This window comes from Martinezella multihospitum, from assembly GCF_900094585.1.
Taxonomy (GTDB): domain Bacteria; phylum Pseudomonadota; class Alphaproteobacteria; order Rhizobiales; family Rhizobiaceae; genus Rhizobium; species Rhizobium multihospitium.
In genome coordinates this window covers 56991-172333 of sequence record NZ_FMAG01000010.1, presented here as the reverse complement: position 1 = coordinate 172333, position 115343 = coordinate 56991, and the positions used below count along the sequence as shown (strand labels likewise).

Here is a 115343-nt window from a genome sequence, read left to right as displayed (position 1 = left end):
GAGCTTCGTGCCTTCGAACGCCGCGAGGCCCTGGCGTAGCGCGAAGCGGACGATGGTGCTCGTGCTGTCGAGAGACATGTACCGCCAGCCTTTGCCCGCGGCCTTGTCGGCAAGATACTTGCAGTTGATGTCGTTCTGGCTGGCAAGGACCGTTTGCGCCGGCACCGGCAATCCTACCTGCTGGAAGGCCTTGATGCCCGCCAATGAGATGACGCCATAGTCCGACATGACGACGTCAATCTGCGGATATTTGGCGATCAGTCCCGCCACGACCTTCTGCGCATCGGCCGGGTTCCAGTTGGTGACGACATAATTCTCGTCGAGCAGCTTGAGATCGGGGTAATCCTTGATGCCATCGCGAATGCCTTCCATGATGGCCTGCGAGGTTGCAGCGCCCGGAAAGCCGCCAAGGAAGACGACATTGCCTTTCTTGACGTTCGTTCCGGCCCAACGGGCCATCTCCTTGCCGACCTCGGTCATCTCCTGATGTGGATTGGCAGTATAATCCACACCCGGCGTACCGGTGAGCTTCGCGTTGTAGGGCACGACGACCGCGCCGGCCTGCATCGCAGCGCGATAGGCTGGGAGCGCTGCGTCGCCGAAATCGGCAAAGGTCATGATAATATCATAGCCCTGCGCGACGAAGCTGTTGATGTCGCTATTGTATTTCTGCGCATCGCCACCGGCGTCGGAATAGACGGTCCGCTTAATGTTCGGGCACTTGCTCGCCTCGTCCTTCATCTCGGCAAAGGCAATCTTTCGCCAGGTGTTGCCGCCATAGCCGTCGATCATGGCAACGCTCGCGGGCTTTTCGCCGCAGATCGTCGAGATGTCGGCGCCCTTGCCTAGCTTGGCGAAATCCGCGGAAAACGCCGATGTCGAGATCGCCGCTACCGCAGCACCGGCAAGCAGGGCAGGTTTCAGAAACTTTTGTCGTGACATGATTTACTCCTCCCATGCGACGTCGGGTTCAACGCATCGGCCGTCGCGTCCGATGCCATATTCGTCGGCTGGCATCCTCCCGATGCCAGCCTGAAGCGGAAGCGGCGCCGCCGGCGCGCCGGGCAGCTGTCCTAGCGGATCGCGAGAACGTTGCCCGGAGAACCGACACCGCCAAGCTTGTTCAGCGGTGCCGCGGTAATCATGAATTCGTAGCGCCGGTCCTGGGCACAGGCCTTGGCCAGCCCGTCGACGGCCCACATCTCGCCGAGCGCAAAGCCAAGCAGCGGGATCAATCGGAAATGCAGATATTTGTCGACCTCGAATTCGTGCGGCCAAGCCTCGACAGCTGGGCAGTCGGAGGTGACAGCGGAAAAATGGCTGTTCCACAGATACTCCGCCATGTCCTCGCCACCGGCGAGGCCCGGCGTCTTCGGAGTACCCTCGGCCATCGCCACACGCGTTGCCCCATCAGCCTGTTCGTACCAGCCGATCCAGCCGGTGCGTACGATCAAGATATCGCCGACCTCGTAGCGGATGCCCGCCCATTCGCGGGTGGCTTCGAGCTCGGCCACCGTGAAATCCTGGCGCTTGCTACAATCGACGGGACGCCCCTGTTCGGCAAGATAGGCCGCGACATCGAGAAGAACGCCTCGGCCGACAATGCCCTTACGGGCATAGTGATGGATTCCGTTGTGGGCTCCGCCCTCGACCGACAGCTGCTCGCGTGTGCGGCCATTGTAGGAACCGTATTTCGGATGCTCGATATGGGAAAGCGCGTCCCATTGCGTCGATGCCTGTGTCGAGAAGTTGTCGTAGCAATCATCGAAGCCAACGCCCTCGATCGGGAACGGATGATGCTCCAGTGCGTGCCGCCCGAAGAGCGGCGGGTCTGGCTTCTCGAGATGCCAATTGAGCGAGAAGGTCTCGCAGCTCTTGATCGAATCCCTGGCGCGGCGAACCTGCTCTTCGCCGAGCAGGTTCAGCGAGCCGAGTTCATCGTCATCGCCCCAGACACCCCACGCAGAGCGTGGGGGCTTGGAGGGATCGACCGGCAATTCGTGATATTTCGGTAGGGTCATTTCAAAGCCTGTCTTGCGTTGTTCGGTCCGGAAACGACTTCCGCTTGATCAATGTTTGAAGAGTTCAATCAGCTTCTCACGCGGCAGCGAGGAACCGAGGTCGGCATCCGGCGGAGCGTTCTTGTCGCACAGAGGATCAAGCCCGGCTTCCGTGTCGGAGAAGGTGTAGGCGACCGCAGCGCGGGGTTCGTTGTTCTCCGTGCCCTGGAACTTGGCGAGTGCTGCTCTCAATGCGAAACGGATATCTGCCGTGTTGCCGCTGACGGCAAACTGCTTCCATGCCTTGCCGGCGGCCTTCTGGTCGATGAACTTGCAACTATATTCGTTATTGGTGCCCGGATAGGCCATGGCAGGGACGGCAAGGCCGGCCTGCTCGAAAGCCTTGACCGCCGCCAGGCTGCTCTGTCCGTAATCGGCACCGATGGCGTCGATCTTGGGGTAGCGCGCGATCAATCCTGTTACGGCGCGCTGAGCGTCTGCCGGGTTCCAGTTCGTGACGATGAAATTCTCGTCCAGCAGCTTGATGTTCGGATAGGCCTTTAGCCCCTCCTTGTAACCCTCGAAATAGGCGGTCGAAGAAGCTGCGCCGGGGATGCCGCCGAGGAAGACTGTGTTGCCTTTCTTAACCGTCTTGCCGACCCAGTCACCGAACATCTTTCCCTCGGTGAAGGCGTCCTCATAGGTATTGACGGAATAATCAACGCCGATTTCGCCGCCCAGATTGTTGAAATAGGGCGCCATGATCACGCCGGCCTTGGTTGCTTCCCGATAGGCGGGGATGGCCGCATCGCCGAAATCCGTGAACGCGATGATGATATCAAAGCCCTGAGCCGTGTAAGCGTTGATTGCCGAATTGTAAGCCTGTGCGTCGCCGCCAGCATCCGTGTATTGGACCTCGGTGATGTTCTTACACTTGGAGGCTTCGTCGCGAAGTTCGGCAAGCGAGGTCTTGCGCCAGGTGTCGCCGCCTTGGCCGTCGATCATCGCGACGCGGGTCGGCTTGGTGCCGCACATCTTGGTAATGTCTGCATGCTTGTTCGTGTAGACGAAGTCGGCAGCGTGGGCCGTCGCCGCCAAAGTGCAGATCGCAGTGGCGGATGCCAGCAAGCGACATAGAAGTTTCATGGCCATGTAGTCCTCCCTCATATTCGGCAAGCATCCGTATTGTTCTGGATATTGCCGGCTCCTCTGAACTGATCGCGCAGACGTTCGCGGGCGGCGGGCAAACCATCGCTGGCCCGGAAACACCCGACAAAGCGCCGGCCGTGGAATGGATGCAGTCGATTCGTCGCCCGGCTCTTTGACGTTCGGGCGTTACGTCATTTCAGGCGCAACAATCCCGGGACATGCCGAATGGTCACGGCCAGGATGATAGCAAGTGCCTGAACCAGAAGCTGGACGGCCGTGCCCGCGCCGAGCGCTAGGACCATCTGGCCCAGTTGCACCATGAACAGTGCCGCCACGCCGCTCGCAACGACGCTTCCGCGGCCACCGGTGAACGGCGTCCCTCCGACGACGACCGCGGCGATCGCCGGCAGGAGGTAGTCGTTGCCTGCTGTCTGGGATGCCGAACCGATGAAGCCGGTGAACAACATGCCGGCCACGGAGAAGCAGACCGCCGCGATGCCATAGGTCGCGACCTGATATCGCAGAATTGGGATACCTGCCGCTGCCGCCGCGGCAGGATTGGCACCTACCGCCACAAAGCGGCGACCGAATGCGGTTCGTTTGGTTGCAAAGCTGATGAAAGCGATGAACAGCAGGGCCAGGATCAAGGTCATCGGCATGCCGAACACGGTCTGGTGGGAGAAGGTCGCCAGTGCCGCAGGAGCAGCCATCGGGCTGCCCCCAGACAATGTCCGTACCGCGCCGAGCAGGATGGCATTCGTCGCCAGGGTAACCACGATGGGCGTGATATTAACCTTCGACACCAACAATCCGTTCAGAACGCCGAACAGATAGGCCAGTACAAGGGTAATCGGCGCGGCAAGCAACAGGGATCCCGTCATGAAGCCCAGCTTGGCGAGCAGGAGGCCCGAAATCGTCATCATGCCCGCGAGCGACATATCAAGGCCACGCTGCTGGATGACGATCGTCTGTCCCGCAGCGACGATTGCGAGAATACCCGCGAAGGGCAGCATCGAGTAGATCGAGGCTGCGCGCACCGTTCCCGGAGCAAGAATGGCGCTAGCCGCGAAGATCGCTACCGTGCCGACCCAAATCCATACGAATTCATGGCTGGTGAGCTCGCGAACTTTCGTGCCGATGCGCTCCGCAGAGGTCATTGTTGCTTTTTCCATATATGTGCTGCTCATGCCGCAATCACCTTCTGCCTGCTCTTCGAGAAAAGTGCTACTGCTGCAAGAATGAGGCCTCCGAGGAGGTAGGACTGCCACGCTTGGTCAAGGCTGAGGAACGAGGTCACCGCGTTGATCTGCGTAATGAAGATCGCGCCGAGCAATGCGCCGATGAACGAACCGCGTCCTCCGAACAGGCTCGCCCCGCCGATCACCACCGCGGCAATAGAAGACAGCGTGTAGCCGAGGCCGGAGCGAGGATCGCCGATACCGACCTGCTGCATCATCGTGATGGCGGCGATACCGGCAAGCACGGAGCATCCGACATAGGCAAGGAACCGCATCTTCTGCGGGCTCACGCCGGCGACACGCGCTGCCTCCGGCCGCGACCCGAGACCGCGAATGGAAACGCCGACGGCAAACCTGTAGAGGCAGAACTCCAGGAGCAGGGCGAGTGCCACCGCCGCCAGGAAGGTAATCGGAACGAAGCCAAGCCGGGTGGAAAGCGTCGATAGAATGGCACCGTCGATCATGCCGCCGGGAACGGGGCGCAACAGAAGCGCGACCGCCTGGACGGCCATGAAGGTGGACAGCGTAGCGATCATCGGATGAAGCTTCAGAGGCTCGACGAGCACCCAGTTGATGACACCTACCAAGGCGGCCACCGCGATAACCAGCACCCAGCCGGCAAGCTGCATTTCGATCGGCATTCCCTTGATCAGGAAAAACGAGGCCACGACCTGAGACAGCCCCATCAGCGGTCCGACCGAAAGATCAATCCCTCCGACCAGCATCAGCAGTTGCTGGCCATAGGCAACGAGGGCAAGCGTGGCCACCAGCGTCATCATCCCCGACAAACTTCGCGGGGAAATATAGAAGGGGTTCCAGAATGCCGCGGCCGTGCCGAGAATAAGGATCGCGGCTGCGACCATCACAAGCGGCGCCGCATCGCCTGCGGCCCATTTCCAGAATGCGTTCGCCTGGCGATGCACCTTGTCACGCTGGGTGGTCGACTTGAGGACGGCAGACGTGATGTTGTCTTCGCTGACGTTGTCGCCCGTCAATGTCTTGACGATCTGGCCGCGCGAAAAGATCGCCACGCGATCGCTCAGCCCGGCAACTTCCTGTGCGTCGGAAGAGACCACGATTATCGCAACGCCCTTGGCAGCCGTATCGCGTAGGATCTTGTAGATCTCGGCGCGCGCGCCGACATCGACGCCCTGTGTCGGCTCGTCGACCAGAAGCACAGACGGGTTGGAGGCAAGAACGCTGGCCAGCACCACCTTTTGCTGATTGCCGCCCGAGAGCGAGCGGATCGGCGTCTCGATGCTGGGCGTCTTTACCGCAAAGCGATGGACCGCCTGCCGGGCGCGGCTTTCTTCCGAGCCGAGATTAACGACGCCACCGATGATATCGGCGGCAGGGCTGCGCGCGGAGAAGTTTTCCCGAACGCTCAATTCCGCGAAAATGCCTTCGCGGTGGCGATCTCCGGGCAGGTAGGAAACGCCAGCGTTCATCGCATCCTTGGATGTTGCGATCGAAACTTCCTTGCCCGAGAGGGAGACATCGCCGTGGCCCTTGGTCAATCCGGCAAGCGCGCGCATGAATTCCCGCTGTCCGTTCGCGTCGATCCCGGCAAGACCGAGGATTTCGCCGCGCCGAACATTAAGCGTCACATGCGAAAAGCCGGGACCGGAGAAATTCTGGATGTCGAGAATAACCTCGCCGACGCCGCTACCGGCCTTTTCAGGAAAAGTCCGGTCGAGAGACGTGCCGACGATCAGCGAAACGATCTTGTCTTCGGAGAGCGTCGCCGCATTATAGGTCCCCTGACCTTCGCCGTCGCGCAGTACGGTCAGGCGGTCTGCTATGGCTTGCACCTCGCGAATGCGGTGAGAGATATAGATGACGGAAGCGCCGCGCGTCGTCACTTCCCGGATTCTGGCGAAGAGGCGGCTGACATCTTCGGCCGCGAGATGCTCGGTCGGCTCGTCGAGGACCAGCACCTTGGGTTCGCAAGCCAGCGCCTTGACGATCTCGACGATAAACCGGTGTTCCGGATTGAGTGTGGCAACATGATCGCGAACATCGATCGTGACGTCGCTGCTCCAGCGGCTCAAAAGCTGTCTTGCCCAGCGCACCAGCGAGGACAAAGGCGGCCGCTTCGATTCGGGCAGGCCGAGATAGAGATTTTCCGCGACTGTCAGATCCGGCATCAACGACGGCTCCTGCCGCACGATGGCCAGGCCGAGGTCGCGGGCAAGCTGCGGATTGCCGCGGACTTCCTCGCCGGCGATCTTGACGACACCGGCCTCCGCAGACAGCGCGCCAGACGCCACGCTCATCAACGTCGACTTGCCAGCTCCATTCTCGCCGACAAGGCCGTGGACTTCTCCCGCCTGGACATCGAAGGTAATCTCATGAAGAGCCCGGACGCCGGGGAAGACCTTGCAGACACCCGACATTTCAAGAAGGAGGCTGTTATGTTTCGACATGATAGCCATCCTCCGGCACAACCATGACGAAAACGAACTCCTCGAATTTCAGGCAAAGCTGTGCAAACGCACGAATAGGCGCAATCGTGGACACGCTGTCTCCTCCAAACTTTTACGGCGACAATAGCCGCCGTCCTCCTAACAGCAGCGTACTCCCGATACGCTTGACCTCACGGCAAAAAAAGGTCCTTGGCTGTCGCGACATATTCTTTGATAACGAAGAGATTTGTCAATATAATATTTTATCTCGAACTCGCATACCGCCAAACAGCGGAAAAACTTGCCACGACAGTGGCAAGTCGAGAAAAATTTAACACAACCAGAAGGCGTTTAAGGAAAGAGGAGAAGCTCAAAATTCCTAGACGGAAAAAACGCAAAATCAATTGGATAGAAAGAGCTGTGTTTCCTTAGTAGACGCGCTGAGCGTCCTTGGGTGCCTTTATTGATCGCCCGTCGCGCGCATTTCCTATCCCCCGGTATATCGGGAAGAGCTCAAAGCTAAAACGATTAGAAGAAAGGAGTTACATCATTCACGTCGGTGCAGGTTCTTGCAGCTACTTGTCTATTGGCCCGAAAATGCGGTAGAAAAATTTTGCCATAACCGAATTCATTCGTTAGAAGGCAACGCTGCCAGCAAATTGAAACTGGTATTGATTGACATACGGGGAGGAGAAACTCGTGTTATTAGAGAATCGCATTGCATTCATCACGGGCGCAGGCCAGGGCAACGGCGCCGCCATCGCCCTTGGGCTGGCGGCTGAAGGCGCTCGCGTTATTGCGACAGACATCAATGGCGATGCCGCGTCTGCGACGGCGGCACAGATCAAGGAACGTGGCGGCGAGGCTTGGTCCTTCGCGCTCGATGTTACCGATGCGGCCGGATGCATGGAATTGGCCCGTGAAATATCCGCTTCCATCGGAGACGTTTCCGTCTTGGTGAATAATGCTGGCATCTGCCCACGCAACACGATCGACAGCCCTGATCTTCGGGCCTCCTGGGATGCCGCGATGAAAGTGAATCTGGAAGGCACGCTCAATGTGTCTCTGGCTTTTGTTGGAGCGCTACGTGCCACCAAAGGGTCGATCATCAACATGGCTTCTATTGCCTCGTTCGTTTCGACCGCGACCTCGGTCAGCTATTCGACCTCCAAGGCTGCCGTGCGCATGTTCACCCAGAACCTCGCCCAAGAGCTTGCCAAAGATGGAGTCCGTGTAAACGCGATCGCGCCGGGAACCTTTGCTACACCAATGACGGCGGCAACCCGCAACAATCCCGAGCGCTCCGCAAAGTTTCTGGCACGCATTCCTATGGGGCGATACGGCGAGCCGGAAGAACTGGTCGGTCCTACCCTCTTTCTGGCATCGAGCATGTCCAGCTACATGACTGGTGCAACGATCGTCGTGGACGGCGGCTATTTGGCCGTTTGAGCCGGGTTGCAGCTCAGGGTCAATGGTTGCGGGACCGCACCCACCGACCGTTCCCAGGAATGCATCGCGTAAGGGAGGTTTGCCGTGCTGAAGCGAATGACATTGTTGGCGAAGAGGGAAGATCTGAGCATCGAGGCCTTTCGGACCCATTGGGCTGGAAACCACGCGCAGCTCGCCCTTTCGCTACCGGGCGTATGCAAATACAGCCAGAACCGGATCGATGAAGAACTGCTGACGATACCGCAGGGTGGCGCATTCAATGCGCAAGGTATCGTCGAACTTTATTTCACTGATGCAGAAACGATGAAGACTGCCCAAGCGTCCGACACGGGCAATGTCATGATACCCGACGATGAGCTGCTGTTCCTGAAAGGTTGGTCGTTGAATATCGTGGAGGTGGACGGGCCGAACGACGGTGTCGGAGCGAAGGTGATGATCCCTCTCGCGGCCCGTGAGACATTGACCACAGAACAGGTTGTGGATGCCCTCACCGATGCAGCCCGAGCCGCAGGCGCTACCGCCATCTCGCTCAACCATGTCACGACGAGCCATGCGCGCCCGCGTCTGTGGTCGGAGCCGGTGGCACCAACCATGATTTTCGTCGCTTGGTTCGAAAGCTCGAACCATGCGCGCGGCGCCTTCAATCCTGGTTCTTCCCTTCATGATGCGGTGAGGGGCGTCTCCAGACTTGCGTCGGTCTACCTTTGTGATCCGCTGACAATTCTCTAGTCGGAAGACCAAATCCAGCAAAGCCGGGCTGCGCCGCGACGGTCGTCGCGACGCAGAGGCAGAAGGCAGAAGGCAGAAGCTGGAGCTCAAGCCTTCCGCTTGGCAAGACTGGAAGAGGGCGGCAGGATCGATCGCAGCAGTGCCAAGCATCCTGACAGGGCACAAAGCGCGCAGATGCCGGTCCAGCCGAATAGGTTCCAGGCAAAACCGCCCACTGTGGCGCCGACGGACATGCCGATCATCGCGGCACTCATGAGGAGGCCGTTTAGGCGGCTGCGCGCTGCAGGATCAATTGAGGTGACGATCGACTGGTGCGAGACCAATCCTGCCATGACACCGAGATCGAAAAGAACGGTAGAGACAATTAGAACCGGCAAAGACTGCGGGAACACCAGCAGAAGTAGAAAGGCGACGATAACAAGCGTAGCACCTATCCGTATCGCTGCGCTCGGTCCTCTGCTATCGGCGAGCCGGCCGAAAAGCGGCGCGCCCAGAGCTCCCGCAGCTCCGGCAAGTCCGAACTCACCCGCGGCCGCAGGCCCGAGGTGAAATGGAGCGCCCGCAAGCATCAGAGCGAGCACGGACCAGAATGCGCCAAGCGGGGCAGCCAGAAACGCTTGTGTGAGAAGCGATTTTCTTAAGACCGCGTGCTTGCGGAACAGAACGACAAGACTCTTGAGCAGGCTTGCATAGGATCCACTCACTGTGGCCGGCTGATACGGCAACCATCGCCAAACAGCCAGCGCGACCAAGGCGACTGCGACCGCTGCGATCTCATAGATGGCGCGCCATCCAAAAGCCGATCCGATCACGCCGCTAACGGTCCGCGACAAAAGAATTCCGCAGAGCAATCCCGTGGTAACGACGCCGATCGTGTGGCCGCGCCGCTCTTCCGTCGCAAGATGGGCCGCCATCGGCACAAAGTCCTGCCCCAGGCTGCCAAGTATTCCGAGTGCGAGGCTTGCTATCAGCAGGACGGAGAGGGCAGGGGAGACTGCGGCAATCGTCAATGTGATGACAAGCAAGGTCGACTTCACAAGTACTAGGCGCTTTCGTTCGACAAAGTCGCCAAGGGGAGCCAGCAAGAGCATGCCTACGGCATAGCCTGCCTGCGCGACGGCCGGAACCCAGATCATCTGCTCTGATGTTGCACCAAGCGACTGACGAATGAGCGGCAATATCGGCTGGCTGTAATAGACGCTTGCAACGCCGACACCGGCGCCAGCTGCGAGAAGCATGATGACAGCTCGGCCTGCCGGCTGCGCCTCATCGATTGTCTCAAGTTCGGATTGGCGCGACAGCGCTTGTACTTGTGCCGACATGGATTTCCCCTTTTTCGGTCGAAACCCTCCCTGGTGCCGTTTTATTGTCGATCAAGATCGTGATAAAGTCCTTCAACTTCGCAACTAAGACGACCTGGAGTCGTCAATTTGGAACCATATGATCACTGAAGACCACCTGAAAGGTATCTCCATTTTCGTACAGTCTGCCGATGCGGGCGGCTTTACACAGGCGGCGTTGCGGCTCGGACTTTCGAAATCGGGGGTAGCGAAGACCGTCATGCGGCTTGAGGAGCGCCTTGGCGTGCGTCTCTTCAACCGAACGACACGGCGGTTCGCTTTGACCGCCGACGGGCAGGCATTTTACGAGACGTGCTCGCGAATTCTCGGTGAATTGGAAGGTGCCCAGGATGCCCTGTCGTCCCATCACCTCAGTCCGAGGGGCCTGCTGAGGATCGATCTACCCGTCGTCTTCGGTCGACGCTGGCTCTTGCCCGTCATTCTGGAGATTGCCGCGCGCCATCACGACCTATCGCTTGAAATCAAGTTTACAGACCGTCGCATCGATCCCGTTGATGACGCCGTCGATCTTGTGGTTCGGATTGGAGATCTCGAGGACAGTTCAACGTTGATTGCCAGGCAGCTGGGTATCCAGCAGTCGATCCTCTGTGCCTCACCGGACTATATCCGTCGATATGGATCGCCACAATCGATCGATGACCTCTCTCGTCACGACTGCATCGTCTTTGCCAGTGGGCGGCAGCCGCTGCCATGGTGGTTCGCCGACCCAAACGGAGGCATGATTGCCCTGCCGGTTTCCGGGCGAATAACCACCAACGATTCCGACGCCATCTGTGAGGCAGCAATCGCAGGGCAGGGAATAGTTCAACTCGCGACATGGTTGATTGCCGACCATGTGAGGGAAGGCCGGCTATGTCAGGTTCTTCCCCAGATCCAGACCCGGGGCTTCCCGATCCACGCGATCTGGCCGAGATCACGTCTGACAGCTCCGAAAGTCCGGGTCGTCATCGACGAGCTCGTGTCGAGGTTCCTGCCCGAACCGCCCTGGAATAAGAACTAAGGGGCAGCAATCTCGCGCTCGGATCGGATCAGCCAGCCCCTTTCGGCACTATCGGCGATACACGGGCACCAGCCCTCCGCAGTGTCATCATCCGGCTCGATGCTTCGCTGCTTGGGCGGGTTTGGGCCGCGATATGGCGAGAGAGGTAACGTTCAAGAATAACACATGCCCTTCGGATGGTCTCAACCATGACGAAGTAAACGACAGCTGCCCACAGATATACCTGGAATTCGAACGACCGTGAGAACACAAGCTTGGTTACCTGCATGAAATCTGGAACCGTCACGACGCTGGCAAGCGCTGAAGCCTTGAGAGAGAAGATCAGCTCATTGCTCAAGGGCCGGACCGCCATAATCGCCGCTTGCGGGAAGATTACCTTCACGAAGGTCACGATCGGTCCAAGGCCAAGTGATTTTGCGGCCTCCTTCTGCCCCCTCGGGACCGAAGTAATCGCGCCCCGGACGATTTCAGCCTGGTAAGCGGTGGTGTTCAAAGTGAAGACGAGCACGGCGCAGTTATAGCCATCGCGAAAGAACCACCACAGACCAAGAGCCGACAGTTCGTCGCGGATTTGGCTGGCGCCATAGTAGACGAGAAAGAGCTGACCGAGCAGAGGCGTCCCCCGAAACAGCACAATGTACAGCTTCACCAGCCACCGGGTGATTGTTAAACGGCTGTCGCGCGCCAAAGCCAGCGGCACGCTGAGCATAAAGCCGATGATTGCCGAGGTGAAGACAAGTTGCAAGGTGACGAACAGGCCACCAAGGAGGCGAGGTGCATAGGTGCCGAAGAGCTCGAAGTTCATGTTCGGCCTCCAACGTAACCGCGGTTCGCCCTGGCTTCCATCCGGGAGATCGCGCCAGATGAGAGGAGTGAGACGGCCAGGTAGATCAGGCAGGTGATTGCAAAGAAGAACAGTGGTTCCTTGGTGCTAGCGACCGCCAACTGAGTTTGGCGCATCAGGTCGTTGAGCGAGATGACCGAGACGAGGGCCGTATCCTTCAAAAGGACGAACCATAGATTGCCAAGGCCCGGGAGAACCAGACGCCACAGCTGGGGGAGGATCACGCTCAGAAAGGTGCGCCCGCGCGATAGGCCAAGCGCTGCAGCAGCCTCACGCTGGCCACGTGGAATGGCGCGGAGACCAGCGACGAAGATTTCCGAGGAGAAAGACGCGAACACGATCCCGAGCGCAATGATGCCGGCGAGAAACCCACTGATTTCACCGATTTCATGCCCGGTGACGAGGCGAGACAGGTACTGAAGAGCCTGCTGGCCACCGAAATAGATAATGAACAGTGTCAGCAGTTCAGGCAGAGAGCGAAACACTGTAGTGAAGAGGACCGCGATCTTGGCTAGCCAGACATTGCCGCCGTTGATCAGCAAGGCAAGGAGGAGGCCGGATGCCAGCCCGATCGGAAGGGTTGTCAGGGCAAGCCTGATCGTCAGCCACAAGCCCTTCAGCAATTGCCAGCCCCAGCCGTCAGGGGAAAGTAGATCGCTCAATTTCGCAACACCGTCTTAGCAGATTGGACTGCGAACCCCGGATTTCCGGGGCCCGATTTCTTGGCCTATGACGTGCTCAGTAGATCGAGAACGGGAAATATTTCGCGTTGATCTTCTGATAGGTGCCGTCCGCGAGGATCGCTTTCAGTGCGACATTGAACTTGTCCTTCAGCGCCTCGTCCTCCTTGCGGAAGGCGACGCCCTTGCCAGCGCCAAGGATCGGATCACGGATTTCCTTGCCGACAAACTCGCAGCATTCCGCGGCTTCCTTAGACTGTTCGAGCCACTGGTTGATCTGTATCTTGTCGGAAATCATCAGATCAATCCGCCCCGCGGCCAGGTCGTTCAGAGCATCGTCGATCGTGCTATAGGTCTTGAAGTCGAGGCCCTTGTACTTCTCTTCCATGTAGTTCTGCGCCGTCGTCGAGCCCTGGACGCCGACTATCTTGCCGCTGAGGCCCTTCGGTGACGTGTCGGTGATCTTGGCCGATTTGGCTGCAACGAACATCGTCGGCGTGTCGTAATACTTGTCCCCGAACAGGACCTTTTTCTTGCGCTCTTCGGTGATGTTCATCGAGGAGACGATGGCGTCATATTTCTTTGCCAGCAGGCCAGGAATGATTCCGTCCCATTCCTGTGCAATGAATTCGCAACTCAGCTTGGCTTTTTCACAAAGCGCCTTGCCGATATCGACGTCAAAACCCTTCAGTGTTCCGCCTTCAACGAAGCTGAAGGGAGGGTAGACGCCTTCGACCGCCACTTTGATTTTGTCGCCGTCGGCGGCATTGGCGGAAGCGGTTATCAAAAAGCCGAAGGCAGCGGTTAGCAGTGCTAGTTTCATATTTGATCCCCTTTTCTGGTTCTTCTAAACTACGCGACCAGTGCAATCATGCCGTCTTGGCTTCTTTTCGGGGCGCCTTGCTCCGATCGGACCGTTGTTTCAGCACTTCTGCTCAATGATCAGACGATAGTGCGCTTCATCGATGTGAACTATCCACTTCGCGAATTTATTCGTGATATGCGAACTCGTTCGATTTCGTCGATCGAGTGCTTTTGCTCCCGCAGGCGTCGCCCAGACGGTCTCGATCAAAGCGTTTGCTCGGAATAGACTTGATCGAGAGTGGCTCTGAGCCGGTCAAGCATGGCGTGAATCTCATCTGCTGAAATGATCAGGGGCGGCGACAGCACGACCGCATCGCCGGCTTCACGCAAGGCGAGGCCATGGGCGAGCGCGGACTTCCTCACGACCGGGCCGATCGCAGTTTTCGGCAAGAACCCTGCTTTCGACGCCTTGTCGGACACCAATTGCAAGGCCCCCATCAGGCCAATCGCGCGTACTTCGCCGACGAGCGGGTGACTAGCGAACGCCTCCAGCCCCTGCTTGAAAATCGGCGCCATTGCACGAACATGGCCGATCGTGTCTTCTTCCTCGTAGATGCTGATAGTCTCGCGGGCGACGGCCGCGCATACCGGATGCCCGGCGTGGGTGACGCCGTGCCAGAAGGCGCCGATTTCCGCAGACTGCCGTGAAACCGTGTCAAAGATTTCTTCCGTCATCAGGGTGGCGGATATTGGCTGAACTCCTGCAGCCAATTGCTTGCCGCATGTCAGGATGTCGGGATTTATTCCGAAGACGTCACACCCCCACCATTCGCCGGTGCGGCCAAAACCGCAGATGATTTCGTCGGCGATAAACAGGATGTCGTGTCGTTTCAGGATCGGAAGGATGAGGTCGAAATAGCCCTTGGGCGGAATGATGACACCACCGGAGCCGATGATCGGCTCGGCAATGAACGCTGCGATGGTATGAGCACCTTCACGTAGGATTCGCGCTTCGAGATCCTCGGCCAGACGCTGCGCATAGGCCTCTTCGCTCTCGCCTGGGAGACCATACTTCCAGTAATGCGGGCAATCGACGTGCTCGACGAAAGAAAGCGGAAGGTCGTATCCGCGATGCATTGTCGGTATGCCCGAAAGACTGGCGGTTGCGATCGTGGTTCCGTGATAGCCGCCCATCCGACCAATGATCTTTTTCTTTTCAGGAAGACCGCGAGCGTTCTGGTAATACCAGACAAGCTTAATCGCGGCGTCGTTGGCCTCAGATCCAGAGTTGGAAAACAGGACTTTCTTGAGATTGCCCGGCGCCAGTTCTACCAGCTTCTCGGCGAGTTGAATTGCCTGGTCGTGGGAGCGGGAGAAAAACAAATGGGAATAGGCGAGCGTGTCGATCTGTCGGGCGGCAGCATCGCGCAGTCGCGGCACGTTGAAGCCCAGGGACGCACACCACAGGCCGCTCATCGCCTCTATATAACGGTTCCCGGCTTCGTCGAAGATATGGACGCCCTCGCCCCTTGCAATGACAAATGGTCCATCCTGCTGGTGGGCGGCCAGGTTTGTGCCCAGATGAATGAGGTGTCCGATATCGCGGTCACGCAGGGAATTGGAAAGCGGGTTAGTGCCGGATAGATGATCCATGTCCATTCTCTTCAATTTGTTCGACAGAGCAGATCGCAGGCCATACAACCAGACCTGCAGCCCATCCCTGTCGCCAAGGGCTGCATCTGCCGGACATCATATGCCCGTACGCGGGATGCAATATCCATTTGACGAACGATGACGCTGACCAGCGTACGCTAGGCTCTCTTTGGCGCCTGAATTATAGGCGACCTTTCGCAATGTTTAAAAAATAAGCGCTCGATCATGTTGACTTAGATGGCTCACCACTTTTAGTCTCGACTAAAACAAGCGTTCGCCTGGAGATTAGATTGCTGAGGCATTCCGTCGCCGCCGATGTCATGGAGCAGGCCGGACTATTGAGCGCCTGGGAGCAGACCTATACCCAGATGTCGCCAGGTCGATTTGAGGGAACGATTGTCGAAGTCGACGTCGGCGGCATGAAGCTCGCGCGCGAGCGGATGAATGTCAGTGTCCATCACGTGGCAACACCGATGGATGGTTGGGTCGGTTTCACCTTTCCTGTCGACCGTGACAAACTACGCTACCTCGACTGGCGTCATCGCATGCCGTCGAAAAGCGTGGTGATGACTCATGACAAGATCTATCACGGCCTGACCACGCAGGATTCGGACGTTGTCATCTACAGCGTACCGATCGAATTATTGCGATCGCATCTACATGATCTCAAGGTCGACGCAGGTCCGCTTTTGCAGCACCAGATCGTCCTTTCGTCGGATTTCATCGAGTACGGCCTCTGGGTTATCGACACCGCTAAAGATGGTTTAGACACGCAATCGGCGGCCGCGGCGCAGTCAACAATTCTCGATTATTTCGCGACAGCAGTGTGCAACGCAGATGCCTTGCTTGCAGGAGCAAGTTCTTGGCGGGCTGACCGACAGACCGCAGTGACGAAGGCTTGCGCCAGCGCATACGCTTCAGGCCTGGGAGATGCATCGCTGAGCACCATGTGCGAGGCATCGGGTGTCAGTCTTCGGGTCCTGCAGCAAGCCTTTAAGGAGGTTATGGGGATGCCGCCAATCAAATGGCTGCGCATGGCACGCCTCAACGCCGTACGGCAGGCGCTGAGGGACCGAACTTGCTCCAGCGTGACTCAGGTTGCGATGGACTATTCATTTTACCACCTGGGTCGGTTTTCGGCCGAATATAAGAAGCTGTTTCACGAAGCCCCGAATTGGACGATGGCGAGGCGCGCGATCACAGGCTGAACAATTGGCACATTCCTCATTATCTAGAAGGCGGGGGGCCCTGTCGCAAATTTTCTTGGTTAACCGCGTGTTGACGATTACCGGAGAAATTTCCGCCGCTTTGGGGTCATGCGGACATCACTGAAAGTTTGCAACAGGCCCGGCCGGAGGCAGGGGGCCCGATTTACACGTCTGCTACCTTACTCTCGATTTACGATCGGGAAGGCGGGGGCGCTCGCTGCCTCCCGATCGGCGCAGGGGATCACTTTGGGGCAGTGACTTCACGATTGCGGGCAACAATCTGCCCGTGACTGAGCGGCGACGTCTCTTCCATAAAGCTCTTGATGAGCACATCGCGGTTCTTCGGCGCGCTCGCCTGGTTGGCTTTGGACAGCGCGTCCCTGAGTTCGGGCAGCGCTAGTTCCGTGCAATAGGCGGGCGTGCCTGGCTGCTGGCGCCAGGAATTTGCGAGATCTCCGGCATCCAGCGCATCGAAGCCGGTTTCGTTCACCAGTTTACTTGCAATCGCTTTTCCACGTGCGTCATCGCCCGCAACCGGTATCGCGATGCGGTTGACTGTGCCCTCTGGGGTGCCTCCATTGGTAAGCGTTTCAGCGAGAAGCGCGTTAAACGCCTTGATCACCGGCCGACCAAGCTGTTCGCTCGACCAGACGCTTTCCGGCTTGCCCTCATCGATCACCGCAATGTTGCCATCGCGGAAGGGATAGTAGTTACCGGTGTCGATCACGACGACATCCGCCGGTAGATGTGCAAACAGGCCAGCGATATTAGGGATCTGCGCGAACGGGATCGAGAGGATAATTGCCTCAACGTCCTTGACCGCATCCTCAGCGGCGACCGGAATAGTGCCGATCTCCTCAGCTTTCTCGCGGATGTCCTCGGGCCCCTTCGAGCCCGCCAGCTTGACCGTGTGCCCGGCTCCTGCCAGTTTTTTCGCTATTGTAGCACCGATGTTTCCAGCGCCGATAATGCCGATTTTCATGTCCATATCCTTTCGATGAATGTGTGCCTGTCGATAGTTATTGACGTCACTGCGTAACGCGCGGGTCGGTTCCGTATTGTGCCGGAGCGCCCAGATGTTCGCGCAAGGTGACGCCGTTATAATCCCGGTGGAACAGCCCGCGATCCTGCAGGATCGGCACCACACCGTCGACGAAGGCGTTTATCCCGTCGTCATAGATGTCCGGTGAAACCCAGAAGCCATCGACGGCGTCTGCTTCGAACCACTCCTGCATGTGGTCAGCGGCCTCGATGGCGGGTCCAACAATGACCGGATGGTAGTCGATAACGCCGTGTGCAAGAACGTCGCGTATAGTCCAACCTTCGCGTACAACCTTCAGCGCATGGGCCGAGCGTGGATCGCCAGGCGATGGACGCGCCTTGGCCAACTGGTCGGGCGATAATGGCTCGTCGAGCCGAGCAGGATTAAGGCGCACGCCGAGCATATGACCGAGATACGCCGCCCGTTGAGGGAAGGTGCGTTCACTCAATGCAATTCGGCGATCGAGACCTTCCCGTCGATCGTAGGCGATCGTCGTCATGAGCCCGGCGAAGAACTTGAGCTCGTCCGGATCCCGCCCCGCGCGTTCGGCCGCAGTACGGAAAGCAGCGCGCTGTGCGTGCGCGTCATCGATCGTGAACGCAGCGCCGATGACGCCACTGGCATAACGGCCGGCTAACTCAATAGCGTTCGGACTGCCGCCGGCGTGGAAAATGACGGGTTGCCCCTGCTCGGAAGGCGGAATGTGCAAGGGCCCACGCGCGGCGACGAACTCGCCCCCCATGTTGATTGGAACCACCTGTTCGGCATTCGCGAACCGGCCCGTTGCCTTGTCGTGCACCCAGGCATCCTTGCCCCAGCTGCCCCAAAGCGCTTGTACCAGCTGGACAGTCTCATGTGCCCGTCCATAGCGATCCGAGCTGGACGGCAGGCGTCTTCCGTAATTTGCAGCAACGTCTTCGCCGCTCGAAGTGACAGCATTCCAACCTGTCCGTCCGTGGCTCATAATGTCCAGCGCTTTAAACTGGCGCGCCAGGTTGAACGGTTCGTTGAACGTCGTCGAGCCGGTGGCGATGAGACCAATCCGACTGGTTTCGCGCGCGACGGCCGCCAAGGTCAGCATCACATCGAGGTTGAAGTTCGGCGGCTCATTGGCGATATCCGCGACATGGGTGGGGCCGTCTGGAAGGAACAGGAACTGGAGCTTGCCCCGCTCAGCAGCCTGAGCGTGCCTTACCTTAGCATCGAAACTTGTATAACTCGTGGGATCCACTGAGGATGCGCGCCAGGCGCCAGGGAGGTTCCCGTAACCGTTGCCCAGATGCATCCCAATTATCATCTGTCTCGTCATTCTATCCTCGTTCCCGCCGAACAACCTGTTAAATAGGTCTGTGGTACGCTATATGGAGAGTATCTCCGCTTCCGTTGTCATATACGGAGAGTGTCTCCGATAATCAAGTGTTATAGGTTAAATATGGAAATGTTGCCGAAATCGTCTGCGCCTCGCAGAGACGCCCGACACAACCGGGCTCACATACTCGACGTGGCCAGGCAGGCGTTTCGAACAAACGGTGTTGACGTGTCGATGGATGCTGTCGCAAAGCTGGCCGAGGTGGGGCCGGGCACGCTCTACCGCCATTTTCCGAACAAGGACGCTCTACTCGCCGCGCTCCTGGTTGATCATTATGAAGCATTGGACCGTCGTCGCGTCGAGATAGAAGCGCAGGATTCGGATCCAGCTCGTGTGCTCGAGCGCTGGATTGACGCTTTGGGAGACTGGATGGTGGCTTATGAGGGATTGCCTGAGCCGTTACGCGCGGCGTGCCGTCAAGAGTCTCCGCTCACCCCTACCTGCCATGCCGTCACCGCCACGACCGAGCGCATCCTGAATGCTGCACAGCAAAGCGGGGTCGCACGTCGAACGGTGACCGGCCGGGATATTTTTTTGGGGGCACTGGCGATTGCGTGGGCAAGCGGAGCCTCGCTCGCAGAGGAAGATACGCGGGACGTGCTTAGCGACGTTCTGCGAAACGGCTGGCTGGAGCGAAAATAACAATCGGTCGTCCGCTAATCAATTTCCATCGAGAGGTGCTTCATGACGGATACCATGTGGACGGTCGATCGTATCCCGCGCGGCATGACGTGCGGCAATGGCGATCAGACTAGGTTGCTGGCACGTTAGCGTCCCATGCTGACCTCTGTGATATTCGTGTTTTAGGAGAGATCTGTCGACTTCCTTTGCTGGAGGTAGATACGCGAATCTCGTCTACTGTTGCACACAACGGCCCCTTCGGGTCGTCATATTTGATCAAGGGCCGACCGGTTCGGCTCCTTGATCGAGGGTTTCATAGGCCGAGTAGAGAGTCGGCGTTTCCGTGGGCGATTCGTGCTCTGTCGGCCTTGGAGACAGGTAGGTTGTTCAGAAACGCCACGCCAGCGCCGTTCGTGGCGTAGGGATAATCGATTGAAAACAGGATGCGATCCGTGCCGAATGCGGTCAGCGCGGCAAGAAAAGCAGACGTGTCGAAGAAGCCACTGGTCGTAATCCACACCTGATCCAGAATAGTCTCAGATACGGTACGCTGCCGTCCTGTTTCCGCTACCGTTCCGAAAGTCTCGTCAACGCGTTTGAGCAGCATCGGCAGCAACTCGCCCATGTGACCAATGATCAGCTTCAGTCCTGGATTCCGGTCGAGTGCGCCGGACAGCACCAGGCGAAGAATTTGAATCGCTACTTCTGAATGCCAGCCAAAGCCGGCGTTCGACAGCAGATATGATGAGATTTCGCTTGGCAATCCACCATAATAAACGTCCCGCACTGCACGTGGAGGGGGGCCGGGATGAATATATAGCGGACAGGCGAGCGCCTCGGCCTGTGACAGGATCGGCGCGAACCGCGGGTCGTCCAGGAACAGACCATCCGTGGTCCCATTGATAGAGGCACCACGAAAACCGAGCTTTTCCACGCACCGCTCCAGTTCGTCCGCGGCAGCGGCTGGTTCTTTCATAGGCAAGTGAGCGAATGCCGCAAAATGATCTGGATGCCTTTCAACCGCCGCGGCAAGTCGATCGTTGTAATCACGCGCGAAGCTTATGCCTTCTTCTCCGGCAAGCAATTCGGCACCCGGACCTATGACAGACAGCACTTGCAGGGTTACCCCTGCCTGATTCATGGCATCGATGCGCCCATCCTGTATATCGCCCAGTGCCTCGTTGAGAGGTCCAGGCCCCCAATGCCCACCCGATGGCACCCAGCCAGCGTCTACGGCAATCGAAGCTGGAATCCGTTGGGTCATTTCGGGGAGCATTACATGCTCCTCTAAAGCAACAATACGCATGATGTCATTCTCTCCATTCGACGGCGCTAAGGTTGAAGATACCCGCAGACGTCGTTAGTACTGCTTCCATCGTTGGCGTGATACGCTCCAGAATGACTACTGATATCGAAAATATGCCAATAATACCTCTTCGGGCGCCGTCGGCAGCCGCATGGGATGTCGAGTTCGCAACACCCGCGATGGCGTTGCTTGTCGGGTACGATCAGCACTGGGCTGAGCTGCCGCTGCACGAGCACGCGAGTGGGCAACTCATTATAGCCCTGAGCGGTGCAGTCATGTGCCACGTTCCCGGCTCGATATGGATCGTCCCCTCCGGATGCGCCGTATGGGTTCCGGCCGGCCTTCGACATCGCAGCCCCGCATCTCCGCACTCGCGCTTATGCATCCTGTTTGTCAAGCAGGATGCCGCCTGCCTGCCGGAGCACTGTTGCACCCTCGAGATCACCCCACTGGTGAGGGAGATAGTCCTGCGCCTTGCTGGCACGACCGTAGGAAACGACACCGGCGAGCACGTACTTCTTCTGATGAAGGTACTGTTGAGAGAGCTGGAGGGGATGCCGACGGGCGGACTGAGACTCCCTGTTTCATCCCATCCCAAGATGGTGGCTATCCAGGAGGCGTTGATGGCGCATCCGGCCGACCGAACGACGCTGGCCGAATGGTCCGGACGGACTGCGACCAGTGAGCGAACGCTAGCCCGTTTGGTCGTCCGGGAAACGGGGATGTCGTTCGGGCGATGGCGGCAGCAGCTCCATCTGCTTGTTGCGCTCTCTAAGCTGTCCGACGGAGTGCCCGTACAGCAAGTCTCCGACGCCCTTGGCTACGAGTCAGCGACTTCCTTTATAACAATGTTTCGTAAGGCCTTGGGAACAACACCGTCACGCTACTTCGACCGCACAGTTGCCGATCCGCGGAAGCTCAGGAGTAACGCCAGCAAACCAGAATACTAGGATCCCGCCAGAGACGGTCACACGCAGAGACCATTTGCAAGGTCCTTCCGACAACGATCGCCATCTCGTCACGGATGACAGCAGGGGCGGGAATCCTGGCAAGCTGGTCTGATTGGGCAAACTACGCGTTCGGGGAGCAGATCGATGCGCAGTCGTACCCATAGCAACTACTGAATGGATGCTGTCACCACCACCTTTGAAGGAGAGGGTGTTCGCCTCGGCTGGGAGGCGATAATCGAGAAGCATTTGCAAAAAGGTGCGCTGGTACCCCGTCGATTGAGGAAATGCCGAGTAGCGGCGCGCATTATGCTCTCATCCGAAAAGGTCGACCGGAAGCGTCTCATGTCACGCGCTCCAAGCGATGGGTTGTCGCTGCCTGCGAGAGATCTCGTGGCGACGGACTGTAGGTCATTCCGATTGGGAATAAGTTTGTTCGAAATCATTATTTTCTGCCGCAGAGCGTATGAGGTGGGCTCCTTGGCTAGGACCTTCCTGTGCTCAAGGGATTGTGACAACGCTTAATGACCCGCGATCCACGGACTATGGGAAAAAACTACGCCGCCGCCGCCGCCGCCAACTGCCGAACTTACCGATGCGATTGCCGCGGACGTGGTGATCGTTGGCGCAGGATCGGCGATCCGTTTTTACACCGACCCAGCTCGGGTTCATCGATCGTCACGAGCGGTTCATTTCCTCGGCCTACCGGGAACGTTAAAGCGCTATCTCGCCACGGCGCTCGGCCGTCGAGGCCCCAAAAGCCAGAGTGTGTACTTTTACACGCTAGCCGAACTGACCGGTTCGCTTGCCCTGGTCAGGAAGGGAGGCAGCCTGCAAGAACGCATTCGCTTCTTCTGCAGACCGAGACTGCTCATTGTCAATGAGATTGGCTAAAGTCGCCAAAGCATTCTCCGGTAGGGCAATACGCTTGAGATGATCGGCTTCCGCCTGTACCGGCCCCATCTGCGATCGCGACGCGCGTACTTCGGATCGATGTGAACGTTGCACAAGGTCACCGCATCGAACGCGGCACCTTCCGCTGATCAGCCGTCGACGGCCGGCCGGGGCGCGCCACTGTGTGTTCCTCAAGCGCACCCTGTTCCATGCGCCAATCCCGGAACAACTCTGTCTCATGCTAACCCGGCAGCCGATCCGATCCACGCGATCACGCCTAACACCAATCTTCGCATCTCCGGGGGGTTAGGCATCTACCGACGCTATCAGATCGCTTAGATTGTTATCTTTAGCGGGCCGTAAGTTAAATGACGCCTTTGCTAAAAATGAAGCACCCATACGGCCCCATATCGGACGTTCTTACAATCGCGAACGATTCTTTTGCAGCTTCATAAAATGCAAAGCGTTCCAAGGCTTCCATGGGCACAGGCCTACCTTCGGCCTCATCGACGACTGACTGAATAGTCTCGAAAATTGGCATATGACCAGCTGGGTCATCGACAACCTGCATGCGCTTGACCGGTGAGGTGATGAACGTGTCGAGAGGAAACAGTTTCAAAACAGCTTTCGCAGTACGTTCGAGACCACATCCGGAAACGTCGATAAGGCGGCCGTAGGTTGTATGCCGAGCAATAGTTTGGGCCGGGTGATTGACATCGCACAGCACCAATTGATCGCCATGTCCCATAAGCATCAAGGCGTACAACAGTTCGGCGTTTAAAACCGGATCAATTCCCTTCAGCACTCAATTCTCCTCCCGAGCGACAACACTCTATTCTTTACGAATTATTGCATTTCTGTAATGTTGGCAATCACACGCCACGCGAGACTCGGGTTTCTCACCCGGTTTGGGGATGAGTGCGGCGGTATGCCCCCCGGCCTGCCTTTGTCATTAGCGACTGATTACCGCTCACAAAAAATACGCAACTTATCAGCCGAAACACTTTACAACATCACAATATTATGTGAAGTTTCATGTACGGCGGTATCCTCCCAGGATCTTCGGAACGGCGGTGGTGAAGCGTATGCTTCCCACCGCCGTCGTTGAGGGGATTTTGGAAGGGGAAGTAGCGAGGAGAGCGCGACGCCGTTTGAGGAGAATAATTTGGCATCAATGAATATCGACAATGTCGGCAAAGCCTATGGCAGCCTGACGGTGATTCATGGGGTATCCGTCGAAATCCCTGACGGCGAGTTTGTCGTTCTTGTTGGACCATCCGGTTGCGGGAAGTCGACGCTGCTTCGCATGGTTGCCGGCCTTGAGCAGATCAGCACTGGCGACATCAAGATCGACGGCAGAGTGGTTAACGATCTGCCGCCGAAGGATCGCGACATCGCTATGGTCTTTCAGAGCTATGCCCTCTATCCGCACAAGACGGTGGCCGAGAACATGGGCTTCGCACTGAAAATGCGAGGTGAAGCGAAGGCTTATATTGACGAACACGTGCGCAAGGCTGCCGAGATCCTCGATCTGGCACCTTACCTCGCCAGATATCCCCGGCAGCTTTCCGGCGGCCAGCGTCAGCGGGTAGCGATGGGCAGGGCGATTGTTCGTGATCCCAAAGTGTTCCTGTTTGATGAGCCGCTGTCCAATCTGGACGCCAAGCTTCGCGTGCAGATGCGCGCTGAGATCAAGGAGTTGCAGCGTCGGCTAGCAACAACCATGATTTACGTGACGCATGACCAGGTGGAGGCCATGACCATGGCCGACCGGATTGTGGTTCTCAGAGATGGCCACGTGGAGCAGATCGGCGCACCGATGACGCTTTACGACAATCCCGCCAACACCTTTGTCGCCGGCTTCATCGGCTCGCCATCGATGAATCTGATCAAGGGCCACATCCGCGCTGCAGCGCAGCCATTTTTCGAGACCGACGACGGGATTCGATTGCCGCTGGCCCGCGTGCCGGCAGGGTCAGATGGGCGGCCCGCCTGGTATGGCATACGACCAGAGCATTTCACGCTTGGCGGTGATGTCAAAGCTCAAGTGTCGGTGGTGGAATCCACCGGGTCTGAAACTCAGGTTTTTGCCAGGCTCGGACAGCAGAAGGTCATCGGCGTATTTCGCGACCGGGTCAAAGAGCCCTCAGACCACCTGATCGCGATGACGCCCAACGCCGATCGCGTACATCTATTCGATGCACAGAGCGGAACGCGGCTCGGGTAAATTTTGCAGACGCTTTGGAGAAAGCGGCTTAGCCACACCGTGGCATTTGTTCAACAACGGGAGGAGAACCACGTGAAAGTCAGTGATTTCGAGAAAATGATGGCAATCGGCCTGAGCAGGCGCGCTATCTTAAAGACCAGTGCCAGTATTGGTGCCGTTGCCGCCATGGGTGGTGTCATCAGCCCGTTCGGCACAGCCTTCGCACAGGACACCTCGTTGCGGGGTCAAATTCTGCAGGTTCCAGGCGTGGGCAAAGGATCGCCAACGGACGCCGACTGGCAGAAAGTTGGTGAGATGTGCCTGGAGGCCACCAAGAAGAACGTCAAGCAGGGCGAGTTCTCGGGCGTCGAACTTTCCTTCATGGGCTTGAATAACCAGAATCTCCACAACGTCCTTTTCCGCGGTTTCTTGAAGCCGTGGGAGGCCTATACCGGTGCCAAGATCACATGGATCGATCTGGCCCAGGCCGACTACAATCCGCGCCTGCAGCAGGCAATTGCCACGGGTACCGTCGATTTTGACATCCTGGAAATGGGCGCTCCGTTTGAGGGCGATGTTTGTGGCAAGGGACTGGCGTCGGAAATGCCCGATTGGGTCAAGGCGCAGATCGACATGGATGACTATGTCGATTACCTGAAAGCGCCCGTCGGCACCTGGGACGGTAAGACCTACCGCATCTCGGTCGATGGCGATTGTCACAACTTCAATTATCGCACTGACTATTTTACCGACGAGACACTCGCTAAGGCCTGGAAAGACGAAGGCCACGAGGGCGAATGGGGGGTGCCAAAGACTTGGCAGAAGGTCCAGGAGGCCACCAAGTTTCTCAAAGGCAAGAAGATCGGCGGCGCGGATGCCATCGGTTATCTCGATGCACCAAAGGCGTGGGGCGGATTTGGCTTCTACTTCCTGGGCTCAAGGGCCACGGCCTACGCTAAACACCCAGACGACAAAGCTTGGCTCTTCGACGTGGATACTATGAAGCCGCGCATCAACAATCCGGCATGGGTTCGCGCAATTCAGGACGTCATCGACGCCCTGCCGTCGGAAGCCGGCGACCAGCTTAATGCCGATCCGGGCACGACCGCCTTCCAGCAGTTTCTGGCCGGCACGGGCTCCATGGTCTCCTGGTGGGGCGATGTAGGCTCCAGCGCCCGCACCAGCGACAGCTCGGTTGTTGGCGATACAATCGGATTCGATATCCTGCCGGGTTCAGACGACGTCTACAACGCCAAGACCGGCCAGTGGGACAAGCTCGCAAGCGGTCCGAACCACGCGCCGAACATGGCCTATCTCGGCTGGGGCGTTTACGTAATGGCGCGCGTTGACAGCGACGAGAAGAAGAAGAAGGCGGCCTGGAGTGCGGCAGCCCATCTCGGTGGAAAGGATCTTGCTCTTTGGACTGCGGCGTATCCATCCGGCTTCCAATGCTACCGCAAGAGTCAGTTCGATATCAAGGAATGGGTGGCAGCCGGTTACGACGAAGCATTCATCTCGAGCTATCTTGCTTCCCAGTCGAATTCTTACAACCATCCGAATGCGGCCATCGAACCGCGCATACCGGGCATCTTCCAGTATTACAGCGTGGCCGAAGACGAACTGGCGAAGGTTTTTGCCGGTCAGGCGAGCGCACAAGCCGGAGCCGATGCAATCGCTGCCGCTTGGGAAAAGATCACCGAGCAGCTCGGCCGCGACAAGCAGATCGCGCTCTACAAGGCCTCGCTCGGGGCCTAAGCTGAACAGCCAAGCGTCGCCCGCGACGCCTGGCTCTCATCCATGCCTGAAGAGCATGCGTCGAAGGTTTGTCAATGTCCCATACCATAATGCCAGCAGGCATCCCACCCGCTGCAACGCGTTCCGAGCAAACGGCGGTTCAGATCAGCGGCGCGCGGCGCGGCCGCATACTACTGTGGGCCGCGACCACGTTGCTGTTTGCGACGCTCGTCCTGCAGGTTCTCGAAGCCACCGGTGCAACATCAATTGGCCTTGTCAACTGGCGTCCGCTGCTCTTCGCTTATATTATATGGGCGAGTGCGCTATGTGCCGCGCAGGTCATGATCCGTGGTGAAGACGGGCAGCGCGCTGTCTTCGTGCTGCCAGCGGTCCTCTTCACAGTGGCAATGGTCGTGTTTCCTACCGTCTTCGGCGCTTATATCGCCTTCACGGACTGGAACTTGAGTGCTGTCGCCGGCCGTCGTTTCAACGGGCTCGACAATCTTCGCGCACTATTTTCGGACACCTATTTCTGGAACGCGCTGCTCAACATGGTCTATTATGTCCTGTCGGTGCTGGTGCAATATGCCATCGCCTTCGGGCTTGCTCTATTGCTGAATGCGGAGATCCGTGCGCGCAAGTTCTTCCGCGTGGCCTTCCTGCTACCGCTGATGCTGAGCCCGGTGGCCGTTAGCTGGATGATCGGCAAATCGCTGATGGAATACCGCTTTGGTCCGGCGGCCACGCTCGCCCGCCACCTCGGCTGGGACAATCCTGCTTTCTTTGCAACACCCTGGCTGGCGCGGACCTCCATCATGGCGATGGATGCCTGGGTATCGATCCCCTTCATGATGATCCTGCTCCTGGCTGGCCTGCAGGCGCTGCCGGCGGAGGTGAAGGAAGCGGCGAAGGTGGACGGCGCCTCCGGTTGGCAGAGTTTCAAGGAGATCACCTTTCCCCTAATGCTGCCGGTCAGCTTGACCGTCGTCATCTTGCGCATCATTTTCCAGCTCAAGCTCGCCGACATCGTCATCAACGTGACGGCAGGGGGGCCGGGTGGCGCGACCGACACCGTGTCGAGCTTCATCTTCCGCGAATATCGCGACCGCTCGAACGTGGGCTACGGCACCATGCTCGCTGAATTTTACCTCGTTGTCATCATCATCGTCGTCGCGCTCATCCTCAAAGGTGCCAGCCGATGGATGCAGCGATCCAACTGAGGCACCTGCTATGGTCAACGCCACCGACACATCCTCAGCCAGCCCTTCCGTGAGGCGCCCTTTGTCGCGGTACGGAAGCCTTTGGCCCGGCCGACCACGATTCCTGACGCCCAGCCTGCTGATCTACGCTGCGCTGATCTTTTGGGCCTTCATTTCCTTGTTTCCGATCTACTGGACGATCACGACCTCGTTCAAGACGGCGGTCAACGTCACGCAGGGGCACCTCATCCCCTTTATCGATTTTACGCCCGACTGGAAGGGCTGGCGCTCGCTCGGCCTCTCGCCCGATACTCTGCTTTCCCCATCCACCGTGCGCGACGAGTTCCTACGCCGGTTTCTCAACAGCATCGTCGCCTCTGCCGGCGCCTCGTTCCTGGCGGTCGTCATTGGCTCGCTTGCGGCCTACGGGCTCAGCCGGTTTTCATACAAGTTTCTTTGGATGACGAACAAGGACATCTCGTTCTTCTTCCTGTCGCAGTTGATCCTGCCACCCGTTGTCCTCGCCATGCCGTTTCTTGTTCTCTACAAGAACCTCATGCTGCTCGACACGCTGATCGGCCTCGTGCTCGTCTATACGCTGATGGTGCTGCCGATCGTCATCTGGGTCATGCGCGACCAGTTTGACACGATTCCGGTTGAGCTTGAGCAGGCGGCTTTGGTCGATGGATGCTCGATCTGGGGCGCGTTTGTGCGCATTGTCCTACCGATTGCACTGCCGGGCATGGTGGCGGCTTTCATCCTATCGGTGATCCTCTGCTGGAATGAATATTTCTTCGCAGCCTTGCTGACGAGCTCCAATGCAAAGACTCTGCCGGTAATGGTGGCGAGCCAGACCGGGTCGCAGGGGATCAACTGGTGGTCGATGGCAGCGATCGCGACCGCCGCGATCATGCCCCTTGTGCTCGTCGGAATCTTCCTGGAGCGCTTCATTGTCAAAGGCCTGACTGCGGGCGCAGTCAAATAGAAGCCTGGAGGAGCCGCCATACCAAGACCTTCCATAGGACGAAAAATATCGACATGCCGCATGCCTGCAGAGGGCGCTGCGCTAGTCGTGGTGTCGACCGTTCCCGACGACCGGTCATCGACACGACGGGTGCCGGCGATACCCTGTCGGCAACTTTTTGTGCGCTCGATTGAGCTGACCATTCTTTGGCGTCGGCCGCTTAGGCCGCAATTACTTCGGCATGGTCGTCAAACTTAGCGGTTAGCAGCCTGAATGCCGCTCGAGCCTAGGTCAAAGCGGTCATGTCCAACGACCTCTTCGGTTGTCGCAGGTCGATCAAACAACCACGGACTTTTCAAGATTCCGGGGCCTGCTTTGACGAGTTCTACAGCACCGAGCAGCAAGTCGAAAATTCATGCACCGGGCATCTTGTCCTCACGAATTGGTGCACCGCACAACATTTATAACTTTACAAACATGGATTAATTTGTGAAGTAATAACCCATCGACCAAATGAGCTGAAAATCGTGACCAATTTGAAATTCGCTACCCGCCTGAACTCTTTTGCTTCCAAGCCACAGGCCGAGTGGCCGAACCTGTCCGGCAAACCGACCATGTTGCAAATGGCGGCGCGTGCTGCAAAGGTCGACGGCCTGACCGACCTTGATCTCAATTATCCAGACCACGTTACGGCGGATCCAGCGCTCCTGGCGCGCCAGATTGGCGACCTAGGACTGGCGATCAATGGTTTCGCCATGCGCTATTATACTAACCCGGCCTTCAAGATCGGTGCCTTCACCAATCCTGACCCAATCGTTCGTCGCGAAGCAATTGACCTGACAAAAAAAGGCATTGATGCAGCCCGCGCCGCCGGCAGCAACTTGATGACCCTTTGGCTTGGTCAGGACGGTTTCGATTATGCTTTCCAGGCGGACTACCATTTGTTGTGGGAACACGAAGTTGAAGGAATTCGTGAAGTTTGCGCCCATGATACGGATTGCCTCATTAGTATCGAATACAAGCCCAATGAGCCACGCTCCTTTAGCCTTATGCCGGATGCGGCCACAACGCTTCTGGCGATCAAGGACGTGGACATGCCCAATCTTGGCGTTACCCTCGACTTCGCGCATGTGCTCTATGCCGATGAACAGCCTGCCTTTGCCGCGGCACTGATCGCCCGCCACAGCCGTGTCCTCGGCGTTCATCTGAACGATGGCTACGCCAAGCGCGATGACGGCCTTATGGTCGGTGCTGTGCATACTCAGCAAACGATCGAGCTTCTCCGCCAGATCCGCAAGGATGGTTATGACGGCGCGATCTATTTCGACACATTCCCTGACATGACCGGTCTCGATCCGGTGCACGAATGCGAGGTGAATATCCAGACCGTCAAGCGGATGCTTGCTGTCGTGGAGCGCCTCGAGCAGGACAATCGGCTTTCCGGCGCGGTTGCCCGACAGGACGCAGTGTCCGCTCAGGCCGTCATCCAAGAGTTGATGCTCGGCTGAGCTGCCCAAACGCCTGATTTTGTTGGAGCCCAAGACCCTTTGTAACCTAAGGCACGCCGGAGGCGTGTTTGTTGAACACCCGGGAGGAACCGATGAAGAACTTTTTGAAGACGACCCTCGCTGCCAGCATCGCGGCAAGCTTTCTGGTCAGTGCTGCCTTGGCACAGGACCTCGCCCCGTTGAATTCCGACACTGAAAAGGACAGGATGGATTGGTCACAGCTTGAAGCCAAGCTGGGCGCTTTCCCCAAGCTTCCCGAAGGCACCAAGGCGGGCGCGGTTTCCAAGACCTTGACAAACGAATACTGGCGTTCGCTCGGTGAAGGCTACGAAGCGTTCGGCAAAAAGGTCGGCGTGCCTGTCGTCTATCAAGCAGCACAAAGTGAAGGCGACCAGCTCGGCCAGCTTACGATCGCTGAAGGCCTGATCACTCAGGGCTACAATGTCCTCTTGGTCTCACCGCAGACGGACGCCAATCTGCAGCCGGTAATCGAGCAGGCCAAAGCCGCCAATGTGCCGGTCGTGAACGTCAACGACGCCGTAATTCCTCAGGCGGAACATTACGTCGGCAACGTCCAGCGCGACAACGGCGTGCGCGTCGCCAAGTGGTTCATCGAAAATCGTCCGGAGGGCGGCAAGGTGGCGATCGTCGAAGGCCAGGCTGGCGTCTACGCTGCCGTGCAGCGCACCGACGGCTTCAAGTCAACGATCACGCAGAACGGCAAGTTCCAAGTCGTGGCCAGCGTTCCCGGAAACTGGGATCGCCAGACCTCCTATGATGCAGCGACCAACATCCTAAACCAGCATCCCGATTTGATCGGCTTCTATGCTAATAATGACGGCATGGCGCTGGGCATCGTCGAGGCGGTCAAGGCCGCCGGTCTTGCAGGCAAGGTCGCGGTGTTCGGCACGGATGGCATTTCGGATGCCTATGCGTCGATCAAGGCCGGCGATCTGACCGGCACGGTCGACAGCTTCCCGGTGCTGACGGGCGAAGTTGCGCTCGAGACAGCACTCCGCCTTGTCGCCGGCCAGAAGTTGCCCCGCGTCGTTGCAACCCCTCAGGCGCTCATCACCAAGGACAATCTCGACCGCTACAAGGGCGAGGGTGTGGACGTCCGCGCCGTTCTTATGGAAGACGCCAAAGCCGCCAAGTAATAGAGGTTGCAGATGCCGGCCGCGACCGGTCGGCATCTCTCTCCCCCAGGAGGTGAAAAAATGGTGCCGAGACTGAGATTCGAAGCGATTTCGAAGAGCTTTCCGGGGGTGAATGCCCTGACAGATGTTTCCTTCAACATTGCTTCCGGCGAGATTCACGGGCTGCTTGGCGAAAACGGCGCCGGAAAATCAACGTTGCTGCGGATCCTCTCCGGCGTTTTTCGCCCTACGTCCGGCACGTTTTTCGTTGATGGTGAGGCTGCGGCCTTCAAGAAGCCTATGGATGCCCGCCAAGCTGGCATCGCGATGATCCATCAGGAATTGCAGCAGGTGCCGCATCTAAGCGTTGCACAAAACATGTTCCTCGGACAATCGCTGACCCGCATGGGCGGCCTGTTCGTCTCGCGCCGTGAGCAGGAAATGCGCGCGGCCGAAGCTTTGTCAATGCTCGACAAGAGCATTGATCCAGCCGCGCCGATCTCCTCTTTGAAGGTGGCACAGCGCCAGATTGTCGAAATCGGCCGCGCCTTGCTCGACAAGGCGAAGGTTATCGCGATGGACGAACCAACCTCGAGCCTGACGCCGAGCGAATTCGACCGTTTGGCGCAGGTCATCGCAAGCCTTTCCGCCAGCGGCGTCTCGATCATTTACGTCTCACATAAGATGGACGAAGTTTTCCACATCTGCCAGCGAGCCAGCGTCATGCGTGACGGCAAGCTTGTCGGGATGGTCGATCTCAAAGCGGCCTCCGAAAAGGACGTTATCGCCATGATGGTCGGACGCGAGCTGATGCAGGAGGAGCATCATTCGTTCGCCACGAAGACGATCAAGCTGGAAGCAAGGAACCTTTCCTCGTCGGCAAAGATTCGCGACGTCTCGTTTTCTCTTCACAAAGGTGAGGTGCTCGGGATTGCTGGCCTTGTCGGCTCGGGCCGAACTGAATTGTTGCGATTGATCGCCGGTGCCGATCGCCTGAGCGCGGGCTCCCTTGCGATTGACGGCAAGCATGTCAGTCTTTCCAGTCCGAGGGAGGCGATTGCCGCCGGCATTGGTCTGGTGCCCGAAGAGCGCAAGCGGGAAGGCATAATTCCTCTGCGTTCCGTCACCCATAATATGGCTCTCGCCTCGCTGCCGAGTTTCTCGTCCGGCGGCATGATAGGCACTGAAAAACTTCGCACAGCAGCGAAAACCTTGTTGAAGCGCGTCAATCTGCGGCCATTCCAATTGGATCGCCCGATCCGTCTTTTCAGCGGCGGCAACCAGCAGAAGGCGATTATCGCTCGCTGGCTGGCTGCGAGATCGCAGATCCTTCTCTTCGACGAGCCAACCCGTGGCATCGACGTCGGCGCCAAGTCCGAGATCTACCGCCTGATTGAGGATCTCGCCAGCGAAGGTCACGCGATCATCGTCGTTTCTTCAGAACTTCCAGAAGTGATCCGGCTCTCCGACCGCGTACTTGTGATGCGGGAGGGGCGGATTGCTGCCGATATTCCTCGCGATCGACTGTCTGAAGCCGAGATAGTTGCACATGCCATACCGGGTGCTAGCTCGGCTGCGGCCGATAGCCAAACAGCGCAGCCTGCGTGAATTTGTTAGGACATTCCATGACCACTTCGCCTTCCGAAATCACCTCCGCGACGGTCTTCCACCGCTTCTCATTTTCGCTGCGCGATGCGGGAACATTAATCGGCCTTGTCGTCATTATGGCGGTATTCGCCACACTAGTTCCAGGCTTTTTGTCAGAGCGCAATCTCGTCAACATCCTGCAACAGTCGAGCATCAACGCGTGCCTGGCGCTTGGCATGACGCTTGTTATCATTTCCGGCGGCATCGACCTGTCGGTTGGCCCGACCGCAGCCATCTCCGCCGTCATCACCGCGACCCTTCTGCTTGCCGGCACCCCTGTCCCGCTAGCCATCCTTGCAGGATTGGGCATCGGGGTCGTCTGCGGCTTCATCAATGGCGTGCTTGTGGCCTATGTTGGCCTGCAGCCCTTCATCGTGACGCTTGGGACCCTGAGCACCTATCGCGCCATCGCGCTCATTTACACGGGCGGCAATCCGGTTCTCGGCATTCCGGCAGATTTCCGGTCTCTGTTCAATAGCAGCATTGTGGGTATTCCAGCGCCCGTCGCCATCGTGGCCGTTGTTGCCCTCACTGCCTGGATCCTGCTCAAGAAGACGCCCATTGGCGAATATTTGATGGCTGTTGGCGGCAACGAGGAGGCCGCATATGTGGCAGGCGTTCCAATCGCCCGTACAAAAATCACCGCCTATGTCATCTCCGGTGGTCTGGCAGCTCTTGCATCATTGATTCTGATCGGTCGTCTGGGTGCCGCAGAGCCAATCCTCGGCAATCTTTGGGAGCTTGATGCGATTGCAGCTGCAGCGATCGGTGGAGCATCTCTGATGGGCGGCAAGGGTAGCATTTTCGGGACCATCCTTGGTGCAATTATCCTCGGCGCGATGCGTAATGGTTTGACTCTGATGAACGTGCAAGCCTTCTATCAACTGCTCGCAACCGGCCTTATAATCCTCGTCGCGATGATGATCGATCGCGCCACACGCGGACGGGAATAAGGGGACGAGAATGAACACTGAAAGCTTCGACATGAAAGCAGTGGGCCCACGCATCCGGATGATGATGCCGCTGCTCACGCCGCTCGAAGCAAAAGTGGTCGATACCGTCTTCGCCATGCGCGACTTCAGCGACGAAACCTCGCTTAAGCAGATCGCTGAAGATGCCGGAGTGTCGGAGGCCATGGTGGTGAAGATCACCAAGAAGCTCGGCTTTTCCGGCTTCCGGGACTTTCGCTTCGCGGTGAGCCAGTACAACCAGCAACCGACGGCCGAAATGCATCAGGAGCTGTCAGTAGACGATACATCGCTGGAAATCGTGCAGAAGGTTTTTCGAACCTCGATCCACGCGCTCGAGGAAACTCTTGCCATTCTCGACATGGCAGCATTCGACCGTGCTGCCGATCTCATCCGTAAAGCGGTGACCCGCGATTTTTACGGGGTGGGCGGCTCGGCCCAGATCGCGCGCGACGTGGCGCATAAATTCTTGCGAATCGGTGTTCGCGCCAACGTGTTCGACGATTCGCATCTTATGTTGATGTCGGCGTCGCTGCTGGGCGAGGGTGATATCGCTGTCGGCTTCTCCCATTCCGGCAATACGACCGCGGTGATCGAAGCGCTCCAACTTGCCCGCCGGAATGGTGCGAGGACCATCGCCGTCACCAATTACGATTCCTCGGCGCTCGCCCAGTCCGCCGACGTGGTTCTGTGTTCTACGGCGCAAGGGTCGCCGCTGATGGGGGAAAATGCGGCGGCACGTATTGCCCAGCTCAACATTCTTGATGCGGTCTTCGTAGCCGTTGCCCAGCGCGACTACCAAGCTGCCGAACGCAACCTCGAACGCACAATGTCAGCCGTCAAATCCAAACGAAAAGATCGCCTTCCATGACATCTTCGCCCCTCGTCACCGTTTTCGGCAGCCTTCACTATGATATAGCCGTCTTTGGGCCGGCTCGCCCTCGTAAGGGCGAAACCGTCGCCGGGACGTCCTGGCACCCAAAATTCGGCGGGAAGGGAGGCAATCAAGCCGTTTCGGCTGCTCGGAGAGGGGTTCCCACCTCGATGATCGGAGCGGTCGCCGACGACGATTTTGGACGCTTCCTGATTTCCAACCTTCATCGAAGACATGTCGATCACACGTTCGTCCGGCGTGACGCATCACAGTCGACGGGCATGAGCGTCGCAATTTTCGACGCCGAGGGGGACTATGGCGCCGTTATCGTGTCGGGGAGCAACCTGACGCTCGGCCATCAAGATGTCGAGGCAGCGGGCGAACTGCTTGGTAGGACAACAATTCTGGTTTTGCAAAACGAGATTCCGGATGCGGCCAATATCGCGGCAGCAAAAGCTATAAAACTTGCTGGCGGTCGTGTGTTGATTAATGCCGCACCCGCGCGCGCCCTGTCGAACGAGCTACAACCACTTATCGATATCATCGTCGTGAATGCCATCGAGGCCGAAACGCTGGCAGGAGTCCCCGTGGTCGAGACACTCGGTGGCGCGCTTGAGGCTGCGCGCGCACTTGTGCGGATCTTCCCCGAGGTCGTGGTCACCGCCGGCGGCGCGGGTGTGGCCTATGCCAACAGTGAGGGAAGCGAGATTGTGATCGAGGGTTTGAAGATCAAGGTAGAAAGCACACACGGAGCAGGTGACGAATTTATCGGCGTTCTTGCAGCCGAACTGGCCGTGGGAACAGCAATGAAGAACGCCTTGGCCAGAGCGAATGAGGCCGCGGCGAAACTGGTTGCAACAAAGGAAACTGATCGCGACTGACCATGTAGAGTCAGACATCTTCCTGCGGGAAAAGATGGCGTGATGACGGCTTATGCTGCAGTTCTGAAGAAGGGTGGCTTGAGACCTCGATATCGCCACAGACTGTAAGCCAGAAAATCTCTTGCGCGCTTACAAGGCAGCGAGCGAAAGCTCGGCGGCTTGAGGGTACATTTGTCCAAAATCAGGGGGGCCGACGGTGAACTCGAGAAAACCCGAATCTGCCCCGAATTTGTTCGCGTTTTCAAGTTCCGATCCCGGATTCTCGAGTGAGGCTATTTCAGACGTACTGATGCCGGTGCGATACTCCTTCCTAGACGGTGTCACGCGGTTTGAACATTCGGTCGAGATTGTGCGAGTGGGAGAACTCCACTTTTGGAACGAATGGTCTTCATCTGGATTTGCGTTCCGTGCCGAGCAAACTCCAGACAAGCGCTTTGAGCTGCACTTTATCGATGCGGGCCAATGTACGTCCACGACGAACTGTGAAACGGTAGCGGCAAGTGCCGGCCAAGCTTATCTTTTGCGGAATTATAAGGCCCACCACACCGTTTGGAGCCCACAGTCCAAACAGGTGGTTGTTTCGATTCAGGAAGCACGCCTTTCTAGACTTATTGCCGACGAATTTTCCATACTGTCTGCCGACCTAACCGCGTTACGATCCGTGGTTGATTGCAATGAGATCAAGATTCAGCGTCTGAGGCAGTTGGCAACACTTTTGGTAACGTCCGGAAGCGAGGAGCGGCAGGGGGAGGTGTCAATTGGCACGCATTTGCTCATTGAAGCATTCCTCGCACTGTTCATAGAATGCTGGCCAACGGATAATGCCCGCTCACATCAACATGTCGCAAGACCTTACTACATCAAGCGGGCCATCGCATGGATGAATGCCCGAGCTCTACAGAGGATCACTCTGGAGGACCTTTCGTCGGCTGCGGGAGCGAGCGTTCGTACGTTGCAGCTTGGGTTTCGGAAATATCTTGGTGTCAGCCCGATGGCTTATCTTTTTGCAATCCGCCTTGAGCGCGCGCATAAGGATCTCCTGACGGAAGCACCCTCAGTTACCGTGGATGAGATCGCAAGACGGTGGGGATTTTCAAATCCGGGCAAGTTTGCCGCGCATATACGCCTTCGCTACGGCCAAAATCCGCTAGCTATACGTAAGGCGGCTTTGCCGCGAAAGTAAGATCGGCCTCTCCCAGTTAATCGCTGCGCGTGGGAAGTAGATCGGCTGCCATTTATTCAAATTGCGCAAGTTCGTCCTATCTGCGCAATGCAGTTTAACGGCTTTGGTAGACGGTATAATTCTGTCAACCAATTGGGGCCTCTATTGTGTCTCGCAGGACAGCGAAGGGATGCTTTCCCAGCCTCGTTTCGAGATGCAGCCGGTTTGGATCTTTCGTCGTTCTCCTAAGCCATCTGACGGCATGAGGCCGTGTTCGTTTGCCGTCGGCGGAACAAACTTGTTCCAGCCACACCTTGATCAAGCAGTTTTGTCGCCTGGGAGCCATTTATGAAACGTCCAACCATCAAAGCCGCGCTCACATGTGCGCTAACGCTTATTGCGACAACAGTGATTGCATTTTCGATCGTCTCGGTGTCGAGCATGGGCGCTTTGGATAAACGTACCCAGGATATTACCTCTAGGTGGCTTCCAAAGGTCGCGCTGTCGAAGGACATGAATATTGAACTTTCCAACGCGAGCCTTGGATATCACAATTATATTATGGCTTTGACCTTGGACTCGCTGAAATCCTCGGAGCAAAGCATTTCGGCGGCAAATTCGGCGTTCCTTGGAGCTGTGGCTCAATATGAAGTTCTCATCAGCGACGACTATGGCCGAGATCGGATCTCGAAGGTCAAGGCGCTGTTTGCCGACTTGAACAAACTCGGCGACATGGCAATTTCCCTCGCCCGGGCCAGAAAACTCCCTCAAGCGACCGAGTTGCAGCAAACGCGGATGCAGCCTCTAGAGAACGAGATCCGAAAATTACTTGGCGAGATCGTCGTCGTGGATACCGACGGCGCGGCAGCTTCTCAAAGAGCCAGTGCGGAAACCTATCGATCGACCCTGGCTATCACTTATTTGATAATTTCGCTCTGCCTTGCGGTCATCGTTGCGGCGATATACTTCGCAATCGTTGGCGTAGCAAAGCCAATCCAAACTATCACTGTATCCATGAAAAGGCTCGCGGAGGGTAATACAGATTCCCCGGTTCCCTATGCCGGTCGATCGGATGAACTGGGTGAGATGGCCGCAGCAGTCGAAATTTTCCGCGCGAATGCCGTCGAAAATTTGAGGCTTCAACAGGAGGCGGATACGAACCGAAACCAGTCTGAACTGGAGCGTCATCGGAACGCAGAAGCCGAACGGATAAGGGGCGAGGCCATGGCCCAGGCGACGAGGGCGCTGGAAGAAGGCTTAAAGCATCTGGCCAGTGGCGATCTGACATTCCAGTTGGAAAACCCGTTTGCGATCGAATTCGAGACACTTCGGGCCGACTTCAACGGCGCTGTCGCTCAACTGGCTGAGACACTGCGCGCTGTCACTGAAGCAGCTGACGCAATCGACACTGGGAGCCGGGAAATCAGTGCCAGCTCCGACGATCTCTCCAAGCGGACGGAACAGCAGGCAGCGTCTCTTGAAGAGACTGCCTCTGCCCTCGACGAGATCACAGTGAATGTGGCGAATTCTTCCAAACGCGCCGAGGAAGCGCGCCAGGTGGCTATGGAGGCAACCGAAAGCGCCAGTCAATCCGGAAGGGTTGTCGCCGATGCGGTAGATGCGATGCAAAAAATCGAACAATCATCGGACCAGATCTCCAATATCATTGGGGTCATCGATGAGATTGCGTTTCAGACGAACCTGCTCGCACTGAACGCCGGCGTTGAAGCCGCGCGCGCTGGGGATTCAGGAAAGGGCTTCGCTGTGGTTGCTCAGGAAGTGCGCGAATTGGCACAGCGCTCGGCTCAGGCCGCGAAAGAAATCAAAGAGCTGATTCGCAACGCTTCGAGGGAAGTTCAAAACGGCGTCCAATTGGTGCGCGAGACGGGCGATGCATTGAGGACAATTGAGGACCACATCGTAGCGATGAACCAGCATATGGCTTCGATTGCCACATCATCGAAAGGACAATCCGTGGGTCTTGATGAGGTCAATACGGCGGTCAACCAGATGGATTACGTCACTCAGCAAAACGCAGCCATGGTCGAGGAGACGAGCGCAGCAGGCGCACGGCTTGCAAGTGAAAGTGGGCGTCTTCGGGAACTTATCTCAAAGTTCAAGCTTGACTTAGATCTTCGTGTGACCGGGTCCGTAATGCCAACCATGGTTCACGGGTGGTCATACCATTGAGCGGCGGCCGGCAAATTGCCTAAATTGCGCATCGTTCTGAAGAACCCGGCCTTGGGGCATTTGGCTAGGGTGCTCGTAAAGGAATTCTCCGCCAGGCATTTCGCCCACTTATTGCAGCTTGCCTTCCGGCCGGCCGGCTTCACGAAAATAACTCTGTCGAACTTTTTGCGATCCATGTTTACCGTTGCACATGGTAGTGACCTAGCGATCGGGCCAGCATGAAGTGGCAGCGCTATCAACTCCATTTCGCACGAGCGCACTCAGCCAAGAACGTAGCTCGTACGATGTGATCGCCATCAGTGTAGAAGCACCTAGGTCGGTTAAATTGGGAATGCTTGATCGGCTTGGCAGCACCGGCACGACATTTCATGCTGATGACCTCGGCACAAGCCGCCCCGGCATGACAACCATTTCGGCATCGCGCTTTCCGGCGATCATTGCGACAACGGCGTCCACCATCTCGACGGCCGGCTGCTCGTAGCTCGTCAATCCATAAGCAGGGGCGCCTCCGAGCTCGATATTGTCAAAGCCGACGACTGCCAGGTCTTTCGGGATTGCGAGCCCGAATTCGCTCCGGGCGACATCCATCGCTCCCATTGCCAATATGTCATTTTCACACATCAATACGTCGATGCGCGATGCGGGCGAAGTAGCGCTCAAATAGGTACGCGCCGCCTCGGCGCCGGCCTGCGCGCTATATCTCTCCGCAGCCAATTCTGTCACGCCTTCGATACCTTTCGCCCACCAGAAATTTGTATAATGATGGCGCCTGCCGAGCGCCGTCGACAGGGTTCTCGCCCCCGTCATAAAGCCGGGACGGCGATAGCCCTTGTCGAACAGATAGTCGACGATTTCGCTGAGAGCGAGTTCGGCATCGCAGGCAATGGCGGGGACGCCGGGGATTTGGCTGTCCCTCGCAAGTACGAACATCGGCGGGAAACCTGGGCCAAGACGTCGATCACCCAGCGTTTCCTCGCGAAAGGCCGTGCCGAAGAGGATCACCGCATCGAACTGCCGCTGGTCTGCGTTGATCAACGCGTGAACGTGATCGAAATGGCGGTTGATGTTGATTAATACGGTCAGCAGACCCTCCGCCTGCAGGCGCTCGGTCAACATCTCCAGAACCGGAAGCTTGTGCGGATTGGCGAAGTCGTCGACGAAGACGGCGACCTGATGGGTGGTGTTGGTCGCAAGGCTGCGGGCGAGAAGGTTGGGCGAATAATTCAGGGCCTCGGCAGCCTGAAGCACCTTTTGTCGGCTGGCATCCGTAATGGAGGCACCGGGTGTGAATGCACGGATAACAGTCCACTTCGATACGCCGGCAGCCTCCGCCACCTCTTTCGCTGTCGCCCGTTTGCGCATGACCGTCTCCTCCTGAGTGGAATGAATATTCCACAAAAGAATAAAAATGGAATGGATGCTTGATTTTTGTCGACAATAAAGTAGTTTTATCGAGCTTGCTACCGGGTGCAAAATGGAGTTGCAACCGGTAGCACTGGGAGGTTCGCGTAGAGCGGACTGTTTTTTGGGAGGGTAAAATGAAATTTGGTTTGAAATCGCTTCTCACGAGCGCAGCCATCGCTGCCGCGCTCATGTGCTCTTCGGCAATCGCCAATGCCGCGGACGTTCACATCGTTGCCGTCACCCACGGCCAGGCCAATGATCCTTTCTGGTCCGTCGTCAAGAATGGCGTCAATTCAGCGGCGAAGGACATGGGCGTCAGCGTCGATTACCGCGCTCCGGAAACCTTCGACATGGTGTCGATGGGGCAGCTCATCGATGCGGCCGTCAATCAGAAGCCCGACGGGCTCATCGTCTCCATTCCCGATGCCTCCGCGCTCGGACCGTCGATCAGGAAGGCTGTCGCCGCCGGCATTCCGGTTATTTCCATCAATTCCGGTTCCGACGTTTCCAAGGAACTGGGAGCGCTTCTTCATGTCGGCCAGGACGAATATACCGCCGGCAAGGCAGCCGGCGCGAAGCTGCATGAGATGGGCGGCAAGGAAGGCCTATGTGTGAACCAGGAGGTCGGCAACGTTTCGCTCGACCTGCGCTGCAAAGGCTTTGCCGATGGTTTCGGCGGCAAGGTTACGGTTCTTCCGGTCAGCAACGATCCGGCTGATGTCCGCGCGAAGGTCAAGGCGGCGCTGAGTTCCAATACGGCTGTCGACACTGTCATGGCGCTTGGTTCCGGTACCGCCGGCGAGCCCTCTCTGGCGGCGGTCGAGGATGTCGGAATGACCGGCAAGATCAAGGTGGCGACATTCGACCTTTCAGCTGATTTCCTGAAGGCCGTGGCCGATGGTAAGGCTGCCTTCGCGATCGATCAGCAGCAGTTCCTGCAGGGCTATCTGCCGGTCGTATTCTTGGCCAACTATGCCAAATACGGGCTTATTCCCGGGGGTAATGTTCCATCCGGCCCGAACCTTATCACCAAGGAAAAGGCCGCCCAAGTCGTGGATCTTTCCGCCAAGGGCATTCGCTAACCGGAATTGCCGAAAGGCATTCTCCCAGAATCTCCTCCCCCTTGATGGGGAGGGGGTTTGGCTGTCTGACCGCGCTGCCGAGCAGCGCCAACGCTACCCTAAATTATGATCCGTGGGAGGAGTTATGGCTTCGCTTGAGCAGAGAACGGCGGCTGCGCCGAAGGCCGATGAGCGCGTCAAACAAGTAAGTTTTCTGACACATATGATGCGGCGGCCTGAGCTTGGTGCCGTGGCTGGCCTTGTTCTCGTCATCGTCTTTTTCTTTCTCACCGCCGACCGTACCATGTTCTCGCTTTCCGGCCTGATGACCATCATGGCGCCAGCATCGCAATTGGGGATTTTGGCCATTGCGGCGGCCCTTCTGATGATCGGCGGCGAGTTTGATCTTTCGATCGGCTCGATGGTGGCCTTTGCGGGACTGATTTTCGGCGTCATCCTCACGAATTTCGGCCAGCCGCTTTCGGTTGCCATCGTCATGACGATGCTTTTTGCCGCGTTCATGGGGGCGATCAATGGGCAGATCGTCATTCACACGCGCCTTCCGTCCTTCATCGTGACCTTGGCATTCCTCTTCATTCTCCGTGGCTTGACGCTCGTCGGCCTGAAATGGGCGACCGGTGGCTCGACACAGCTTCGCGGCATCGGCGACCGGGTCAGCGACAGTCCGCTGCTTGGCTTCTTTTCCGGCGATGCGCTGAAGGGCGCTTTTGTCTGGCTTGCCGATCATGATCTTATCGACAAATTCCCTAACGGCATGCCGAAGGTCACGGGTATTCCGGTATCGGTATTATGGTTCGTAGCGCTTGCGCTGGCTGCAACCTGGGTCCTGCTGCGTACCCGCATGGGCAACTGGATCTTTGCCGCCGGTGGTGATCCCAACGCTGCAAGAAATTCTGGTGTCCCGGTCCACAGGGTCAAGACCGGCCTGTTTGCGCTGACGGCATGCGCGGCGGCGCTGGTCGCCATCATCACTGTGCTCGATGCCGGCTCGACTGACGCCAGACGCGGCTTTCAGAAAGAGTTCGAGGCGATCATCGCCGCCGTCATCGGCGGGTGCTTGCTGACCGGCGGCTATGGTTCGGCGATCGGCGCCTTCTTCGGCGCGATCATCTTCGGTTCGGTCTCGATTGGCCTGACCTATACCAAGTTCGACTCCGACTGGTTTCAGGTCTTCCTGGGCTCGATGCTGCTGCTGGCCGTTCTCTTCAACAATTTCATTCGCCGCAAGGTTACCGGGGAGCGCTGATCATGTCTGATGTCCACAAGCAAACGCCGATCATCGAAGTGACCGACATCATCAAACACTACGGCTCCGTGATTGCGCTCAACGGCGTATCGATGCAAGTGTCGGCCGGAGAGGTACTTTGTCTCCTCGGAGACAATGGCGCGGGTAAATCCACTTTGATCAAGACGCTCTCCGGCGTTGTCCGCCCAAGCGGAGGCGAGTTCCTCGTCGATGGCAAGCCGGTCAATTTTCGCAGTCCGCGCGATGCGCTCGATGCGGGGATCGCGACCGTCTATCAGGATCTTGCCATGATCCCGCTGATGTCGATTACTCGCAATTTCTTCATGGGGCGGGAGCCTCGCAGAGGCTTCTTCCCCTTCCGCCACCTCGACCTCACGCATTGCAACAATGTCACCCGTGAAGAGATGCGCAAAATCGGCATCGATATCCGTGACCCTAATCAGGCAGTAGGTACTCTGTCCGGAGGCGAGCGCCAATGCGTTGCCATTGCACGTGCAGTCTACTTCGGCGCCAAGATCCTCATCCTCGATGAGCCGACTTCGGCGCTCGGTGTAGCGCAAACCTCGATGGTGCTGAAATACATCCACCAGGTTCGACAGAATGGATTGGGCGTCATTTTCATCACCCACAACGTCCGACATGCCTATGCGGTGGCGGACCGCTTCACCATCCTCAATCGCGGCCAGACGCTTGGCACCTTTGCCAAGGCTGATATCGCGATGGATGAGCTGCAAAACCTCATGGCCGGCGGCAAGGAACTGCAGCAACTTTCCGAAGAGCTCGGCGGCACGATCTAATCCGCACGCTTCCAAGGCGGCGACCGGCCGGCTCTCAAAGACCGCCGCCTTTCACTCAATCATCAACATGGAATACGGTCATGAACGACGGCTCGTCGAATGCCTCATCCCCCTTCACGCTCGCGGTCTGCGCCGAGATGGTCTTCAAGTCGCTTCCTGTCGTCGACAGGCTCAAGCGCATCACCGAACTCGGCTTTCACGCCGAGATCTGGGACTGGACGAAACATGACATCGCCGCACTTGCAAGATCAGGAGCGACCTTCTCGTCGATGACGGGCTATGTGACCGGCACGCTCGCCGATGACGAGGGCGCCGACGACTTGCTGCGAACCGCGAAGCGATCGATCCCGATCGCCAGGGAAATCAACTGCCCACGCCTCAACCTGCATGGGACCGGTCTCGACGGTCAGGGCCTGCCCCTGGTCAAGGCCGACAAGGTGACGGGCGCCATGTGGCTCAAGGCGCGCGATACGCTCAACCGCATCGCCGACCTCGGTGAAAAAGAGGGTGTCACCTTCGTGCTCGAAAACCTCAATGAAGCCGTCGATTACCCTAAGACACCTTTTGCCAAGGCGGAAGACACGCTTGCTCTCGTTTCGTCGGTGAACCGACCGGCGTTGAAGCTCAATCTCGACCTCTATCACGCCCAGATCGGTGAAGGAAATCTGATCGAATTATGCCGGCGCGCTCTGCCCTATATCGGTGAAATCCAGGTGGCGGATGTTCCCGGCCGTATGGAACCGGGCACCGGAGAGATCAACTACAAGGCAATCGCCCGCGCGCTCAAGGACATGGGCTATCGCGGCACGATCGGCATGGAGGCCTGGGCCTCCGGCGATGACGAGACGGCGCTTGCCCGTTTCCGCGACGCCTTCACGGTTTGAAGATTTCGATAGTCAACACTTACATATCATGGAGAGATAACAATGATCAAATTTGGAGTGATCGGCGCCGGCCGGATAGGCAAGGTGCATGCCGCGACCATCGCGGCGAACCCGAAGGCGAACCTCGCTTACGTGGCCGACGCTTTCAAAGCATCGGCAGAGGCGCTTGCGGCACAGACGGGTGCCGAAGTTGCCGACGCGGAGGATGTCATCAAATCCTCAAGCGTCGATGCGATCCTCATTGCGACGCCGACGCCCAGCCATGCCGATCTGATCGAGGCGGCCGCGAGGGCCGGCAAGGCAATCCTCTGCGAGAAGCCGGTGTCCCTGTCGGTCGAGCGCATCAATGCCTGCCTCGATGTCGTCGAGAAGAACAAGTCGACCTTGATGATCGGCTTCAATCGCCGCTTTGACCCAAACTTCGCCAGCGTCGAGACGCGCCTGCGCCGCGGCGATATAGGCGACATCGAGATCGTGACGATCACCAGCCGAGATCCCACGCCGCCGCCGGCCGATTACGTCAAATCCTCCGGTGGTCTGTTCCGCGACATGATGATCCATGACTTCGACATGGCCCGTTTCCTCATAGGGGAAGAGTTCGTCGTCGTGAATGCGCTCGGATCGTCGCTCGTTGACAAGTCGATCGGGGCCGAGGGCGATGTGGATACCGCGGCCGTACAGATGCAGACGGCTTCCGGACGCATTGCCGTCATCACCAATTCGCGCCGGGCGACCTACGGCTACGACCAGCGCATCGAAGTCCATGGAGCTGCCGGCATGCTTGCGGCGAAGAATATCCATGCAACCAGCGTCGAGCTTTCCAATGCGAGCGGTGTCAGCGGCGATCCCGTCCAATATTTCTTCCTGGAACGCTACGCCCAGGCTTACGCCTACGAGATCAATGCCTTCATCGATGCGATCGACAGCGGCGACCGCTCGCCGAAGCCCGGCGGACTTGACGGGCTTCAGGCTCAGAAACTGGCGGAGGCCGCCACCGTGAGCTGGCAGACGGGCAGACCGGTGCAGGTCGATTAACAAGCTTCGATGCGATGCGGCCATGTTCTCACATCGCCGCATCGCCACCGGTGATGACGTGCTGCCCCGAGACATGCGTCTGGATCGCACCGGGATTACTGAAGACGGTTCTTTGGAAGGTGAAGCGCAATGCTGCAGGATAGAAATCGCCGTCCTCCCGCGACACTGCAGGAATTGAAGTACCTGATCGCCAAACGGCAGATCGTCTTTCCCAGCAGTCTCGAGCAGGTCGCGAGGCAGATCATAGAACGGCCGGAAATGATTGCATTCGAAAGTGCCGCTGCGATTGCGCGCAATTGCAGGGTTTCTCAAACGACGGTTCACCGACTTGCACAGCACATTGGGTTTCAAACATTTGGAGAGTTTCGCGCGATTATAAGAGATCATCTTCGCAAGATTTCCGAAAATCATCGCTAGGGGCTAGAACGACGGATACAGAAGGTTGCGATCTACATGAACAAGGCCCTGTTCAAACGCACGAGATATTCCGCAATGCGATTGCTCTTCGTATCGCCAGGCTTCTTTTGAACCGCAGCGGCGGAAAGGTCTCGCCGCTTTGGCAATTTTGATCTTTCCCCGGAGGCGAGTGCATCGGGCATGCCAATTCTAGTGAAGTCCGTAGAGTATACGGGCGAGCCCGATTGTTGGCACCACGATTCCGAAATTGCTCCATCATCGACGGCGTCGAACCCCCTATCGCCAACAAGCGCCATGGCGACATGTCGATCACGTTCATTTCCGTTGCAACCGGACCCGGGTGGCCGGCAGGTTTCCCAATCGGGCGAGAGTATCCGAGCCGATAGCGCACCAAGCCTTTGCAACAGGTCGGCCGAGTTGTCTGAAATACTCAGACACTCTCGACCTCGCCTGCTTCTATATCGGCAATCTCGGTGTCACGCATGGGTAGTGGTTAAACGTATCGATCACCACCATGTCTTCCGGAAGTCCAGCTAATCGAAATGCAATGAAGCCTGCCCGCCTCAGGCAACCACCTCCGGATGATCGATTGTGTCAGGCCCGCGAGTTTGCCACTCTATCCCCAGGTTCCGCCAAGGGTCGAATATGCACTCAGTGAGATAGGGGTCGCCTTAGGTCCATCAATGGCGGAACTCATCGATTGGGTTTTCAGGCGGCGTGACATGCGTCGTTCGTCGCCTGGGCCGAACGTAGATATAGCCCGGAGCTGACAGGCGCCTCCGTTGGATGCGTCTAGGGATTGCGGCTTCTTGGCAGGCACCCATGAAGCGTGAGCTGGAGGGGGCGAAAGTTTTCACCCACTCCGTTGATCTTACTCAGCGAGTTCGCGCATGACCTTGATGAGGTCGGACTTGCCCTCGAAGCCGATGCCCGGCAGTTCCGGCATGGTGATGTGTCCGTCGATGACTTTCACGCCATCCGGGAAGCCGCCATAGGGCTGGAACAGGTCCGGGTAACTTTCATTGCCGCCGAGACCAAGCCCTGCCGCAATGTTGAGGGACATCTGGTGGCCGCCATGTGGTATGCAGCGAGAAGGCGACCAGCCGAATTGGCGCAGGACATCAAGGGTCCGAAGGTATTCCACGAGGCCGTAGGACAAGGCGCAATCGAATTGCAAGAAGTCGCGGTCGGCACGCATGCCGCCATAACGCAGCAGGTTGCGGGCATCCTGGTGGGAGAACAGGTTCTCGCCGGTTGCCATCGGGGCGTCGTAAAACTCGGAAATTGCCGCCTGCAGGGCGTAGTCGAGCGGATCGCCGATTTCCTCGTACCAGAAGAGCGGGTAGTCGCGCAGCATCTTGGCATAAGCGATGCCGGTCTCAAGATCGAAGCGACCGTTGGCATCCACCGCTAGCCGGGCCTGGGAGCTGATCTCTTCGAGGACAGATTCGATACGACCGCGATCCTCATCGATTGATGCCCCGCCGATCTTCATCTTCACGACGTTATAGCCACGGTCGAGATAGCTGCGCATCTCCTTGCGAAGCGCGCTGTTGTCCTTACCCGGATAGTAGTAACCGCCAGCCGCATAGACGAAAACCTTCGGATTGGCTTCCCGGCCCTTCAGTTCTGCAAGGTGGCGGAAGAGCGGCTTGCCCTCGATCTTTGCAACCGCATCCCATATCGCCATGTCGAGGGTACCGACGGCGACAGACCGCTCGCCATGCCCCCCGGGCTTCTCGTTCATCATCATCGTCGCCCAGATTTTGTGCGGATCGAGATTGGTGCCCGCGTCATTCATCAGGCTTTCCGGGGAGGCTTCGAGGATACGGTCCTTGAAGCGCTCACGGATCAGGCCGCCCTGGCCATAACGACCGTTCGAGTTGAAGCCGTAGCCGACAACACGGCGACCGTCACGGACGACGTCGGTGACGATGGCAACCAGGCTAGCCGTCATTTTGCTGAAGTCGATATAGGCATTACGGATTGGCGAAGCGATTGGCTTCGTAACTTCGCAAACATCAAGGATACGCATAGCATTCTCCGTTCGGTACTTGTTCGATGTGTTTGTTATCGGGACGCCAGTTCGGCGGGTGATGCGGTGATGTTTCGGGGACGTTCGCCGCGCTGCTCGGAGATGACAGCGGCGACCGTCTCCTGGTCGAGAGCGCCTTCCCATTTTGCGATCGCGATGGTGGCGATGCCGTTGCCGATCAGGTTTACGACGGCGCGGGCCTCGTTCATAAAGCGATCGACGCCAAGCAGAAGGACAAGACCGGCGACCGGAATGGCATGGAAGCTAGAGAGAGTTGCCGCGAGGGTGACGAAACCCGCTCCCGCGACGCCTGCCGACCCCTTCGAGGTGAGCAGCAGAACGCCCAGGATGACAAGCTGGCCTTCGATCCCGAGCGGCGTGTTGGTCGCCTGGGCGACGAAGACGGCGGCCATCGTCAGGTAGATGCAGGTGCCGTCGGCGTTGAATGTGTATCCGGTCGGCAGCACCAGTCCGACCACGGATTTCTTGCAGCCGAGCTTCTCCAGCTTCGCCATCATCCGCGGCAGTACGGCTTCCGACGAGCAGGTCGCAAGCACGATCAGGATTTCGTCCTTGAAGTACCGGAAGAAATGCAGCAACGGGAACCCCGACCAACGGGCGATCGATCCGAGGACAACGATCACGAACAGGGCCGACGTCAGGTAGACGCCCAGCATCAACTGCCCGAGAGCCCAGAGCGAGCCGACGCCGTATTTTCCGATCGTATAGGCGACCCCGGCGCCGGCGCCGATCGGCGCCAGGCGCATGATCATGCCGACGATCCGGAACAGAGCCTGGAGCAGGGAATCGAAGAGATCGACGACGGGCCTGGCTTTCTCGCCGAGCTGGACAAGTGCGCAGCCCATCAGCACGGCGATCAGGATGACCTGAAGCATTGCGCCCTTTGCAAATGCATCGACCATCGTTGTTGGGATCACGTTCATGAAGAACTCGATGACGCCGCCCTGTTGCTGGGCAGTCTGCTGGTAGATTGAGATCGTGCTGGCGTCGATCTTGCTTGCGTCGATGTTCATGCCGACGCCGGGCTGCATGATGTTGACGACGATCAGCCCGATAACGAGCGCGATCGTCGAAACGACCTCGAAGTAAATCAGAGACCGTGCGCCGATCTTTCCGACCTCCTTGATGTCGCCCATCTTGGCGATGCCGAGGACGACAGTGCCGAAGATGACCGGCGCAAGCAGCATCTTGATCAGTTTGATGAAGCCATCGGCCAAAGGCTGCAATTTCGTGGCGATATCGGGAGTAAAAAGCCCGAGGATGATACCGACCCCGATGCCGATCAACACCTGTATGTAAAGCTGACTCAACAGACGTTTAGCCATTGGTCTCTCCTCCCTGTTTAGATGCGTTCCTCCGCACAGGGGCATGTCATAAGGACAAGGGAGGCACCTCGTCCAATGCCGATACGGGCTCTATTGGTGCCGTTTTGGCATAGCGAAAACTGAACATTGCTCTCGGGCGCCAGCATTCATCTTGATTTCGTGGGGGAACTGGATGTATCTCGGTGCGGTGGCGGCATGGCTCACTGAGGTATGACAGGATGGAGACTGTTTGGCTGGCCGACCTTCAGGCTCTGGCAGAAACACTGAATTTTTCCCGTGCGGCCGAAAATCGCAACGTCACGCAGCCAGCGTTTGGCCGTCGTATTCGAGCCCTGGAAGAATGGTGTGGGTTGGAATTGGTAGATCGATCCACGCACCGCCTGAAGCTGACGGCAGCGGGAGAAATAGTGCTGGATGCGGCCAACGATGTTGCCAACCGACTGGAACGGGTGAGGCAAGACCTGGATCGTACACGGGTAGATTCTTCGACAGTGACCTTCGCCGCGACCCACGCGCTGTCATTCGTGTTCTTCCCAGGCTGGATACAAGGCCTCGGGCATGTCACCTCGACCATGCCTATTCGACTGTTGTCCGATAACATGAACGAATGCGAGAAGATCATGTTGGAGGGGCGAGCCCAGTTTCTCCTGTGCCATTACCACGAGAACAGCAAAATTCGCCTGGACGCGGCGGACTTCAAACATGTCGAGCTGTCGACAGATCGGCTAATTCCCGTCTGTGGCAAGGATGGGAAAGGTGGTGCGCTTCATCATCTGCCCGGTACGCAGGAGGCTCCGGTTGCCGAGATTGCATTCGAAGAGAAGTCCGGCATGGGGCGCATCCTTGCCTCGAACCTGTCGTCCAGACTCGGCGAGCTTCATCTCAAAACAGTCTTTACGTCCCATCTTGCGATGGTGCTAAAAGCGTTGGCAGTCGATGGGAAGGGTGTGGCCTGGATACCCGAAAGCCTTGCTGCGGACGAACTGGGGCCAAAAGGCCGGCTGACGAAGGCTGCGTCGGATGAATGGGCCGTTAGCGTGAAGATCGTTCTTATCCGCCCTCGAAAGCGGATGACCGCTATTGCGGAGGCGTTTTGGGAGCTGATCTAGAAATTGGCTGATCGTGATGCTGGTCACGAGCACGACTGTCATCGGCCTATGAAAATCAACGATGGGTGCGAACGCGTCAGCCTCGAAGTCCAATTCCGTTATTCTTGATCCTCACCTAGGCGCTCGCGTCGAGCGCCCCGGTTGGAATCAATGCCAGGAGATGAAATAGCTCGGAGCTATGCTCACGGCGGGGCCGTTTACTCATAACCTCACGAACTTCAGGTTTCAGACGACGCGGTCAACGCATTCTCGAGCAACACTCTGGCTGCATCGCGGATTATCTTGACAAGTCCAGGATCGGGCGTCGATTGCGCCATCACAATCGAGCCCTGGATGAGCGACAAGATCTGGATCACGGCTTTTTCGGGGTCGCTCAATGCCAGGGGCTCGATGAGTGAGGCAACGAATTCATGCAAGGCCTTAAAATAGAAGGCGATGGTCGTCTGTACGTCAGGGGAGTTAGCCTCCGGTCCAAATTCGGCCAGCCCCTTCACGAACGGACAACCACGGAAAGAGGGCGAACGGAATGGTTCGTCTAGCTACTTCCGCCTGCAGCATCGTGTTGACGTTACGCAAACTGTGGCAACCCGTCGTGTATCTCGTACCACTCAGCCTTCGAGGCGACGAAATAATGTGCGGCCGGCGGCGCCGGCAGCGGCGTATCGAGCGTCCCCAACCGCAAACGCACCACCTCCGGCATCGTATCGCGGCGACTTATGATCGGTGAACCGCAATTGGAACAAAAGAAGCGTTGGACACCTGGCAAAGAATCGAAGGCCTTCAACGACGACTCGCCCTCGATGATCACAAAGTCGCTGGCCGCAACGGCTGCATTGGTCGCAAACGCGGTTGCAGTCGCTTTGCGACATCGTGAACAGTGGCAATAGATTGCTGGACCAAGATCTCCGCGAACTTCGTATTTCACCGTGCTGCAGAGGCAACTGCCTTTATACATAGTAGCTCCTGTGACTGAAGGCCTGCACTGGATCAGCTTCCGCCCGAGCTGTCGCGATCAATCCGTTGAGGATCTGCCTGTTACGACCGACGGTGTCGCGCATAGCCGCCACGACATTTTATCCCAGCCGGGCCAGATACAGCACCGAGCGCTTCGGGAAGCTGCTCCTTGCGCCGGTCACGGCCACTCCCTTATTGCGCATCACAGATCCCTTGATCGTCGGATAATGGCAAAACTTTATACCGTTCTGTCTGCCTAGGCAACTAAGTATACAGGCCTGTCTGTCCGCACTCATGCCCAGCGTTCAACCAGCATTGGTACCAACAATGCGATCCGAGATCGCCCAATCCGGCGGCTTACTCCAGACCGCTATCGCCATTGAGCCGAAGGCGGAGACAATCCTCCCAGACGATCTAATCCCGCAGGCGAACTTGTGCTGTCGATCGATCCTTCGTGCAGGTACGAGGTCAGCAATGCCGTCATGCCGGCGATCGCGGAACCGTGGTCAAATGGTCAGTTCGAGGAACAGGTCAACACGCTCAAAATGGTCGAAAGGCATGTACGGCAGAGCCGAGATCTAGCGGCTCAAAGTTCGCCTAATCGGCGCGGCGTGACGGTATGTTCCATTACCAAGACTGCGTCAAATCCATACTCCACACGAACACAGGTTCGGACGATCCATTGAAACCGCCTGAGGCAACGATCGCTTTCGGCGAGTGGACGCTGGCAAGATCCCAGTCTAGCTGCGAATATTTGTGTCTCCATCGCTTAGATGCGGCAACCGTTCGTGAACGGTTTCGATAGGCCAGCTCTTCAGAAGAGAATAACACAGCTTCTCGACGTTCCTCGGTTTATGGCGGGCACACCAGCTAACGGCAAAACTGAACTGACGAAGCTGGATCCTAGTTATTTCCTCTATTCACCCCAATCGCCCGAGGCCACAAAAAACGAGACATGCGTTGGTCGAATTGCTTCGATGGAGATCAAGTCGGGTATGGTATTCACGTAATTACGCCGCGTGCCGGCCACGGCACACCCATCGGCGAAGATTTCGATGATGCCTCGATCATGGATGATCCGCAGGTCCGTTAGAATCGGTGTCGCAACCCCGTATTGGATGGACCCATCATCTTGTGGTAGTCTTACCGACAACTTTTGTTCCCTGACTGAAACAACAAACGACAGGTCGCCCGATTGCGTCGCGACAATCTCGATATCGCTTAGATCGCCTTGTAGCCTTATGTCGACAGGTTGTGCTGGCAGATTATAGACGGCCGACTGAAGAGATTCGGTTAGGAAAAGCGTGAACGCAGATTCGGACTCCTTTGCCGGCTTCATGCAAATCCTGTCGTGGTCATCCAGGAATAGCTCTCTTGGCAGGGACAGTTCCCCTGAGTACGGCGAGCCAACAGGCTTTCGGAATTCCCAGTTGAAGAGCCATGCGAAGGCAATCTGCCTCCCGGCCGCCGAGAAGCTTTGCATGGCATAGAAGTCAGTCCCAAAATCAAGGAGTTGCAACGTACCAGAGCCAGGAATGAAACGATCGTCTTCAAAGTCGCCAACCAGGCCGTAAAGAAGATTATGTCGTCCGCTTTCGGGTTCGAGATGGCCGACGAAACCCATGATCAGTACCCATTTGCCGTCGATCGGAAAGAAGTCCGGGCACTCAACCGCCCTGGCACCTTGAGCACGAAAATGCGAGGGTGCCCGATAGAGCGGGCCCAAATAGCTCCATTCCAACAGATCGCCGGAACCGTAAAGCAAGACGGCCGGGTCGCCGTGCAGGGAAGCGCCGAGCACCATACGGTAGGCCCCGGCGGTGTCATCCCACCAAACCTTCGGATCGCGAAAGTCGTGCTCGACTCCCTCAGGCCGATCTTCCAATACGGTCACGATGCCTTCCGCCTTGATCATCCACCGATCTGGGCGGGCGATTTTCTGAATTTCCCGATAACCCTTGAAAAGGTCGTAGGCTGGCAGGCGTTCGGTGTAGAAAAACATCAAGCGTCCATCTCGATCCCGAAAGGCGTTGCCGGAGAACGCGCCGCCTGTTGCGCCGAGACGCCACAGGTTCTGTTCTGGATGCAGAAATACCGGCATGTGAAGCCACTTGATCAGATCGCTGCTGGTCGCATGTCCCCAGTGCATTGGCCCCCAATCACTGCCGCAGGGATGGAATTGATAAAAAAGGTGCCATAGCTCGCCGATCTTGCAGAGACCTACGGGGTCGTTCATCCAATGCCGGATTGGCGAAAAATGAAGCGCGGGCCGATCCGTATCTGACCGAAGCCATTCTTCAATTTCCGCACCGGTGCGTTGAAGTATTTCTTTTTCGGAAAATTCAAGAACTGTTATACCAGTCTCGTTCACGATGTGAGGCTGATAGGCATAGGCCCAAAGAATAGCGTCCGGCGAATTGGTGACAATAGTGACCTCGCAGGCTTCCCTGTGATGATACGTGAAAAACTCCGGATGGGACGCAAATGACATGGCCTGCCAAACTGCTTTCCCATCAATGTCGATACGAAAAAAGCCGTCGCCGGCGGCCCAAAATTCCAGGCGGCACCCTGAAGGCAGGAACAGGCTTTGCTTCATCAATGGGCCATCTTCCCGTTTTCCATTTGGTTCGTCATGAACAGAACTCCGAATAGTCGTTGAATTCTCAGACTGTATTGCGAAGGTCGATCTAAATTGAAACTTTGCCGACTATTGCGTGGGGAACTGGAGTGCCCCGGAATGCATTCATCGTTGTGTCAATTTCAACCTGTTCGTCATTGCCCGAATCCAGGATCGTGTTCCGTACCGACCCCTTTTGGACCAGCACTGCCGTTACTTCGAGCGTCTCCAAATTGTTTGTTGAAAGCAACGCTCCCACCTGCGTGGAAAAACAGGCGCTGTTCGGTGCATCACTGATTTGCGAGATTTCGGTTGTGGCCACAATGTGATTATTGGCTATGTAGTTGCCACTCCCGGAAACCACATTAATGATCACCGGCTTTACTCCGAGAGGCTTGAGATATTGAGTGTCGATCGTTTCTGAAATGTGATTGGCGATGACCGAATTGTTGCTGCCAGCGATGTGCAAAAGTCCGAACAGGTCATCGAGGCCGTTATCGTACTTCTGCATGGGCGCCCACGGCTCGCGATCTCGCAAGAAGTGATTTGAGGACACAAGATTCTCGCAGCAGTTATCAGTAAAGACCAGCATCCCTGGGTAAAAGGAATGGAATCTGTTGCCCGTAATCGAGGAACGCACTACGCCAGAAAAATGGACGCTACTGGATCCTCGTGGGAATACGTTGTTTGAGGCCACCAGAATGCCCCCATAATTTTCTGCGTAAACAGAATATCCCTGATATCCGGCTCCGACAAAGTTATTGGCTATTCTAGAGGCCTGGCCCATGCCCTTCAATTCGATACAGTTGCCGCACTCTGCAATAAAATTGTTATCTATTGCCAGCGCATCTGCATCATGAACAGTAACGCCATGCTCCAGATAGATAAGACCCATCCCCGTTATTCGGAATGAGTCATTGGCGCTACCTACATAGATCCCAGTCTTGCCATTCCTGTATGTATTTTCCGCATCATTTTGCCCCGAACCATCGTCAATGAAGTGTAGGCCGTCGATGCAAAAATCGGCGAACTCCACGGAGCTTATGCGAGGATTTCCGGGGCGCTTGACATAGAACGCAGCTCCAGCGGCCTCACCGCCAGCGGTCTCAGGAGAAATGTCCACAAGAATGCGGCTACCGCCGGGCCATACTTCGCGCCAGTGTGCCAGCTCGTTTTTGGGGGTGTTGAACCGGATGCTCGAGGACGTAAATCCGTGGCCAGAACCCACAATTTTCAGATAGCTGACGTCGATAACAACCTGAGTGACCAGCCGATAATCGCCTGGAGGTATATAGATAACTGCGCCGGGCTTTCCGCCATCATTCAGATCGCTAACCTGCTGTCTGCTTTTGATATCGGCAATGATGCTGTTGATGACCGCGCCGATATCCTCATGAGGGTTCCCTGCGGGATATGTTGTTACATCGTACCGGTTTTCGCTAACCATTGTTAATGTCTCCTTGGACATTGCTTACTCCGCAGCGAGAGTAGACTGATGTTCTCGATTGGCCTGTTCTCGCAAACCGCGTGGAAAATGCGTTTAACCGGCTCTCCCGTTGAGTCTGCTCGTGGCCGAACCATCACCAGATGCTGGTGCGGGTTGCCGGTTCAAAGAAGTGAAGTTCTTCGGCATCGACAGCGATGCGCGCCATATCACCTGAGCGCACCGTGCTCTTCGGCGAAAAACGGGCCACAGCAGCTCTTTCGACTCCGATATCGGCGCTGGCGTCAGGGTCGCCGGCATCCACCCAGGGCGCGTCGATATTCAGATGCACCATGGATTCGGAACCGAGCGCCTCGACAAGGGCGACCGGGGCCGAGATCTCGGCCGAAGAGGGCCGGGTTGCGGCATCGTTCATATGCTCCGGCCGGATACCGACAATGACCTGACGGTTGGACGCGCCGTGGAGCGAGGGGCGGTCTTCGAAAACCCGATCAGGGATTTTGAAACTGCTGCTACCCAGTGTCAGCGTCCTCCCATTCAGAACGGCCTCATACAAGTTCATTGAGGGCGATCCGATAAAGGCGGCGACAAAAATATTGTCAGGACGATTGTACAGGTTCTGTGGTGTATCGACCTGCTGCAAGACGCCGCCTTTCATGACAGCGACGCGGTCGCCCATTGTCATCGCCTCGACCTGGTCGTGGGTCACGTAGATCGTCGTGACATTCAGTTTTCTTTGGAGACTGGCGATCTCGGCGCGCATCTGCACGCGCAGCTTGGCATCGAGGTTCGACAGCGGTTCATCCATCAAGAAAGCCGCCGGTTTGCGAACGATCGCTCGCCCCATTGCGACACGCTGACGCTGACCCCCGGAAAGAAGTGCGGGCTTGCGGTCAAGCAGACTTGTTAGTTCAAGGATGCCTGCCGCTTCTTCCACGCGACTGGCAATCTCGGTCTTCGGCAGACCCGCCATCAGCAAGGGAAAAGCAATGTTCTCCCGCACAGTCTTGTGCGGGTAGAGTGCATAGGACTGGAAGACCATGGCGATGTCGCGGTCCTTGGGGTCCACATCGTTGACTAACCTGTCACCGATCCTGAGTTCACCGCTCGTAATGCTCTCCAGGCCGGCGATCGTCCTCAGCGCCGTCGACTTTCCACATCCCGACGGACCCACGAAAACCATGAATTCGCCATCCCTGATATCGAAGCTCAGATCATGCAAGGCATGAAAGCTGTTTCCATAAACCTTGTTGATATTGCGCAGCTCTATACCGGCCATGCCTTTGCCTCCCTCATCCTTTTACAGCGCCGAAAGTCAGGCCGCCGACGATCTGTTTTTGTAGTGCGAGTGTTACGATGATGACGGGCAGCGAGTAGAGGACGGCTGCAGCTGTCATCGCCCCCCAGGCAAGCCCATAGACCGAATTGTATTCGGCGATGACGATCGGAGCTGTCTTGGTGGCCTCCGACGTCAACAGCAGTGCGTAGAGGAACTCGTTCCAGCTTGTGATAAAGGTAAAGAGCGCGGTGACCGCTATCCCCCCTGTCATCACCGGCAGGATAATCTTTCGAAACGCCTGGAAGCGTGTGCAGCCGTCCATGCGCGCCGCCTCTTCGAGCTCCTTCGGCACACCCTCGAAGAAGGCCGACATGAGGAGGAGTGCCAGCGGTACGGCGGCCGACGTGTGAGCGAGAACCAAGCCAGGAATCGTGTCGAGCAGACCCAGCGACTTCAAAAGCTGGAACAGCGGCACACCGAGCGACACCGACGGCACCATGCGGGTGACCAGGGCAAAGAGCAGGAAAAGCGTCGTGATCCGGCGCCGGTACTGGGTCGCGACATATGCGGCAGGCACCGCCACCAATAGCGATAGAGCAGTCGTCAGCACCGCTACGGTGAGGGAATTGACGAAGGCTTTCGGTAATGTGGAGGATTGCAGGACCTCCCGAAAATTCTCGAACGATACAACCGCTGGAAAGAAGCTTGGCGGGATCTGCTGGACATCGGCCGCTGGCTTGATAGAAGTCATGAGCAAATAAATGTAGGGTATCGCGTAGGAGAGAACGAGCACGAGGGCAGCTGCGTTGATCACGACGCCGCTCATATTCAGGCGGTGACTTCTAAGCATGGACGGGTCTCCAGATCTTCCAATAGGCGACCGCCGCCAGAAGCATCATGACGATGAGAAACAACGTTCCAGATGCTGAAGCCTCGCCGAGATCGCCGAAACGTACCATGCGCTGGTAGATGTTCATGGAGAACACTTCCGAAGCGTGGCGGGGCCCACCCTGCGTTTGTATCCAGATCAGGTCGAACGTCTTGGCTGCATCAACGCCACGAACGATCACGACGACAGCGATCACCGGACGCATCAGCGGCACGGTGACGTGCCAGAACCGCTTGAGTGCGTTCGCCCCGTCGATGCGAGCCGCTTCCAGCAGGTCTTTCGGGATATTCGTCAGGCCCGCATAAGAGACAAGCGCGACGAAGGACGTCGTCAGCCAGATGTCGGCGAACGAGACCGCGTATATGACGATGTCCTCGTTCGACAGCCAGGCGATCTGACCGGGATCATCGATCAACCCCAGGCTAGTCAGCCCGTAGTTCAAAATGCCGATATTGCCGACCAGAAGAAACCGCCACAGCAGGCCCGCGACAATGGGCGGGACCATCAACGGTAGAGCGAAGATCGTACGGTGCCACCGCGACTCCCCCGTCATGCCTGAAAACAGCAGCGCGGCACCAAAACCGAAGGTGAACTCGAAGAACAGGGCGAAGACCGAATACTGAAGTGTCCGCAGAGCGCTCTCCGCGACCCGTTTCGACGTCAACGCGTCGACATAGTTCTTAAGTCCAACCCATTCGCGTATATGAGGCGTGATTGTATCGACCTTGAAAAAGGAGTCGAATACCAGGAGCCCGACCGGGTAAGCGACCAGCACGCCGAGGATGGCGAGTGCAGGCGCGAGCATGTAGAGTACAAATCGGTCTTCACCCGACATCTCCGTCTCCGAAAGCTAAGGGGGTGAAATTCACCCCCGAAATGTTGAGGAATGGACGAGGCTAGTTGAGAATGTCCTCGATCGTTTCCTTGGCTTCGGTCAGCACTTGCCCGATATCGGCCTTGCAAGTGAGCGCCTGCTGGAGCGCCGGCAGCACAGCTTCATCCACGATTTCCTGATATTTTTCGTTTAGCGGCCGACCTTGGGTCGCAGGAGCACTCAGCGTCTCAAGAAGCGGGGGGAAGTGCTCGTAACCCTGTTTGCCGGCATAGCTGCGATAGGCTGAATTCGTCGCGGCGAGGCCGAGCGGGGCCTCGATGCCCAAGGCGTTGTTTGCGATCGCGTAAGCGATGAACTTTTTCGCGGCGTCCTTGTGTTGGGACGCCGAGGGGACGACGTTGTACCAAGGCCCGGGAACAGCGGCGATCCCGGCGTCACCGGCCAGCATCGGCACTACGCCGACCTTGCCGCTGACCTTTGAATCCGGAGGCGTCATCTTGTAGGCATGCGCCCAGAACTTCATCATCGCCGTTTTGCCTTGGTAGAACAGGTTCTGGGCCTCGCCCCAGCCGATCTCATTGACGTTTTCCGGGACGGAATGGTCGGTACAGTGCGGCGCAATATAGAACTCGAGCGCTTTCTTGTGCGCATCGTTGTCAATGATAACCTGCCCATCCTTGTCGAGGATTACGCCTGGGGAACCCGCCTGCAGCACATGCGCCATCCATTCCTCTGAGAAGGTGCCGATGGTGTCAGTCCCCCAGAAGTCGATCTTGCCGTCACCGTCGGTATCGCGGGTGAAGAATTTTGCGATATCGCGCCATTGCTGCCAGGTCTTGGGGGGCGCGAGGGGATAGCCATACTTTGCCTGGAAAGCTTCCTTTTCCTCCACCTTGTCAAACAGGTCCTTGCGATAGAACACGATCTCGGCATTGGCCCAGGCAGGCATGCCAATCAATTTGTCGCCGACCTTTGCGTCCGCAAGCAAGGCAGGTGCTAAATCCGCGCGAACGGCATCGGTGAAAAGTGCCGAGAGGTCCTCGACATGGCCCGCGAACTTCGCATTCCATACGACGTCGATCGTCACGACGTCGAACGCGGAAGAGCCTGAGGCGATTTCGGCAGAAAATTTATCGAAGACACCCTGGTAGGGAACGACGGTGAATTTCACCTTGATGCCGGTCTCAGCGGTAAACTTTTCGGCGACGCTCTTCTGCAGCATCTCGCCGCCGCCCTCCACCAGGATGTTGATGGTTTCGGCATTGGCAGTCGCGACCATGAAAACCAGCGAAAGTGCGCTGGCGCAGAGCAATTTTTTCATCGATTCCTCCCTTCGGCTCGCCGCACTGGCATTGAGCCCTCCTTCTTGCGGTGAACATAATCCCCGTATGACGACGTTGTCAACGTCCAATGTCGACGTTGTCATAAAAACATGTCGACGTTGTCATGCGTCTGGTTTACAACAAATATCATAAGGAGATTGGTGGGCATGGTCAGTATAGTCAGTGTCGCGAAAGTGGCTGGGGTTTCGAACAAAACTGTTTCTCGCGTCATTAATGGCGAACCGTATGTGACGGAGGAAACCAGGGAGAGGGTGGAAAAGGCCATTCGAGACCTCGGATACGTGCCAAATATGGCGGCGCGCCAGATCCGTTCGAGCCGGTCCAACACATTTGGCATCATCACCGACTATGTGTCGACGACGCCTTACTCGGTGGATATCGTTCGCGGCATCCAGGATTGGGCAAATGCCAACGGGAAAACCATCCTGATGGCAAACACCGGCGGCGTTTCCGAACGGGAAGCGGAAATCTGGAAAACGTTTCAATCCCATCGGATTGACGGCGTTCTTTACGTCACGATGTATCATCGCATCGTGGACCCAGAAACCGGGAATGTCGGCATCCCCACGGTGATGATCAATTGCAGGCCTCAAACGAACGAATTGTTTCCCTCGATCGAACCTGATGACTACCAGGGTGCGCAGGATCTTACGCGCTATCTGCTTGAAAAGGGCCATCGAAGGATCGGCTACATACGGCTCAACCCGATTTTGTTGGGGGCCGAAATGCGCCTTGACGCATTCCGCCAGACCACGTGGGAATTCGGCGTTTCGGAGAGTGACCTGTCCATCCGTCTCGGTATGGAAGGGCCGGTTGGTGCTGAGAAGAACTATGTTTTTGAGGCGGCAACAGAGCTGCTCCAGCAAAAAGACCGCCCCACCGCAATCATGAGCGGCAACGATGAGATGGCGATCCAGATCTATATTGCAGCCTTGACACTGGGTCTGCGCATTCCGCAGGACCTCAGCATCGTCGGGTTTGACGATTTTCGCACGGTATCCATGGCACTCAAGCCGGAGTTGACCACCGCGGCATTACCTTATTATGATCTCGGCTTCGAAGGAGCGAAGTGGTTGAATGGCTTGCTCTCCGACGCCATGATTCGTCCCAGCAGCCGTGTCGTTCCCTGTAAATTGGTCGAGCGCGCTTCCGTCTGTCGAACACAATAAAAATGGATGCGGCTTGTCTATTCGCGCGTATGGGTGTGGCATCGGTTCAACCTGTGGCGTTGTTGCCTAATTGAACTAGCAAGGAAACAAACGAGCGTGCGATCCGCCGTAACGCATCGAAAAACCGTCTTCAGCAATGGGTGAACGGTGTTTCTTGCCTCATGTGCAAAATCACTTACCGCAAACATTCATCGAAGGATACCGGTATGATCATCTGCTGCGGAGAAGCGCTGATCGATATGCTACCGCGCGAGACAGCGGTCGGAGAGATGGCATTCGCACCCTATCCCGGCGGCGCGATCTTCAACACCGCCATCGCGCTCGGTCGACTCGGCATTGCCACGGGGCTATTCACCGGCCTGTCGAGCGACATGTTCGGCGATATCTTGCGCGCCACGCTGAAATCCGGCAATGTCGATTTCGGCCCCAGCGCGACCTCGGATCTTCACACGACGCTGGCATTCGTCAAGCTCACCAACGGCTCTGCCACCTACGCCTTTTTCGACGAGAACACCGCCGGCCGCATGATCACGGAAGCTGACCTACCGACGCTCGGCGATTCCTGCGAGGCGCTGCACTTCGGCGCTATCAGTCTAATCCCGGAGCCGTGCGGCTCGACCTATGAAGCCCTGATGACGCGAGAACACCAAAAGCGTGTCATCTCCTTCGATCCCAATATCCGCCCCGGTTTCATCAAGGATGCGGAGGCCCACAAGGCACGCATGCTGCGCATGGTGGCAATGTCGGATATACTCAAGCTCTCTGATGAGGATCTTAAGTGGTTCGACGAAGAGGGAAGCCACGACGAACTGGTCGGCAGATGGCTGCAGCGCGGACCCAAGCTCGTCGTCATCACCAAGGGAGCAGAAGGCGCCGATGGCTATACGTCGCACGGCAAGGTATTCGTTCCGGGTGAGAAGGTGACGGTGGTTGACACCGTTGGCGCGGGCGACACGTTCGACGCGGGCGTTCTTGCTTCTCTGAAGATCAACAACTTGCTGACCAAGGCGCACGTCGCGCGCCTGAGCGAAGACGCCGTCCGCGACGCCTTGACGCTGGGTGCCCAGGCAGCAGCCGTGACGGTCTCTCGGGCCGGAGCGAACCCGCCCTGGAGCTATGAGCTCGGGCCCAACGGACACCTGAAATAGAGCCGATCCGCAAGGGCCGTCACCTAGACGGGAAATCGGTGACATTGACAAAGAGAATCACGAGCTGATCTGGTTATTACACCAGATACCATGTTTAGCTTGGTGGACGTTTCGATGCCGAGCGGCTAACTCCACCGAGATCGGGGCGGTGTCTGATCTCCAGCGCCACATCGATCACTGTATCGCTGCGAGTCCGTTCGGTCAGGACGATCTTGCCATGCAGCCGGCGAGCGACGGTTCGCTCGCCGGCGTCAGATATTGCGGTCGCAAAACCTAGGCGCGCCTTGCCAGGGGCAAGGTAACGGTTCAGGGGTTGGGAACGATGGCATTCAAAGTTCCGAGATCGGAGATTTGCGCACTGGAGCCGCTGTAGATTACCTTGCTCTGCGTCAGAGCGGCACCGAGACGGACGGCGATGTATTGGAGATCGGGAATCGCCGCGAGAACGAAGGCGTTGTCGCTGATCCAATTAAAGACGCCGGACTCCGCATTGATGACGACAATCGGCCCATCATCCGAGGTGTAGCCCTGAGGATCGACCAGAAAGTGGTTGTTTGAGATCTTGTTGTTGTCGCCCTCGATGCGAAGGATTCCGTATGTTTCCGGGAGTCTGTTGTTGTATCCCTGAAATGGAGGATAGGTTTCGTTCTGCCTGCGGATCAAGTTGGCAGCGACAAGCGTTTCATTCGTTCCGATGAGCCTGATTAAGCCGGGATAGAAGCCGGCAAAGCGGTTTGCGGTGACACTGCATCGTGCGCTGTTGGTCAGTTCGATCAGACTGCCGCCGCGCGGAAAAACATTGTTCGCCGCGATCAGCAGCCCATCGGCGCCGGTCGCCGCGATGGATTTGCCGTTGTAGCCGGCACCGACCAGATTATTCGTCACCTTGCAGGATTGAGAGGCCTCAAGTAATTCCACGCAACTGCCGCACTCCGCGATAAAGTTTCCATCTACCGTCGTAGCATCTGCGCCCTCCATCGCGAGTGCTCGCTCAAGGTACACAAAGCCCATGCCTCGCACGACGAAGGAATCGCAATCGCCCTCCACGTAAATGCCGGTCTTGCCGTTGATATAGCTGTTGCCGTCGCCGCTGAAATGCAGTCCGTCCATGCAGAAGTCGCGGAATTCGAGACTGGCGAGACGCGGTTGAACACCGTTGCGGCGCGTAACGATCGCCGGAGTGCCGGCCAACTTGACCTTGACATGACTACCGCCGGCCACGGTTTCCCGCCAGTTGGAAGTATCGGGCGTGTTGTCGCGAATGCTGAGTGAGGTGAACCCATGGCCTTCGCCTCGGATCGTCAAGTAGGAAATGTCGATAACGACCTGAGTCAGCAGATCATAGTCACCAACCGGTATGAGAATGTCACCACCGGGTTTCGCGGTCTGGCTGGTCTGATGAGCCTTGATGTCCGCGATGATCTCGTTGATGACTTTCCCAATGTCCTGCGAGGCAGGCACCGAGCCATGAAACTTCGTTACATCGTAGGTCGATGAATGCGGGCTGGTCATGTGCGGTCGCTCCATTAATTGCCTACCAATAGCTTCGGGTTTGCGGATCGAAGAAGTTCAATTTTCCGCGCCTATCGAGGCGCGGGGCCAAATCACGGAGGCGAAAGTTGCTCCGGGCGGGAACGTGGGCGCCGCCCCCTTCCAGGAAAATATCGATGGTTTCAGCGTTGGCTCACGCGACCATCAATGGAAGCGCGAGTGCTGGCAAAAAGCTTTTTTGTCCTCGATTTCTCCCATTCGGCTCGTTGCATTCGCATTAAGGCTCCATCTCGGCGCGAACATAATCTCCGCCTGACAACGTTGTCAACGGGAAATGTCGACGTTGTCATGCCTTGTTCCTCCACGCATCGCGTCAATGACTCTGAGTGTCGGCAACAATGGTTTGACGCGGGCCCACACTTACAGACGGACGGGCGCTTTTAAAAAATGCGGACAATGGGCTCGCCGCGTCGAGCGCCCCGCTGGAATCGATAACATGAGACGAAGTGGCGATGTCACGCTGTCTGCAGCTTAACGGTTCGGGGACTATCGTATCTTAAGAAACGATACGGCGATGGCGTTGCAGATTCGGAACCGTCTCTACGTTCCCGGAGAAGAGGTGATTGAAATCGATAGCACTAGCTCAGATCTGCGCTTGTGGCGGGGCCGTCCCCGCCACCTCACGAACTTCAGGTTTCAGACGACGAGATCAACGCATCCTCGAGTAACACTTTGGCTGCATCGCGAATTGTCTTAACAAGTCCAGGAGCGGGCGTCGATTGTGCCATCACAATCGAGCCCTGGATGAGCGACAGGATCTGGATCACGGCTTTTTCGGGGTCTCTCAGTGCCAGGGGCTCGATGAGTGAGGCAACAAATTCATGCAAGCCCTTAAAATAGAAGGCTATGGTCGCCTGTACGTCAGGGGAGTTAGCCTCCGGTCCGAATTCGGCCAGCCCTTTCACGAACGGACAACCACGGAAAGAGGGCGAACGGAATGGTTCGTCTAGCGCGTCAAAAATAGCGAGGATGCGCTCCAGCGGCGATAGTCCGGTTCTTTCAGTCGCGGCTGCGAGCATCTGAAACCAGATATCACTTTTGTAACGTAAATAGGTGGCGATCAGGTTGGCCTTCGACGGAAAGTGTTTGTAGAACGTCATCTTGGCCACCCCGCTTTCGGCGATGATGCGATCGATCCCGACAGAGTGAATGCTGAACCGGTAAAACAGGTCCGATGCCGTCTTTAATATACGTTCTCGCGGGGCGAGGGCGTTAAGCGGTTGTGCCTCCACATCCAAAATTTCAAGCGCGCTGCGCGATCGCATTTTCCAAACCCCAAATTCTTCGTTCGTGTAGACAGACTATTCTGTAAATTTTGGGATTGCAAATACATACAGGTCTGTCTATTGATATTCGCGCCCATTGGATTTCAAAGAAAGGTCTCGAGATGAGCGGAAAAGTCGTTGTTGTAACCGGCGCGAGCAGTGGTTTTGGAAATCTCACGGTGCAGGAACTCGCGAGGCGGGGTCATACGGTGGTTGCGACCATGCGTGACATCGAAGGAAGAAATGCAACAGTCCGAAAGGAACTTATCGACGCGGTGAAAGCTGAAGGACATGAGTTGCAAGTCCTTGAAATGGATGTCTCCAACGAAGCCTCTGTCAATTCCACAATCGACGTAGTTATCAAGCAGCACGGAAAAATCGACGCTCTCGTCAACAATGCCGGTCTGATGCCCGTCGGGATCACGGAAGCCTACACTGTGGCAGATGTCGAACGGCTCTTTGCGGTCAATTTCTTTGGCGCGGTGCGGGCCGACCGCGCCGTTCTGCCGCATATGCGAGCCGCCGGCAGCGGGCTGCTCGTTCATGTGACATCCCTGATGGGGCGAGTGGTCTTTCCGTTCTTCGGCACCTACTCCGCGAGCAAGTTCGCGCTTGAGGGGCTTGCCGAAGCCTATCGATATGAACTAAAGGGCTTCGGAATCGACTCCGTGATCGTCGAGCCAGGGCCATTTCCGAGCAACCTCATCTCGTCGAGCCCGGAGCCGTCCGATCATTCCGTGCTTGCAGCCTACGGCGAAGTCGCGGCAATCCCGGGTCAGATCAAGTCCAACGCCAACGCCGGACACGACGAGGCCAATCCCCCGCGACCCCAACGGGTGGCCGACGCGATCGCGCAACTTGTTGAGGCCACGGAGCGACGTCCTTTGCGGACAGTGGTGATGCCAGAAGGCATGGACTTCGGTGTCCAACGACTGAACGAGGCCGTGAGCCCGATCCAAAACGACATGCTCATCGCGTTCGGCATGTCGAGCATGCTTTGACAGGATCAGTGCGATCAGCACATTCTACAGCACAAAGTTACCGCGATTGGCGGCCGCAGCGGAACTGTCCGCAGCCAGGACGGTCTTCTTGCTCTTTCACTGGCCGTCGGGACCACCTGATGTCGTCGCGGAAGGCGGATATGACGGAAGAGGGCGATAGTGCTCTAAGTCCCAATCCGCCTTCCGCTCATCGCCCAACGACGGCTGGCGTCGCTCCAAATCCGCACGCTGTCGGCATTGTCTTGGGCTTCGAACAGAAACGTCTCAAGGTCGTCATCGCACCCGACTTGGCCTTGAGCTCTAAAGGAGATTTATAGCATGATTGCTTATGCCATTTTCATTCAAGAGCGGACCCGCGACGCATCTGAAATGCAGACATATGTCGAACTGTTAAGACCTCTGTTAGGGAAATCTGGAGGAACCGTACTCGCCGTCCACGGCCCTCAGGATGTCCTCGAAGGTGCTGCTCCTGAAGGCGTAGTAATGGTCAGCTTTCCCTCCATGGAGGCGGCCCGCGCCTTCTATGACAGTTCCGAATACCAGGCTGCCGTGAAGCACCGTTTCCTCGGGGCGGATTATCGGTCCTTCATTATAGGCGGGATCAACTAACTCCGGCCGACTTCCAGTACATTTGCATCAGAACGGTCCGTCGTTCCGAGTAACAGCACTTACAGGCCTTATCCTAGGTCATCGTTCGTCTTGCAACCGGGTGCAAACAGCAATAAGATTTTTTGAGGCCCACAAAAGGCGGCGCTGAGCTTATCTCCGCTCTCGCGAATGAGACGCCACTCCGAACGATTTTATCTGCCAGCTTTTTTAGAGGCGAGATGGTTGTTGGGTGATTAGCATAAGCCAATCCGCGCTGTCGCAAGCTCGAGAAATTGTGTTCGAATACGGAATCCATCGCTTCGCAGGACTGTCTAAATAGTGCCGTTTAACCGATTAGACACCGCAGCCCGGCCGCATATGGCTATAGATTCTCAACGATTTGGGGGTGAGTGGTTATATGGAAATCTCAGACTTGAATTCGAGTAAGAACGTCGATGCGAGTATCGACAACGATTTCCGAGCGCGATTGAAAAATAGCGCCAAGCTTCTCTCCAACTTGGCCAATGAGACTCGGCTGCGAACGATTTATCTCTTGGCGTCGAGAGGCGAGATGTTTGTCGGAGAGCTGGTGTCGGAGATCGGTATAAGCCAATCTGCACTGTCGCAACATCTGGCTAAGTTGCGGGAGGCCGGGATAATTGCGACGCGGCGTGACGCGCAAAAACACTTTTATTCGCTTCAACACGATTGGATGCGAGACCTTCTGACGGCGCTGGACGCGGTCTACACGCGAAATCTTCCCCAGACATAGACGTTCCATAAATCGCATTATGCGATTTCAATCTTAGATTGAATACCGATTCGCTTATGGCCCAGCGAAGCGGAATTCCGTTTGCGCCGTAAGCTACTCTTTAATCAGAATTTTCTTGCCATTTTTGCGTCAGACTTTCCGCGCATTTCGCCACACGCAAGAGCTGTTTTTTTCTTTTCGCGCGGACATTTTCCGTCTATAAGGTTGTCAGGAAGCATCGCAGACGCCGGCCTGACGGACGCGGAGACTAACCATCGTTCTGTGGCAGTTTCGCCATGGCTCGGATGAAGACGAGAAGGGACTCCACTGCATCGATCGGAAGGACTTCACATTGGCGGGGGGCCCGCCGCGCGTATGGGAAAACTGAACACATTTGAGCGTCTGAACCATTGGAAAAGAACGGGAAGATTTTTGTCGCCCCGCCCAAGGACGGCAGCGACTTCAAAGAATTGTTTAAGCAGTTAGCTGCTGTGGGTGCGGGTCGTCCGGTTGGCATTGATGGCTTTCCACAGGGACCATGGACTCCGGAGCTCCTGGCGGAGGCGATTACGCAGATCGACTCCAATCGGGCCGGAGTCGATTTACGCACGGTCCAACTATGGTTTCAAGAGAACGACAAGGGGATCAGCCCTTCCAATATCAACTGGTTGGCTCGGATCTTCGGCTGCGATGATAGGGAAGCGACGAGCGAATGGCTCCTGGAGCTTAGCGCGGCTCAAGCTCGCCTCACTGCAAAGAGACGAGATTCAAAGAAAGCGACTTCTGCTGCAGCGGCACCAGATAATCCGGGCCCGGTGACCGGGCAAATTCAAATGCAGCTTGCGGAAGACTTGGCACAAGAAGGCGATGTCGTTCCGCCAAAGAAGGGCTTCAGCTTGGCTAATCGATCCGAGTTGCTTTTTAGCAGCGGATCTCCCTTGAACCTCCCCGCGTCCACATTCGCGGGCGCCTCTGCCCTCGGATTTTTGTCGTATATCGTGGGAATCCACAGCGTCACATATCGTCGACCCGATGGGATCCTGAAGCAGGTCGGCTTCTTGTGGGCGCCGAACTGGACGCTCCTGTTCATGATACTCTTACCACTATTTTTTTGGCTTGTGATCGAGCTGCTGCTTTTTTGGAAGCGGGATGGGCGCTTCAGGCTGCTTTCACAGGCCGACCGGTTTGAAATCAACGCCCGCTGGACGCGAAACATTGAGGCGTATTCTCATAGCTACTGGGCAGTTTTCGTAATTTGCGTGCTCTTTGCCGGTGTTTTCCAGTGGATTGGCGTGTGTTTGATCCCGCTGATGGAAGGCAGTGATGACTACGCGACAAGTTGGGGCACGATAGCCATCGTGCAACCCGACCTTATATCAGTGCCAGTGGAGATCGTTTTCACCGGGCTAGCATACCTATACATGTGCGTCTGCTTCTATCTGTTTTTCGCAGGTCTCATTTTGCTCCACACGATCATCCACGATTTCTGGAGCATCGAAGAAGCATTGATGCGGAGGCTTGAGGGCGAACATCGTCGTGAGGGCGGCGAAATCCGCATGAGGGTAATGCGGGGCATATTCCGGTGCACCATAGTTGGTGTTTTTGTTGCCATTTGTATGAAGGTTCAGAGCTCCTACCTGACCTCGAACGAACAGGATATCGTAACCTGGTTCTTCCACGATTGCGTTTCGGTGGTTTATCGTGACCATCATGCCGCCAACAGCTTCGGCTATAGGATGCCAACCCATTACAGTAGTCTCCTTGTGGCAATTTCGGCCTGTGTCGTTTTTCTTTACGGTTCCATCCGCCTAAATGTCGGATTGCGATTTCGTGAGGCTTTGTGGAAGATGTCGGCGGTCGTGGGCCTGCTCTTCGCCACTTATTTATTGATCGATGCCTTTGACGGCTTTTCAATCATTCTCATCGCGGGAGTGCTGGTCGCGACATATGGACTCTTTGATCCAGAGTTCGCGCTGCTGCGATCGCGCAAATCGGAGAGCAATCAGAGTGTATCATAGGTGGCTGGATCGTTGGGACGAACGTCGAGCCCAACGCGGTGAAGAAGTGAAGAAAGCGACGGAATTCATCCTCGACGCCGGCCGCGCCTTCCCCGACGCGGAGAGGGCAAACTCTCTCGAGGAGTTTTGTGTTCTTGCGGACCACGCTGTGTCCGATCTAGGCTTTTACGACGAGCCCGGGCGTAAGGCCAAAGGCTTTGAAAGGCACGACGGGTGGCTCACGTTTCCTTCGGAGATCGCCACCGACGTGGACGAGAACAACACCGTTTGGGCAAAACTCACCGAAAGCGGCTCGCGCGATCAGGTTCTGGTGATTTTCCATCATTGGAATGCCAGCGCCCGACAACGCCAGATCGCCGGATTCTTCTCGAAACGTGGCATCACGGTCGTGGAGATTGCTATGCCCTATCACTTCGAACGGAGTCGACCCGGCGCGCTGTACGCCGATTATATGCTCAGTTCAAATCTCGGCCGCACGATCCAATCGGTGAGGCAGGCCGTATGGGATGGGCGAAAGCTCGTCCGGTGGCTGAAGAGCGAAGGTTACCGAGAGGTCTCGGTTCTTGGCATGAGTCTTGGCTCGTGGGTGGCGGGTCTGATCGCAGCGCATGAACCGGCCGTATCGAAGGCTTCGCTGTTTTTGACGGCTGGAAGTCTTGCAGACATGGTTTGGACGGGACGCGCGACGCGCTCGATCCGCGAGAGCTTAGAACCGGCCATTGGACTCACGGATCTGCGGAGGGCATGGGGTCCGCTGAATTTGGAGAATTTCGCGCATAAATTGGCACGGCCCGAACTCGCGCTTCAAGTGGTATTCGCAACTAGAGACAAAGTAGTGTTGCCCGCGCTAACGCAAAGCTTCATCCGAAAACTGCAACAAGCAGGAGCCAAGCCGAGCGTTCTGAAGCTGAACTGCGGTCACTATTCGCTCGCGATGCCCCCGTACATTTTCTTGGCAGGTTGGAGCCTGAAGCGTTTTCTTTCGCGCGCAGATGCCCAAAATGGCGTTGCTACGTCATAGATTGAGACGTCCAGACGCCCACGAATGAGCCGGTTGGATTTAGCGACCCGTCGAACCTTTTGGAGGGTCGCTTACCCGCAGCCTTTCTTGCCCAAGCCCAGAGCCAATTTCAGTGGAGAGGTCTGACTCGAGGCCCCAAAAAGGAAATCGACGTTCCCTGCTACGGTACGCGCCCCGAGCCATCTCAACAAAAATTCAAAATATAAACAAGGACTTGTCGGCGCCGTTTCGTTTCGTTTCGGTTGGTTTCGCATCATATCGCGCAATCTGCGGTAATCGTCGTTTTTATCAATTATCAAAAACTGGAAGGCGTCTCGCAACTCAGTCGCGGTTCGAACTTACCCAATGTTCCACGGCCACCGACTGCGGATTACAGCATTTGAAGGAAGCAAAGCCGGTATGAGAGCAGATATGGAGACTGACATACTCGACGTTCACGGCATTCAAAGACGAGAGGGTTCAGTTGGCTTAGTCATTTTTGAGCGTGATGGCATCCTGCTACGGCACAGGCCGGAGTTTGGAGACCAGACGCTGGGAGATATCGACACTAAATTCCTGGCGATGCTTCAGGACATGCGCAACCTCCACGTCCGCTTCGGGTTCATTTCGTACCATACGGTTTCCCCATTCGATCGTGGCATGCGCATTGATAATGCAACGCTTACGAGGTTGCTCGACGATCTTCTGAAGGTCTCGGGCGCCGTACCCGACTTCTGGATGGAGGCGATCCATTCACCGAGCCAAGGTCAAAGCCGGCACTGGCCCGCGACCTCTGACCTCGACGTGATATTGAAGCTGACTGAATGGTATGAAGTCGATCCGACGATGACGGTCGTGGTGCGCAAAGGAAATTTCTCTCGCTTTAGCAAAAAGACGCCTTCTTTCACGGAAATTCTTTATCCAGGATCAAATGCCGTTGGCACCTCCGTCATTGATACCCAGGCCACAATGGTCTGGCTTAAGACGACGATCAAGCATGTTTTGAAACTGCCGTAATTCCTTTTTTTTCGGCAATCAGGGCTAGTTCTACAAAAGCGGCCTTGCTCAAGCAGGCCACTCAGCTACCGGCTTCGATCCCGATCCTTATACTGTGGTGGGCGAAGTTTGATCGATTTTGACTGATCGCGGTCACGCCGTTGATTACCTTGGCGTTCCGTGCGATTTTTCTCAGAGCTGTCGTGGTCGGCATTTGAGCGTGCTATGCGGGATTGATCGACGGTACGGTTGCTCGAAGTCTTGTTATCGAGTCCCTGCTCCGCAACGTGGTCGCGACCAGTCGCCGACTTCGTTCCCAAGCTATCCGAAGAGCGTTTCGCCTTGCCGACCTCGGCGCGATCTCGAATCTTGGTTACACGAGAGTCGAGCTGCAGCCCGACGACCTTGCCGATGACATTGGTCGCTTGCTCGAAGAGCAGCCGATCGGTGGGATTGACAATCTTTGCCGCAACGCTGAGGGCTGTGGTGGCTAGCGTCTCCTTCGCCGCTTTCGCCTGAGCGGCGCTGATGGGTGTGGATCGCAGCATGTGTTCTTCTCCTTTTATTCTGGTGGGATCATGTCCGTCGCGCACGGCTACTTCCAACCGACGGTATTCGCGCTGCAGGCCGAGCGACAGATCATGGCTCAGTTCCCGCGCCGTGCTCGGCGCACTTCGGTCCTTAGCAATGCCTTCCAGCATTTGGATGACGCGCCGAACTGAGTGTCGGGTCTGATCAAACCGTTTCCTCGCGTCTTCCAGCTTCGGCGCGGTGGGCGTATCGCGAAGCTTGGAGATCACCTTGTCGACAACATTAGTCGGTGCTCTCGCACCCATGCGGTGAAACATCTCCCATTCCCATCGTTTGATGGGCGGTGGACCAGCACGCTCGACACGCTTTTGACGATCAATCGTTATTCCGCGCTCCCGCGCCTTTTCGGCGAAGCGGGTGCGCCACTCGGTGAAATCGCGGATATTGGGGTTGAGCATCTTGCCGCTGGCATTGCGCAGCGCGACGATCACGTGCAGATGCGGATGCTTCTCGAGGTCGTTGCGATTGTGGACAGCATAAGCATATCGGTGGCCGGAGAACTGCTCCTTTAGAAAGTCACGACCCGCCAGGATAAACCGATCACGATCGACATTGGCTGGGCCTGACAACAACAGATGCATGAAATCGCGCGGCTGCCGGGTCTGCATCAGCGCACCGACAATCTTACCCTCGACTGTAAGCTGCTTATGATCGCTTGTCGTCACCTCGCGTCGGTCGGTGGCTTGATAGTAGCGGCCGCTCCTGCCCGGGCGCTCCTCGATTTGGGCCTTCGTCGAAAGCGTGACCTCCGCGCCTTGCCGCTGCATCGCATGGAGCGTCGCGGCCAGCCCCTTCGGACCGCTCGAAAACTCCACCGGATAGCGCGAGACTGGCGCCACTCCTTCCATCCGCAATGCTCTGTCCACACGCGCATCGATCGCGTGCACGTCATCCATTTCGGCGGCTATGCGATTCTGGCTCCCCCGATCGGATCGGTCCCTCTTCTCGTGCGCGATCACCAACGCCAGGTTCAGACGGGTTTGTCCCTTTACGCCCTCGCTAACGCTGAACGCGTAGGTCCGATCGGAATCACCAACCTCGCGGAACCCGTCGGACGCAAGCGAGCTCAATGCGCGGGCAACGTGTTCCCGGTCGGTACTCTCCAGCTCATAGGTCAACCGTAAAACGTCCTTGCTTCCTTTCCTGTTTCCGAACTCCCGCTCCCAGGATCGGACTTCTTCGCTAAGATCGGTGACCTCACGGCCATCCTGATCGTGTGCCTTTTCCTCCTTGCTTTGATAGGCAAGCACGTTGCGAGCCGAGGCCGCACCTGCTCCATACGACAACACCTTGACGACGACGGCGTTATTGCCACTCGCCCGACTTAAGGCTGTCGCCGCGCCGGCGTTCCGCCCAAGCGAGGGGACCCCCACCTTTGCCCTCACCGGCGCCTTTTTCGTTCCACCGCCACCGCCGCCGCGGCGTCGAAGCTCATCCTCGATGAGCTCGAAATAGCTCGGTAGTCTGCGGCCTTCAGGCCTAGACCCCGAGCGACTTCTGGAGAGGTCGTTCATCGTGTTTCCTGATCAGGTCGGCGATAAATGTGGATGGTCTCACAAAGGCTGCATCGCGGATCGAATCCACGGCGGCCATCACCTCGCCCAGCTTGGTCATGATGGCGGCGGCGAGGATGGCTTGGTCGCGCTCTTCCGACAGAAACTCCTCGTTGCGAAAGGCGAGCTCGCGGAGGAACTGGTGCATGTTTGCCAGCTGCCGTTCGTGCTCTTCGAGGATCGCAGGTATATGCATAATCTCTCTGGTGACGATGAGCTTTGCGACAAGATTGACGGAAATATCGAGCCGGCCGGCAAGCAGCTCCATATTGCCGAGGACATGGGCCGGTAAACGGAACATGACGGCCGGTTCGCGCATCTGCCTACAGCCCCCTCGCCTTCAGCGCTTCGAGGATCAGTCTGTGGGTCGCCGATGAGAGCTGCTCATGTCGTTCCAGCGATACGCGGAAAATCTTCGTCAGCACGTCATCGTCGAGGTAGAGGGAAATACGTTTCCTCTTCATGGATCCCGTAATTACATCGGCTTCTATCGGCTGCTCTTCTGGAATTTCGCTTTTGGCCGGAGGACGGCGGAGCTTTGACCTCGTTTCCCTATCGACGCTCGGCTCCTGCGCCTGAGGAGGATCCTCCGGCATGAGCTTGTTGAGATCGAGGCTTGTGGGCATGTAGGAGGTCGCATCCTCCTCCACGTCCCTCGCCTGATCCTCTCTCGATCGGGCAAGGGCGAGAATATTGCCAGCCGGCGTTCTTTCCCTCGACATCGCGCTCAGGCAGCCTCCGCCTGCAGAAGGCCGATGAATTCGTTATTGATTTTTTTTACGAGATCTATCGCGTCAAGCACGCTTTCTGAGGCGCGCCGCTTGGCCGACGGCGTCAGCGCCGGATTGCTCTCGATGCTGGCGAGCTTGGAATAGAGCGACCCGAAGCCGGCACCGACATCGCTGAAATGATTACTCTTCCGGATGACCGTGTCGACCATCGGAATTCGGCCGCTCGTCAGGATAGCATGGACTTCCGGAAGGGAGCGATTGTGCTTAAGGGCGATCATGTCCACGTAGTTCCAGATCGCCGCATATGGAATTGGACCCTGCACCCGCTTCCTGGAAATCTCCTTGAGGATCGTCGCCACCTTGATGGCTGAAGTCGCGGCAGTCGGTTCGGGTATGACAGGAATGAGGACTGCATCGCATTCGTGATAGACCTCGATCGCCCGCTGGTGAACGTATCCGCCGACATCGTAGATTCGGATATCCGCCGCAGGTGCCTCCGCGAGGCGATCTGCAAACCGGTCATCCGGCGCGACCCGCAGATGCAGCAGCGTGCCGTCGGTGGGGAGCAATCCCCGTTTCATGGAGACATTGTACCACCGCGTCGACGATTCCTGCTCGTCGCAATCGATGAGCAGTGTCCGGTGGCCCTGCTGGGCGAACTCGGCTGCAAGATTGACGTTCAAGGTTGATTTGCCGGCGCCACCCTTGAAGGTCGAGATCGCGAGCGAAAGTGGTTTTCCTGTCATGGAGCCCTCAGCCTCGAAGATTCGCTTGGCTCTGCGCCTGCTGGCGGGCCGCGACCAGATCATCGTTGAGCCTGTTGGCTTCGCGCTCCCGGGCTGCATCTGCCTTGGGATCGCTCCCCGGCCAGAACTTCAGGATCGGCAGGAAAAGGAGCACGAAGAAGGTGATCGTCGCGCCTTTGAACCAGTGGGACTGCTCGTAAAGGTCCGCCGCCCATTGCCAGAGCGCCCGCGTCCATTCCGTCGGTAGCAAGAGGTAAGATAGCGTCAGCGCAAGGCCGTAGGCCAGGAAGGCGGCGATCACCACACAGGCAGCCGCGACGACCAGAAGGTTGGCGACTAAGACCAGAAACCACATTGCCCTGACGGGAAAAGTCACGACCCTGATGGCCTTTCGATGTGCTGACATCTACCTTCTCCGTGCGCACATTTGAGTGTCAGACCAAACATATCGCAATCCTCGCGGTATTTCCAGACTTGCACTGCAGTATAATTTTGTGCATGCTTCGCGACAGCCAATTTGATGACGGATTCACGCATGAACCCCGGCGCGCGGCGGCTTATTCGCCTCCTCTTTTGCACCATTGCATGCACGCAGAACGCCCTGGCGATTGCCGCGGAGGACGATGCTGCTTCGAGAATCGTCAACTCCTATCAGAAGGCTTACGCAGAGGGGCGCGATCTGATCCCTCCTCCCGAAACAATCCTCGATACGTCATCGATAGCCGAGCGGCTCGACCTGCAAACGATCATGCCTGAGGGCGCCCTGAGCGGGAGCGCGTTTCTTGCCTCCGATGGGACCATCGTGAAACTGGTGGGTGTCCAAGGTTGTCTGTCGGTCGAGCAGGTGGAATTCGCTGGCCTGCGGACGACATGCGCGATGGTTTCACTCGCCGGGTTGACCGCCACGCTCGGCGAAGCCAAGGCGGTCGCTGGCAACGCATTTCCGTGTCATTTCCTCGGGCAAAACACAGGCACGCCGACTGTGCGCTTTGCCGAGTGCTTTTTCGTGAAAGACGGCGACGCACAATCGCTCTCGCAGGTGCTTATCGCCAAGGGATTGGCGTTTGCTGCCCGTGATCGTGCCGGCCGCGCGATATTCCCGGAATATGCGCAGTCAGAGGAACGCGCGAAGAGAACGAAGACTGGAATCTGGGCGAACGCCCACTTCACGCATCCCTACGGTGAGCGCTATCGCGCCAATCCTTCCATGAACTGATCGCGATGAGGTTCCTGATGTTGATTTCCACGCTCGCAGCCTCCGGCTTCTTTGCAGGCATTTCGATGATGCCGATGCTCGCCGGGACGAACCACCCAGAACCTCCTCGCCTCCAGGCTCCGATCATCCCTATTCAGGCGCTTAAGAGCGAAGGGGCCACCGCAGGCAGCCAGGAAAGCGATCGAAGCCAATTTGTCCCGTTTCCGGTTCAGGCACAATTCGAAACCGGCGACACCTGGCTTTCCGCCGGGCGGCGATATCGTCTTTACGGCCTGCAAACGTGTCTCCGCGGAACCTCTGTTACGATTTCTCCCGGCGTCATCAGGGACTGCGGAGAACTCAACCTGATCATGGCACAGGCATTGATCAAGGACACGAAGCCCGTCTGCGCGACGATCAAGGATCTCGACCAGAACAATGCTGTGGTGGCCTGCCAAACGACATCAGGCCAGCGGCGTTATGATCTGGCGACCTATATGATTGCCGCGGGGTGGGGATTCGCCGCCGTCGACACCAGTGGCCATTTGATCGTTCCCGGCTACAGGGTGGCTGAAGAAAGTGCAAGATCGGCACGCGCAGGCCTTTGGGCCTACTCCGACATGCCTCATCCCGTCGCAGTCTTGGCCGGCCAAGCGGGAGCGCAGCGATGAGAGGTGCTTCATTGTCGATGTTGCTGATGATGATGACGGCGACCGCCGCTTCGGCGCAAAACCGACCGGCCGATATCCCCCGGCAGATCTTCGGAAAAGTCCAGGTCGTGGATGCCACAACCTTTGAATTCAGGAAGAACGGACAAACCGTGCGGCTTGCAGGATACGAAGCCCCTCGCCTCGAACAGACAGCAACAAGCGATGGCGTCGACTGGCCGGCAGGTCAAGTTTCGCGGGCCTGGATGATCCTCCGCACACTTGGGCAGGACGTCAACTGCGCACCCATTGCTCGCGACGCGAACGGTCTGATCCTCGCGCACTGCTTTGTTGGTGAGACGAACCTCGCCGCCACGGCGATTGCAGAAGGCATTGGCTACGCGTTCAACTACCGCGGCGAACCTCAGGTCCCCGCCTATTTCGATATCGAGAGGAAGGCCCGCGGGCTCGGATACGGCGTCTGGTCGTCGCCGGATCTTCTTCCTCCTTGGCTCTACACCGCGTCGGTGGCGACCGGGGACAAAGCGAGGGCCTCTTCACTGGAACCTGACGGCGACTTGCCCCTGCCCTTGCTCGTGGGCCCCGCCAAGTCACTGACGCCTAATGAAGCACATGGAGGTTGAATGAACCGCATTATTGGAACCGCTGTAGCGCTCATATTGCTGTCCGGATCCGCTTCGGTAGCGATCGCGCAGGACGGCGCCACACAGAACCAGATAGAGCAGCGCGATCCGGGCTTTTGCGGGGCCGGAGGGGCGGGTTGCGATCCTGCCGAGGTGCAACGGTGGAAAGCTGTCGGCAACAGGCTTGCCGATCTCTCATCAGCCGATCTCAGCCAGTACGCCTATGCCTGTGCAAAGCATAGTGAGTGGAAGAGAGACTGCGAGACCGATCCGGCCGCCATCCTGAAACGCCTTGGGATCGAGGGATACTGAATCTGGCGATGAACAAGTTTTCCGGTGGCACGATCCTAGCAGCGGTAATCGCCTTCTTGGTAGGTGCATTCGGCGGCTATGCGATCAGCGAAGTGAGGAAGAGCGGCAAGGAGATCGATCTCGAACAGGAGATCACCCGGCTAAAAGACGAAGCGCTACAGAAGACGAGCGGCGACGCTCCCAACGACGAGGAGGCGAGCGCAGCAATTGCGAAGTCGGGCGGTCTATGCGGATTTCTGAATGCAAACCGCGTCAGGCCGTGCCGGGTGTGACGTGCACTGGCATCATTACAACGACCACGGGGTCATTTGCGGGGCCAGGCAACCAGGCGTCCTTTCCTTTGCGAAAATTGACGGCGCCTGGACGCAGATCCAATGAACATTCTGAAGGAGCGAACAATGAGACCGATGCTGATATTGGCCGCAATCATAGTTGGTTCGGCCTCTGCGCCATCGGCGACCCCGGCGAATGCCGAGGATGCATCCTGGGGATGCCAGGTTCTCCTTTGCGCGGCGTCGCAGAGCCCGTCCTGGAACGGGGTCCCCTACTGCGTTCCGCCCATGACAAAGCTCATTGCGGCCATGAAGGAGCCGGGGTTTTCGTGGCCAATCTGCCATGAGGCCAATGCCGGCAAGCCGGGTCACGAAACCTACGAAGACTGCCCGGTAGGAACGACGGTGGGCTTTAGCTCGCAAGGAAACAACGGCGGGGGAGGCGAGCCCGATCAATGCATCAAGACCGTCGATATTTGCCGGTCTGGCGGTCAGCGCGCTTCTGACGCCGACCTAAGGGGAGCCGTGATACGGCGGACCTTCGGCGATCGAGGCGATAGCTGCACTGAGCAGATCGCGACGCCGCGGCCGCGCCGCGCGGACCCCTATTTCTTCGATATTCCTGACGAACAAGGCGTAAAGCAAAGGTTCTGGTTCAACCTGAATCACTAGCCCACGTCGAATGCGTGTCACGCGCCAGAACTTACGTCGGCTCGTCGGTGGCTTTCTTTTTCCTGCGACGGGCTCGCCATGCCGCTATCCGAGCAAGGTCACTGTCCGAAACTCTGAACAAATCCTCGATCGTGACATTCCACTCGCGCTGCATCTTGTCGAGGGTCGACAGCTTCACATCCCGCATGCCGCGGGTGACTTGCGACATGTATGCTTCCGACACGCCAAGTTGGTCGGCCAGATCCTTGTTCGTCAACCGACGTTGAGCCTTCAACCGCATCAGACCGATGGCGAGCCGTTCCTGGAAGGAGAGAGACGCCAGGTCAATCACATTCGAAACTTGATCGGTGTGATCGTCCTTCAACCGCGACATCGAACGACACCCTTACCCGGAGGCTCCATCAACGCGTTCCCAAGCGATGGGGGCCTGTAACCAGCCGAATGGGCGCGCCGACAGTCCCGTGGATGCTTCAAAGTTCTACCGCTCATCCGATGCATAAGGCTGTCCAGAGACCAAAAAAGTTAAGCATCAACGCTCTATTCTTCATCTTCGTGTGCGACTTCAATACACCGCAGCAGGCAGGCTGTGCAAGCGACCCCGGCGCCCTTCGAAAGGCAAGCCCTAGCCACCTTGTAGACAAATCTCCGATTGCTGAAAACTTTAACTGCAGTTAAATTTTTGACTCTGTTTCTTATAGTGGAGAGCACGGATGGTATGGCTCGAACGGTTTGGGTATCGGATCAACCTACAGCGATTAGCGATAGCGATCCTATTTCTGGCGATCGCGTTCTTTGCTGCGCGGATGGCGTTTAGGGACAGTTTAACTTTGGGCTACGCGATGGTCGTCCCGTCCTACGTCTTCCTGGCGGTCGTGATTGAAGGCGCTCGGACCGTGAGCGGTAGTTTCTGGGACATTCGCGGCTGGGCAGAGACGGTCGTGGCTGCCGCTGGTGCCGCGGGCGTCGGATATCTCGGCTTCAGCCTTTGGTCGATCGGGTACTGACGGCGACCGATGCGCATCGTGGTCCGCAACAGCCCGACGCACGTGTTGGCCGACCTACCCGACAACGAGGCCGTCGCGTTGCGCGCCTGGTACGGCAACGCTGCCTCAAGCGCCGATGAGGCAATTGCGCTTTCGGTTATCCGACGCATCAAGGTCATGAATGGCTGGATCGAATGCGACTGCCTGGAGGCACAGCATCAGCCGTTGCTTGCCCCGATCCAACAGGAACGCACCTTCACGCTGCGGCGGTTGACGCCGAAGGATAATGACCCTGGTCGGTATGAGGAGCGGCCAAACCACGCCCTTGCCTGCCCGTTCCATGTTGACAAGGACGCCAGCCCCGCCCTCGTTGACCGCGGCTATCATCTTCGCCCCCTGCCCAAATCCGACCGCTCGTACATCGATGCCCTTCCCGCCATTCCTGATCGCCTGGCCGACGTCTCAGGTCAGGATCCCGCGCGACCGAGCGAACGAAACGACCGGCCGTCCAGACTCGGTGGCGTGCTATGGCGGATGCTTGATAGGGCGGGTACGAACGTGATCCCGCCGTTGCAGGATGGCGTTGATTACACACTCGCCAAGCAGTTGTCGCGGCTGCGTTCCGCCGCGCGTGAACTGAGGGTGCTCAGGACCTGGACGCTGAACGCGCTACTATCGACTTGGGGCCCCGACTACTGGGATCCGGAGAGCCGTTGGCAGCGACTGCTTGCGACCTCGCGACGCGACTGGTCCGAGGGGCTTCGCCGCACCGGGTTCATGCTGCTGTTTTCAACCAGCGTTTCCACGCAAGCCATCATGCCGGCATCCACCTCGCGGACAATCGACATCCTCTCCAAGGTGCGCCAGCCGCTTCGGGGCGACCCGGCAAGCCGAGGACCGTTCCTGACGCTGCTGAACGTGGATTTTCAGGAGGACGACGAAGGCCCGGCTCGGGCTGTGCAAGCCTACGCCCAGCCGGTCTACAATGGCGATACGCTCTTCCCAGTCGAGTCCGGATTTGAGCGTGACGTTTCCCACCTGCTGTTCTGGCTTCAGCAATCGCTTTTCGATGCTGCGCCAGAACTTCGGATCTCCATTATCAAGCCCCTCTTCGCCATGGAAACACCGCTCGGCCTGTGCAGGCCGGACTTCGTTTTGGAAACTACTTATAGAGATAAGCCACCGCGAAGACTGCTCGTCGAGGCGTTCGGGATGGAGACCGAGGAATATCGGGACGCCAAGGAAAAAACGATCCCGCGAATGAAACATCTCGGCCCGATCTTTGCTGTTTCTCCCGAGGATCTTACCGAGGCGAATTCTAAACGGACCGGGCGCCGGCTGCAGGCGTGGGTCGTCGACAAAATAGGCAATGGCTGAGACTGCGGCGGCGCAGATGGACATGATCGGCGCAACAAAATGGTTGGGCGGCTAGATTTTCATGCCCTTTGCTATGGCTGTTGCGAACCGCCATCAAGCTCGGATTCGGCTGCCTCGAGCAGAGCGCTCTGAACACGAGACCCGATCTCCGGCGGGCAGGTCCCGAACATGGTGCATACAAGCTCGTCTGCGAGTTCGGCAATCGTGGGCGCCAGGCCTGTCGGAAAGAGCCGGTCCAGGTCTTTTGCATCCGCCCCTAGGCGTTCGAGTTCGGCTTTGATGGCGCGCTTTTCCACTGCACGCTCCTTGACCATCAGCCAGAGACCAGCGTTCGCCTTGGCCGCAGCAACAATTCTTTGGATACTCTCGTCTTTCAAAAGACCTCGATTGGGGAGGTATCGGATTTCACCCACGGTATTTTCCTCCTTCCGTCAGCTCCAATTGAAACTGAGTCAATGCCGCTTCCCAAACCCGAGTGATATGCCGCGCTTCAGGCCATGCTGTCCGCTTACGCAAACGAGTCTTTGGCCTCGTCGTTTTGCGAACCGTCTTCGCGAAGCGGATCGCGAGCGCGATCGACAAATTCGCGCAGAAATGCTTTCGAGCTATCTTCCGTGAGTTGCTCGGAGAGGGTTCCGATCAGGAGCTCGACATCTGCATTCAACTCTATCGGGTCGAACGAGCCTGCATCCGCCTGCTCAAAGATTGCGTCGTTCAGGGCCTTGATGTCCGTACCGAATGCGCCACGGACATCCTGTCGCCGCAGAACAGCTGAGGTGGGGGGATCTCCAGCCTCATCCTGAACCTCCGAAGGTCGTTGAACTCGATCCCGTTTTCCTCGTGGCGAGCCTGGATACACACTGCGGTCCAACTTTGCCTGATCCAGCTCGATATCGGCGTCGTCGACCCGGTTGGCGCCAGAACCGCGCGCTGCGCCGGGGTTTGCTTCGCGGCCGCCTGTTGCAAAGGGTTGCTTTTTCTGCACCGTAGTCTGCTCTGCGTCTCGCAGTTGTTCCTCTGTGCGGCCGGCCGGGCGCGTTTCGTCGAGATCCAGACGCTGACGCAGCTCGTCGAGCGACGAGATATAGACGTGTCTCACACCCTCTTTGACGATAAACCGAACGCTCTGTGGCCGGTTCGGCCGGTTGACCGCGCCCAGATCGATGTCCATCCCAACGACCGGCAACCGGCTCTCCGTTCTAGCTGATGGAGTTGTTTCAGGCTGTGGTGCCCCGAAGGTTTCGCTGTCGGCCACCGTCCATTCGACCGGCTGGATGCAGGGTCTGGTCACCGGCTTGAACTTCCGTACCTTCGAGAACATTCGCTCGCCGCCGGAGTCGAGCTTCATGATGCGCATGAGAGGCATGCCGGTGACCTGGAGGATTGCCTCCTCCGGTTTCATCATCATCAGCGTGTTGACGGGAAGCAGATCCACCGACACTGGCACCTTCGAGATGGATCGTTGTCTGCGACCATGGCGATGGGAGTAAGAGGACTGCTCGACCCACTCGGTCGTCCTGCCGGCTGCGGCAGAGACGGCGGCTGCGTCTTCCTGGTTCTGGAAGTTCATGAACAGCTTGATCGTGGACGCGCCCATTAGGATCTTCTGCCCGGAGCGCTGATACAATCGTTCGAGCTGCGCACCATCCTGCAGGATAAAGACGAAGCGAACGCCGTTCTTGCGGATCAATGGCGCAAGCGTGAGCACGGTGTCTATGCGCCCGCCATTGCCAAACTCGTCGAGCATCATCAGCACTTCGTGCTCCCCGTTCCGCAGCGCTCCCATCTGCACGAGCTTGTCGGCCATCTGCTGGACGAACATCGAAATCAGTCGCTCGTAGATCTGCATCGCATTCCAGTCGGCTTGGATGAAGATTACTAATTTGCGCCTTCTGATCGTGTCGATCGGGATCGTGGTGATGGAGGTCAGCGCTTCGACCAGGGGGTTCTGGAGAAAATTGAGCTTGGCGACGATCTCCGCCGCGATCCCCTCTCCCAGCTTTTCATGTCGGCCTGCGAATTTGGTAAGTTGCATCCTGGTTTGATCGGAAAGAACGGCTTCGTAGTTCTCCAGGAGCTGAATGATCGCCTTGCGTTCGTCCGACATCGAATTGAGGATGCGGTAGAGCTCGCTGAGCGATTTTCGGGTATCCGGGCATTCGAGCACGAAACCGAGCATGGCCGTCAGCAAAATCCTGGCGCTCTCTTCCCAGAAGTCGGAGGAATCGGAGCGAAGACGCTCGGGCAGCAGCATCTGCGTCAGCTTCTGCAGGTCGGTGATCCGCTGGTTCGGGTCGGTACTGATGAGATCGAGCGGGTTATAGCCGTCGGTAAACTTCGATCCCGGTGCCAGTAGAAAAATCTCGTAGCCCTGATCCCTCAGATAACCCGAAGTCTCCTCGAACAGCTCACCGCTCATGTCGAGAACCATCTGTGAACCCTTGAAACTCATCATCGTGGGAATGACGAACCCACGCGACTTGCCCTGTCCCGGTGAGCCGATGACCATCACATGCTGATCGCCGTCATTGCGCAGAAGAAGGCCCTGTTTGAGGCCGAGAACGATGCCGTGCTTATCGCGCAGCCGGAAATCAGCGGCATCTTTCAGCGTCGCCAGCCGTGCCTTGCCCATGACCATGCGCTGGCGCTTCTGGATCGCCGCCCCGATTGGAAATCCGACGAGGGCGCCGGCAGCTGCCAGACCTGCGAGAGCGGCGAACACAGTCTGCCGTGAGGGCCGCTGAAACGTCCCGGCCGCATCGGTGGCTCCAAAGGGTGCCTGATACATGGCCGCGAGGTGAGCGCCATAATAGTCCGCTACGCCGGTTAACCCACCGGCCTTGCTTGCAACAAGATAAAAAGCCGTGCCGTACACAATGACAGCGGCATAGGCGGCAGCGAATATCAGCGCCGTATGGGCAATAAGGGTGAACATCGACCTCACATGCAGGAGGTAGAGGATTTTGCGCGATAGCGCCCTGCCCGCTTTCAGCATCCACAGGCTCAGCAGGAAAAAGAGAAACGGCGAAGCCAGAACAAACGCCAGGATTGAGAGCCCGATGGTGTTCCGCGTGCGAATGATCGACCATGTGTAGGCCATGCCCTCTGGAATAGGCGCCTGCCCGACATAGTCGTAATAGGAGGTCGACTCGAAGGATGTGACATAGGCGTCGTAGATCAGCGTGAAGAACATCAGCCACACCAGCACGGCGCCGAGAACGACGACTGGGAAGGTAAAGGCCGAGACCTCTTGAAGCCTCGTCCACTTCGGGCGTTCAGCCTCTGCGTCCGTGGATACGCTTGCCATCTTCGTCCACCTCGTCGGCAAAATAGATCTCGCTGACACCGCGGCCGCCGGCGGCATCGCTCTTCTTCAACTGAACCACGATCGGGATGATCGAGCGGATGTAGCGGATGATATCGTCGCGCTCCATGCGGACGTTACTGTTCAGCACCAACGTCGAGAGCCGATTGAAGGCGTGATGCGGCGAGTTCGCGTGGATGGTCGACATCGATCCCGGATGCCCGGTGTTGATCGCATTCAGGAAGTCGAATGCCTCGTCGCCGCGAAGCTCACCCATGAAGATCCGGTCTGGCCTGAGACGCAGTGCGCAAGCCAGAAGGTCCGTCATCGTCACCCGCGCCTCGCCTTGGGCGCCCTTCGAGACCAGCAGCGAGACGACGTTTTCCTGGCGCGGTTCCAGCTCGGCGGTATCCTGCATGAGAATGAAGCGCTCATGGTCGGGGATCGCCGTCAGCATCGTATTGAGGAAGGTCGTCTTGCCGGTGGAGGTGCCACCGGAGATCAGCATGCTGCGATGGTTGATCGCCGCGAGCTGCAGAAACGCACGCGTCTGTCCCGCCCTCAGCAGGCGCGACAATTCAATATCGACGTCATCGATATAGTCGTCACCTGTTACCTTGGTGAAGCGGAAGGCGCCTGCTTTCTCATAGTCATCGAGATCGAAGCGCCGGATGAATTGCTTGCGGATCGAAAAAGCATGCCCGGTGGCGGAGGTTGGGTTGAGCACGAACTGGACGCGCTCGCCGTTGGTGAGCGTTGCCGACAGCAGCGGATTCTCAGCATTGATCGTCTGCTTCGTGAACGAGGCCGCGCGCGACGCCATATGGCGGATCGCCTCCTGATCGAGCCCATCGACCTCTTGCCTGATCATGCTGAGCTGGCCGATCCGCTCGAGCCAAATTTCGTTGGTGCGCTGGCATGAAATCTCCACCACAGCGGGATCGTTGAGAAACTGCCTGATGGGTTCGAGCGCCTCGGAGAGAAAATGCTGTTCGGCTGAGATTGATGGATGCGCGTTCATTTTCCGGCCCTCTTTCGGCGCAGGCGGTCGAACTCCTCACGCACCGGGTCCGGATAAAGATCCGAGAAATCAAGGTCCCGGGTGACGAAGACGGTGATGTCGGAGCCTTGGGCGATATGGATCGTCGGCCGGATGTTGCGGGTGTCCTGGAAGGCTTCGGTTGCAAGTTGCTGGATCCCTGATGCGATCGTCTCGGCGGCGATCTCGCGCGCCCGATCCTGCGAGGTCGTGCCGTTATCCTGGGGGATGCTGGTCACGGTTCCGTCTGTATTGACGATCGTGATATTTCGATCCTGTTTCTGACCAAGCTGAGCAATATATTGCGTGACCCCGCCGATCATCGTCATCAGCGCCGGCGGGCCGAACCGTTCCCAATATTTCCGGTCGACGACCCCTGTCATGCCGGAGCGGCCGAGACGATCCGTGCCATAAGAGCCGAGTTGGACCGAAACGCCGTCGCCACGGATCATCCGCGTCCAGACGATGAACAGGCGCTCCTGCCCGCGTTCAACACCGGATTTATAATCGCCGATCAGCGAGGAGCCGGCCGGTATCAGGATGCGCCGGCCGTCGAAGGAGTAGACATCCTCGCGGACAATCGCTTTCACCATGCCGGCGAGGTCGGAATTGATTGCCGTCTCCAATGTGCCGCGGATCATCGTCCCCTGTGGGATCCAGGCATCGATACGGCGGTTCTCGGCGGCTACCGACACCTGTACCCCCTGCCCTCCCATGGCCTTCAGGAAGGCTCGATCGCCATCGACAGCACCGCCCGAGTCAGACGGTGCGCCGGCCGTGGCCGTTGAGCCGTTCGCGCCGAACAAGCCGGCTCCCGTGGCGTCTGACGACGCGCTTACGGCCCCGCCTGCGCGTTCCGATTGATCGAAAACGACAGCGGTGGAGCGCACGCGTTCAAGCAGCTTAGCCTGCCTCGCAAGCTCAATGCATTTGGGATCGTCAGGATTTTTTCCCCTCGAGCAATCGACATCGACCGGCGGCGCGACCTGGGCCGGGGCCGGGATGACGGGCGCCGGTGGCGGGGGTGGCGGAGGAGGTGGTGCCTCCGGCACCTGCACCGTCGGCAAAGGCGGCGGCGCTGGCGGATTGAAGCCCTCGTTTCTTGGCGCCTGCACCGGGCGGAACTCTTCATGCGGCGTATTGTCGACCGCGGGTTCCCGCTCGCCGCCGGAGAGAAGGAAATAAAGGACGACACCAACGCCGGCGATCGCCGCCACCACGGCGATCGGCCGCATCAACCCAACCCCGGAGCGCCTTACCTGACCGCCGATGGCAGTGTCATTGTCTATCGAATGATAGTTCGGATCAGACATCGTGCCTCCCTATCGTGATTTTGATGGTGAGCCAGCACTTGACGAGCCGAGCCGCTTCGGCGCCACAGCACCCTCGATCGGCGCCGGCACATCGGCGGGAGCGGTCCTGAGATTGAACAGGCAGGTCTCGTTCTCGGTACCGTAACGAAGCGTCCACTGCCGCGAGACCGTGTCGATGACGATGTAGTCGGCCTCACGGCGATAATTGACGAGGCTCTCTCGCCGCTTGTTATCGACGATGAAGATCGCCGGCACGTCCCCGGTGAACTTCATGAAGGTCTTCAACCCGTCATCGAACACCCATAAGGGCTTGGCGGCATCGCTGCCCTTGAAGCCATAGTCGTAATTGACCTTGTCGCGGCGGATATTCTTGATGTTGGGATTGCGCTCTGCATCCTGCGCCTGCTTCCACATTTCGGCCGTGCCCTTCAACCCGGCGTCTTCGGGATAAATGAAGCGCAGCTTGAAGGTCTGGTTCTGGATGGACTTGCTGTCATTGACCTCAAGATCAAACGAATAGGTTCGTTTCGTCGTCACCACGGAGAGGTTTGTCGGCGCGTCTTTTTCCATCGGCTTCAGGGTGAGTGAGCGCCGGTCGGCCGATGTCAGGATCTGCCAGGAAACCGTGTCACCTGCGACCACCTGGGTAACCTCTTCGTCGGCACCGAAGAGGATCGTCGTCACCATTCCGTAAGTCCCGGTGACGACGAAGACCTGTTCGGCAGAATAGGGCAAGGTGCGTACGCGCGGATCGAGCCTGCCGGGCCGGGCAGTCAATTCCGCATGAACCGAAGAGGCCGTCAGCAGCAGTGACAGCATTATTCCGACCCTCACCCGCCTCATGGGGTGAGCCCCGAAGGCATCGTCTCGGGAACCTTGACGTATTCGGTGACGACAAAGCCGAGGGGGTTATAAAGCCGGACCCGGTTGCTGGCGGGGAGATTGATCTGGCGGTAGCGGATTGTCGCCGACCAGCGATTGACGACATCGCCGCCGCGGCGCCGTTCCCGGGTCTCGAAGCGCACCGACATCGTGGTCGCATTGAGCGGATTGACGGACAGGATTTCGGGTCGGATCTCGCCCGTCGTTCCCATGGTCTTAACCGGACCTCTTGGATTAGAAGGGTTCATCCACTCCGAATAGTCCTTGAAGGCCGCGGAATCCGGGTCCGACCAAAGAGCGATCATGTCGAAGTTCTCCGACAGATAGCGGGGATCATAGGTTTCACGACGTATGACGTAGTTACCGACGAACGAGGCGCGGACGGCCTGGATTTCCGAAACGTTCGACCGGTCCTTGTCGAGTGTGGTCACCGTCTCCATGTAGCCGGTGTTCCTGTCGACAATGAGCGGCACGACCTCGGTACGAACAAGCGGAAAGAGCTGCGCGACAGAAAAGGACAGGACGCCGGCAACCATCCATCCCGCTACCGCAAAGACGAGCAGGATGAGACCGATCAGCGTCCGCAGCGACCGGTTCTTCTCGCCCCAGGAGAGGTGCTGATCGTAGATCTCTTGTGGTCCCGGCGCGCGATCGGCCGGCGCCGCCTTTAATTGCCTTTTGAACAATGCCAAGTTTCAAACCTCGAAGTCGCAATGAGTAAAATCGGTGATCCTTGCCGCCTCCGCGTCATTCGCTGTTGCGCCGACGATTGGTGAGCATCCGACCAAGCGCACCGACGCCAGCGACACTGCTGCGGCCCGCAAGCGCTGCAGCAGTGACGGCGCCCCTCGGTCCGACCAGCGTGCTGAGTGCTATGGCCGTGGCCTGCCCGGCGCGGGAAGTGCTCGAAGAGAGGCGCCGGCGTGCGGTATAGTAGGCGGTGTCCACGCCGCCCCCGCCCGGGACGCCAGAGAAGGCTGCCCCGTAGGCAAAGCTCCGCGCGAAATCCGGCACCTGGAAAATGAAATAGGAGATCAGCGCGAGGTAGAGCACCATGGCGAGCACGATCGCCAGTGCATTCTCTTTGGTCGCCATGTCACCGTTGATCGTGTCCATCATGCCGATGAGAAAACCGAAGGACAGACCGGCCATGATGTAGGTGAAGAGCAGCATGAACATGCCGTAGGCAACGCCCCTCACCCAGGCGTCGAAGACAAAGCGACTGATGCCGAAGAAATAGCAGAGGATGGCGATCGGACCGATTGCCAACATGACGGCGGTGATCATCTTGGCAAAGAGCGTGACGCCGGTGAGGATCAGCAGCATCGGCAGGAGGCCGAACACCAGTACGATGAAGACAACCACGGCGCCGGTCACATTCGGCAGCCACCCGGATTCGTAGGAATTGAAGAGCTGCATGGCAAAGTCGTAGACCTTTCGCGCCATGCTCGCGACTTGCTGGGCGATATCGGCTCCCGCCGATTGACCGCCCATCGCCGAGGATATGGCCGATCCGAGATCCTGCGGCGCCGACAGCACGAACTGGCCAATATTGTCGTAGAAGAGCGCCCAGGACATGATGAGTGTATAGGCGAGCGTGATCTTGAAGGCGGTGATCGCCATGTCCTGAAGGGAAACGCTCGATAGCCCGAGCGCGCCCCAGAGGAAATAGAGGGTCAGGAAGATCGCCAGGACGCCGGAAACGAGGTTTCTGTTTTCGGCAAACAGCCCCCAGGCCCGTTCCAGCGACGCCTCATTGATCTTGTCGAAATATCGGAGCGCATCGCCATAGAAGTTTATCGCGTAGCTGACGGGATCCATGTCTCATCCTGGAAATTGTTGACCGGTCGCATAGGACCGCAATCGTCTTTGACGGCGCCTGCGAGCACATTCTCAGCGGCCGTAGCGGAAGGTTCGGATACGAGGCCAAGAGCCGGAACCGGGTTTTCGTCGGCCGAGCATTTCGCAAGCTGCTCATATTTTCCAGCGCAACCGGCAAGCACTGCAGCGCTCAACCCCAAGACCAGAACCGCCCTCACTGGTTCTGATCCTCGAATGCTTTCAGCTGATCGCGAACGGACGTCCCCTGCGGCTGCGTGCCACCGTCTCGCATGACGCTGTCGGGAAGCGGAGCGAAGGTCTTGAGGTTCTGCGACGAGGTTGCAAGGGCGGCCTTATACTGCTGGTTCAGCAGCATGACCTGGTTGTTGAGCGAGCCGACGGCTTCGTTGGCAGTCTGATTGCCCTGCAGCACCATTTGGGTGTTTTGCTCCAGCGCCCCTTTCAGATCCTTCGCCGTTCCAATCTGCTGGGTGGCCTGCATGAACGAGTTCTGCCGGTCCTTGGTGGCGCTGTTCATCGCGTCGGTCAGCGCAGTTAGCGTCGTCAGCGCATTGATCCCTTGCGAATAGGCCTGATTGGCGCCGGAGAGCTCACCGCCCTTGACGGTATCGACCACCATCTTCACGAGGTTGAGGCCATTGATCAGTTTGGCCGCGGTATTCTGGAACTGACCGTTAATACCGCCGAACACGGCTGCGTTGCTCGATAGCACAGTGCTGAAATCCGGCGCCTGTCCCATGGTGAAGCCATTGCCGGTCGCAAGCTTGGCAAACTGGCTCGCATCCTGCGTTCGGTCGCCAGTGATCGCCGCCAAGGTCTTTGTGGTGTTGTCCTTGACGACTGACGTGTCCTGCTGGATCTCCGAAGAAAGCCGTTTGATCTCTTCGCTGATCGAGATGTTTTCCGAGTCCTTGACGGGGACCTGTGCATAGGCCTGAGCGACGGAAACGATGGAAAGCGCCGCTGCGATCATTGCTGTTTTCATTTGCATAACCTTTCCTGTGCTAATTTGCCGTCGGCCTGGAATCGACCACCGTGACGAGGCCAAGTGCCGGGTCCTGCAATGCCGTGAATGTCGCGACCGCGCCATTTGCACGTGCCTCATCCTGCAGGTCGGACAGCCAGTGCTGGATCTGTTCGGTGGTGGCGTTGGACGGGACAGCGAAGCAACGGGTGCCGCCTGTATCGATGATATTGGTCGGGCACCGGATCTCAGCCATGACAAGCGAGCCGTCATGGTCTTTCGAATTTCCGCCACCAGTGCCACGAAGGCTTGCCGACGAGGATTGCAGGCCGGACTGAAGCCGCTGCAGGTGCTGCTGGTTCGCAGCGAGCGATTTGCCAAGCAGTTCGTTCCAAACCGAACCGCGTTCGATCTGTGCCTGCGTGTTTCGGTCGACCGCCTTCTTCAGCTGCTCGCCGCAGCCGTTTGCAGAGCTCGCAGTTTCCGGCTCGGCATTAGCCTCCGCTGGAGAATTATCACCGTTCTGGGCCTTGTTACGGGCATAGTAGGCGGAGACCTTTTTGACGTAGTCCTGCGTCTCGGGGATGTTGGGGATCTGACCGTTCTGCAACGACTGCCGATACGGCCCGGCATTGTAGCCGGCGGCGATTAGATCATAGCGGTTACCGAATATTCCCTGGAGCTGCTTGATGTATTTGACGCCGCCGCGAATATTGTCACGCGTGTCATAGGGGTTGACGCCGAGCTGTGCGGCGGTGCCCGGCATCAGCTGCATGACACCGGTGGCACCGACCGCGGAGCGCGCCGACTGGCGGAAGCGCGACTCCTGCTCGGCGATCGCCATCGCAAAATTTGGATCGACGCCCTGCCGGATCGCCTCCTGTTGCACCATGCTGGCGACTTCCTGCTGGCTTGGCGTGCGAGACGATGGCGCTGCGGGCGCGGTTGCTCCCCCCATGCCGTCGGCCGAGCAATCGGCCGGCGCGCCAGAGCCCTGACCAGGTGCGACGCTATCGGTCGTTCCGCCCGAGGCGCCTTTGACCTTGCGCGTATCCGCCTGATAGGATTGATACCAGTTCTCGGTCGCCTCCTGGATCTTCTGGCGGGCCTGGTCGATGACCGGCACCTGGGCATGACCTGTGCCAACGGGAAAGACCAGCGCCAAGGCCAACACGCCGGCCGCGGCTCCCTCAAGGTGCTTTGCGTGCTTCATCGACCGTCGCCCCATCCCAGTCGCAGAATTTCGAGAGCCAGTTCTTAGGATCGTCACCATACTCGTCGAGCAGTATCTCGACCTCGCGCACCGTCTCCTCGCGGCCCGAAAGCACCTTGATAAACTCCGGCATGTGGGACATGTCGACGCGAGCGATCACGCTGCTCTTTGCCTGCTTGATCAGCATGAAGCGCGAACTCGGATCGCCGCTCTTGACCCAATCGAATTCCGCTCGCGAGAGACCGAAATGCTCCATGTAGGAGTTTTCGTCAGCCTTAGGATTGGCAAAGAAGATGTTGGTCGACGTCTGTTCGATGATCGTGCGGCTGACGCTCGAACGCACCACGTCGTCGGCCGACTGCGTCCCGAAGATGACGAGACCATTCCTTTTTCGGATGGTCTTGAAATAGTCCTTCATGGTGCGCTTGAACTCGTCGTCATCGAGCAGCTTCCAAGCTTCGTCCATCAGATTGATGATCGGCGCCTTGCCGTCGTAGATCGCGTCCAGGCGGTGGAACATGTAGAGAAGGGCCGCTGTGCGAACCGTCGGATCATCAAGGATCGACGTCATGTCGAAGCCGATCATCGGTCGCGAGATATCAAGATCGTCGGCAGCGTTGTCGAAGAGCCAGGCGTAGGGTCCCTTGTCGACCCATTTGTCGAGCCGGGCGATCAGGCTGCCTTCGGTCCGCTCGCTACCAGCGAGCAGCGCCCGCAGTGACGAAAGACGGCGATACGACCTATCCTTCGTCTTGAGGACCGACTTGATCGCGTTGCGAATGATCGCTTCTTCCTGCGGAGTCAGGCTTTCGCCTTCCCTGGACGGTTTCAGCATGAAGCTCAGGAGCCCATAGAGGAAAACGCGGTTCTCCTCAGTGTCGTCGAGCAGCAGCGGATTCCATCCCGACGGCTGGCCGGGCTCCAGCGACATGTAGGTTCCGCCTGCCGCGCGAACCATGATGTCGAGGCCACGGTCCTTGTCGAAGACGATCGTCTTCAGCCGAGGGCTGACACGATATGCCTGCAGGATCAGGAAGGCCATGATGACGGTCTTGCCGGATCCGGTCGAGCCGAAGACCGTCGTGTGCCCGACGTCGCCTTGATGGAAGTTGAAGAAGAAGGGCGTGCCTGACGTCGTCTCGAAGATCGTGATCGCCGGCCCCCAATGGTTGCCGTCGGGTTTGCCATAGGGATAGGCGTGAAAGCTGCTCAAACCGGCGCAGTTCAGCGTGGAGATCAGCGCTCGCCGGGCGATATAGGCCTGGTTGCCGGGCAGTTGCGCCCAGTAGGCCGGCTCCGCATTCAGGTCTTCGCGGACATAGGAGGCGCCGAGCGCGCCGAGTTCGTTGCCAATCAGCGCCACGGCATCGTCAAGCTGGGCGGTGGTCCTGGCGACCGGCATCACCGTGAGATGATGTTCGGTGAAGGCAACCCGCTTGCGGGCAAGTTCGTCCCGGGCAATATCGAGATTGGCCTGGACACTCGAGCCACCTTCGTCGGCCTTCGACATCTGCCGGTCCAGTCGTTCGATCCGGCTGCGCGCCGCCATATCGTCGACAAAGGACATCGACTGGGTCAGCACCAGCTCGAACGGCAGCTTAAGGATATAGTCAAGCATGCCGGCGCCGGTCTCCGGTGGATATTCCTTCAAGGAGACCATCGCCGCGTAGCGGTCGTCGTCCGGTATGTCGCCCTGCAGGTGAATGATGCGGTTGCCGATCGACGTTCGGCGGGCGGGTAGCATCTCATCGATCGGGATGTTCCCAAGCCGGATCGGCCGGACACGTCCGCCATTCAGTAGCGTATAGAAGAACTCGCATTGTTCGGAGAACCAAATTTTTCGCGCAGCTTCGTCGACGACCATATCTTCAGAGACATCGCGGAAGACTTTTCTGTTCTCGCCGAGGTCAGCTTGGACGCGCTGCACGTCGCGGAGGACCTTTGGCCCATAGACAGAAAGCGATTTCTCAAGTGCTCGGGTTGCTTCGACCAGCTTGTCGCGCATCGCGCGGAACTGTTCCTTCCGCACGATCGTACCGCCTGCGCCCATGAGGCGGGAGAGCGCGGATCCCTTTCGGAACATGGGGCGCACGACCACCGAGACATAAGTGTCGTTCACGAACATCTCGTTCTTCGAGATGCTCGACTGATAGACGTGATCGAGACGCTCCATGAAGGGATCAGCAAAGGCTGATGGCAACGACGGCGCAACCTTGCGTCTGATCACGTGGGTATAAAGTGCGAAGCTGCCGATCGAGGAGATCGCACGGAAGGCGGCATTGCGCTGCCGCTGCAACATGTTGATCGTTTCGATATCGGCCGTCTCGAAGGAAAAGCCGGTGAGCTTCAGGGTCGAGACGAGGCAATCATTCTTCAGGCGGATGATGCCGTTTTCGATCGGGACATAGAAAGGAACATGCGTCGCAACACTGCGATCCGCGAAGATCTCCCAACCCTTCGACAGACTGCCTCTCAGCGATCTCGCCATCGTGTTCATCGCTTACACTCCGTAGGTTCTGACGCCGCCACCGAGCTTCCGGCCCAGGGGGTTGACACCACACATGCTGAGGCGCCCGACGATCTCGAAAAACCAGAGATCGAGCTTGACGGTGAGCACGTAGAGGATGCTGTGGACGATAACGAATGAGACCGGGAACCAGAGAATGGATCCCAGGATCATGAAGACCATCAGCGAAACAAAGCATTCCGCCAGGAAGTACGTGTAGGGAATTCCCATCACTGTCGGCGGTCGTGTGAGAGCCAATATGACGGGATGGGATTCGATATATTCGTCGCCACCCTCGGCGGTGTTCCCTGCTCCTGCCATGGCTTAAGACCCGCTGCCAGCGAGGAAGTCGACGAGCTCGGCGGCGGCAAACATGCCGGCAAGGCTTCCTCCAACCCGAAGCAGCGCTCCCCAGGACCAGTAACCGAAGGCTGCGGCGAGAAACATGCCGATGAAGGCGATCGCTCCGACCGAACGGCCGAACGGGCCGGTAAAGAACTGCACGAGCCGGTCAGCAGCGTTTTGCAGCGCGTCGAGGTTCTGCGCCGCCGCCGGCTCGTACTGGCTGACGAGCAGGATCAAGCTCGCGGCAAGCACGATGGCGGGGTTTCCGACCCATTTCCTTTTGGCCAATGAGGACCAGGCTACGCTGCCGTAGAGAACGGCTGTCTGGACTGCCATTGCGATGGGATTCATTGAGACACCTCTTCCTTGACAATTTTGACCGGCCCGCCAGCATCATTCTGAGCCTCATCACGGTGAGGACGGACGTCTGACGGGGACGGGTTTGCAACTGAGAACACAAGCATGGGGGATTTGGCCCGGGCGGCCCGCCCGGTGCTGCGGGGGGCGGACGTCCGACTTACGGTCGATAGGACCGGTGTGGCCGCCGTGCCGGTATAGTATCCAACGACACGGGTGACATAGTCGGCGGTTTCGCGGATCAGTGGCAGGGAATGGCGAAGGTCGACGTTCGGCTCGCCGGCATTATAAGCGGCCGCGACCAACACGGGATTTTTGTATTTGGCGATCAAGACGCGGAGAAATCGCGTGCCGGCGCGGATGTTCTGTTCGGGATCGGTCAGATCGGTCGCACCGAAGGCTTCGCCGATCCGTGGCATGACTTGCATCAAACCGACGGCGCCCGCGGAGCTAACCAGGTCTGGATCGAAGCCGGCATTTTCGGCCCGCATCACCGAAAGCACCCAGTTCGGATCAACCTCCTCGTTGCCTGCAACCCTCAATGCAAGTCTGGCATAGTCCGTTGGGACACCGGATAGAAGATCCGGTCGGGCCTGTACTGGTGGCTCGCTGACATTGACCTGAGGTGCGGTTGCCGGCTCGGCGAGCTCGGGATCGGCTGTTTCCTGATCAAACGAGTATACGCTGACCAGCGAATGCACAGCGCGTTCCCTCCGGTCATTCGTACTTCCAGCCGCTGATCCTGATGATCGGCCAGCACTGTCACTAAACCCTGCGGTGAACTCCGACGGGCGAGCGCTGGTCCGAAGCGCATCAATGACCGGCCCACTAAATCGCTCGTTGAAGCTGGCAGAATCGATCGTTGGGATATCCCGCGTCGAGGTAGCATAGGCGGAAGGCTCCGGTTTTGGCGGTATGGTCGCCGCCTCGTCTGCCTTCAGCTCCATCCGGTCGGCAATGTGCCCAATGTGCGTCGGCTTTTCCGAGACGATGCGACCGCCACTGTCATCTGGGCCGGATGGGCCGGAGGCGAAACCGGTGAGCAGAAAAGCCGACGTTCCGGCGAGCCACAGCACGCTCCGCGAGGATATCTTGTGCGGTCTGTTCACAGGCGAAAGCGGAACGCTATCCATGGCTGAACCAATGCAAAATTATACTGCGGTATAAGATTTTGAACCGCATTCAGCCGTGGAAATCAACCCTAAACTTTAACTGGAGTATAATTAACGCGTTAGCGCGCTTCGTCAGCAGGAGATAATCATCAAGAACTTCAATCGTTTAGCCGTGACCATCTATCTCGGGTCCAGCGATACTGAATCTGTTCTTGGTCTCCCAAAATGCGAGCAAGACGGACGGCAGTGCCGCCCTTTACCAGTACCGAACCGGCGTCGGCGCCCGAAGTCGTGACAGAGATTCGGCACACAAAATTGGGCAACTCCTTCAGTATCCTCTCCACCGGATAACAGGACTCCACCTGATAGCGCCCGCCATCAAGTTCGATCGACAAACCCCTGTCTTGGACGGGCCCAAGACGGCGGCGTCCGAAGTCGGTCCCATATTCAAGTTGGCATTCGATGATGTTGCTGGAATAGCCTTTACAGGCCGCCAGGCTGAGATACGCAAAAGGTGCCGGCGGCTGTCGGCGCGGCTGATCGATCTGATGGCCGCATCCTGCCATCACCGTCATTGCCGCCAGAGATCCTAAGAGCTTCGTGAACAGACGCATAGTATCGCTTTCTAGCTTGCCTGCTGATAACCGGCATGTTCGAGGGCTTCGAGAAAAAGATCGCGGGCGAGCGCGCAATAGGGTGACGATGCCTGGGCCAGGTGAAGCTGGGTGAGCACCAGCCCGAGATCGAAAATAGTTGTCACGACCTCCTTCAGGTCGCAGTTGAACGCGTCCCGCAACATCTCGCGGCCATCGTGGCCTTTGACCACGATCGCGTAGTCGTCACGTGCGATGCTGTGCCACAACTCGATCATGCCGGTTTCGCCGACCACGCTTTCCGTGTCGCAGACGAGGAGGAGGGCGAAATCCGGATCGCGCATCGCGCTTTCTTCGATTGAGGTCTCCCCACGAAATTCCGTCAGCAACACGTCAGACGCAAAGATCATCAAGCGCTCGTTCACCAGAAGGCGCTTCTGCCCGAGCCGTACAAAGACGTTCATGACGGCGGAGCGGATCGCAGCGGGTGGAAGATTTTCCCCGCAGTGTTCACAGATCGATGTCAGTTGGCCGTCCAGAAAGGCGAAGGTGCTGTGGAACCGGTTGATGACGGATCGCTCGACATGTTCGGTCTGACCGCCTAGCGCCTCAATGAGTGCGAACCCATCAAGTCTTCTGCGCGGTTTCGCGAGTATATCGCTTTCCGGCTCAGACCCGGCGTCCCCCACCAGGCTTGAAGGGCCAACGACAACAGCTGCGGACCGTGTCTGTGCACCACAGTCATGGCAGTCCGCAGTGAACGGCACCATGTACCATTCCTTCGTCAGGAGGGATCGATTGTGTATCAGAGTAAAACCTTATTCTTGAACGACGGAGTACCGCCCGGCCCGCAGCCGAGACCAAATTTCCAACTTATACTCCGGTATAATTTACCAGCAGCAGATGGCTTGCTCAAGCGGGAAAGACGAGGGACCGGACACGTTTGGATTCCCTAGGCATTTAAAGGATGCGGTGATCACGCTGCTCCGCTGACGCGGACCCTTGTGAAAGAGGCATCGTCACCGTCTGGTTTGTTGCGATAACCGCAGCGACCGCGACTGCGATCACAAATTGCCAATTGAGGGCTTATCAGAAAAGGCGAAGGCCGCTTGGACACGCTTTCACCGTTTTCGCCAGGCGCGTGCATCACTCATTCACCGACGCGCCGGATCGCTCAATAGCTCGTTCCCGGAATGAGCTGTTCGCTGATCCGCCCAATCGCGCGTCCACGTAACCACCCATTCAGCGATCCGCGCATTCGCCGATTCACCGATTAACAGGATCGCCTGAACACCCATTCGCTGGATCGGTGTCTCGCCGGTTCGCGGATTTGCTTAATTGCAGATCTGCTGTTTCACTCAAAGGCCCAATCACTGCGTCACTCATTCGCCGACCAACCGATACGCTCAGACGTCGACGCACCTATTTGCGTATACGCGCAGTCGCCTATTCGCACATTCGCAAGCCCGTTAGATCGGCGAACCACCGATCGGCGGGTTCTCCCATTCGCTCGTTTGCGTAACCACCTGACCGCCGAGTCGCTGCATTTCGGCCGAAGGCTGTTTGTTCGAAAGAGTCCGCTCCCCGCCCCCCCTTCCACGCCTCTCCCTCATGGCATCGTCAAGTCTGAAAAATGAAAGACCGGGAAACCCTTGGTCTCTGAGGCGACTCGCCCCTCGGGCGAAAACGGCTATTGGTATACCAATAGCCTATCCTGCCATCTATCACCAAACCAGTCTGACCGCCGTGCCCGAGGCGCCCATGCTGTTGCGCGTCATCAGACAAAGCAACAGCGATCACAGGCTCGGGCCAGTGATCCGCGCCGAAGGAATAGCGCGGTGGACAGACTGGTTTGGTGATAGATGCTGAAGCGAGCCGTTGTCGCGAGGCGCCGGGATGGCCGTGACCGAAGGGGAACAGACGTCGATGGCGCACGAGCGATGAGACGGCGAGCGCGCGGCAGGAGAGGAGGATCACCTGCAGCGAATGCCTGAAGCATGAGGGCGCAGCGTAAGGTGATCCTCCTCTCCGTGTTGTTTGGGGAAGTCGCGGCAGCGTCCGCCTACCGGCCCGAAAGGCCGGGCGGGTCGAGACCCGCACCACAGGGAGAGGGGTGTTTGAGGGGAGAGGCGGCAAGTCTCTCCCCTCAAGAGCGCACGCAGGCTCGATGCCTGCAAGCGATCATGCCATAGGAACAGGCGAGAGACGGCCAAGCCGCCTCTCGCCTGCGTATCAATCGTGGACGACGCGTGCGATGCTGATGGCGATGCCCGTCTCGCTACGGATCGCACGGACGATCGGGGCGAGAGTGCCCAACTGATCATCGGTGAGTGCGACGAGTGTCGGATAGTCGACCTCGATGCCGTCGCAATCGGCCGAGAGCGCATAGTGCCATTCGCCGCCGTTCACACGGTACTCGTGTGTGTCGAAGTCGATTTCGAGGTCATCGAGCAGTGTGATCCGGAAACGCGCAAAGCATTCCTCTTCGCCATGAAGCTGGAAGGCGACGAGACCTTCCTCGTCGGGCTCGCTGGCGAGCTGGCGCTCCAGCGCCATGATGGATCGCAGCCGCGCAATTGCCGCTGCCAACCCCTCGGCGAGCTCGTCATGCAGTTCCAGCAAGAATTTGTCCTCGCAACCGATGCGATTTGCAAGCACGATGAGCTTGAAGCCCGCAAGCACCGCGAGCTGATGGACGTAATGCCAGTCATCGGACATATCAGTGTCTCCTTTCCGTCTCTGACGAAAGGAGGCCGCACCCTAGCCGCGAGGGGTCAGGGATCGCGGTACGCGACCGCCAGCGGCGGCAAGCGGAGGAGCCGATTTTCTGGCGATGGTCCGAAGGGCCGGCGGCTGAAAATTGGAGGGGGCCGCGCCGTCCTTGACGCCGGAGTGGCGGGTGCACAATGGGACGTCAGAGAGAGATAGACCACGGCGCCCAGGCGCCGTGCCCATATCCGGCGTCCAGCGGGCTGTGGAGCCTATCATCGCGCACGGTCGCGGAAAATTCGCGCCGCCAGTGCGCCAGGCGCGAGAGGGGGCGTGACCCAAATGGGCGGAGACCGCTTGCGGGCTCCGTGAGCGACGGCGAATAGCCACGGTCCGCCGCAGGCGGCTCGCCCGGATTATCCGTCGAACCCATAATCACTACGAATCAATCGAGACCGACCGATTCAAATATGTCGTTGGACGCAGAGTCGGCGTTGTCCGATTCTCCGGACCATGATTGCGCAGTCTTACCAGCTTTACGTCGAACGCACCGACCCCAAGGAAAACATGGCTCGCTACTATGCCATGTCGATCGAGCCCAACCTGTTCGGCGAGACCTGTCTCATCCGCCGATGGGGCCGCATCGGCGCGACTGGCCAAAGGCGGGAGCATCATTTTGCGCGTGAGGAAGAGGCCATCAGGCTCTTCCTTCAGATTTTGCGAAAGAGACGATCGCGCGGATACAGGCCGAAACCGCATGCCCGGCAAGCTGAATCGGCTGACAGATAGCGAAGGGTGCGCCGCGGGGCCGATACCCTCGTTATGCGGATGGCATGGGGCTGAAGAGGAATCGGACTCCGACCACTACCTCCCCGCAGTTATGGCGACAGGTTCCGGCAACTGCCGATACGGCGCGAAGCTTTGGGTTTGAAGCGCCGGACGATCCGGCGCGTCAGACCAGACGATTTGGCAAAAGCCGCCTCAGAAGGGCGGCTCGACGTCGATGACACCCTCCTGCTCGGCCATGATCACCGCCAGCTCGGCGCAGGCAAGTTCAAGTTCGATCTCGCTCTCACGGCGTTCTTCGCGGTACACGGCATTCCGCAACTCGGCCCGCAGCTCTTCAATGTGTTGTTCCAGAAGCATCGTCGTCTCCTTGACGTTTGTAAAAGACGACGCGTGCGGTCATGGAGGCGTGGCGGGGTCAAGGATCGCGCCAGCGACCGGCGGAGCCGGCGAGTGGGGGAGCCGATTTTGTCAGAGCGCAGGGAACCGGAGCGGAGGCAAAATTGGGGGCACCGCTCGTCCTTGAGGCCGGCACGGCGCCATGGCATCCTCGGACGGACTGAGCAGACATTTCCTCTCCGTATCGCACCCGAACGCGAGGGCGGGCTCGATGCCCGTCCTCGGGTTACTGGACGCGCACGCACGTGAATAGCTGTGGAGATCCGGGCTTTCAACGGCATTTGCCGAAGCGTGTCGATGACAGCGACGATCGGCAATGACAGGTATTCTGCATCTGAAACGATGCGGAGAAGAAAATGACCACAACCAATGAAATTGCCGACAAGATCGCAGCAGCTCACAGCCTTACTAAGGCACAGGGCAAGGCCATCGTCGAAGCAGTCATCGCTTCGATTACCGAGGCGGCGGTGGCCGGCAATGAAACCAGCCTGCCGGGCTTCGGCAAGTTTAAAGTGAAAGCCACCCCGGAGCGCGAGGCACGCAATCCTGCGACCGGCGCGACGATCAAGGTCGCCGCGGCCAAGAAGCTGGCGTTCACGCCGGCAAAGGCGCTGAAAGACGCGCTGAACAAGTAATCTTGCCGAGCCAAGCAAAAAAATAGCCCGGCACCGAGCCGGGCTAATTTCGTTCTGGCATGGCGTCAGCGCGCGGACGTCCGCTCAAGGAGATCCTGGATGATCGTGTCGCTGACCGCGTGATGCGCTTCACGGGCATGGTCGTCCAGCAGCTTGTGAAGAACGCCGGATGCCAAGGGTATGAAGTCGAAACCAAGTGCGATCGCCGCGGTCCGCAGTTGGGACAGTGTCTCGAACTCCCGGGCGGCCGTCCCCAGCCAGAGTTCCAGGTCCTCGCCTTCGGCATCTGAAAATGCCTGAAGGAAGAACGTCTGAAGCGGACGGTCGTAACCGATAATGGCATCCGGGTCGGCGTGGCGGGATGCGGTCCTGGTGACGGTAATTGTGTAGCGGCTCATAGGGGCCTCCTTTGGAAAGGGGACGCCGGCCCCGATTTCGGGGCCGGCGGTCCGGTTCAGGCCGGGCTGTTCCAGAGGATGACCTTCTTGCCGGGTTCGCCGCCGGGTGCCGGGGCGACATTTCCGAAGATCACGCCGATCTCGGGCGCTTCGAGCTTCGTGGAGATGTACTCTTCGCCGGTCTGCCGGGAGATGCGGTTCCAGCCTGCGCCGATCTCAAAGCCGGTCTTACGGTGGATGATGCGGTAGTCCGGGGCTTCTTCGCTCGCCTTGCTGGCGTTCGGGATGAGGGCGATCGGGGCGTTGACCCGGATGGTGGCGAAGACGCCTTCGAGCGTGCCGTCGGTCTTTTCGGTGAGGGCTGCGATCGTGGTGGCCATGGGATTGTCTCCTTCGTTGCATCGGGACCATTCCCGATGGCGCCCGAAGAAGGGGCTGAGCCGCAGGCGTCACCGAAGCTTTAGCGAAGGGGAACCCCCTTGCGGGGTTGACGCTGATCGCGGCCGGTCCCTTAGAAAGGCGACATAAAGAACGGGAATGGTCCTTGATTGCGACGTCGCCGCGAGACCTCGCCTTGGCTGCCCTTTGCGGACCCGCCGAGTGCCACGCTCGTCGATTGCGTCGGTGAGTGTTGGGGTCAACGGATGCTGGCCGCCAATCATCTGACGCGACGCCCGAGATCAGCACCGTCCTAATCCCATCGTCATTGTCAGAAATGGCTTCGCTCGGTGTGGCGCTCGAATTTCCGTACGCGGTGGCGCGACAGCAGCTCGGTTGAATAGAGGTCACAACACCGGCTTGATTGCCGGGCGTCGCTCCCGCCCCGATGGTCAGGAAAATGAGACCAGCCGAAAACAGCCGCCAGGCGGAGAGTTGCTTCCTGAGGACGGCCTCCGACGTTGATGGCGCCGACGATGTAGTTGCCCGAGATGTCCCGGATGATGACCGTTTCGATCGCCGCTCAATCGAGGCGGTTGATCCGGCCTGTTCGGCCACGGACCTCCGCGAACAGCCTGGCGATCTTTATCATGAAGGGTTTGCTGAAGCGGCCGAGAATGTCCTGGCCCGGCTCGATGTACCAGGAGCGTTCGACAATGTCGTAATTGTATTCGTCGGCCATGATCCAGCACTGCTTCAGATCGCTTAGGCCCGCGCGCTTGCGCTCGATCTCCGGGATCTCCAGAGCGGCCCGACCTGTCTGCGGCGGCTGCGTGGTGATGGCGAGAAGGGCCAAATGGGTATTCCCATCGGAGGCGCTTCGGATGGCGATGACGACGCAGACCGGTCGCTGCTTGCGGCCTTCGGTCTCGCCGCGCTGTTGCTGCCAGGCCCAGAGATATGGATAGGTGATGACTTCGCCGGGCCGGAATTCATGGCTCATCGTCGTAGCCTTCGCCGCGCGCCAGCCGGTCGATCGCCTCGTCGAACAGTTCCGCATGGTCGGCGGGCATTTCGGAAATATAATAGGCGCGGCGCGGGTCGCCGCCCGTGCGCATGCGCTCATAGTGCTCGTAACTCATCAGCACAAAGCGAGGCTTCTTGTGGCGGGTGAGCATGACCGGTTCGCGGCTTGCCGCATCGGTAATATCGCCGATCTGTTTGTTCAGGTCGCCTGTGGTGAACTGCTTCATGGCTATGGTCTCCAATGGACTTCCATATATTCCATGTTTTCCATATTTTCAAGGAAAACGGCACTCACGCGCCGTCTCCTGAAGCCTGCCAGACTGGAATGCCGAGGCGACGCGCCTTGTCGGCAAGGTTACCGGTGATGCCGTTTCCGGGAAAGACGATCAATCCGACGGGCATGACCGACAGCATGTCGTCATTGCGTCGAAACGGAGCGGCCTTCGCGTACTTGGTCCAGTTGGGTTTGAAGGTGATCTGCGTCACCTTGCGGGCTTCCGCCCAGCAGGCGGCGATGCGTTCAGCACCTTTCGGCGAGCCGCCGTGCAGCAAAACCATATCAGGGTGTTTGACATGCACCTGATCGAGCTTGGCCCAGATGCGCTCATGATCGTTGTAGTCCATGCCACCGGAGAAGGCGACCTTGGTGCCGACCGGGATCAGCACCTCGGTCTCGGCGCGCCGTCGGGCGGAGAGGAAGTCCCGACTGTCGATCATCGCCGCCGTCATGGTCGCGTGGTTGACCTTGGAGCCGGTGCGCGGTCGCCAGGACGATCCGGTCTGCGCCTCGAACAGGTCGGCTGCGTAATCACGCATGAACTCGAAGCTATTCCTGCGCTCCAGGAGCGTGATGCCCTCGGCGATGAGGCGTTCGAGCTCGACACTCTTCACCTCCGAGCCGTCCTGCTCGCGCTGGCCGGTGCGTTGCGCTTCTTCGTTGCGGTCGAGTTCGCGCTGGATGCGTTCGCCGGCGCGATGGAAAAGATTGGGGATCGACCAGAACAGATCTTCGAGATCGGGTTCCAGCCGGGTGTCGCCGAGCATTTCGGCAAGGGCATCGAAGATCGTGGTGATCGAAGACTGCACCTGCGGTTCCTCCGGCAATGGCCGCGGGTCGGGCTCGTCCTGGAAGGGGCGATAGCCGAAGACCTGCATCTCGTAGATGAAGCGATCAGTCGGCGAGGACGCGTGGTGGGGCTCGAAGGTGTCGTCGGGGTGAAGGATCATGTCCATGATGGTCTCCGTGGGTTTGGGCCGCGCCTGTCGCGGCCTGACGGCGAACCCGATCAAGGGGGCCGAGGCCGGAACCGCAAGCGAAGTGCCGCGGCCCAGCGAAGCGCCGGGCGGCGGAGGGAGGGTTTCTTGATCCGCGAGGAATGACGGACCGCGCCTGCGGTCTGGCAGGGGAAGAAACCTGACCGACCCGCTGAAGGCCCGAGGCCCGCGTGGTAAGGGTCGCCTCTCGGCAGGCCCGCGGGCGCGCGCTCATCCTATGAGACCCGTGGACCGCCGCCCTTCGCGAATGCCGCCACACCTCCCCCCACGCCGTTCCGACCCGCTTCACGTAGGCAAAAATGCCATCGCGTCTTCCGGAGTGAGTTGCGCCCTGAGGCTAGCGGTCAGCCGGTCCGGGCCCAGCCAGCGAAGATCCTCATTGAAGTCGCCGAGCTCAGGCGACAGCACCAGCGGCAGGATCCCCTCTTCCTGTGCCCGGCGGCTCAACGCTTCGATCCCGTGTCGGCCGGCGGCATCCGCGTCAGCTGCGATGTAAACGCGCCGGCATTCCGGCGGGAAGCGGAAGGCGGCAAGGTGATTAGCCGTGAGCGCCGCCACCATCGGCATGCTGGGCATCACGTGTGAGAGTGACAGCATGGTCTCAAGCCCCTCGCCTGCCGCCATTACCGGCACAGGCGCATTGACCGGAAAGCCGAAGCGGACGCCGTTACCGAGGAGCCCGCCAAGTGCGCGGCGCGGATCGTCGACCTTCGCCTTGCCGTCGCCCTCGGGATCAAGCCAGCTACGATGCACGCCGGTGATGGCCCCGGCACAGTCGGTCACGGCGGCAATCAAGGCCGGATGGCTGCTCGTGCGGCCGGTCACGAGATCGCGATAGTAGCAGGACGGATGAAACCGCAGCGCCAAATGGGTGGATGCCCGCAAAATGCCGCGCTTGCGGAGATAGGCATCGGCCAATGTGCCGGCCAGCGGCTGCGTTGTCCGAAACAGACGCCTGGCCCGCTCAGACGCCGGCCGCTCGACCGCCGCAGAATTTTGGGCGTGCCTCCTGAGAGACGATACCGGCTCGGGTCGAGGCAGGCTGAGGAAACGACGCGCTTCCTCGGCCACGTCTCGGAAATCGACCAAACCGCAGGTCTCGCGGACGAGGTCGAGCAGATCACCAAACTGGCCGGTCGCCGCATCGGTCCATCGGCCGGCGCGAGGACCGACCAGATGGACATAGAGGGACCGGCCCTTGTTGTTGCCGACATCGCCGACCAGCCAGTAGTTGCCCACACGGCGGCCGGCCGAGAGATAGTGGCGGCAGACCGCCTCAGCGTCTTGCGCGAGACGATCTGCCAGATCGGAGGCGGAAAGCATGGCAGGCCTCCCTCATGACCGACGCGCGACATCGACAAAGCGATGACGCTCAATCAGCTTCGACAGGATCACTGCTCCCTCATCTGTGACAGGCACGAAGAAGCGCAGCTTCCAATTGATCATCTCGGAGAAGAGGCCGATCGACCGCAACCAGTCGCGCATGCCATCCGTGAAGCCAGTCAGTTCGACGCGGTATTCGTTCATGACGCGCACGCGGCGGAGCGTCATGTCGCCGGCAAGCCCGACGACAGAGGATCCATCGACAAGCGATGCCCAGGTCTGGTCGGCGCTCAGCACTTGCGTCTGATCGATCCCGAAGTTGCGGCAAAGGCCGGCGAGCCGATCCGGTGTGATTATGCGGCCGACGATCCGCTCGCCGTCATCGGTCTGCAGCCGCCGCACCCGGCAGAAATCATGCGGCAGCAATTTCCAGATCGGCAGCAACAACCCGCTGACGATGTGCATCGTCGACGTCGAGAATTCCGGCACCGCCGCGACCTCGGTATTCCAGGCGAGGGCGAACGCCTGTTCGTCGGCTTCCTCCCAGTTGGTCTCTTCAAGTTGCCGCACCTCGAATCGCAGCTCGTCCATAGGCCGGATCAGCGACACTCGCGGTTGAATAGATCCATCGTCCAGCATGATCGAGCGGGTCGGGACCATCAACGCCGGCCGGCCCGACTTAATATTGATCATCAGCTTCGCGCGTGCATCCTGCCCGACGAGGCTTTGAACCTCCTCGAACTGCATAGGAGCATTGCGATCCCGGCGTTCGATGGTCAGCAAATGCGAGTGCGCCCCGGTGACCGGATGGGTGTAGATCAGCCGGCGCTCGGAGACCGTCATGCTGTCGGCGGTGATCGTCTCCAGGCCCTTGTCATAGATGCCGGCGGCGATTGCCCCGTCGATGCGGGCGGCGAGCAGTTGCTCGAAGGCCTCGAACAGCACGTTCTGCATGGCGATGGTCAATGCCAGCATGCGATTGAGGAAGGTCTGGATCGGCGGCAGCTCATCCTTCAATCCGCCCTCCTCCGATGTGAGGGACAGGCCGGTGATGCTTTCGAACGTTTCCAGCGAGCAGCCTTCGATCCTGCCGGCATGCAGCAGTCCATAGAATTGTCGCAGCGCGTCACGGGCATATTGCGATTCGAGATTGTCTTCGGACCGGAACATGCCCTGCCCGCCGGTCTGGCGTTGACCACGGGTGATGGCGCCGAGCGTGTCGAGACGCCGGGCGACGGTCGAGAGGAAGCGCCGTTCTGCCTTAACATTGGTGGCGATCATCCGAAAGCGCGGCGGCTGCTTCTGGTTGGCGCGATGACTGCGCCCGAGCCCCTGGATCGCCACGTCGGCTCGCCATCCAGCTTCCAGAAGGTTATGCAAGCGCAGGCGCTGATTTTTGGCGGCAAGATCCGCATGGTAGGATCTGCCGGTTCCGCCGGCGTCGCTGAAGACGAGAATGCCTTTCTCGTCGTCCATGAAGGCGCGGGCCTCATCGAGATTGGCGCTGCCCGGTCGGTTCTGAACGGCAAAGCGCGCGATGGAAGTGTTGTCCTCCAGGCGAACGATGCGACGTGACCTGCCGGTGATTTCGGCTACCTTGCCGGTTCCGAAGTGCTGGACGATCTGATCGAGCGCCGTCGGGATCGCCGGCAGGCTGCCGAGCGTTTCGACCAGTTCGTCGCGGCGACGCTCGGCCTCCCGGCAGATGAGGGGGTTGCCGTTCGCGTCATGAACCGGTCGGGAACTGAGATTGCCGTCAGTGTCGGAAAATTCCTCGAAAAGCTGCACCGGGAAGGAGTGCATCAGGTAATCGATGACATACTCCCGCGGCGTCACGTCGACCTGGAGATCGCCCCATTCCTCGGTCGGGATCCGTGCCAGCCGGCGCTCGGTCAGCGCTGCCCCCGTCGAGACGAGCTGGACGATGGCAGCATGCCCGCCCTCCAGGTCGGCGGCCGTCGCCGCGAGAAGGGCCGGCGTTTTCATCGATGTCAGCAAGTGATTGAAGAAGCGCTGCTTGGAGCTTTCGAAGGCGGAGCGCGCAGCAGCCTTGGCATTTTTGTTTAGCGTGACGGATTTGCCGGCCGCGCTGGTCGCACCAGTGATGCCGGAGGCTTCCATCGCGGCATCGAGATGGTTGTGGATCACCTGGAACGCTTCTGCATAGGAGTCGTAGATGCGGATCTGTTCCTCGGTGAGTTCGTGCTCGAGGATCTCGTATTCGACGCCCTCGAAGGAGAGCGAGCGGGATGCGTAGAGGCCCATGGCCTTCAGGTCGCGCGCCAGCACTTCCATGGCGGCAACGCCACCGTCTTCGATCGCGGCAATGAACTCAGAGCGCGTCGGAAAGGGAAAGTCACTGCTGCCCCAAAGGCCGAGGCGCTCAGCATAGGCGAGCGACTCCACTTCCGACGCGCCGGTGGCCGAGACGTAGACGACGCGGGCATCGGGAAGAGCGCGTTGCAGCCGGAGCCCTGCCCTGCCCTGCTGCGATGCCGCCTTGTCGCCGCGCTCGGTTTTGCCGCCGGCGGCGTTGGCCATGGCATGGCCTTCATCGAAAATGATAACGCCATCGAAGTCGGCGCCGAGCCAGTCGACGATCTGCTGCACGCGTGAGCGTCGGCCCTCACGCTCATCGGTACGAAGCGTTGCAAAGGTGGTGAAGAGGATACCTTCTTCCAGCTTGATGGGCTTGCCTTGCCGGAAGCGCGACAAGGGGGTGACCAGGAGCTTCTCTTGACCCAGCGCGCACCAGTCGCGCTGCGCGTCCTCGATCAGCTTGTCGGACTTCGATATCCAGACAAGCCGCCGGCGACCCTTCACCCAGTTGTCTAGAATAATGCCGGCAGCCTGGCGACCTTTGCCGGCGCCTGTTCCGTCGCCGAGAAACCAGCCGCGACGAAAACGAACAGCATGTTCCGCGTCGGATGCGACCGCCTTGAGATTGTCAAAGGAGGTATCGACGCTCCAGTGTCCGGTGAGATAGCCGGAATGCGCTTCACCGGCATAGATGACGCTTTCGAGTTGGGCGGCGGAAAGATCGCCGCTTACGACGATGCACTTCGGCAGATGCGGGCGATAACTCGGCTTCGGCGGTGCCACCGAGGCCATCGCCACGGATTCCACCAGCCTGTCGGGATGCGGCTTCGCGTCCGGGATGTGAATCGACTGCAGCCGGTAGGATTCGTAGATGTCGTCAACTGCGTTGGCCTCACCCTTCGGCTGAGCGTCCCGCAGCTCGTAGGAGAGTTCGATGACCTCATCATCGACAGGTGCAGGGCGATTCCGCGGCGCGGCAACTGCTGCTGGACGCATCCTGTCCGCGCGCAGGATGCCGTTGGAGGGCGCTCCAATGGAGTCTGGCGCCCTCGCGAGGGTGCGAGGTGGTAGGTCAGCGATCCAAGTGAGAAGCGTTTCCAGATCGGATCCGGTGCCCCTCGACATTACGAGCTTCGACGGATCGCCCGCCGGAACCTTGTCGATCACGGTGAGGCGCGTTTCCATCGTCGTTCCGTGACGCGCGTAGATGCTGCGGTCGATCGCCGAAGTGAATAGCAGCGTGCCCTGCCGCTGCAGCCGAACAAAGGCGTCACGCCATGTGGCATTGTCAGGAGAAAGGCTCGAGCCGGTGATCGTGACAAGTCGGCCACCGGGAGCGAGACGAGCGAAGGCGGAGGTCAGATGCCGCCACGCGGCATCAGCGACACGGCCTTCCACATGGACGCCAACCGAGAACGGCGGGTTCATCAGTACCACGGTAGGCCGAATGGAACGCTCGAGGTAATCGTCGATATGCGCCGCATCGTGCTGCGATATTGGAATGCCGGGAAAAAGCTGCTGCAATAGCGAGTGCCGAGCAGCCGCATATTCGTTGAGCGCCAGTGGCGCGCCCGCGAGTTCCGCGAAGATCGCCATGAGGCCGGTTCCAGCCGACGGTTCGAGAATCACGTCAGCGGCCGTGATGCCGGCAGCACGAGATGCGACGTAGGCGAGCGGGATCGGTGTCGAGAACTGCTGCAACGCGTGGCTCTCCTCGGATCGGCGTGCATGGATAGGCAGGAGAGTCGCCACTTTCATCAGCATCGCGAGTGCCAATTGAGGCGAATGGGTGCGGGAAACGATCGCTGGCCCGAACTTGCGCAGGAACAGCACCTGAGCGGCTTCGGTCGCCTCATAGGCGTCTTTCCAAAGCCAGATGCCTTCGGCATCGCTGCCGCCAAGGGCCTCGATCATGATCTGTCGCAGGTCACCTGAAGTGACGACTTTGCCTTGCTCCAAAAGTGAGGCGATCCGACCGGCAGCTTCTATAAGTTCGTCAGCGCGGCTTTTGGTCTCAAGACGCGAAGGGGCGGAAACGGTTCGAGGATGCGAGATGATATTCATCGAAGGATGCTCCAGGAGTGAGGAAAGAACAGCGGGGCCCAGCGTCCTGCCAAAGGTTCGGAGGAGCGAAATCGGGGCGGCCAGAGAGGGATCGAGGATCGCCAGCTGAAACTGTCGGCGATCGTCAGCGGTCAGGTTGCAGGACTCGCAATGAAACCGGTTGGATCGTCGGGATCGGGCGGCAGATAGGCGTCGCAGGGGTTGCCGTCGGCGAGATGGCCGAATGGCGTGAAGACGTATTCGCCGCTGTTGCGGGCCACGGCGCAAAGTACGTAACGCGGCTCGCGTGTAGACGCATCGAGGCATTCCATAAGAGCAAGATTACCGTCGGACGCGGCGCGCAGCAGCGTGTCGAAGTTTGCGCGGGCATGATCGGGGATAGCCATTGGGGTTCTCCGGACAAAATGAGGCCCGGCGCTTGCCCAGGCCCTGGGATGACTGCGATGGGGTTTGTATACGCGGCCGGGTCTGAGCCAGGCGCGCATGACCATGTCAGGAGGCACTCTCCAGCAGCTTCTTCGCTTTGCCTTCGAGCTCCAGCCGCGTGTCCTGATTGGTTTTCGTGCGCGCGAGTGCGGTGATGCCCTGCACGAAGTCGAAGATCGACTCGGGCGGTCTCCCCTCCTCCGACAGCACCATCTCGATGACCTTGCCGGTCTCGCCTTTCGAGAAGCCTCGCCGACGCAGGAAGGTCTCGCGCTCATCGTCCTTGCGCGCGACGATCCGTTCGCGGGCCGCCTTGATGCCGGCGATGAAGGGTGCCGGCGAGGAATTGGCAAAGCTGGTCAGCGCGGGTGCTGCCTCATGCGCGAAGCGCTGGGCCGCGAACTTCGAATGGCGTATGGTGATCTCCTCGAAACTCTCCGTGCCCCAGAGGTTTCTGTTCGCGCAGACCGCCCGTAAATAAAAGGACGCGATGCCGAGCGTCTTCGAGCCGACCTCGGAGTTCCAGGCATAGAAGCCGCGGAAATAGAGGTCGGGATCGCCGTTCGGCAAACGCCCGGCTTCTATCGGATGGGTGTCGTCGACGAGGAATAGGAAAACGTCGCGGTCGCTGGCATAAAGCGTCGTCGTATCCTTGGTGATGTCGACAAAGGGGTTGTGGGTCATCCTCGCCCAATCAAGGACACCCGGCACTTTCCACATCGTGTCGCCGGTCCCATTGCCGGCGATCTTCATCACGGCGGAGACCAGTTCATGATCCCAGATGCGGCCGTAGTCCGGCCCGGTGACAGCGCGCAGTTCGAGCCGGCCATCGTCCATCTCCAGCGTCTTGACCAGTTCGGCGCGGTGGTTGAGCAGGCCGTGCTGGAGGTTGATCGCTGCAAGCGGCGCCGGCAGTTGCCGCATATACGTGGCCGGGGCGCCGACCAGACTGCAGAGCTGGCCGTAGCTCCAGTGGGTTGGAGCGATCGCTTGACGCTGACCCGGAACGAGAAGCTCAAGCCGCTCCGCATTGTCGCGTGTTGCTTCGACACGGATCGCGGCACTTTCGATGGTGCGGGCATGGGCGCGCTCGGCGCGGGGCCGAACGGTGTCGTAGAGATCGTTCAGCGACAGGAAACGCTCGTCATCGGGGCGCGAAAACCATTCGGACGAAACGCGGCCGATCCGCTCGCCGCGAGAGAGGTCGACCTTAAAGCCGGAAGCAACGGTTTGAGTGGTGGAAGCAAGAGTGCTCATTGAATGTCTCCTTGAAAACGAAAACCCGGCGCGACGGCCGGGCGAGGTTGAGGGATTCTGGGGAAGAAGAAGGATCAATCGGACATTAGCCGGCGGTGCGCCGACCTAATCGCCGAGAGCGCGGCCTGGAACTCGGCGCTTCCGACCACATCGGAGAAATCCATCGTGGTGGCGATGGAAACGCATGCGGCATGGACCTCGTCGTCGGTCACTGCCTCGGGTGTTAGACCCCTAAAACTCGGGTCCACCTCGAGCACCGCCGCGATTGCGTCGCGCACACCAGCCTCTTGCAGCCTGACCAGGACGTGGGAAGGCTTAGGTGCGTCGACAGGCTCTTCAGGATCCGGGTCCCCCGCGAGAATGGCCTCTCCTCGCGCGATCGCCCAGGCAGCTCGGGCGCGCCATTCGGGCGACGGTGGGCGGGCCGCGCGGATGTCGTCGAATAGCATCTTCAACAGTCCGAGCAAGATCTCGAAATGACGCGCCCGGCGCTGGACAGTTTCCTCGAACTGCTGCGGGATCTGGATCGGCGGACCGGCATAGGCCGCATGTGCGCCGTCCCAGATCCCGGTGACATGAACTGGACCGGAGGAATCGAAGTCCTTCTCGGCAACATCCCAGCTGTCGTCGTCGATGGCGGCGCGGCACGCCGCGTCCAATGTATCGGCCGCGTAAGTGCGGCGCCGGAAGATCGGCAGATGGTAGGTGGTCTCGATGATGAAGTCAGGCATGGGTGCCTCCTGAAACGGGAAAACCCGGCGCGATGGCCCGGCTGTTTTGCAAGACCCGACCGCAATGGCGATCGGGTCAGATTGATGGGATGCTGTTGAACCTATTCGGCGGCGGCGAGATGCTCGCCGTCGATCCCGCTTTCGGTATCGCCGGCGTCATCGATCGACGTTTCCGGCTGGTCGAGCAGGAAGGCCGGCAGGTCCTGAGTTCCGGAGATGATCTCCCCTTCGTCGGACCCGACGGAGGTATCATCTCCGACGACTTCGCTTTCGCCGATGCTCTCGTCACTCGTCATGCAAAGCGGCTCCGGCAGCCAGCCGGCCCCTGTCATCAGCCGCTCGGCCTCGCGGGCCATGTCGGTCTTCTTGAGATGACCGATGAGCTCCGCTGCCTGGTCACCCTTGGCTTCCCGGACAGCCTGCAGGATGCGCGCCTTGGTGACGCGGCCGAGATAGTTGTCGGCCGTCGGTGTCCAGCCGGCTTCCACCATGTCGAAGCCGATCGAGCGGGCCAGCTGCTCGGCATGGGCGATCGCCCGGGTGCGCTTGTTCCATGGTTCGATCACCGCGTTGACCGATAGCGAGGCGCAATGGGCAAACAGCGCCTGGCGGCTGACCTCGTCGAGCGTGATCAGAAAATCCCAGAGATCGTTCGGATCCTTGGGGAGATCCTGGCCCCAGGCTTCCTGCCGCTGCTCGATCTCCTTCGCCCAGACCGTATCGCCGAGGCCGGGCGTCTGGCTGAAGCGAGCGCTCTGCACTGTCACCTCGAGGCATGAATCCGAGCCGTAGACGTAGAAGGTCTTCAGGACGAAGGCATGCAGGACCGCGATGAAGGCGATGACAGGATCGTTCGCGAGCGCATTGCGCAAGGCAACGGTGCGCGCCGCCGTCAGATCGAGGACAAGGCGATCGGGAAGCGGTTTGACCGTTTCGTCCTCGTCGTCCGGTTGGGTGTTCTCACCGCCGGCGGCCCCGGTTGCCGGGAGACTACTGCCATGATCGTCGCGATCGTGACCGACATCACTCGAGGGATCGGCTTCATCCTTCCGTTCGTCCTCGGGCCGCACGAAGCCTCGCTCGATCTTGAGCTCGCCACCCACGCCGAGCGAAACGAAGACACCGCCGCGGGCCACCTCCTGCGGATCGAACACGTACGGGCGGTCGTTGAGGCGGTCGAGCTCGCTGCCGAGTTCCTCCAGCTTTTGTTCGGTCGCTTCGGAGTACTCATCTGCCTCCGCATATTCTGCGTCGAGCTTATCGTATTCGGCACGCGTGGCATCATAGCGAGCCAGTTCGTCTTCCGTCATTTCGGCTTGCTCGCCGAAGAAGCGGCGCAGGCCGGACGTGTGGCCGTATGGGAAGTCGAAGGCCGCTTCGACCCATTTCCAGCCTTCGCTCACGCGGAGCGCCTCGGCGTCGGCCTTCAGCTTTTCCATCACGAGCTGCTCAAGCAGCGCCGGATCCTGCAGCCAGCCGCCCTGATCCTGGTCGAACAGATCGCGCATGGTGACGCCTCCCGCCGCCTCGTAAGCTTCGATGCCGACATAGACGGCGCGGCGGTCGCTGGCGCGGATCGCAGTTTCGGTCAGTAAGCGCCGGATGTAATAGGGCTCCCGGCTATGCGAGCGCGAGACCGTATCCCAGACCTGCTCCTGGCGAACATGATCGTTGGTGATTGAAAACGCCATGATCTGCTCCAGCGTGATCTCGTCCTCGGTATACAGATCGAGGAGCCGCGGCGAGACGGAGGCCAGCCGCAGCCGCTGCCTGACCGTTGCAACCGAGACGAAGAAACGTGCGGCGATCTCCTCCTCACCGAGCCCCTGCTCGCGCAAGGTCTGGAAGGCGCGGAACTGATCGAGCGGATGCAGGGACACGCGCTGGACGTTTTCGGCGAGCGAGTCCTCGACCTCGAGGGTTTCGCCCTTGCTGACGATGCAGGGAACGCCGGCGTTTTTTGCCAGCCGCTTCTGCGCAACCAGCCGCTCAAGGGCTCGATATCGGCGACCGCCGGCGGGAATGCGGTAAATGCCCGTCTCGTTGCCATCGCCGTCGAGTTCGGGGCGGACGTTGAGGCTGGTGAGCAGCCCGCGATGGGCGATGTCTTCGGCAAGATCCTCGATCGAGATGCCCGCCTTGATCTTGCGGACGTTCTGCTGGCTGAGCACCAGCTTGTTGAAGGGAATATCCCGGGCTGCACTGAGGGTGATTTTCTGGATGGCCTGAGCCATGTCGTCTCTCCATGACGGACCGGCTGGAGCCTCTCTCCAACCCTCTTAATCCGCCACAACCCCCCCCTTCCCTCCTCTCCCTCTATGCCGCCCGCTTGGACCCCAACGTAAATCATCTCCGCCGCCTAATTGATCGGGCCTGTTTTACCCTCTATCTCTCTTGCCCGTTCAGGCGCCGACCACCATGCATTTTTGATGAGGTCATACATGATAAAGTCCGAGCTCGTTGCATTGATCGCCAGTCGGAATCCTCACCTCTATCACAACGATGCTGAGCGGATTGTCGACACTATCCTCGACGAAATCACAGAAACCCTGGAACAAGGCGGCCGAGTTGAGCTTCGCGGGTTCGGAGTATTTACCGTCCGCAATCGCGCACCCCGTTCGGGCCGCAACCCAAAAGACGGCACGTCAGTTTTCGTCGAAGAAAAATGGGTACCCTTCTTCAAGGCAGGCAAGGAGATGCAGGACAGGTTGAATTCAGCTAGGAGGTTAGAGCCTGGCGGTTAACGCAAAAGTTTCGGCCTTACCCTGTGATGAGCGGCTTGCCTTCCAGAACCCGAAAGCTCATATAAGTACAATGACGAAAAGAAGCGCCATTGCTACGACTACCAAATCGAACAAGGCACCCGCTCCATACAAGGCAGCCGGGAAGCTTTCTGATGGCGTGACCATCCTATCGCCGAAAACAAAACCGACGCACTTCACGTCGAAGGAAATCAAGGCGACAATTGAGCAGCTGCGTAAGGGTATATCTGGCCAAGCTGCAGAACCGCAGGCTAGCAAGTAGTCAGCATGGCAGCTGGTGTGAACCGCGAC

108 protein-coding genes and 1 pseudogene (2 of these 109 cut by a window edge) are annotated in these 115343 nt (G+C 58.4%); 48 read left to right on the top strand and 61 right to left on the bottom strand.

The features are described from left to right. The 5 genes from GA0061103_RS30440 to GA0061103_RS30420 all read right to left on the bottom strand — a co-directional run. Window positions 1–942, bottom strand: the 5' portion of a protein-coding gene (locus tag GA0061103_RS30440) for a substrate-binding domain-containing protein (protein ID WP_092718332.1). The gene continues 141 nt to the left of window position 1, outside the view; 942 of the gene's 1083 nt are visible here — the first part of the coding sequence; the start codon lies at window positions 940–942; its stop codon lies off the left edge, out of view. A gap of 131 nt (window positions 943–1073) precedes the next feature. Beyond that, window positions 1074–2021: a cyclase family protein gene (locus tag GA0061103_RS30435; protein WP_092718327.1), complete on the bottom strand. Its 948-nt coding sequence runs from the start codon at window positions 2019–2021 to the stop codon at window positions 1074–1076. A 48-nt stretch (window positions 2022–2069) separates the two neighbouring features. Beyond that, complete coding sequence (locus tag GA0061103_RS30430; RefSeq protein ID WP_208603587.1) at window positions 2070–3152, bottom strand: substrate-binding domain-containing protein; 1083 nt, start codon at window positions 3150–3152, stop codon at window positions 2070–2072. 188 nt (window positions 3153–3340) lie between these two features. Next, window positions 3341–4336 carry an ABC transporter permease gene (locus GA0061103_RS30425; protein ID WP_092718320.1) on the bottom strand — a complete coding sequence of 332 codons (996 nt, stop codon included), beginning with the start codon at window positions 4334–4336 and terminating at the stop codon, window positions 3341–3343. After that, window positions 4333–6813 carry an ATP-binding cassette domain-containing protein gene (locus GA0061103_RS30420; protein ID WP_208603586.1) on the bottom strand — a complete coding sequence of 827 codons (2481 nt, stop codon included), beginning with the start codon at window positions 6811–6813 and terminating at the stop codon, window positions 4333–4335. The genes GA0061103_RS30425 and GA0061103_RS30420 overlap by 4 nt, the downstream gene beginning before the upstream one ends. Before the next feature lie 654 nt (window positions 6814–7467). Between GA0061103_RS30420 and GA0061103_RS30415 the strand changes: the two genes are divergently transcribed. Both GA0061103_RS30415 and GA0061103_RS30410 read left to right on the top strand, forming a co-directional pair. Further along, window positions 7468–8241: an SDR family NAD(P)-dependent oxidoreductase gene (locus GA0061103_RS30415; protein WP_245304912.1), complete on the top strand. Its 774-nt coding sequence runs from the start codon at window positions 7468–7470 to the stop codon at window positions 8239–8241. An 84-nt stretch (window positions 8242–8325) separates the two neighbouring features. Continuing rightward, on the top strand, window positions 8326–8970 hold the full coding sequence (locus GA0061103_RS30410) for an EthD domain-containing protein (RefSeq protein ID WP_141694485.1): 645 nt from the start codon (window positions 8326–8328) through the stop codon (window positions 8968–8970). Between the two features lie 86 nt (window positions 8971–9056). Here the strand turns inward: GA0061103_RS30410 and GA0061103_RS30405 are convergent, their stop codons facing one another. After that, entirely contained in the window at window positions 9057–10292 is a 1236-nt protein-coding gene (locus GA0061103_RS30405) for an MFS transporter (RefSeq protein WP_208603585.1), read from the bottom strand. 118 nt (window positions 10293–10410) lie between these two features. On the opposite strand from GA0061103_RS30405, the gene GA0061103_RS30400 reads away from it, so the two are divergent. Continuing rightward, complete coding sequence (locus GA0061103_RS30400) at window positions 10411–11331, top strand: LysR family transcriptional regulator (RefSeq protein WP_092718306.1); 921 nt, start codon at window positions 10411–10413, stop codon at window positions 11329–11331. Between the two features lie 28 nt (window positions 11332–11359). On the opposite strand, the gene GA0061103_RS30395 is transcribed toward GA0061103_RS30400, so the two are convergent. From GA0061103_RS30395 to GA0061103_RS30380, 4 genes are all read right to left on the bottom strand, one after another. After that, window positions 11360–12136 carry an ABC transporter permease gene (locus GA0061103_RS30395; protein ID WP_092718303.1) on the bottom strand — a complete coding sequence of 259 codons (777 nt, stop codon included), beginning with the start codon at window positions 12134–12136 and terminating at the stop codon, window positions 11360–11362. Beyond that, on the bottom strand, window positions 12133–12837 hold the full coding sequence (locus GA0061103_RS30390) for an ABC transporter permease (protein ID WP_092718300.1): 705 nt from the start codon (window positions 12835–12837) through the stop codon (window positions 12133–12135). Before GA0061103_RS30390 ends, GA0061103_RS30395 begins: the two co-directional genes overlap by 4 nt. A 76-nt stretch (window positions 12838–12913) precedes the next feature. Beyond that, window positions 12914–13678 (bottom strand): transporter substrate-binding domain-containing protein, encoded by a 765-nt coding sequence (locus GA0061103_RS30385; RefSeq protein WP_092718294.1) that lies wholly within the window; start codon window positions 13676–13678, stop codon window positions 12914–12916. Window positions 13679–13923: 245 nt separating this feature from the next. Continuing rightward, on the bottom strand, window positions 13924–15312 hold the full coding sequence (locus tag GA0061103_RS30380) for an aminotransferase (protein ID WP_092718412.1): 1389 nt from the start codon (window positions 15310–15312) through the stop codon (window positions 13924–13926). A 290-nt stretch (window positions 15313–15602) separates the two neighbouring features. Between GA0061103_RS30380 and GA0061103_RS30375 the strand changes: the two genes are divergently transcribed. Next, a complete protein-coding gene (locus GA0061103_RS30375) occupies window positions 15603–16520 on the top strand; it encodes a helix-turn-helix domain-containing protein (RefSeq protein WP_092718288.1) in 918 nt (305 codons plus the stop codon). 241 nt (window positions 16521–16761) lie between these two features. Here the strand turns inward: GA0061103_RS30375 and GA0061103_RS30370 are convergent, their stop codons facing one another. Together GA0061103_RS30370 and GA0061103_RS30365 are read right to left on the bottom strand one after the other, a co-directional pair. Continuing rightward, a complete protein-coding gene (locus tag GA0061103_RS30370) occupies window positions 16762–17667 on the bottom strand; it encodes an NADPH-dependent F420 reductase (RefSeq protein WP_245304911.1) in 906 nt (301 codons plus the stop codon). Continuing rightward, window positions 17549–18871, bottom strand: coding sequence for an NtaA/DmoA family FMN-dependent monooxygenase (locus GA0061103_RS30365; RefSeq protein ID WP_092718285.1), 1323 nt, complete (start codon window positions 18869–18871; stop codon window positions 17549–17551). Before GA0061103_RS30365 ends, GA0061103_RS30370 begins: the two co-directional genes overlap by 119 nt. 123 nt (window positions 18872–18994) lie before the next feature. Between GA0061103_RS30365 and GA0061103_RS30360 the strand changes: the two genes are divergently transcribed. Beyond that, the gene (locus tag GA0061103_RS30360; RefSeq protein WP_092718282.1) at window positions 18995–19573 is read left to right on the top strand and encodes a TetR/AcrR family transcriptional regulator; all 579 of its coding nucleotides are present in this window, start codon (window positions 18995–18997) and stop codon (window positions 19571–19573) included. A gap of 292 nt (window positions 19574–19865) precedes the next feature. Here the strand turns inward: GA0061103_RS30360 and GA0061103_RS30355 are convergent, their stop codons facing one another. Continuing rightward, window positions 19866–20858, bottom strand: coding sequence for an amidohydrolase family protein (locus GA0061103_RS30355; protein ID WP_092718279.1), 993 nt, complete (start codon window positions 20856–20858; stop codon window positions 19866–19868). 92 nt (window positions 20859–20950) lie between these two features. Between GA0061103_RS30355 and GA0061103_RS30350 the strand changes: the two genes are divergently transcribed. Both GA0061103_RS30350 and GA0061103_RS30340 read left to right on the top strand, forming a co-directional pair. Continuing rightward, window positions 20951–21808, top strand: a complete 858-nt coding sequence (locus tag GA0061103_RS30350) for an AraC family transcriptional regulator (protein WP_245304909.1) — start codon at window positions 20951–20953, stop codon at window positions 21806–21808. A gap of 609 nt (window positions 21809–22417) precedes the next feature. Continuing rightward, window positions 22418–22699, top strand: a complete 282-nt coding sequence (locus tag GA0061103_RS30340; RefSeq protein ID WP_342588007.1) for an ATP-binding protein — start codon at window positions 22418–22420, stop codon at window positions 22697–22699. A 364-nt stretch (window positions 22700–23063) separates the two neighbouring features. Here GA0061103_RS30340 and GA0061103_RS30335 read toward each other — a convergent pair whose 3' ends face one another. Continuing rightward, complete coding sequence (locus GA0061103_RS30335; protein WP_092718272.1) at window positions 23064–23504, bottom strand: RbsD/FucU family protein; 441 nt, start codon at window positions 23502–23504, stop codon at window positions 23064–23066. 360 nt (window positions 23505–23864) lie between these two features. On the opposite strand from GA0061103_RS30335, the gene GA0061103_RS30330 reads away from it, so the two are divergent. From GA0061103_RS30330 to GA0061103_RS30275, 12 genes are all read left to right on the top strand, one after another. Continuing rightward, entirely contained in the window at window positions 23865–24926 is a 1062-nt protein-coding gene (locus GA0061103_RS30330; protein WP_280949807.1) for an ABC transporter ATP-binding protein, read from the top strand. A gap of 96 nt (window positions 24927–25022) precedes the next feature. Further along, window positions 25023–26660, top strand: a complete 1638-nt coding sequence (locus GA0061103_RS30325; RefSeq protein ID WP_210263338.1) for an ABC transporter substrate-binding protein — start codon at window positions 25023–25025, stop codon at window positions 26658–26660. A 74-nt stretch (window positions 26661–26734) separates the two neighbouring features. Then, window positions 26735–27859, top strand: a complete 1125-nt coding sequence (locus GA0061103_RS30320) for a carbohydrate ABC transporter permease (RefSeq protein ID WP_092718265.1) — start codon at window positions 26735–26737, stop codon at window positions 27857–27859. Between the two features lie 10 nt (window positions 27860–27869). After that, a complete protein-coding gene (locus GA0061103_RS30315) occupies window positions 27870–28823 on the top strand; it encodes a carbohydrate ABC transporter permease (protein WP_425349564.1) in 954 nt (317 codons plus the stop codon). A gap of 515 nt (window positions 28824–29338) precedes the next feature. Continuing rightward, window positions 29339–30310, top strand: a complete 972-nt coding sequence (locus GA0061103_RS30310; RefSeq protein ID WP_167376674.1) for a sugar phosphate isomerase/epimerase family protein — start codon at window positions 29339–29341, stop codon at window positions 30308–30310. A gap of 92 nt (window positions 30311–30402) precedes the next feature. Then, window positions 30403–31467, top strand: coding sequence for a sugar ABC transporter substrate-binding protein (locus tag GA0061103_RS30305; protein WP_092718259.1), 1065 nt, complete (start codon window positions 30403–30405; stop codon window positions 31465–31467). A 60-nt stretch (window positions 31468–31527) separates the two neighbouring features. Next, window positions 31528–33054 carry a sugar ABC transporter ATP-binding protein gene (locus tag GA0061103_RS30300; RefSeq protein ID WP_092587977.1) on the top strand — a complete coding sequence of 509 codons (1527 nt, stop codon included), beginning with the start codon at window positions 31528–31530 and terminating at the stop codon, window positions 33052–33054. 17 nt (window positions 33055–33071) lie between these two features. Continuing rightward, the gene (locus GA0061103_RS30295) at window positions 33072–34046 is read left to right on the top strand and encodes an ABC transporter permease (protein WP_092587976.1); all 975 of its coding nucleotides are present in this window, start codon (window positions 33072–33074) and stop codon (window positions 34044–34046) included. 10 nt (window positions 34047–34056) lie between these two features. Next, window positions 34057–34932 (top strand): MurR/RpiR family transcriptional regulator, encoded by an 876-nt coding sequence (locus tag GA0061103_RS30290; protein ID WP_092587975.1) that lies wholly within the window; start codon window positions 34057–34059, stop codon window positions 34930–34932. Then, on the top strand, window positions 34929–35816 hold the full coding sequence (locus GA0061103_RS30285) for a PfkB family carbohydrate kinase (protein ID WP_092587974.1): 888 nt from the start codon (window positions 34929–34931) through the stop codon (window positions 35814–35816). Before GA0061103_RS30290 ends, GA0061103_RS30285 begins: the two co-directional genes overlap by 4 nt. A gap of 196 nt (window positions 35817–36012) precedes the next feature. Then, a complete protein-coding gene (locus tag GA0061103_RS30280; RefSeq protein WP_139187126.1) occupies window positions 36013–36999 on the top strand; it encodes a helix-turn-helix transcriptional regulator in 987 nt (328 codons plus the stop codon). A gap of 327 nt (window positions 37000–37326) precedes the next feature. Continuing rightward, window positions 37327–39168 (top strand): HAMP domain-containing methyl-accepting chemotaxis protein, encoded by a 1842-nt coding sequence (locus tag GA0061103_RS30275; protein ID WP_092718256.1) that lies wholly within the window; start codon window positions 37327–37329, stop codon window positions 39166–39168. 366 nt (window positions 39169–39534) lie between these two features. On the opposite strand, the gene GA0061103_RS30270 is transcribed toward GA0061103_RS30275, so the two are convergent. Continuing rightward, entirely contained in the window at window positions 39535–40530 is a 996-nt protein-coding gene (locus tag GA0061103_RS30270) for a LacI family DNA-binding transcriptional regulator (RefSeq protein ID WP_092718252.1), read from the bottom strand. Window positions 40531–40706: 176 nt separating this feature from the next. On the opposite strand from GA0061103_RS30270, the gene GA0061103_RS30265 reads away from it, so the two are divergent. The 7 genes and pseudogenes from GA0061103_RS30265 to GA0061103_RS30230 form a co-directional block, all read left to right on the top strand. Further along, window positions 40707–41654: a sugar ABC transporter substrate-binding protein gene (locus GA0061103_RS30265; RefSeq protein ID WP_092587969.1), complete on the top strand. Its 948-nt coding sequence runs from the start codon at window positions 40707–40709 to the stop codon at window positions 41652–41654. A gap of 124 nt (window positions 41655–41778) precedes the next feature. Further along, window positions 41779–42900 (top strand): ABC transporter permease, encoded by a 1122-nt coding sequence (locus GA0061103_RS30260; RefSeq protein ID WP_092587968.1) that lies wholly within the window; start codon window positions 41779–41781, stop codon window positions 42898–42900. 2 nt (window positions 42901–42902) lie between these two features. Next, window positions 42903–43697: an ATP-binding cassette domain-containing protein gene (locus tag GA0061103_RS30255; RefSeq protein WP_092587967.1), complete on the top strand. Its 795-nt coding sequence runs from the start codon at window positions 42903–42905 to the stop codon at window positions 43695–43697. 80 nt (window positions 43698–43777) lie between these two features. Beyond that, window positions 43778–44581 carry a TIM barrel protein gene (locus GA0061103_RS30250; RefSeq protein WP_092718249.1) on the top strand — a complete coding sequence of 268 codons (804 nt, stop codon included), beginning with the start codon at window positions 43778–43780 and terminating at the stop codon, window positions 44579–44581. Window positions 44582–44623: 42 nt separating this feature from the next. Next, the gene (gene iolG, locus GA0061103_RS30245; RefSeq protein ID WP_092587965.1) at window positions 44624–45616 is read left to right on the top strand and encodes an inositol 2-dehydrogenase; all 993 of its coding nucleotides are present in this window, start codon (window positions 44624–44626) and stop codon (window positions 45614–45616) included. A gap of 129 nt (window positions 45617–45745) precedes the next feature. Further along, on the top strand, window positions 45746–46033 hold the full coding sequence (locus GA0061103_RS30240) for a MurR/RpiR family transcriptional regulator (protein ID WP_092587964.1): 288 nt from the start codon (window positions 45746–45748) through the stop codon (window positions 46031–46033). A gap of 614 nt (window positions 46034–46647) precedes the next feature. Beyond that, window positions 46648–46803: pseudogene (locus GA0061103_RS30230) on the top strand (winged helix-turn-helix transcriptional regulator); the annotation flags it as partial. A gap of 101 nt (window positions 46804–46904) precedes the next feature. Here GA0061103_RS30230 and GA0061103_RS30225 read toward each other — a convergent pair. Further along, window positions 46905–48068: a mandelate racemase/muconate lactonizing enzyme family protein gene (locus tag GA0061103_RS30225; RefSeq protein WP_092587961.1), complete on the bottom strand. Its 1164-nt coding sequence runs from the start codon at window positions 48066–48068 to the stop codon at window positions 46905–46907. A 35-nt stretch (window positions 48069–48103) separates the two neighbouring features. Then, complete coding sequence (gene dctA, locus GA0061103_RS30220; protein WP_092587960.1) at window positions 48104–49414, bottom strand: C4-dicarboxylate transporter DctA; 1311 nt, start codon at window positions 49412–49414, stop codon at window positions 48104–48106. Between the two features lie 218 nt (window positions 49415–49632). Here dctA and GA0061103_RS30215 point away from each other — a divergent pair, with 218 nt between their 5' ends. Beyond that, window positions 49633–50523, top strand: coding sequence for a LysR family transcriptional regulator (locus tag GA0061103_RS30215; RefSeq protein ID WP_092587959.1), 891 nt, complete (start codon window positions 49633–49635; stop codon window positions 50521–50523). Window positions 50524–50741: 218 nt separating this feature from the next. Here GA0061103_RS30215 and GA0061103_RS30210 read toward each other — a convergent pair whose 3' ends face one another. From GA0061103_RS30210 to GA0061103_RS30175, 8 genes are all read right to left on the bottom strand, one after another. Beyond that, window positions 50742–51017, bottom strand: coding sequence for a hypothetical protein (locus tag GA0061103_RS30210; RefSeq protein ID WP_425349563.1), 276 nt, complete (start codon window positions 51015–51017; stop codon window positions 50742–50744). A gap of 74 nt (window positions 51018–51091) precedes the next feature. After that, window positions 51092–51478, bottom strand: a complete 387-nt coding sequence (locus GA0061103_RS30205) for a GFA family protein (RefSeq protein ID WP_173412799.1) — start codon at window positions 51476–51478, stop codon at window positions 51092–51094. A gap of 915 nt (window positions 51479–52393) precedes the next feature. Then, window positions 52394–54073, bottom strand: coding sequence for a glycoside hydrolase family protein (locus GA0061103_RS30200; protein WP_092587958.1), 1680 nt, complete (start codon window positions 54071–54073; stop codon window positions 52394–52396). A gap of 91 nt (window positions 54074–54164) precedes the next feature. Beyond that, on the bottom strand, window positions 54165–55541 hold the full coding sequence (locus tag GA0061103_RS30195) for a NosD domain-containing protein (protein WP_092587993.1): 1377 nt from the start codon (window positions 55539–55541) through the stop codon (window positions 54165–54167). A 133-nt stretch (window positions 55542–55674) separates the two neighbouring features. Beyond that, entirely contained in the window at window positions 55675–56817 is a 1143-nt protein-coding gene (locus GA0061103_RS30190) for an ABC transporter ATP-binding protein (RefSeq protein WP_092587957.1), read from the bottom strand. Window positions 56818–56830: 13 nt separating this feature from the next. Then, complete coding sequence (locus tag GA0061103_RS30185; RefSeq protein ID WP_092587956.1) at window positions 56831–57667, bottom strand: carbohydrate ABC transporter permease; 837 nt, start codon at window positions 57665–57667, stop codon at window positions 56831–56833. Then, entirely contained in the window at window positions 57660–58541 is an 882-nt protein-coding gene (locus tag GA0061103_RS30180) for a carbohydrate ABC transporter permease (RefSeq protein WP_092587955.1), read from the bottom strand. Before GA0061103_RS30180 ends, GA0061103_RS30185 begins: the two co-directional genes overlap by 8 nt. Before the next feature lie 61 nt (window positions 58542–58602). Next, window positions 58603–59862: an ABC transporter substrate-binding protein gene (locus GA0061103_RS30175; protein ID WP_092587954.1), complete on the bottom strand. Its 1260-nt coding sequence runs from the start codon at window positions 59860–59862 to the stop codon at window positions 58603–58605. A 168-nt stretch (window positions 59863–60030) separates the two neighbouring features. Here GA0061103_RS30175 and GA0061103_RS30170 point away from each other — a divergent pair, with 168 nt between their 5' ends. Beyond that, window positions 60031–61053: a LacI family DNA-binding transcriptional regulator gene (locus GA0061103_RS30170; RefSeq protein ID WP_092587953.1), complete on the top strand. Its 1023-nt coding sequence runs from the start codon at window positions 60031–60033 to the stop codon at window positions 61051–61053. A gap of 206 nt (window positions 61054–61259) precedes the next feature. After that, on the top strand, window positions 61260–62201 hold the full coding sequence (locus GA0061103_RS30165; protein ID WP_092587952.1) for a carbohydrate kinase family protein: 942 nt from the start codon (window positions 61260–61262) through the stop codon (window positions 62199–62201). A 306-nt stretch (window positions 62202–62507) separates the two neighbouring features. On the opposite strand, the gene GA0061103_RS30160 is transcribed toward GA0061103_RS30165, so the two are convergent. Next, window positions 62508–63713: a NosD domain-containing protein gene (locus tag GA0061103_RS30160; protein WP_092587951.1), complete on the bottom strand. Its 1206-nt coding sequence runs from the start codon at window positions 63711–63713 to the stop codon at window positions 62508–62510. Window positions 63714–64381: 668 nt separating this feature from the next. Then, a complete protein-coding gene (locus GA0061103_RS30150; RefSeq protein ID WP_092587950.1) occupies window positions 64382–65017 on the bottom strand; it encodes a TetR/AcrR family transcriptional regulator in 636 nt (211 codons plus the stop codon). A 122-nt stretch (window positions 65018–65139) separates the two neighbouring features. Here GA0061103_RS30150 and GA0061103_RS30145 point away from each other — a divergent pair, with 122 nt between their 5' ends. From GA0061103_RS30145 to GA0061103_RS30120, 6 genes are all read left to right on the top strand, one after another. Further along, on the top strand, window positions 65140–66018 hold the full coding sequence (locus GA0061103_RS30145; protein WP_092587949.1) for an SDR family oxidoreductase: 879 nt from the start codon (window positions 65140–65142) through the stop codon (window positions 66016–66018). A gap of 318 nt (window positions 66019–66336) precedes the next feature. Continuing rightward, window positions 66337–66627, top strand: coding sequence for a DUF1330 domain-containing protein (locus tag GA0061103_RS30140; protein ID WP_092587948.1), 291 nt, complete (start codon window positions 66337–66339; stop codon window positions 66625–66627). 397 nt (window positions 66628–67024) lie between these two features. Beyond that, on the top strand, window positions 67025–67378 hold the full coding sequence (locus GA0061103_RS30135; protein WP_092718243.1) for an ArsR/SmtB family transcription factor: 354 nt from the start codon (window positions 67025–67027) through the stop codon (window positions 67376–67378). Between the two features lie 389 nt (window positions 67379–67767). After that, complete coding sequence (locus GA0061103_RS30130; RefSeq protein WP_092718239.1) at window positions 67768–69375, top strand: RcgA family putative transporter; 1608 nt, start codon at window positions 67768–67770, stop codon at window positions 69373–69375. Then, window positions 69365–70396, top strand: coding sequence for an alpha/beta fold hydrolase (locus GA0061103_RS30125; RefSeq protein ID WP_092718236.1), 1032 nt, complete (start codon window positions 69365–69367; stop codon window positions 70394–70396). Before GA0061103_RS30130 ends, GA0061103_RS30125 begins: the two co-directional genes overlap by 11 nt. 411 nt (window positions 70397–70807) lie before the next feature. After that, window positions 70808–71392, top strand: a complete 585-nt coding sequence (locus tag GA0061103_RS30120; protein WP_092718233.1) for a hypothetical protein — start codon at window positions 70808–70810, stop codon at window positions 71390–71392. A gap of 65 nt (window positions 71393–71457) precedes the next feature. Here the strand turns inward: GA0061103_RS30120 and GA0061103_RS30115 are convergent, their stop codons facing one another. The 5 genes from GA0061103_RS30115 to GA0061103_RS30095 are packed head-to-tail and all read right to left on the bottom strand — an operon-like array spanning window position 71458 to window position 75398. Then, window positions 71458–73476 carry a relaxase/mobilization nuclease domain-containing protein gene (locus GA0061103_RS30115; RefSeq protein WP_092718229.1) on the bottom strand — a complete coding sequence of 673 codons (2019 nt, stop codon included), beginning with the start codon at window positions 73474–73476 and terminating at the stop codon, window positions 71458–71460. After that, on the bottom strand, window positions 73442–73834 hold the full coding sequence (locus tag GA0061103_RS30110) for a hypothetical protein (protein ID WP_092718224.1): 393 nt from the start codon (window positions 73832–73834) through the stop codon (window positions 73442–73444). Before GA0061103_RS30110 ends, GA0061103_RS30115 begins: the two co-directional genes overlap by 35 nt. 4 nt (window positions 73835–73838) lie before the next feature. After that, on the bottom strand, window positions 73839–74237 hold the full coding sequence (locus tag GA0061103_RS30105; protein WP_092718221.1) for a hypothetical protein: 399 nt from the start codon (window positions 74235–74237) through the stop codon (window positions 73839–73841). A 5-nt stretch (window positions 74238–74242) separates the two neighbouring features. Further along, complete coding sequence (locus tag GA0061103_RS30100) at window positions 74243–74992, bottom strand: ParA family protein (RefSeq protein WP_092718218.1); 750 nt, start codon at window positions 74990–74992, stop codon at window positions 74243–74245. A 7-nt stretch (window positions 74993–74999) separates the two neighbouring features. Next, a complete protein-coding gene (locus tag GA0061103_RS30095) occupies window positions 75000–75398 on the bottom strand; it encodes a hypothetical protein (protein WP_092718213.1) in 399 nt (132 codons plus the stop codon). A gap of 129 nt (window positions 75399–75527) precedes the next feature. Here GA0061103_RS30095 and GA0061103_RS30090 point away from each other — a divergent pair, with 129 nt between their 5' ends. The 6 genes from GA0061103_RS30090 (at window position 75528) to GA0061103_RS30065 (ending at window position 78734) form a co-directional block, all read left to right on the top strand. Then, on the top strand, window positions 75528–76208 hold the full coding sequence (locus GA0061103_RS30090; RefSeq protein WP_092718210.1) for a nuclease: 681 nt from the start codon (window positions 75528–75530) through the stop codon (window positions 76206–76208). A gap of 17 nt (window positions 76209–76225) precedes the next feature. Next, window positions 76226–76858, top strand: a complete 633-nt coding sequence (locus GA0061103_RS30085; RefSeq protein WP_092718207.1) for a thermonuclease family protein — start codon at window positions 76226–76228, stop codon at window positions 76856–76858. Continuing rightward, window positions 76855–77478, top strand: coding sequence for a thermonuclease family protein (locus GA0061103_RS30080; RefSeq protein WP_092718204.1), 624 nt, complete (start codon window positions 76855–76857; stop codon window positions 77476–77478). The genes GA0061103_RS30085 and GA0061103_RS30080 overlap by 4 nt, the downstream gene beginning before the upstream one ends. Continuing rightward, window positions 77479–77790: a hypothetical protein gene (locus tag GA0061103_RS30075; RefSeq protein ID WP_092718201.1), complete on the top strand. Its 312-nt coding sequence runs from the start codon at window positions 77479–77481 to the stop codon at window positions 77788–77790. A gap of 8 nt (window positions 77791–77798) precedes the next feature. Next, window positions 77799–78062 carry a hypothetical protein gene (locus tag GA0061103_RS30070; protein WP_245304907.1) on the top strand — a complete coding sequence of 88 codons (264 nt, stop codon included), beginning with the start codon at window positions 77799–77801 and terminating at the stop codon, window positions 78060–78062. A 288-nt stretch (window positions 78063–78350) separates the two neighbouring features. After that, the gene (locus GA0061103_RS30065; RefSeq protein ID WP_342588004.1) at window positions 78351–78734 is read left to right on the top strand and encodes a hypothetical protein; all 384 of its coding nucleotides are present in this window, start codon (window positions 78351–78353) and stop codon (window positions 78732–78734) included. Window positions 78735–78765: 31 nt separating this feature from the next. Here GA0061103_RS30065 and GA0061103_RS30060 read toward each other — a convergent pair whose 3' ends face one another. After that, window positions 78766–79107 carry a helix-turn-helix domain-containing protein gene (locus GA0061103_RS30060; protein WP_092718198.1) on the bottom strand — a complete coding sequence of 114 codons (342 nt, stop codon included), beginning with the start codon at window positions 79105–79107 and terminating at the stop codon, window positions 78766–78768. Between the two features lie 337 nt (window positions 79108–79444). On the opposite strand from GA0061103_RS30060, the gene GA0061103_RS30055 reads away from it, so the two are divergent. Both GA0061103_RS30055 and GA0061103_RS30050 read left to right on the top strand, forming a co-directional pair. Then, window positions 79445–79738, top strand: a complete 294-nt coding sequence (locus GA0061103_RS30055) for a hypothetical protein (RefSeq protein WP_092718194.1) — start codon at window positions 79445–79447, stop codon at window positions 79736–79738. Between the two features lie 9 nt (window positions 79739–79747). Next, entirely contained in the window at window positions 79748–81094 is a 1347-nt protein-coding gene (locus GA0061103_RS30050; RefSeq protein ID WP_092718191.1) for a hypothetical protein, read from the top strand. 71 nt (window positions 81095–81165) lie between these two features. On the opposite strand, the gene GA0061103_RS30045 is transcribed toward GA0061103_RS30050, so the two are convergent. From GA0061103_RS30045 to GA0061103_RS29965, 16 genes are all read right to left on the bottom strand, one after another. Continuing rightward, window positions 81166–81507, bottom strand: a complete 342-nt coding sequence (locus GA0061103_RS30045; RefSeq protein ID WP_092718187.1) for a hypothetical protein — start codon at window positions 81505–81507, stop codon at window positions 81166–81168. Between the two features lie 95 nt (window positions 81508–81602). Next, window positions 81603–84401, bottom strand: coding sequence for a type IV secretory system conjugative DNA transfer family protein (locus tag GA0061103_RS30040; RefSeq protein WP_092718184.1), 2799 nt, complete (start codon window positions 84399–84401; stop codon window positions 81603–81605). Beyond that, the gene (gene virB11 / locus GA0061103_RS30035) at window positions 84370–85419 is read right to left on the bottom strand and encodes a P-type DNA transfer ATPase VirB11 (RefSeq protein ID WP_092718181.1); all 1050 of its coding nucleotides are present in this window, start codon (window positions 85417–85419) and stop codon (window positions 84370–84372) included. The genes GA0061103_RS30040 and virB11 overlap by 32 nt, the downstream gene beginning before the upstream one ends. Then, window positions 85416–86750 (bottom strand): type IV secretion system protein VirB10, encoded by a 1335-nt coding sequence (virB10, locus tag GA0061103_RS30030; RefSeq protein ID WP_092718178.1) that lies wholly within the window; start codon window positions 86748–86750, stop codon window positions 85416–85418. Before virB10 ends, virB11 begins: the two co-directional genes overlap by 4 nt. Window positions 86751–86759: 9 nt before the next feature. Continuing rightward, on the bottom strand, window positions 86760–87569 hold the full coding sequence (locus GA0061103_RS30025; RefSeq protein ID WP_245304906.1) for a TrbG/VirB9 family P-type conjugative transfer protein: 810 nt from the start codon (window positions 87567–87569) through the stop codon (window positions 86760–86762). Between the two features lie 20 nt (window positions 87570–87589). Continuing rightward, a complete protein-coding gene (locus tag GA0061103_RS30020; RefSeq protein WP_092718172.1) occupies window positions 87590–88324 on the bottom strand; it encodes a VirB8 family type IV secretion system protein in 735 nt (244 codons plus the stop codon). A gap of 55 nt (window positions 88325–88379) precedes the next feature. After that, window positions 88380–89453: a TrbL/VirB6 family protein gene (locus GA0061103_RS30015; RefSeq protein WP_092718167.1), complete on the bottom strand. Its 1074-nt coding sequence runs from the start codon at window positions 89451–89453 to the stop codon at window positions 88380–88382. 214 nt (window positions 89454–89667) lie between these two features. Beyond that, on the bottom strand, window positions 89668–90459 hold the full coding sequence (locus tag GA0061103_RS30005) for a conjugal transfer protein (RefSeq protein ID WP_092718392.1): 792 nt from the start codon (window positions 90457–90459) through the stop codon (window positions 89668–89670). Between the two features lie 19 nt (window positions 90460–90478). Next, window positions 90479–91651 (bottom strand): lytic transglycosylase domain-containing protein, encoded by a 1173-nt coding sequence (locus GA0061103_RS30000; RefSeq protein ID WP_092718161.1) that lies wholly within the window; start codon window positions 91649–91651, stop codon window positions 90479–90481. Next, complete coding sequence (locus GA0061103_RS29995) at window positions 91629–94148, bottom strand: VirB4 family type IV secretion/conjugal transfer ATPase (protein ID WP_092718156.1); 2520 nt, start codon at window positions 94146–94148, stop codon at window positions 91629–91631. Before GA0061103_RS29995 ends, GA0061103_RS30000 begins: the two co-directional genes overlap by 23 nt. Before the next feature lie 3 nt (window positions 94149–94151). Further along, window positions 94152–94478 (bottom strand): VirB3 family type IV secretion system protein, encoded by a 327-nt coding sequence (locus GA0061103_RS29990; RefSeq protein ID WP_092718151.1) that lies wholly within the window; start codon window positions 94476–94478, stop codon window positions 94152–94154. A gap of 3 nt (window positions 94479–94481) precedes the next feature. Continuing rightward, on the bottom strand, window positions 94482–94853 hold the full coding sequence (locus tag GA0061103_RS29985; RefSeq protein WP_092718148.1) for a TrbC/VirB2 family protein: 372 nt from the start codon (window positions 94851–94853) through the stop codon (window positions 94482–94484). Further along, window positions 94850–95935 carry a lytic transglycosylase domain-containing protein gene (locus GA0061103_RS29980; protein WP_245304905.1) on the bottom strand — a complete coding sequence of 362 codons (1086 nt, stop codon included), beginning with the start codon at window positions 95933–95935 and terminating at the stop codon, window positions 94850–94852. Before GA0061103_RS29980 ends, GA0061103_RS29985 begins: the two co-directional genes overlap by 4 nt. 194 nt (window positions 95936–96129) lie before the next feature. After that, a complete protein-coding gene (locus tag GA0061103_RS29975) occupies window positions 96130–96585 on the bottom strand; it encodes a hypothetical protein (RefSeq protein WP_092718140.1) in 456 nt (151 codons plus the stop codon). Window positions 96586–96596: 11 nt separating this feature from the next. Then, on the bottom strand, window positions 96597–97334 hold the full coding sequence (locus tag GA0061103_RS29970) for a hypothetical protein (RefSeq protein ID WP_245304904.1): 738 nt from the start codon (window positions 97332–97334) through the stop codon (window positions 96597–96599). A 1462-nt stretch (window positions 97335–98796) separates the two neighbouring features. Next, complete coding sequence (locus GA0061103_RS29965) at window positions 98797–99282, bottom strand: hypothetical protein (protein ID WP_092718130.1); 486 nt, start codon at window positions 99280–99282, stop codon at window positions 98797–98799. A gap of 504 nt (window positions 99283–99786) precedes the next feature. Between GA0061103_RS29965 and GA0061103_RS29960 the strand changes: the two genes are divergently transcribed. Beyond that, the gene (locus tag GA0061103_RS29960) at window positions 99787–100062 is read left to right on the top strand and encodes a WGR domain-containing protein (protein ID WP_092718127.1); all 276 of its coding nucleotides are present in this window, start codon (window positions 99787–99789) and stop codon (window positions 100060–100062) included. A 192-nt stretch (window positions 100063–100254) separates the two neighbouring features. Here GA0061103_RS29960 and GA0061103_RS35170 read toward each other — a convergent pair whose 3' ends face one another. Then, window positions 100255–100419: a hypothetical protein gene (locus tag GA0061103_RS35170; RefSeq protein WP_167376671.1), complete on the bottom strand. Its 165-nt coding sequence runs from the start codon at window positions 100417–100419 to the stop codon at window positions 100255–100257. A 395-nt stretch (window positions 100420–100814) separates the two neighbouring features. Between GA0061103_RS35170 and GA0061103_RS29950 the strand changes: the two genes are divergently transcribed. Next, window positions 100815–101093 carry an HU family DNA-binding protein gene (locus tag GA0061103_RS29950; RefSeq protein WP_092718124.1) on the top strand — a complete coding sequence of 93 codons (279 nt, stop codon included), beginning with the start codon at window positions 100815–100817 and terminating at the stop codon, window positions 101091–101093. Window positions 101094–101158: 65 nt separating this feature from the next. Here GA0061103_RS29950 and GA0061103_RS29945 read toward each other — a convergent pair whose 3' ends face one another. From GA0061103_RS29945 to GA0061103_RS29925, 5 genes are all read right to left on the bottom strand, one after another. Then, window positions 101159–101491 (bottom strand): hypothetical protein, encoded by a 333-nt coding sequence (locus GA0061103_RS29945; protein ID WP_092718120.1) that lies wholly within the window; start codon window positions 101489–101491, stop codon window positions 101159–101161. A 56-nt stretch (window positions 101492–101547) separates the two neighbouring features. Further along, window positions 101548–101871: a DUF736 domain-containing protein gene (locus GA0061103_RS29940; RefSeq protein ID WP_092718117.1), complete on the bottom strand. Its 324-nt coding sequence runs from the start codon at window positions 101869–101871 to the stop codon at window positions 101548–101550. A 581-nt stretch (window positions 101872–102452) separates the two neighbouring features. Continuing rightward, window positions 102453–102872 carry a hypothetical protein gene (locus tag GA0061103_RS29935; protein ID WP_092718113.1) on the bottom strand — a complete coding sequence of 140 codons (420 nt, stop codon included), beginning with the start codon at window positions 102870–102872 and terminating at the stop codon, window positions 102453–102455. Further along, window positions 102862–103122, bottom strand: a complete 261-nt coding sequence (locus GA0061103_RS29930) for a type II toxin-antitoxin system Phd/YefM family antitoxin (RefSeq protein WP_092718110.1) — start codon at window positions 103120–103122, stop codon at window positions 102862–102864. Before GA0061103_RS29930 ends, GA0061103_RS29935 begins: the two co-directional genes overlap by 11 nt. Before the next feature lie 64 nt (window positions 103123–103186). Further along, window positions 103187–104128 (bottom strand): DUF2493 domain-containing protein, encoded by a 942-nt coding sequence (locus tag GA0061103_RS29925; RefSeq protein ID WP_092718107.1) that lies wholly within the window; start codon window positions 104126–104128, stop codon window positions 103187–103189. Here GA0061103_RS29925 and GA0061103_RS35595 point away from each other — a divergent pair. Next, on the top strand, window positions 104127–104261 hold the full coding sequence (locus GA0061103_RS35595; protein WP_280949806.1) for a hypothetical protein: 135 nt from the start codon (window positions 104127–104129) through the stop codon (window positions 104259–104261). The two genes, GA0061103_RS29925 and GA0061103_RS35595, sit on opposite strands and share 2 nt — an antisense overlap. A gap of 194 nt (window positions 104262–104455) precedes the next feature. Here GA0061103_RS35595 and GA0061103_RS29920 read toward each other — a convergent pair whose 3' ends face one another. From GA0061103_RS29920 to GA0061103_RS29895, 6 genes are all read right to left on the bottom strand, one after another. Continuing rightward, window positions 104456–105493 carry a DUF7146 domain-containing protein gene (locus GA0061103_RS29920; RefSeq protein WP_092718104.1) on the bottom strand — a complete coding sequence of 346 codons (1038 nt, stop codon included), beginning with the start codon at window positions 105491–105493 and terminating at the stop codon, window positions 104456–104458. Window positions 105494–105505: 12 nt separating this feature from the next. Then, window positions 105506–109876, bottom strand: coding sequence for a strawberry notch family protein (locus GA0061103_RS29915; protein WP_092718101.1), 4371 nt, complete (start codon window positions 109874–109876; stop codon window positions 105506–105508). A 131-nt stretch (window positions 109877–110007) separates the two neighbouring features. Then, the gene (locus GA0061103_RS29910) at window positions 110008–110262 is read right to left on the bottom strand and encodes a DUF6117 family protein (protein WP_092718099.1); all 255 of its coding nucleotides are present in this window, start codon (window positions 110260–110262) and stop codon (window positions 110008–110010) included. A 106-nt stretch (window positions 110263–110368) separates the two neighbouring features. Next, the gene (locus GA0061103_RS29905) at window positions 110369–111559 is read right to left on the bottom strand and encodes a DUF932 domain-containing protein (RefSeq protein ID WP_092718095.1); all 1191 of its coding nucleotides are present in this window, start codon (window positions 111557–111559) and stop codon (window positions 110369–110371) included. A gap of 74 nt (window positions 111560–111633) precedes the next feature. Then, window positions 111634–112290 carry a hypothetical protein gene (locus GA0061103_RS29900; RefSeq protein ID WP_092718092.1) on the bottom strand — a complete coding sequence of 219 codons (657 nt, stop codon included), beginning with the start codon at window positions 112288–112290 and terminating at the stop codon, window positions 111634–111636. A gap of 101 nt (window positions 112291–112391) precedes the next feature. Then, window positions 112392–114524: a ParB/RepB/Spo0J family partition protein gene (locus GA0061103_RS29895; RefSeq protein ID WP_092718089.1), complete on the bottom strand. Its 2133-nt coding sequence runs from the start codon at window positions 114522–114524 to the stop codon at window positions 112392–112394. 207 nt (window positions 114525–114731) lie between these two features. Between GA0061103_RS29895 and GA0061103_RS29890 the strand changes: the two genes are divergently transcribed. Both GA0061103_RS29890 and GA0061103_RS29880 read left to right on the top strand, forming a co-directional pair. Continuing rightward, window positions 114732–115034, top strand: coding sequence for an integration host factor subunit beta (locus GA0061103_RS29890; RefSeq protein ID WP_092718086.1), 303 nt, complete (start codon window positions 114732–114734; stop codon window positions 115032–115034). 285 nt (window positions 115035–115319) lie between these two features. Next, a protein-coding gene (locus tag GA0061103_RS29880; RefSeq protein ID WP_208603584.1) for a hypothetical protein crosses the window boundary here: on the top strand, window positions 115320–115343 show its start. It continues 594 nt past the right edge of the window; only the first 24 of its 618 coding nucleotides appear in the window; it begins with the start codon at window positions 115320–115322; its stop codon lies beyond the right edge, outside the window.

Coding starts and splice junctions, on each gene's coding strand:
- GA0061103_RS30365 (WP_092718285.1), bottom strand. CDS start 18,871: ATGACGAGACAGATGATAATTGGGATGCATCTGGGCAACGGTTACGGG.
- GA0061103_RS30135 (WP_092718243.1), top strand. CDS start 67,025: ATGGAAATCTCAGACTTGAATTCGAGTAAGAACGTCGATGCGAGTATC.
- GA0061103_RS30360 (WP_092718282.1), top strand. CDS start 18,995: ATGGAAATGTTGCCGAAATCGTCTGCGCCTCGCAGAGACGCCCGACAC.
- GA0061103_RS30005 (WP_092718392.1), bottom strand. CDS start 90,459: ATGAAAACAGCAATGATCGCAGCGGCGCTTTCCATCGTTTCCGTCGCT.
- GA0061103_RS30105 (WP_092718221.1), bottom strand. CDS start 74,237: ATGTCGAGGGAAAGAACGCCGGCTGGCAATATTCTCGCCCTTGCCCGA.
- GA0061103_RS30040 (WP_092718184.1), bottom strand. CDS start 84,401: ATGGCAAGCGTATCCACGGACGCAGAGGCTGAACGCCCGAAGTGGACG.
- GA0061103_RS30075 (WP_092718201.1), top strand. CDS start 77,479: ATGAACCGCATTATTGGAACCGCTGTAGCGCTCATATTGCTGTCCGGA.
- GA0061103_RS29945 (WP_092718120.1), bottom strand. CDS start 101,491: ATGAGCCGCTACACAATTACCGTCACCAGGACCGCATCCCGCCACGCC.
- GA0061103_RS30205 (WP_173412799.1), bottom strand. CDS start 51,478: ATGTATAAAGGCAGTTGCCTCTGCAGCACGGTGAAATACGAAGTTCGC.
- GA0061103_RS30120 (WP_092718233.1), top strand. CDS start 70,808: ATGGAGACTGACATACTCGACGTTCACGGCATTCAAAGACGAGAGGGT.
- GA0061103_RS29995 (WP_092718156.1), bottom strand. CDS start 94,148: ATGAACACGATGGCGAGATCGCTGAGAGGCAGTCTGTCGAAGGGTTGG.
- GA0061103_RS30055 (WP_092718194.1), top strand. CDS start 79,445: ATGGTATGGCTCGAACGGTTTGGGTATCGGATCAACCTACAGCGATTA.
- GA0061103_RS30255 (WP_092587967.1), top strand. CDS start 42,903: ATGTCTGATGTCCACAAGCAAACGCCGATCATCGAAGTGACCGACATC.
- GA0061103_RS29970 (WP_245304904.1), bottom strand. CDS start 97,334: ATGGTGCCGTTCACTGCGGACTGCCATGACTGTGGTGCACAGACACGG.
- GA0061103_RS29895 (WP_092718089.1), bottom strand. CDS start 114,524: ATGGCTCAGGCCATCCAGAAAATCACCCTCAGTGCAGCCCGGGATATT.
- GA0061103_RS29900 (WP_092718092.1), bottom strand. CDS start 112,290: ATGCCTGACTTCATCATCGAGACCACCTACCATCTGCCGATCTTCCGG.
- GA0061103_RS30305 (WP_092718259.1), top strand. CDS start 30,403: ATGAAGAACTTTTTGAAGACGACCCTCGCTGCCAGCATCGCGGCAAGC.
- GA0061103_RS29940 (WP_092718117.1), bottom strand. CDS start 101,871: ATGGCCACCACGATCGCAGCCCTCACCGAAAAGACCGACGGCACGCTC.
- GA0061103_RS30170 (WP_092587953.1), top strand. CDS start 60,031: ATGGTCAGTATAGTCAGTGTCGCGAAAGTGGCTGGGGTTTCGAACAAA.
- GA0061103_RS30180 (WP_092587955.1), bottom strand. CDS start 58,541: ATGTCGGGTGAAGACCGATTTGTACTCTACATGCTCGCGCCTGCACTC.
- GA0061103_RS30065 (WP_342588004.1), top strand. CDS start 78,351: ATGACAAAGCTCATTGCGGCCATGAAGGAGCCGGGGTTTTCGTGGCCA.
- GA0061103_RS30140 (WP_092587948.1), top strand. CDS start 66,337: ATGATTGCTTATGCCATTTTCATTCAAGAGCGGACCCGCGACGCATCT.
- iolG (WP_092587965.1), top strand. CDS start 44,624: ATGATCAAATTTGGAGTGATCGGCGCCGGCCGGATAGGCAAGGTGCAT.
- GA0061103_RS30315 (WP_425349564.1), top strand. CDS start 27,870: ATGGTCAACGCCACCGACACATCCTCAGCCAGCCCTTCCGTGAGGCGC.
- GA0061103_RS30080 (WP_092718204.1), top strand. CDS start 76,855: ATGAGAGGTGCTTCATTGTCGATGTTGCTGATGATGATGACGGCGACC.
- GA0061103_RS29935 (WP_092718113.1), bottom strand. CDS start 102,872: ATGAGCCATGAATTCCGGCCCGGCGAAGTCATCACCTATCCATATCTC.
- GA0061103_RS30195 (WP_092587993.1), bottom strand. CDS start 55,541: ATGGTTAGCGAAAACCGGTACGATGTAACAACATATCCCGCAGGGAAC.
- GA0061103_RS30380 (WP_092718412.1), bottom strand. CDS start 15,312: ATGGATCATCTATCCGGCACTAACCCGCTTTCCAATTCCCTGCGTGAC.
- GA0061103_RS29950 (WP_092718124.1), top strand. CDS start 100,815: ATGACCACAACCAATGAAATTGCCGACAAGATCGCAGCAGCTCACAGC.
- GA0061103_RS30250 (WP_092718249.1), top strand. CDS start 43,778: ATGAACGACGGCTCGTCGAATGCCTCATCCCCCTTCACGCTCGCGGTC.
- GA0061103_RS30355 (WP_092718279.1), bottom strand. CDS start 20,858: ATGCGTATTGTTGCTTTAGAGGAGCATGTAATGCTCCCCGAAATGACC.
- GA0061103_RS30145 (WP_092587949.1), top strand. CDS start 65,140: ATGAGCGGAAAAGTCGTTGTTGTAACCGGCGCGAGCAGTGGTTTTGGA.
- GA0061103_RS29920 (WP_092718104.1), bottom strand. CDS start 105,493: ATGCTTTCCGCCTCCGATCTGGCAGATCGTCTCGCGCAAGACGCTGAG.
- GA0061103_RS30025 (WP_245304906.1), bottom strand. CDS start 87,569: ATGCTGTCACTGCTGCTGACGGCCTCTTCGGTTCATGCGGAATTGACT.
- GA0061103_RS30350 (WP_245304909.1), top strand. CDS start 20,951: ATGACTACTGATATCGAAAATATGCCAATAATACCTCTTCGGGCGCCG.
- GA0061103_RS29990 (WP_092718151.1), bottom strand. CDS start 94,478: ATGGCAGGAGCAGGGAACACCGCCGAGGGTGGCGACGAATATATCGAA.
- GA0061103_RS30160 (WP_092587951.1), bottom strand. CDS start 63,713: ATGACCAGCCCGCATTCATCGACCTACGATGTAACGAAGTTTCATGGC.
- GA0061103_RS29930 (WP_092718110.1), bottom strand. CDS start 103,122: ATGAAGCAGTTCACCACAGGCGACCTGAACAAACAGATCGGCGATATT.
- GA0061103_RS30405 (WP_208603585.1), bottom strand. CDS start 10,292: ATGTCGGCACAAGTACAAGCGCTGTCGCGCCAATCCGAACTTGAGACA.
- GA0061103_RS30200 (WP_092587958.1), bottom strand. CDS start 54,073: ATGAAGCAAAGCCTGTTCCTGCCTTCAGGGTGCCGCCTGGAATTTTGG.
- GA0061103_RS30240 (WP_092587964.1), top strand. CDS start 45,746: ATGCTGCAGGATAGAAATCGCCGTCCTCCCGCGACACTGCAGGAATTG.
- GA0061103_RS30295 (WP_092587976.1), top strand. CDS start 33,072: ATGACCACTTCGCCTTCCGAAATCACCTCCGCGACGGTCTTCCACCGC.
- GA0061103_RS30290 (WP_092587975.1), top strand. CDS start 34,057: ATGAACACTGAAAGCTTCGACATGAAAGCAGTGGGCCCACGCATCCGG.
- GA0061103_RS30000 (WP_092718161.1), bottom strand. CDS start 91,651: ATGAAGCACGCAAAGCACCTTGAGGGAGCCGCGGCCGGCGTGTTGGCC.
- GA0061103_RS29905 (WP_092718095.1), bottom strand. CDS start 111,559: ATGAGCACTCTTGCTTCCACCACTCAAACCGTTGCTTCCGGCTTTAAG.
- GA0061103_RS30165 (WP_092587952.1), top strand. CDS start 61,260: ATGATCATCTGCTGCGGAGAAGCGCTGATCGATATGCTACCGCGCGAG.
- GA0061103_RS30185 (WP_092587956.1), bottom strand. CDS start 57,667: ATGCTTAGAAGTCACCGCCTGAATATGAGCGGCGTCGTGATCAACGCA.
- GA0061103_RS30275 (WP_092718256.1), top strand. CDS start 37,327: ATGAAACGTCCAACCATCAAAGCCGCGCTCACATGTGCGCTAACGCTT.
- GA0061103_RS29890 (WP_092718086.1), top strand. CDS start 114,732: ATGATAAAGTCCGAGCTCGTTGCATTGATCGCCAGTCGGAATCCTCAC.
- GA0061103_RS30400 (WP_092718306.1), top strand. CDS start 10,411: ATGATCACTGAAGACCACCTGAAAGGTATCTCCATTTTCGTACAGTCT.
- GA0061103_RS29985 (WP_092718148.1), bottom strand. CDS start 94,853: ATGAATCCCATCGCAATGGCAGTCCAGACAGCCGTTCTCTACGGCAGC.
- GA0061103_RS30270 (WP_092718252.1), bottom strand. CDS start 40,530: ATGCGCAAACGGGCGACAGCGAAAGAGGTGGCGGAGGCTGCCGGCGTA.
- GA0061103_RS29925 (WP_092718107.1), bottom strand. CDS start 104,128: ATGGACATGATCCTTCACCCCGACGACACCTTCGAGCCCCACCACGCG.
- GA0061103_RS30435 (WP_092718327.1), bottom strand. CDS start 2,021: ATGACCCTACCGAAATATCACGAATTGCCGGTCGATCCCTCCAAGCCC.
- GA0061103_RS30215 (WP_092587959.1), top strand. CDS start 49,633: ATGGAGACTGTTTGGCTGGCCGACCTTCAGGCTCTGGCAGAAACACTG.
- GA0061103_RS35170 (WP_167376671.1), bottom strand. CDS start 100,419: ATGCTTCTGGAACAACACATTGAAGAGCTGCGGGCCGAGTTGCGGAAT.
- GA0061103_RS30260 (WP_092587968.1), top strand. CDS start 41,779: ATGGCTTCGCTTGAGCAGAGAACGGCGGCTGCGCCGAAGGCCGATGAG.
- virB11 (WP_092718181.1), bottom strand. CDS start 85,419: ATGAACGCGCATCCATCAATCTCAGCCGAACAGCATTTTCTCTCCGAG.
- GA0061103_RS35595 (WP_280949806.1), top strand. CDS start 104,127: ATGATGGTCTCCGTGGGTTTGGGCCGCGCCTGTCGCGGCCTGACGGCG.
- GA0061103_RS30115 (WP_092718229.1), bottom strand. CDS start 73,476: ATGAACGACCTCTCCAGAAGTCGCTCGGGGTCTAGGCCTGAAGGCCGC.
- GA0061103_RS30425 (WP_092718320.1), bottom strand. CDS start 4,336: ATGAGCAGCACATATATGGAAAAAGCAACAATGACCTCTGCGGAGCGC.
- GA0061103_RS29975 (WP_092718140.1), bottom strand. CDS start 96,585: ATGCGTCTGTTCACGAAGCTCTTAGGATCTCTGGCGGCAATGACGGTG.
- GA0061103_RS30385 (WP_092718294.1), bottom strand. CDS start 13,678: ATGAAACTAGCACTGCTAACCGCTGCCTTCGGCTTTTTGATAACCGCT.
- GA0061103_RS30060 (WP_092718198.1), bottom strand. CDS start 79,107: ATGTCGCGGTTGAAGGACGATCACACCGATCAAGTTTCGAATGTGATT.
- GA0061103_RS30095 (WP_092718213.1), bottom strand. CDS start 75,398: ATGTCAGCACATCGAAAGGCCATCAGGGTCGTGACTTTTCCCGTCAGG.
- GA0061103_RS30150 (WP_092587950.1), bottom strand. CDS start 65,017: ATGCGATCGCGCAGCGCGCTTGAAATTTTGGATGTGGAGGCACAACCG.
- GA0061103_RS30015 (WP_092718167.1), bottom strand. CDS start 89,453: ATGGATCCCGTCAGCTACGCGATAAACTTCTATGGCGATGCGCTCCGA.
- GA0061103_RS30285 (WP_092587974.1), top strand. CDS start 34,929: ATGACATCTTCGCCCCTCGTCACCGTTTTCGGCAGCCTTCACTATGAT.
- dctA (WP_092587960.1), bottom strand. CDS start 49,414: ATGGCTAAACGTCTGTTGAGTCAGCTTTACATACAGGTGTTGATCGGC.
- GA0061103_RS29910 (WP_092718099.1), bottom strand. CDS start 110,262: ATGGCTATCCCCGATCATGCCCGCGCAAACTTCGACACGCTGCTGCGC.
- GA0061103_RS29960 (WP_092718127.1), top strand. CDS start 99,787: ATGATTGCGCAGTCTTACCAGCTTTACGTCGAACGCACCGACCCCAAG.
- GA0061103_RS30110 (WP_092718224.1), bottom strand. CDS start 73,834: ATGCGCGAACCGGCCGTCATGTTCCGTTTACCGGCCCATGTCCTCGGC.
- GA0061103_RS29965 (WP_092718130.1), bottom strand. CDS start 99,282: ATGTCCGATGACTGGCATTACGTCCATCAGCTCGCGGTGCTTGCGGGC.
- GA0061103_RS30420 (WP_208603586.1), bottom strand. CDS start 6,813: ATGTCGAAACATAACAGCCTCCTTCTTGAAATGTCGGGTGTCTGCAAG.
- GA0061103_RS29915 (WP_092718101.1), bottom strand. CDS start 109,876: ATGAATATCATCTCGCATCCTCGAACCGTTTCCGCCCCTTCGCGTCTT.
- GA0061103_RS30325 (WP_210263338.1), top strand. CDS start 25,023: ATGATGGCAATCGGCCTGAGCAGGCGCGCTATCTTAAAGACCAGTGCC.
- GA0061103_RS30395 (WP_092718303.1), bottom strand. CDS start 12,136: ATGAACTTCGAGCTCTTCGGCACCTATGCACCTCGCCTCCTTGGTGGC.
- GA0061103_RS30090 (WP_092718210.1), top strand. CDS start 75,528: ATGAACCCCGGCGCGCGGCGGCTTATTCGCCTCCTCTTTTGCACCATT.
- GA0061103_RS30175 (WP_092587954.1), bottom strand. CDS start 59,862: ATGAAAAAATTGCTCTGCGCCAGCGCACTTTCGCTGGTTTTCATGGTC.
- GA0061103_RS30300 (WP_092587977.1), top strand. CDS start 31,528: ATGGTGCCGAGACTGAGATTCGAAGCGATTTCGAAGAGCTTTCCGGGG.
- GA0061103_RS30190 (WP_092587957.1), bottom strand. CDS start 56,817: ATGGCCGGTATAGAGCTGCGCAATATCAACAAGGTTTATGGAAACAGC.
- GA0061103_RS30430 (WP_208603587.1), bottom strand. CDS start 3,152: ATGGCCATGAAACTTCTATGTCGCTTGCTGGCATCCGCCACTGCGATC.
- GA0061103_RS30265 (WP_092587969.1), top strand. CDS start 40,707: ATGAAATTTGGTTTGAAATCGCTTCTCACGAGCGCAGCCATCGCTGCC.
- virB10 (WP_092718178.1), bottom strand. CDS start 86,750: ATGTCTGATCCGAACTATCATTCGATAGACAATGACACTGCCATCGGC.
- GA0061103_RS30085 (WP_092718207.1), top strand. CDS start 76,226: ATGTTGATTTCCACGCTCGCAGCCTCCGGCTTCTTTGCAGGCATTTCG.
- GA0061103_RS30050 (WP_092718191.1), top strand. CDS start 79,748: ATGCGCATCGTGGTCCGCAACAGCCCGACGCACGTGTTGGCCGACCTA.
- GA0061103_RS30225 (WP_092587961.1), bottom strand. CDS start 48,068: ATGCGTATCCTTGATGTTTGCGAAGTTACGAAGCCAATCGCTTCGCCA.
- GA0061103_RS30320 (WP_092718265.1), top strand. CDS start 26,735: ATGTCCCATACCATAATGCCAGCAGGCATCCCACCCGCTGCAACGCGT.
- GA0061103_RS30100 (WP_092718218.1), bottom strand. CDS start 74,992: ATGACAGGAAAACCACTTTCGCTCGCGATCTCGACCTTCAAGGGTGGC.
- GA0061103_RS30070 (WP_245304907.1), top strand. CDS start 77,799: ATGAACAAGTTTTCCGGTGGCACGATCCTAGCAGCGGTAATCGCCTTC.